The organism is Streptomyces sp. 1-11, assembly GCF_007176755.1.
Taxonomy (GTDB): Bacteria; Actinomycetota; Actinomycetes; order Streptomycetales; family Streptomycetaceae; genus Streptomyces.
Genome location: NZ_BJTV01000002.1, coordinates 459,017 through 570,288 on the forward strand (window position 1 = coordinate 459,017; position 111,272 = coordinate 570,288).

At 73.7% G+C, this 111,272-nt stretch carries 108 protein-coding genes, 1 rRNA gene and 1 riboswitch; of the genes, 52 read left to right on the top strand and 57 right to left on the bottom strand.

Annotation, left to right across the window (positions count from 1 at the left end):
• Positions 1-147: 147 nt before the first annotated feature.
• The 5 genes from TNCT1_RS06415 (at position 148) to mug (ending at position 5,623) form a co-directional block, all read left to right on the top strand.
• Positions 148-1,491 carry a hemolysin family protein gene (locus TNCT1_RS06415; protein ID WP_143629182.1) on the top strand — a complete coding sequence of 448 codons (1,344 nt, stop codon included), beginning with the start codon at positions 148-150 and terminating at the stop codon, positions 1,489-1,491.
• Complete coding sequence (locus TNCT1_RS06420; protein WP_143629184.1) at positions 1,488-2,501, top strand: hemolysin family protein; 1,014 nt, start codon at positions 1,488-1,490, stop codon at positions 2,499-2,501. Before TNCT1_RS06415 ends, TNCT1_RS06420 begins: the two co-directional genes overlap by 4 nt.
• Positions 2,502-2,714: 213 nt before the next feature.
• Complete coding sequence (locus tag TNCT1_RS06425; RefSeq protein ID WP_143629186.1) at positions 2,715-3,503, top strand: SGNH/GDSL hydrolase family protein; 789 nt, start codon at positions 2,715-2,717, stop codon at positions 3,501-3,503.
• 135 nt (positions 3,504-3,638) lie between these two features.
• The gene (gene purB / locus TNCT1_RS06430; RefSeq protein ID WP_143629187.1) at positions 3,639-5,081 is read left to right on the top strand and encodes an adenylosuccinate lyase; all 1,443 of its coding nucleotides are present in this window, start codon (positions 3,639-3,641) and stop codon (positions 5,079-5,081) included.
• On the top strand, positions 5,078-5,623 hold the full coding sequence (gene mug / locus TNCT1_RS06435) for a G/U mismatch-specific DNA glycosylase (RefSeq protein ID WP_143629452.1): 546 nt from the start codon (positions 5,078-5,080) through the stop codon (positions 5,621-5,623). The genes purB and mug overlap by 4 nt, the downstream gene beginning before the upstream one ends.
• A 42-nt stretch (positions 5,624-5,665) precedes the next feature.
• On the opposite strand, the gene TNCT1_RS06440 is transcribed toward mug, so the two are convergent.
• From TNCT1_RS06440 to TNCT1_RS06450, 3 genes are read right to left on the bottom strand one after another with little or no spacing between them, the layout of a single operon-like run.
• Entirely contained in the window at positions 5,666-6,106 is a 441-nt protein-coding gene (locus TNCT1_RS06440) for a hypothetical protein (protein WP_143629189.1), read from the bottom strand.
• A 41-nt stretch (positions 6,107-6,147) separates the two neighbouring features.
• Complete coding sequence (locus TNCT1_RS06445) at positions 6,148-6,858, bottom strand: ABC transporter permease (RefSeq protein ID WP_143629191.1); 711 nt, start codon at positions 6,856-6,858, stop codon at positions 6,148-6,150.
• Between the two features lie 2 nt (positions 6,859-6,860).
• The gene (locus TNCT1_RS06450) at positions 6,861-7,781 is read right to left on the bottom strand and encodes an ATP-binding cassette domain-containing protein (RefSeq protein WP_143629193.1); all 921 of its coding nucleotides are present in this window, start codon (positions 7,779-7,781) and stop codon (positions 6,861-6,863) included.
• A gap of 106 nt (positions 7,782-7,887) precedes the next feature.
• On the opposite strand from TNCT1_RS06450, the gene TNCT1_RS06455 reads away from it, so the two are divergent.
• The 3 genes from TNCT1_RS06455 (at position 7,888) to TNCT1_RS06465 (ending at position 10,958) form a co-directional block, all read left to right on the top strand.
• A complete protein-coding gene (locus TNCT1_RS06455; protein WP_143629195.1) occupies positions 7,888-9,042 on the top strand; it encodes a sensor histidine kinase in 1,155 nt (384 codons plus the stop codon).
• Positions 9,043-9,056: 14 nt separating this feature from the next.
• On the top strand, positions 9,057-9,710 hold the full coding sequence (locus TNCT1_RS06460) for a response regulator transcription factor (protein ID WP_143629196.1): 654 nt from the start codon (positions 9,057-9,059) through the stop codon (positions 9,708-9,710).
• A 90-nt stretch (positions 9,711-9,800) separates the two neighbouring features.
• The gene (locus tag TNCT1_RS06465; RefSeq protein ID WP_143629198.1) at positions 9,801-10,958 is read left to right on the top strand and encodes an ROK family transcriptional regulator; all 1,158 of its coding nucleotides are present in this window, start codon (positions 9,801-9,803) and stop codon (positions 10,956-10,958) included.
• Positions 10,959-11,095: 137 nt separating this feature from the next.
• Here TNCT1_RS06465 and TNCT1_RS06470 read toward each other — a convergent pair whose 3' ends face one another.
• Positions 11,096-11,857, bottom strand: coding sequence for a GntR family transcriptional regulator (locus TNCT1_RS06470; RefSeq protein WP_143629200.1), 762 nt, complete (start codon positions 11,855-11,857; stop codon positions 11,096-11,098).
• 332 nt (positions 11,858-12,189) lie between these two features.
• Here TNCT1_RS06470 and TNCT1_RS06475 point away from each other — a divergent pair, with 332 nt between their 5' ends.
• The 5 genes from TNCT1_RS06475 to TNCT1_RS06495 all read left to right on the top strand — a co-directional run bounded on the left by TNCT1_RS06475 (position 12,190) and on the right by TNCT1_RS06495 (position 20,548).
• Positions 12,190-13,020, top strand: a complete 831-nt coding sequence (locus TNCT1_RS06475) for an alpha/beta fold hydrolase (RefSeq protein WP_143629202.1) — start codon at positions 12,190-12,192, stop codon at positions 13,018-13,020.
• 117 nt (positions 13,021-13,137) lie between these two features.
• Positions 13,138-14,724: an alkaline phosphatase gene (locus TNCT1_RS06480; protein ID WP_143629204.1), complete on the top strand. Its 1,587-nt coding sequence runs from the start codon at positions 13,138-13,140 to the stop codon at positions 14,722-14,724.
• Between the two features lie 161 nt (positions 14,725-14,885).
• Positions 14,886-16,301, top strand: a complete 1,416-nt coding sequence (locus TNCT1_RS06485) for an SWIM zinc finger family protein (protein ID WP_143629206.1) — start codon at positions 14,886-14,888, stop codon at positions 16,299-16,301.
• Positions 16,298-18,994 carry a DUF6493 family protein gene (locus tag TNCT1_RS06490; protein ID WP_143629207.1) on the top strand — a complete coding sequence of 899 codons (2,697 nt, stop codon included), beginning with the start codon at positions 16,298-16,300 and terminating at the stop codon, positions 18,992-18,994. The genes TNCT1_RS06485 and TNCT1_RS06490 overlap by 4 nt, the downstream gene beginning before the upstream one ends.
• 117 nt (positions 18,995-19,111) lie before the next feature.
• Positions 19,112-20,548: a GNAT family N-acetyltransferase gene (locus TNCT1_RS06495; protein ID WP_235902377.1), complete on the top strand. Its 1,437-nt coding sequence runs from the start codon at positions 19,112-19,114 to the stop codon at positions 20,546-20,548.
• A gap of 62 nt (positions 20,549-20,610) precedes the next feature.
• Here TNCT1_RS06495 and TNCT1_RS06500 read toward each other — a convergent pair whose 3' ends face one another.
• Complete coding sequence (locus TNCT1_RS06500; protein WP_143629209.1) at positions 20,611-21,828, bottom strand: PLP-dependent aspartate aminotransferase family protein; 1,218 nt, start codon at positions 21,826-21,828, stop codon at positions 20,611-20,613.
• A gap of 59 nt (positions 21,829-21,887) precedes the next feature.
• Between TNCT1_RS06500 and TNCT1_RS06505 the strand changes: the two genes are divergently transcribed.
• Positions 21,888-22,379, top strand: a complete 492-nt coding sequence (locus TNCT1_RS06505; protein ID WP_143629211.1) for an Lrp/AsnC family transcriptional regulator — start codon at positions 21,888-21,890, stop codon at positions 22,377-22,379.
• 33 nt (positions 22,380-22,412) lie between these two features.
• Positions 22,413-24,104, top strand: coding sequence for a DUF885 domain-containing protein (locus TNCT1_RS06510; protein WP_143629213.1), 1,692 nt, complete (start codon positions 22,413-22,415; stop codon positions 24,102-24,104).
• 167 nt (positions 24,105-24,271) lie between these two features.
• On the opposite strand, the gene TNCT1_RS06515 is transcribed toward TNCT1_RS06510, so the two are convergent.
• Positions 24,272-26,668 (bottom strand): helix-turn-helix transcriptional regulator, encoded by a 2,397-nt coding sequence (locus tag TNCT1_RS06515; protein ID WP_143629215.1) that lies wholly within the window; start codon positions 26,666-26,668, stop codon positions 24,272-24,274.
• A 146-nt stretch (positions 26,669-26,814) separates the two neighbouring features.
• On the opposite strand from TNCT1_RS06515, the gene TNCT1_RS06520 reads away from it, so the two are divergent.
• From TNCT1_RS06520 to TNCT1_RS06550, 7 genes are all read left to right on the top strand, one after another.
• On the top strand, positions 26,815-27,039 hold the full coding sequence (locus TNCT1_RS06520; protein WP_143629217.1) for a hypothetical protein: 225 nt from the start codon (positions 26,815-26,817) through the stop codon (positions 27,037-27,039).
• Positions 27,040-27,112: 73 nt separating this feature from the next.
• Positions 27,113-28,114 carry an alpha/beta hydrolase family protein gene (locus TNCT1_RS06525; protein ID WP_174266174.1) on the top strand — a complete coding sequence of 334 codons (1,002 nt, stop codon included), beginning with the start codon at positions 27,113-27,115 and terminating at the stop codon, positions 28,112-28,114.
• A 119-nt stretch (positions 28,115-28,233) separates the two neighbouring features.
• Entirely contained in the window at positions 28,234-29,100 is an 867-nt protein-coding gene (locus tag TNCT1_RS06530) for a hypothetical protein (RefSeq protein WP_216856589.1), read from the top strand.
• A 28-nt stretch (positions 29,101-29,128) separates the two neighbouring features.
• Complete coding sequence (locus tag TNCT1_RS06535) at positions 29,129-29,392, top strand: hypothetical protein (protein ID WP_143629221.1); 264 nt, start codon at positions 29,129-29,131, stop codon at positions 29,390-29,392.
• A gap of 71 nt (positions 29,393-29,463) precedes the next feature.
• Positions 29,464-29,712: a ferredoxin gene (locus TNCT1_RS06540; RefSeq protein ID WP_143629223.1), complete on the top strand. Its 249-nt coding sequence runs from the start codon at positions 29,464-29,466 to the stop codon at positions 29,710-29,712.
• Positions 29,702-31,090, top strand: a complete 1,389-nt coding sequence (locus tag TNCT1_RS06545) for an NAD(P)/FAD-dependent oxidoreductase (protein WP_143629225.1) — start codon at positions 29,702-29,704, stop codon at positions 31,088-31,090. Before TNCT1_RS06540 ends, TNCT1_RS06545 begins: the two co-directional genes overlap by 11 nt.
• A 34-nt stretch (positions 31,091-31,124) precedes the next feature.
• On the top strand, positions 31,125-32,357 hold the full coding sequence (locus tag TNCT1_RS06550) for a cytochrome P450 (RefSeq protein WP_143629226.1): 1,233 nt from the start codon (positions 31,125-31,127) through the stop codon (positions 32,355-32,357).
• A 16-nt stretch (positions 32,358-32,373) separates the two neighbouring features.
• Here the strand turns inward: TNCT1_RS06550 and TNCT1_RS06555 are convergent, their stop codons facing one another.
• Positions 32,374-32,889, bottom strand: a complete 516-nt coding sequence (locus TNCT1_RS06555) for an immunity 21 family protein (protein WP_143629228.1) — start codon at positions 32,887-32,889, stop codon at positions 32,374-32,376.
• 37 nt (positions 32,890-32,926) lie between these two features.
• Complete coding sequence (locus tag TNCT1_RS06560) at positions 32,927-33,400, bottom strand: rhodanese-like domain-containing protein (RefSeq protein ID WP_143629230.1); 474 nt, start codon at positions 33,398-33,400, stop codon at positions 32,927-32,929.
• Between the two features lie 94 nt (positions 33,401-33,494).
• Between TNCT1_RS06560 and TNCT1_RS06565 the strand changes: the two genes are divergently transcribed.
• On the top strand, positions 33,495-33,941 hold the full coding sequence (locus TNCT1_RS06565) for an Lrp/AsnC family transcriptional regulator (RefSeq protein WP_143629232.1): 447 nt from the start codon (positions 33,495-33,497) through the stop codon (positions 33,939-33,941).
• Positions 33,942-33,963: 22 nt separating this feature from the next.
• Here the strand turns inward: TNCT1_RS06565 and TNCT1_RS06570 are convergent, their stop codons facing one another.
• The 5 genes from TNCT1_RS06570 to TNCT1_RS06590 form a co-directional block, all read right to left on the bottom strand.
• The gene (locus TNCT1_RS06570) at positions 33,964-36,954 is read right to left on the bottom strand and encodes an AAA family ATPase (protein ID WP_143629234.1); all 2,991 of its coding nucleotides are present in this window, start codon (positions 36,952-36,954) and stop codon (positions 33,964-33,966) included.
• The gene (locus TNCT1_RS06575; RefSeq protein WP_143629236.1) at positions 36,951-38,114 is read right to left on the bottom strand and encodes an exonuclease SbcCD subunit D; all 1,164 of its coding nucleotides are present in this window, start codon (positions 38,112-38,114) and stop codon (positions 36,951-36,953) included. Before TNCT1_RS06575 ends, TNCT1_RS06570 begins: the two co-directional genes overlap by 4 nt.
• 129 nt (positions 38,115-38,243) lie before the next feature.
• A complete protein-coding gene (locus TNCT1_RS06580; RefSeq protein ID WP_143629238.1) occupies positions 38,244-38,870 on the bottom strand; it encodes a YigZ family protein in 627 nt (208 codons plus the stop codon).
• Positions 38,871-38,930: 60 nt separating this feature from the next.
• Positions 38,931-39,479, bottom strand: coding sequence for a histidine phosphatase family protein (locus TNCT1_RS06585; protein WP_143629240.1), 549 nt, complete (start codon positions 39,477-39,479; stop codon positions 38,931-38,933).
• Positions 39,476-40,261 carry a hypothetical protein gene (locus TNCT1_RS06590; protein WP_143629241.1) on the bottom strand — a complete coding sequence of 262 codons (786 nt, stop codon included), beginning with the start codon at positions 40,259-40,261 and terminating at the stop codon, positions 39,476-39,478. The genes TNCT1_RS06585 and TNCT1_RS06590 overlap by 4 nt, the downstream gene beginning before the upstream one ends.
• Before the next feature lie 141 nt (positions 40,262-40,402).
• Between TNCT1_RS06590 and TNCT1_RS06595 the strand changes: the two genes are divergently transcribed.
• Complete coding sequence (locus TNCT1_RS06595; RefSeq protein WP_143629243.1) at positions 40,403-40,810, top strand: CoA-binding protein; 408 nt, start codon at positions 40,403-40,405, stop codon at positions 40,808-40,810.
• A gap of 70 nt (positions 40,811-40,880) precedes the next feature.
• On the opposite strand, the gene TNCT1_RS06600 is transcribed toward TNCT1_RS06595, so the two are convergent.
• The 3 genes from TNCT1_RS06600 to TNCT1_RS06610 all read right to left on the bottom strand — a co-directional run bounded on the left by TNCT1_RS06600 (position 40,881) and on the right by TNCT1_RS06610 (position 42,883).
• The gene (locus TNCT1_RS06600) at positions 40,881-41,438 is read right to left on the bottom strand and encodes a YbaK/EbsC family protein (protein WP_143629246.1); all 558 of its coding nucleotides are present in this window, start codon (positions 41,436-41,438) and stop codon (positions 40,881-40,883) included.
• A 43-nt stretch (positions 41,439-41,481) separates the two neighbouring features.
• On the bottom strand, positions 41,482-42,054 hold the full coding sequence (locus TNCT1_RS06605; protein WP_143629248.1) for an XRE family transcriptional regulator: 573 nt from the start codon (positions 42,052-42,054) through the stop codon (positions 41,482-41,484).
• A 64-nt stretch (positions 42,055-42,118) separates the two neighbouring features.
• Positions 42,119-42,883 (bottom strand): acyltransferase, encoded by a 765-nt coding sequence (locus tag TNCT1_RS06610; protein ID WP_143629250.1) that lies wholly within the window; start codon positions 42,881-42,883, stop codon positions 42,119-42,121.
• Positions 42,884-42,991: 108 nt separating this feature from the next.
• Between TNCT1_RS06610 and TNCT1_RS06615 the strand changes: the two genes are divergently transcribed.
• Positions 42,992-43,519, top strand: coding sequence for a gamma carbonic anhydrase family protein (locus TNCT1_RS06615; RefSeq protein ID WP_143629252.1), 528 nt, complete (start codon positions 42,992-42,994; stop codon positions 43,517-43,519).
• Between the two features lie 18 nt (positions 43,520-43,537).
• Here the strand turns inward: TNCT1_RS06615 and TNCT1_RS06620 are convergent, their stop codons facing one another.
• Positions 43,538-44,188: a DedA family protein gene (locus TNCT1_RS06620; protein ID WP_143629254.1), complete on the bottom strand. Its 651-nt coding sequence runs from the start codon at positions 44,186-44,188 to the stop codon at positions 43,538-43,540.
• A gap of 260 nt (positions 44,189-44,448) precedes the next feature.
• Here TNCT1_RS06620 and TNCT1_RS06625 point away from each other — a divergent pair, with 260 nt between their 5' ends.
• Positions 44,449-45,462, top strand: a complete 1,014-nt coding sequence (locus TNCT1_RS06625) for a lysylphosphatidylglycerol synthase transmembrane domain-containing protein (RefSeq protein WP_143629256.1) — start codon at positions 44,449-44,451, stop codon at positions 45,460-45,462.
• A gap of 242 nt (positions 45,463-45,704) precedes the next feature.
• Here the strand turns inward: TNCT1_RS06625 and TNCT1_RS06630 are convergent, their stop codons facing one another.
• Positions 45,705-46,757: a hypothetical protein gene (locus tag TNCT1_RS06630; protein ID WP_143629257.1), complete on the bottom strand. Its 1,053-nt coding sequence runs from the start codon at positions 46,755-46,757 to the stop codon at positions 45,705-45,707.
• 506 nt (positions 46,758-47,263) lie between these two features.
• A complete protein-coding gene (locus TNCT1_RS06635; protein WP_235902380.1) occupies positions 47,264-47,722 on the bottom strand; it encodes a DUF4442 domain-containing protein in 459 nt (152 codons plus the stop codon).
• 70 nt (positions 47,723-47,792) lie between these two features.
• Between TNCT1_RS06635 and TNCT1_RS06640 the strand changes: the two genes are divergently transcribed.
• The 3 genes from TNCT1_RS06640 (at position 47,793) to TNCT1_RS06650 (ending at position 51,228) form a co-directional block, all read left to right on the top strand.
• Complete coding sequence (locus TNCT1_RS06640) at positions 47,793-48,755, top strand: hypothetical protein (protein ID WP_143629259.1); 963 nt, start codon at positions 47,793-47,795, stop codon at positions 48,753-48,755.
• A 75-nt stretch (positions 48,756-48,830) separates the two neighbouring features.
• Positions 48,831-49,847: a hypothetical protein gene (locus TNCT1_RS06645; protein ID WP_143629261.1), complete on the top strand. Its 1,017-nt coding sequence runs from the start codon at positions 48,831-48,833 to the stop codon at positions 49,845-49,847.
• Positions 49,848-49,926: 79 nt separating this feature from the next.
• On the top strand, positions 49,927-51,228 hold the full coding sequence (locus TNCT1_RS06650) for an MFS transporter (RefSeq protein WP_143629263.1): 1,302 nt from the start codon (positions 49,927-49,929) through the stop codon (positions 51,226-51,228).
• On the opposite strand, the gene TNCT1_RS06655 is transcribed toward TNCT1_RS06650, so the two are convergent.
• From TNCT1_RS06655 to TNCT1_RS06665, 3 genes are all read right to left on the bottom strand, one after another.
• Complete coding sequence (locus TNCT1_RS06655; RefSeq protein WP_143629264.1) at positions 51,190-52,035, bottom strand: spermidine synthase; 846 nt, start codon at positions 52,033-52,035, stop codon at positions 51,190-51,192. The genes TNCT1_RS06650 and TNCT1_RS06655 overlap by 39 nt on opposite strands.
• 151 nt (positions 52,036-52,186) lie before the next feature.
• Complete coding sequence (tuf, locus tag TNCT1_RS06660; RefSeq protein ID WP_143629266.1) at positions 52,187-53,362, bottom strand: elongation factor Tu; 1,176 nt, start codon at positions 53,360-53,362, stop codon at positions 52,187-52,189.
• Between the two features lie 315 nt (positions 53,363-53,677).
• Positions 53,678-54,400 carry a DNA alkylation repair protein gene (locus TNCT1_RS06665; protein ID WP_143629268.1) on the bottom strand — a complete coding sequence of 241 codons (723 nt, stop codon included), beginning with the start codon at positions 54,398-54,400 and terminating at the stop codon, positions 53,678-53,680.
• Positions 54,401-54,561: 161 nt separating this feature from the next.
• Between TNCT1_RS06665 and TNCT1_RS06670 the strand changes: the two genes are divergently transcribed.
• Entirely contained in the window at positions 54,562-55,344 is a 783-nt protein-coding gene (locus tag TNCT1_RS06670) for a TVP38/TMEM64 family protein (protein WP_143629270.1), read from the top strand.
• A 22-nt stretch (positions 55,345-55,366) separates the two neighbouring features.
• Here the strand turns inward: TNCT1_RS06670 and TNCT1_RS06675 are convergent, their stop codons facing one another.
• Positions 55,367-56,536, bottom strand: coding sequence for a thiolase family protein (locus TNCT1_RS06675; protein ID WP_143629272.1), 1,170 nt, complete (start codon positions 56,534-56,536; stop codon positions 55,367-55,369).
• A gap of 117 nt (positions 56,537-56,653) precedes the next feature.
• On the opposite strand from TNCT1_RS06675, the gene TNCT1_RS06680 reads away from it, so the two are divergent.
• The 6 genes from TNCT1_RS06680 (at position 56,654) to lnt (ending at position 61,678) form a co-directional block, all read left to right on the top strand.
• Positions 56,654-57,124, top strand: coding sequence for a helix-turn-helix domain-containing protein (locus TNCT1_RS06680; protein ID WP_143629274.1), 471 nt, complete (start codon positions 56,654-56,656; stop codon positions 57,122-57,124).
• 129 nt (positions 57,125-57,253) lie between these two features.
• Positions 57,254-58,129 carry an undecaprenyl-diphosphate phosphatase gene (locus tag TNCT1_RS06685; RefSeq protein WP_143629276.1) on the top strand — a complete coding sequence of 292 codons (876 nt, stop codon included), beginning with the start codon at positions 57,254-57,256 and terminating at the stop codon, positions 58,127-58,129.
• A gap of 84 nt (positions 58,130-58,213) precedes the next feature.
• The gene (locus TNCT1_RS06690) at positions 58,214-58,393 is read left to right on the top strand and encodes a hypothetical protein (protein WP_143629278.1); all 180 of its coding nucleotides are present in this window, start codon (positions 58,214-58,216) and stop codon (positions 58,391-58,393) included.
• Between the two features lie 52 nt (positions 58,394-58,445).
• Positions 58,446-59,432 carry a phosphotransferase gene (locus TNCT1_RS06695; protein WP_143629280.1) on the top strand — a complete coding sequence of 329 codons (987 nt, stop codon included), beginning with the start codon at positions 58,446-58,448 and terminating at the stop codon, positions 59,430-59,432.
• Positions 59,433-59,538: 106 nt separating this feature from the next.
• Entirely contained in the window at positions 59,539-60,021 is a 483-nt protein-coding gene (locus tag TNCT1_RS06700; protein ID WP_174266175.1) for a nuclear transport factor 2 family protein, read from the top strand.
• An 82-nt stretch (positions 60,022-60,103) separates the two neighbouring features.
• Positions 60,104-61,678, top strand: coding sequence for an apolipoprotein N-acyltransferase (lnt, locus tag TNCT1_RS06705; protein WP_143629282.1), 1,575 nt, complete (start codon positions 60,104-60,106; stop codon positions 61,676-61,678).
• Here lnt and TNCT1_RS06710 read toward each other — a convergent pair.
• Positions 61,596-62,507: a Gfo/Idh/MocA family protein gene (locus tag TNCT1_RS06710; RefSeq protein WP_143629284.1), complete on the bottom strand. Its 912-nt coding sequence runs from the start codon at positions 62,505-62,507 to the stop codon at positions 61,596-61,598. The two genes, lnt and TNCT1_RS06710, sit on opposite strands and share 83 nt — an antisense overlap.
• 434 nt (positions 62,508-62,941) lie before the next feature.
• On the opposite strand from TNCT1_RS06710, the gene TNCT1_RS06715 reads away from it, so the two are divergent.
• The gene (locus TNCT1_RS06715) at positions 62,942-63,244 is read left to right on the top strand and encodes a hypothetical protein (RefSeq protein WP_308789270.1); all 303 of its coding nucleotides are present in this window, start codon (positions 62,942-62,944) and stop codon (positions 63,242-63,244) included.
• Between the two features lie 20 nt (positions 63,245-63,264).
• Here TNCT1_RS06715 and TNCT1_RS06720 read toward each other — a convergent pair whose 3' ends face one another.
• The 7 genes from TNCT1_RS06720 to TNCT1_RS06750 form a co-directional block, all read right to left on the bottom strand.
• On the bottom strand, positions 63,265-63,780 hold the full coding sequence (locus tag TNCT1_RS06720; protein WP_143629288.1) for a tetratricopeptide repeat protein: 516 nt from the start codon (positions 63,778-63,780) through the stop codon (positions 63,265-63,267).
• A gap of 118 nt (positions 63,781-63,898) precedes the next feature.
• A complete protein-coding gene (gene ung, locus TNCT1_RS06725; RefSeq protein WP_143629290.1) occupies positions 63,899-64,582 on the bottom strand; it encodes a uracil-DNA glycosylase in 684 nt (227 codons plus the stop codon).
• Positions 64,583-64,661: 79 nt separating this feature from the next.
• The gene (locus TNCT1_RS06730; RefSeq protein WP_143629292.1) at positions 64,662-66,239 is read right to left on the bottom strand and encodes an ABC transporter substrate-binding protein; all 1,578 of its coding nucleotides are present in this window, start codon (positions 66,237-66,239) and stop codon (positions 64,662-64,664) included.
• Between the two features lie 206 nt (positions 66,240-66,445).
• Positions 66,446-67,207 carry an SDR family oxidoreductase gene (locus tag TNCT1_RS06735; RefSeq protein WP_143629294.1) on the bottom strand — a complete coding sequence of 254 codons (762 nt, stop codon included), beginning with the start codon at positions 67,205-67,207 and terminating at the stop codon, positions 66,446-66,448.
• Between the two features lie 21 nt (positions 67,208-67,228).
• The gene (gene fabG / locus TNCT1_RS06740) at positions 67,229-67,990 is read right to left on the bottom strand and encodes a 3-oxoacyl-ACP reductase FabG (RefSeq protein ID WP_143629296.1); all 762 of its coding nucleotides are present in this window, start codon (positions 67,988-67,990) and stop codon (positions 67,229-67,231) included.
• 148 nt (positions 67,991-68,138) lie between these two features.
• Entirely contained in the window at positions 68,139-68,588 is a 450-nt protein-coding gene (locus TNCT1_RS06745) for a DUF3037 domain-containing protein (RefSeq protein WP_143629298.1), read from the bottom strand.
• Entirely contained in the window at positions 68,585-69,349 is a 765-nt protein-coding gene (locus TNCT1_RS06750) for a HipA family kinase (protein WP_143629300.1), read from the bottom strand. The genes TNCT1_RS06745 and TNCT1_RS06750 overlap by 4 nt, the downstream gene beginning before the upstream one ends.
• A 206-nt stretch (positions 69,350-69,555) precedes the next feature.
• Between TNCT1_RS06750 and TNCT1_RS06755 the strand changes: the two genes are divergently transcribed.
• Together TNCT1_RS06755 and TNCT1_RS06760 are read left to right on the top strand one after the other, a co-directional pair.
• The gene (locus tag TNCT1_RS06755; RefSeq protein ID WP_143629302.1) at positions 69,556-70,047 is read left to right on the top strand and encodes a Rieske (2Fe-2S) protein; all 492 of its coding nucleotides are present in this window, start codon (positions 69,556-69,558) and stop codon (positions 70,045-70,047) included.
• Positions 70,048-70,157: 110 nt separating this feature from the next.
• Entirely contained in the window at positions 70,158-70,631 is a 474-nt protein-coding gene (locus tag TNCT1_RS06760; RefSeq protein WP_143629304.1) for a pyridoxamine 5'-phosphate oxidase family protein, read from the top strand.
• A 30-nt stretch (positions 70,632-70,661) separates the two neighbouring features.
• Here the strand turns inward: TNCT1_RS06760 and TNCT1_RS06765 are convergent, their stop codons facing one another.
• Positions 70,662-71,570, bottom strand: a complete 909-nt coding sequence (locus TNCT1_RS06765) for a LysR family transcriptional regulator (RefSeq protein ID WP_143629305.1) — start codon at positions 71,568-71,570, stop codon at positions 70,662-70,664.
• Between the two features lie 74 nt (positions 71,571-71,644).
• Between TNCT1_RS06765 and TNCT1_RS06770 the strand changes: the two genes are divergently transcribed.
• Positions 71,645-72,589, top strand: coding sequence for a DMT family transporter (locus tag TNCT1_RS06770; RefSeq protein WP_235902381.1), 945 nt, complete (start codon positions 71,645-71,647; stop codon positions 72,587-72,589).
• Positions 72,590-72,643: 54 nt separating this feature from the next.
• On the opposite strand, the gene TNCT1_RS06775 is transcribed toward TNCT1_RS06770, so the two are convergent.
• Positions 72,644-73,975, bottom strand: a complete 1,332-nt coding sequence (locus TNCT1_RS06775; protein ID WP_143629309.1) for an aminotransferase class I/II-fold pyridoxal phosphate-dependent enzyme — start codon at positions 73,973-73,975, stop codon at positions 72,644-72,646.
• Positions 73,976-74,010: 35 nt separating this feature from the next.
• On the opposite strand from TNCT1_RS06775, the gene TNCT1_RS06780 reads away from it, so the two are divergent.
• A complete protein-coding gene (locus tag TNCT1_RS06780) occupies positions 74,011-74,691 on the top strand; it encodes a pyridoxamine 5'-phosphate oxidase family protein (RefSeq protein ID WP_143629311.1) in 681 nt (226 codons plus the stop codon).
• A 1-nt stretch (position 74,692) separates the two neighbouring features.
• On the opposite strand, the gene TNCT1_RS06785 is transcribed toward TNCT1_RS06780, so the two are convergent.
• The 4 genes from TNCT1_RS06785 to TNCT1_RS06800 form a co-directional block, all read right to left on the bottom strand.
• A complete protein-coding gene (locus TNCT1_RS06785) occupies positions 74,693-75,643 on the bottom strand; it encodes a DMT family transporter (protein WP_143629313.1) in 951 nt (316 codons plus the stop codon).
• Between the two features lie 190 nt (positions 75,644-75,833).
• Positions 75,834-76,841 carry a DMT family transporter gene (locus TNCT1_RS06790; protein WP_143629315.1) on the bottom strand — a complete coding sequence of 336 codons (1,008 nt, stop codon included), beginning with the start codon at positions 76,839-76,841 and terminating at the stop codon, positions 75,834-75,836.
• Positions 76,842-76,904: 63 nt separating this feature from the next.
• A complete protein-coding gene (locus TNCT1_RS06795; protein WP_174266176.1) occupies positions 76,905-77,474 on the bottom strand; it encodes a Clp protease N-terminal domain-containing protein in 570 nt (189 codons plus the stop codon).
• A gap of 172 nt (positions 77,475-77,646) precedes the next feature.
• The gene (locus TNCT1_RS06800) at positions 77,647-78,282 is read right to left on the bottom strand and encodes a PadR family transcriptional regulator (RefSeq protein WP_143629318.1); all 636 of its coding nucleotides are present in this window, start codon (positions 78,280-78,282) and stop codon (positions 77,647-77,649) included.
• Positions 78,283-78,512: 230 nt separating this feature from the next.
• Between TNCT1_RS06800 and TNCT1_RS06805 the strand changes: the two genes are divergently transcribed.
• Positions 78,513-79,325: a PhzF family phenazine biosynthesis protein gene (locus TNCT1_RS06805; RefSeq protein WP_143629320.1), complete on the top strand. Its 813-nt coding sequence runs from the start codon at positions 78,513-78,515 to the stop codon at positions 79,323-79,325.
• Positions 79,326-79,346: 21 nt separating this feature from the next.
• On the opposite strand, the gene TNCT1_RS06810 is transcribed toward TNCT1_RS06805, so the two are convergent.
• Both TNCT1_RS06810 and TNCT1_RS06815 read right to left on the bottom strand, forming a co-directional pair.
• Complete coding sequence (locus tag TNCT1_RS06810; protein ID WP_373920459.1) at positions 79,347-80,162, bottom strand: CPBP family intramembrane glutamic endopeptidase; 816 nt, start codon at positions 80,160-80,162, stop codon at positions 79,347-79,349.
• Between the two features lie 98 nt (positions 80,163-80,260).
• Positions 80,261-81,778 (bottom strand): glutamate--cysteine ligase, encoded by a 1,518-nt coding sequence (locus tag TNCT1_RS06815; RefSeq protein ID WP_143629322.1) that lies wholly within the window; start codon positions 81,776-81,778, stop codon positions 80,261-80,263.
• A 558-nt stretch (positions 81,779-82,336) separates the two neighbouring features.
• On the opposite strand from TNCT1_RS06815, the gene TNCT1_RS06820 reads away from it, so the two are divergent.
• The gene (locus TNCT1_RS06820; protein WP_143629324.1) at positions 82,337-82,924 is read left to right on the top strand and encodes a hypothetical protein; all 588 of its coding nucleotides are present in this window, start codon (positions 82,337-82,339) and stop codon (positions 82,922-82,924) included.
• A 328-nt stretch (positions 82,925-83,252) separates the two neighbouring features.
• Entirely contained in the window at positions 83,253-83,450 is a 198-nt protein-coding gene (locus TNCT1_RS06825) for a DUF5999 family protein (protein WP_143629469.1), read from the top strand.
• Between the two features lie 111 nt (positions 83,451-83,561).
• Here TNCT1_RS06825 and TNCT1_RS06830 read toward each other — a convergent pair whose 3' ends face one another.
• The 5 genes from TNCT1_RS06830 to TNCT1_RS06850 all read right to left on the bottom strand — a co-directional run bounded on the left by TNCT1_RS06830 (position 83,562) and on the right by TNCT1_RS06850 (position 89,475).
• On the bottom strand, positions 83,562-84,620 hold the full coding sequence (locus tag TNCT1_RS06830) for an endo-1,4-beta-xylanase (protein WP_143629326.1): 1,059 nt from the start codon (positions 84,618-84,620) through the stop codon (positions 83,562-83,564).
• A 29-nt stretch (positions 84,621-84,649) separates the two neighbouring features.
• The gene (locus TNCT1_RS06835; protein WP_235902391.1) at positions 84,650-85,414 is read right to left on the bottom strand and encodes a carbohydrate ABC transporter permease; all 765 of its coding nucleotides are present in this window, start codon (positions 85,412-85,414) and stop codon (positions 84,650-84,652) included.
• 59 nt (positions 85,415-85,473) lie between these two features.
• Positions 85,474-86,472 (bottom strand): carbohydrate ABC transporter permease, encoded by a 999-nt coding sequence (locus TNCT1_RS06840; RefSeq protein ID WP_143629331.1) that lies wholly within the window; start codon positions 86,470-86,472, stop codon positions 85,474-85,476.
• Positions 86,473-86,478: 6 nt separating this feature from the next.
• Positions 86,479-87,774: an extracellular solute-binding protein gene (locus tag TNCT1_RS06845; RefSeq protein WP_143629333.1), complete on the bottom strand. Its 1,296-nt coding sequence runs from the start codon at positions 87,772-87,774 to the stop codon at positions 86,479-86,481.
• Between the two features lie 183 nt (positions 87,775-87,957).
• Positions 87,958-89,475: a glycoside hydrolase family 43 protein gene (locus TNCT1_RS06850; protein ID WP_143629470.1), complete on the bottom strand. Its 1,518-nt coding sequence runs from the start codon at positions 89,473-89,475 to the stop codon at positions 87,958-87,960.
• 186 nt (positions 89,476-89,661) lie between these two features.
• On the opposite strand from TNCT1_RS06850, the gene TNCT1_RS06855 reads away from it, so the two are divergent.
• The 3 genes from TNCT1_RS06855 (at position 89,662) to TNCT1_RS06865 (ending at position 92,977) form a co-directional block, all read left to right on the top strand.
• On the top strand, positions 89,662-90,189 hold the full coding sequence (locus TNCT1_RS06855) for a universal stress protein (RefSeq protein WP_143629335.1): 528 nt from the start codon (positions 89,662-89,664) through the stop codon (positions 90,187-90,189).
• Between the two features lie 311 nt (positions 90,190-90,500).
• On the top strand, positions 90,501-92,456 hold the full coding sequence (locus tag TNCT1_RS06860) for an APC family permease (protein WP_143629337.1): 1,956 nt from the start codon (positions 90,501-90,503) through the stop codon (positions 92,454-92,456).
• A gap of 125 nt (positions 92,457-92,581) precedes the next feature.
• A complete protein-coding gene (locus TNCT1_RS06865) occupies positions 92,582-92,977 on the top strand; it encodes a molybdopterin-binding protein (protein ID WP_143629339.1) in 396 nt (131 codons plus the stop codon).
• 34 nt (positions 92,978-93,011) lie between these two features.
• Here the strand turns inward: TNCT1_RS06865 and TNCT1_RS06870 are convergent, their stop codons facing one another.
• A complete protein-coding gene (locus TNCT1_RS06870; protein WP_235902383.1) occupies positions 93,012-93,494 on the bottom strand; it encodes a molybdopterin-dependent oxidoreductase in 483 nt (160 codons plus the stop codon).
• 203 nt (positions 93,495-93,697) lie between these two features.
• On the opposite strand from TNCT1_RS06870, the gene modA reads away from it, so the two are divergent.
• From modA to TNCT1_RS06890, 4 genes are read left to right on the top strand one after another with little or no spacing between them, the layout of a single operon-like run.
• A complete protein-coding gene (gene modA / locus TNCT1_RS06875; RefSeq protein ID WP_143629343.1) occupies positions 93,698-94,522 on the top strand; it encodes a molybdate ABC transporter substrate-binding protein in 825 nt (274 codons plus the stop codon).
• Positions 94,519-95,364, top strand: coding sequence for an ABC transporter permease (locus TNCT1_RS06880; protein ID WP_143629345.1), 846 nt, complete (start codon positions 94,519-94,521; stop codon positions 95,362-95,364). The genes modA and TNCT1_RS06880 overlap by 4 nt, the downstream gene beginning before the upstream one ends.
• A gap of 7 nt (positions 95,365-95,371) precedes the next feature.
• On the top strand, positions 95,372-96,619 hold the full coding sequence (locus TNCT1_RS06885) for an ABC transporter ATP-binding protein (RefSeq protein ID WP_235902385.1): 1,248 nt from the start codon (positions 95,372-95,374) through the stop codon (positions 96,617-96,619).
• Positions 96,620-96,646: 27 nt separating this feature from the next.
• Positions 96,647-97,066, top strand: coding sequence for a molybdopterin-binding protein (locus tag TNCT1_RS06890; RefSeq protein WP_143629347.1), 420 nt, complete (start codon positions 96,647-96,649; stop codon positions 97,064-97,066).
• A 64-nt stretch (positions 97,067-97,130) separates the two neighbouring features.
• Here the strand turns inward: TNCT1_RS06890 and gcvP are convergent, their stop codons facing one another.
• Positions 97,131-100,016 carry an aminomethyl-transferring glycine dehydrogenase gene (gcvP, locus tag TNCT1_RS06895; RefSeq protein WP_143629349.1) on the bottom strand — a complete coding sequence of 962 codons (2,886 nt, stop codon included), beginning with the start codon at positions 100,014-100,016 and terminating at the stop codon, positions 97,131-97,133.
• Positions 100,017-100,191: 175 nt separating this feature from the next.
• A riboswitch (glycine riboswitch) is annotated at positions 100,192-100,286 on the bottom strand.
• Positions 100,287-100,405: 119 nt separating this feature from the next.
• Here gcvP and TNCT1_RS06900 point away from each other — a divergent pair.
• Complete coding sequence (locus TNCT1_RS06900; RefSeq protein WP_174266177.1) at positions 100,406-100,777, top strand: PRC-barrel domain-containing protein; 372 nt, start codon at positions 100,406-100,408, stop codon at positions 100,775-100,777.
• Between the two features lie 35 nt (positions 100,778-100,812).
• On the opposite strand, the gene TNCT1_RS06905 is transcribed toward TNCT1_RS06900, so the two are convergent.
• The 11 genes from TNCT1_RS06905 to rrf form a co-directional block, all read right to left on the bottom strand.
• Positions 100,813-102,219, bottom strand: a complete 1,407-nt coding sequence (locus tag TNCT1_RS06905) for a DNA polymerase IV (RefSeq protein ID WP_174266178.1) — start codon at positions 102,217-102,219, stop codon at positions 100,813-100,815.
• Positions 102,220-102,286: 67 nt separating this feature from the next.
• The gene (locus tag TNCT1_RS06910; protein ID WP_143629353.1) at positions 102,287-102,970 is read right to left on the bottom strand and encodes a MerR family transcriptional regulator; all 684 of its coding nucleotides are present in this window, start codon (positions 102,968-102,970) and stop codon (positions 102,287-102,289) included.
• A 246-nt stretch (positions 102,971-103,216) separates the two neighbouring features.
• Complete coding sequence (locus TNCT1_RS06915; RefSeq protein WP_026253112.1) at positions 103,217-103,690, bottom strand: bifunctional nuclease family protein; 474 nt, start codon at positions 103,688-103,690, stop codon at positions 103,217-103,219.
• An 85-nt stretch (positions 103,691-103,775) separates the two neighbouring features.
• A complete protein-coding gene (locus tag TNCT1_RS06920) occupies positions 103,776-104,510 on the bottom strand; it encodes a MerR family transcriptional regulator (protein ID WP_143629355.1) in 735 nt (244 codons plus the stop codon).
• Between the two features lie 39 nt (positions 104,511-104,549).
• Positions 104,550-105,380 (bottom strand): FHA domain-containing protein, encoded by an 831-nt coding sequence (locus TNCT1_RS06925; RefSeq protein WP_216856591.1) that lies wholly within the window; start codon positions 105,378-105,380, stop codon positions 104,550-104,552.
• 189 nt (positions 105,381-105,569) lie between these two features.
• A complete protein-coding gene (locus TNCT1_RS06930) occupies positions 105,570-106,448 on the bottom strand; it encodes a DUF881 domain-containing protein (protein ID WP_143629357.1) in 879 nt (292 codons plus the stop codon).
• 4 nt (positions 106,449-106,452) lie between these two features.
• Complete coding sequence (locus TNCT1_RS06935; RefSeq protein ID WP_006134295.1) at positions 106,453-106,785, bottom strand: small basic family protein; 333 nt, start codon at positions 106,783-106,785, stop codon at positions 106,453-106,455.
• On the bottom strand, positions 106,782-107,702 hold the full coding sequence (locus TNCT1_RS06940) for a DUF881 domain-containing protein (protein WP_143629359.1): 921 nt from the start codon (positions 107,700-107,702) through the stop codon (positions 106,782-106,784). The genes TNCT1_RS06935 and TNCT1_RS06940 overlap by 4 nt, the downstream gene beginning before the upstream one ends.
• A 120-nt stretch (positions 107,703-107,822) precedes the next feature.
• Positions 107,823-110,318: a mannose-1-phosphate guanyltransferase gene (locus tag TNCT1_RS06945; RefSeq protein WP_143629361.1), complete on the bottom strand. Its 2,496-nt coding sequence runs from the start codon at positions 110,316-110,318 to the stop codon at positions 107,823-107,825.
• Positions 110,319-110,431: 113 nt separating this feature from the next.
• Complete coding sequence (locus TNCT1_RS06950) at positions 110,432-111,040, bottom strand: CDP-alcohol phosphatidyltransferase family protein (RefSeq protein WP_143629363.1); 609 nt, start codon at positions 111,038-111,040, stop codon at positions 110,432-110,434.
• Between the two features lie 109 nt (positions 111,041-111,149).
• Positions 111,150-111,266 (bottom strand): 5S ribosomal RNA (rrf, locus tag TNCT1_RS06955).
• Between the last annotated feature and the right edge of the window lie 6 nt (positions 111,267-111,272).

Below are 111,272 nucleotides of genomic sequence, written 5' to 3' on the forward strand. Positions count from 1 at the left end.
CCAGGACTCTTTGCCCATCCTTTACCATTGAGGGAGCACTCGGCCCTCCATGAAAGGTTGTGAGAGTCCGCCCATGGGCGATCCTCCCAGTGCGCGACACCGCGCGTTCCGTCCCGCCCTGCCCGATCATGGGACGGGGGTGACCCGATGACCGAAGTGCTCCTCCTCCTGCTGGCGATCCTCCTCGCCCTGGCCTGCGGCGCCTTCGTGGCGGCCGAGTTCTCGCTGACCACGGTCGAGCGCGGAGAACTCGAGCGCGCCGCCGCCCGCGGCGAGCGGGGCGCCGCGGGCGCCCTGAAGGCCGTACGGAACCTGACCTTCCAGCTCTCCGGCGCCCAGCTCGGCATCACCGTCACCAACCTGGTGGTCGGCATGCTCGCCGAGCCCTCCGTCGCCAAACTCCTCGCCGGTCCCTTCGAGGCGCTGGGCCTGTCGGCCGGCACGGCGAGCACCGTCGCGCTGGTGCTGGGCACCGCCCTGTCCACGGTGTTCCTGATGGTGGTCGGCGAACTGGTGCCGAAGAACTGGGCGATCTCCTCGCCGCTGGCCGTGGCCAAACGGGTGGGCAACCCGCAGCGCTGGTTCAGCGCCGCCTTCCGCCCGTTCATCACGCACCTGAACAACATGGCCAACCGGGTGGTGCGCCGGATCGGCGTCGAACCCGCCGAGGAGCTGGCCTCCGCGCGCGGGCCGCAGGAGCTGGCGGCCCTCGCCCGGCACTCCGCCAAGGCGGGCGCGCTCGAGGCGGACACCGCCGAGCTGTTCGTCCGGACCCTGAACCTCGCCGACCTGACCGCGGAGAACGTGATGACCCCGCGCGTCCAGGTCGTCGCCCTGGACGCCCAGGCGACCTGCGAGGACGTCGCGAACGCCACCCGGGCGACGGGCCTGTCCCGGTTCCCGGTCTACCGGGGCAGCCTCGACTCCGTGGTCGGCATCGCCCACGTCAAGGACGTCCTGGCCATGCCCGCCGACCAGCGCACCCGCCGTTCCGTCGGCCAGGTGATGCGCGAGCCCCTGATGGTGCCCGAGTCGCTCACCGTCGACCGGCTGCTGGACCGGCTGTCCGGCCGGCGCACGATGGCCGTCGTCATCGACGAGTACGGCGGCACGGCGGGCGTGGCCACGCTGGAGGACATCGTCGAGGAGGTCGTCGGCGAGGTGCGCGACGAGCACGACCCGCACGAGACGCCCGACCTCGCGCCCGCCGGCGCGGACACCGAGGGCCGGGCCCTGTACTCGGCGGACGGCGCAGCCCGCACCGACCAGCTCGCGCGGGTGGGCCTGCGGGCGCCCGACGGGCCGTACGAGACGCTGGCCGGTCTCGTCGCCGCCGAGCTGGGCCGCATACCCAGCGTCGGGGACACCGTCGAGGTGGCCGGCTGGCGGCTGGACGTGGTGGACGCCTCGGGGCGCCGCGCCGCCCGGGTGCTGCTGCACGCGCCACTGGACGACGAGGAGCGCGACCGCCGCGCGGAGGGGGCCCGATGACCGCCGTACAGCTGCTGATCGGTCTGGCGACGCTGGTCGTCAACGCGTTCTTCGTGGGCGCCGAGTTCGCGTTGATCTCGGTGCGCCGCTCGCAGATCGAGCCGCTCGCGCAGGAGGGCGACCGGCGTGCGAAGAGCGTGCTGTGGGGCCTGGAGCACGTGTCCGCGCTGCTGGCCGCCGCCCAGCTCGGCATCACGCTGTGCACGCTGGTGCTCGGTGTGGTCGCCGAGCCGGCGATCGCGCATCTGCTGGAGCCGGTGTTCCACGCGGCCGGAGTGTCCGCGGGCGTGGGCCACGCGGTGTCCTTCGTGATCGCGCTGGCCCTGGCCACCTATCTGCACATGCTGCTCGGCGAGATGGTGCCGAAGAACATCTCGCTCGCCGAGCCCGTGCGCAGCGCGCTGCTGCTCGGCCCGCCGCTGGTCGCGCTCTCCCGGGCGCTGCGTCCGGTGATCTTCGCGATCAACGCCTTCGCGAACGGGCTGCTGAAGCTGCTCAGGGTGGAGGCCAAGAACGAGATCTCGGCGACCTTCACGGACACCGAACTCGCCGAGATCGTCAAGGACGCCAGCGAGGCCGGGCTCATCGACGGCCGGGCGCAGGAGCGCCTGCACGACGCCCTGGAGCTGGGCCGCCGCCCGGTGCGGGACGTCGTCGTCCCGCTCCAACGCGTGGTCTACGCGCGCGTGGGCGTCACCGCCGAGCAGTTGGAGCGGCTGTCGGCCGAGTCCGGCTTCTCCCGGTTCCCCGTGGTCGACGAGGGCCGCCGGATCGTCGGCTACCTGCACGTCAAGGACGCGCTGGACGCCCTGCCCCGGGACCTGCCGTTCCGGCTGCGGGACATGCGGCCCATCGCGCGCGTCCGGGAGGGCACCCCGCTGGACGACGTGCTCACCGCGATGCGCGGCAGCCGCACGCACCTGGCGGCCGTGCTCGGCGAGGACGGCCGGCTGGCGGGTCTGGTGACCATGGAGGACGTCCTGCGGGAGCTGTTCGGACAGCCCGCCTGAGCCCGCGGCGTCCCTGCCCGGGCCGGCCCCGTCCTGTCCCGTCAGGCCGCCCCGGCCACACCGGGGCGGCCCAGGCGCGTCGGTCGCACCGGCCGCCCCGCCACTCCCCCAGTCCGCACCGCCCCGGCCCCGGTCCGCCCCGAGCGGGCCGGGGCCGTGCCGTGGCGGTCGACCGACCGACGGGTATGGAGCCGGGATACCATCTCTGACGCCATGCAGACAGATTCCATACCTCCCGCACACACCAGCCTGGTCGCCCTCGGCGACTCCTTCACCGAGGGCATGTCGGACCTGCTGCCCGACGGCTCCTACCGCGGCTGGGCCGATCTGCTCGCCACGCGGATGGCCGCCCGCACCCCCGGTTTCCGGTACGCCAACCTCGCCGTGCGCGGAAAGCTGATCGGGCAGATCGTCGACGAACAGGTGGACGTGGCCGCCGCGATGGGCGCCGATGTGATCACGCTCGTCGGCGGGCTCAACGACACCCTGCGGCCCAAGTGCGACATGGGCCGGGTGCGGGGCCTGCTGACCGAGGCGGTGGAGCGGCTGGCGCCGAGCTGCGAGCAGCTCGTGCTGATGCGCAGCCCCGGTCGGCAGGGGCCGGTGCTGGAGCGCTTCCGGCCGCGCATGGAGGAGCTGTTCACCTGCATCGACGAGCTGGCCGCGAAACACGGCGCCCTGGTGGTCGACCTGTACGGGGCGCCGTCGCTGGCGGACCCGCGGCTGTGGGACGTGGACCGGCTGCACCTGACGGCCGAGGGGCACCGCCGGGTCGCGGAGGCGGTGTGGCAGGCCCTCGGCTACCAGGCCGAGGACGCCGAGTGGCACGTGCCGATGCCGGCCACGCTGCCGCCAGGCTGGGCGCGCCGGCGGATCGCGGACGCGCGCTTCGCCCGGCAGCACCTGCTGCCCTGGATAGGCCGCCGGCTGACCGGCCGCTCCTCCGGCGACGGCCGCCCGGCGAAGCGCCCGGACCTGCTGCCGTACGAGGGGCGGGCCTAGGGCCTGTCTGACGATTCCCGCCGGGCCCGGGATCCGGGCAGCGCCCGCCCCGGTCGGCGTGACGTGGCTCTCGTAGCTTCCGCCGAAGGACTCCGTGGCGCTGGCCTGCACGAACCGCCAGTAGAATCTGGACACGTGACTTCTGCGCCCGCCAAGCCCCGCATCCCCAACGTCCTCGCCGGACGCTACGCCTCCGCCGAGCTCGCCACGCTCTGGTCCCCCGAGCAGAAGGTGAGGCTGGAGCGCCGGCTCTGGCTCGCCGTGCTGCGGGCCCAGAAGGACCTCGGCATCGAGGTGCCGGACGAGGCGATCGCCGACTACGAGCGCGTCCTCGACACCGTCGACCTCGCCTCGATCGCCGAGCGCGAGAAGGTCACCCGGCACGACGTGAAGGCGCGGATCGAGGAGTTCAACGACCTCGCCGGGCACGAGCACGTGCACAAGGGCATGACCTCCCGCGACCTCACCGAGAACGTCGAACAGCTCCAGATCCGGCTCTCCCTCGAGCTGATGCGCGACCGCACCGTGGCCGTCCTGGCCCGGCTCGGCAAGCTGGCCGGCGAGTACGCGGAGCTGGTCATGGCCGGCCGCTCGCACAACGTGGCCGCCCAGGCCACCACCCTCGGCAAGCGGTTCGCGACCGCCGCCGACGAGCTGCTGGTCGCCCACGGCCGTGTCGAGGAGCTGCTGGGCCGCTATCCGCTGCGCGGCATCAAGGGCCCGGTCGGCACCGCCCAGGACATGCTGGACCTGCTCGGCGGCGACGCGGCCAAGCTCGCGGAGCTGGAGGACCGCATCGCGCGGCACCTGGGCTTCTCGCAGGCGTTCACCTCGGTCGGCCAGGTGTACCCGCGCTCGCTGGACTACGAGGTCGTCACCGCGCTGGTGCAGCTCGCCGCGGCGCCCTCCTCGCTGGCGAAGACGATCCGGCTGATGGCCGGGCACGAGCTGGTCACCGAGGGCTTCAAGCCGGGCCAGGTGGGCTCCTCGGCGATGCCGCACAAGATGAACACCCGCTCCTGCGAGCGCGTCAACGGCCTGATGGTGATCCTGCGCGGCTACGCCTCGATGACCGGCGAGCTGGCGGGCGACCAGTGGAACGAGGGCGACGTCTCCTGCTCGGTGGTGCGCCGGGTGGCCCTCCCGGACGCCTTCTTCGCCCTGGACGGCCTGCTGGAGACCTTCCTGACCGTGCTCGACGAGTTCGGCGCCTTCCCGGCCGTCGTCGCCCGCGAGCTGGACCGGTACCTGCCGTTCCTCGCCACCACCAAGGTGCTCATGGGCGCCGTGCGGGCGGGCGTGGGCCGCGAGGTCGGGCACGAGGCCATCAAGGAGAACGCCGTCGCCACCGCGCTCGCGATGCGCGAGCAGGGCGCCGAGCGCAACGACCTGCTCGACAAGCTCGCCGCCGACGAGCGGCTGCCGCTCGACCGCGAGCAGCTCGCCGCGCTGATGGCCGACAAGCTGTCCTTCACGGGCGCTGCCGCCGCCCAGGTCGGTGTGGTCGTCGGCCGCATCGAGGAGATCGTCAAGCAGCACCCCGAGGCCGCCGGTTACACCCCGGGGGCGATCCTCTGACCCGCCTCACCCCCGCGGACCTGGAGGCCGCCCGCGACCGTCTCGTCCCGGACGTGGTCGCGGACGGCCTGCGGGTGCTGTTCTGCGGCATCAACCCCGGCCTGATGACCGCGGCGACGGGCCATCACTTCGCCCGTCCCGGCAACCGGTTCTGGCCGGTGCTGCACCTGTCCGGCTTCACGCCGCGGCTGCTGGCGCCCGCCGAGCAGGCCGAGCTGCTGACCTACGGGCTCGGCATCACGAACATGGTGGCACGGGCGACCGCGCGGGCCGACGAACTGACGGCCGAGGAGTACGCCGAGGGCGGCCGGCTGCTGACGGCCAAGGTGGCGCGGCTGAGGCCCAGGTGGCTGGCCGTGGTCGGGGTGACCGCCTACCGGGCGGCCTTCCAGGACCGCGGGGCGCGGGTGGGCCCGCAGGAGGGTGCCGTCGGCGGCTCCCGGGTGTGGGTCCTGCCCAACCCCAGCGGGCTGAACGCGCACTGGACGGCGGCGACGATGGCGGAGGAGTTCGCGCGGCTGCGGGAGGCGGCGGAGGCCTGACGGATCCGGCGGCCGGAGCGGACAAGGACAGGTACGGGCGGGTCAGGGCGGGTCCGTCTCGGTGACCACCGCCAGGAGCTGGAACGGCGGTTCGCCGTCCCACCGGGACACCCCGAGGGCGACCCACCGGCCCGACTCCTCCCGCCACAGGTGCAGGTCCGGCACGTGCGCGGCCAGTGCGCCCCATGGCTGCGCCGCGTCCTCCCCTTCCGCGCTCCGCACGAGCACGCTGAACAGACTGAACACGTCCGCCGGCCCCCACCGCTCGGCGAGCCGCTCACTCAGCGCGTCCCGGTCGGCCTCGTACTGCGCCCGCGCCGTCTCCCGGTCGGCGCCGTCGTCCTCATGGCGGTCGCCGCCGGCCGCCAACGCGGCTATGAGGTAACCGGGCCCGCCCGTGCCCACGTCCGTCCGGCCGTGCTCCGCCGGAAACTCCCGTACGCACAGCCGCTCGATCAGGGCAAGACAGTTCGCGATGTCCATGTGACCCAGTAAAACGGCCCCCACTGACAATTGGCGTGCCGTCAGGCGTCCCGGCGCCGCACGCTCCACGCCCCCGCGCACAGGGCCGCCGCCGCCCACAGCGCGGCCACGGCGAGGCCGGTCCACGGGCCGACGGAACCGTAGGGGCCGCTGTGCAGGGCGACTTGACCGGCCCGGTCGGGCAGCAGGTCGGCCACGCCCGAGGACATGTCGCCGACGACGAAGGACACGATCAGCAGGAACGGGATCAGCACGGAGAGCGTCGCGACGCCGCTGCGCAGGACGGCGGTGAGCCCGGCGGCGAGCAGCGCCATCAGCGTGAGGTGCAGACCGCAGCCGACGGCGCCGCGCAGCCCCTCGGTCCAGGACGGCCCGTCGGCGCCGAGGACGGCCTTGCCCGCCAGCAGGGTCACGAGGCCGGTGAGCAGCCCCGTCGCCAGGACCGGCAGCGCGATGGCGGTCACCTTCGCGGCGAACCACCGCCGCCGGTCGGGTACGGCCGCCAGCGTCAGCCGCAGCGCGCCGCCCCGGAACTCGGAGGAGACGGCCGTCGTACCGAAGGCCACGGCGGCGATCTGCCCCAAGCTGACACCGAAGAACACCGAGAACAGCGGGTCCGTGCCGTCGGCGTCGGCGGCGGCGAGCACGGAGAACGCGACGGTGGCCACGAGGACCGCGGCCAGGCCGCCGACGAGCGAGCGCAGAGAGCGGATCTTGATCCACTCGGCGTGCAGAACGGGGACGAACGGCATGGTCAGACCTCCTGGGGCTGGGCGGTGAACTCGGCCTCGGCGGCCGTCAGATCGAGGTAGGCCTCTTCCAGCGTGGCCTCCTGCGCGGTCAGTTCGAGCACGGGCACGCCCGCCTGCGCCATGAGGCGGCCGAGGTCGTCCACGCGCGCGTGCCGCACGGTCCAGGCGCCGTCCTCGCCCCGGGAGGCGTCGTGGCCGTGCCGGGCGAGCAGCCCGCCGAGCGCCGTGTCGTCGGCGGTGCGGATCCTGACCCGGGGCCGCACGCGCGCGTGGATGAACTCCTGGACCGGCGTGTCGGCGAGGAGCCGGCCCCGGCCGAGGATCAGCAGGTGGTCGGCGAAGGCGGCGGTCTCGTTCATCAGATGGCTGGAGACGAGGACCGTACGGCCCTCCGCGGCGAGGGCGCGCAGCAGGGTGCGGATCCAGATGATGCCCTCCGGGTCGAGGCCGTTGGCGGGCTCGTCCAGCAGGATTACCTCCGGGTCGCCGAGGAGGGCGGCGGCGATGCCGAGCCGCTGGCGCATGCCCAGGGAGTACGTCCGCACCCGGCGCCGGGCGACCGCGTCCAGCCCGGTGCGCTCCAGGACGGTGTCCACCCGGTGGGCCGGGATGCGGTTGCTCACCGCCAGGGCCAGCAGGTGGTCGCGCGCGGTGCGGGAGCCGTGCGCGGCCCCGGCGTCCAGCAGGGCGCCCACCCGGCGCAGGGGGTCGGTGATTTCGGCGTAGGCGCGGCCGCCGATGGTGGCGGTCCCGGAGGACGGCCGGTCCAGGCCGAGGACGAGCCGCATGGTGGTGGACTTGCCGGCGCCGTTGGGGCCGAGGAACCCGGTGACGCGTCCGGGCCGGACGCTGAAGGTGAGCCGGTCCACGGCGCGCCGGCCGCCGTACTCCTTGGTGAGGTCCCGTACGTCGATGCTGGTCATGGCGACAGCCTCGCGGGAGGCGGCCGCTGAGTCCTCCCCCACCGGTGGGCGCTGTCTCCCCCGCGCGGGGGAGGTCCGTCGCCGGGGGCGCTGCGAGGATGTGCGGGTGATCCGTCTCCTGCGCCCGCTGTCGCGCTCCGCGACGTACACGCGTCTGCTGCACCTGTGGGTTCCCATGCTGCTGCAGAGCGTGTGGATGCTGGTCGACGAGTCCAACCCCTGGGTGCCGGCGCTCGTGCTCGTCCCCGTCGGCCTGCTGCCCGGCGTGCGCGTGGGCGAGGGCGTCCAGGGCCGGCTGCTGCTGACGCCTGGCGCGAAGGAGTCCGGCATCTCCGTGACCCCGTCGGCGAGTTGGCGGGACCGGGGCCGCACGGTGCTGTGGCTGGAGCTGCGGATGCTGCTCGGCGGGGTGACGTCGTTCTGCTCGGTGTGGATGCCGATCGCGGCGTACGAACTGGCGGCGTGCGCCCGGGGGCGGGCGCCTTCCGGGGTGCCGGTGCTGGACCTGCTGCCCCCGGGAAGGGCGTGGGCCCTGCTGGCGCCGGTGCCGCTGCTCGTCCTGTACGGCGTCGTCGTCGGACTCGGCGAAGCGGCCGTCGCCGGCGCCCGCCGGCTCCTCGGGCCCTCCCCCGCCGAGCGGCTGGCCACTCTCGAGGAGCGCACCGAGCAGCTCCTCGAACGCACGCGCATCGCACGGGAGTTGCACGACTCCATCGGGCACGCCCTGACGGTGGCGGTGGTGCAGGCCGGCGCGGCGCGGGCGGCGGGCGACCCGGAGTTCACCGCGAGGGCGCTGGAGGCCATCGAGGAGACCGGCCGGGACGCCCTCGCCGACCTCGAGCGCGTGCTCGGGGTGTTGCGCGAGTCGGAGCGGCCGGCGAGCGCCCGGCCCACCCTGGCCGACGCCGACCGGCTGCTGGAGTCGGCCCGCGCCTCCGGCGCCGAGGTCGACGCCGAAGTGACCGGCCCGGTGGCCGCCGTGCCGGGACCGGTCTCGCGCGAGGGGTACCGGATCCTGCAGGAGGCGCTCACCAACGTGCTGCGGCACGCGGGAGCCGTGCCGGTGCGGGTCCGGGTGTCCGTGCACGGGAGCGCGCTCGCCCTCGAGGTCCGCAATCCGCTGCCGGCCGGGACGGCCGGGACGGGGCGGGGCAGCGGGCTGCGCGGGATACGGGAGCGGGCCGCGCTGCTCGGGGGCAGCGCCCGCACCGGCCCGCACGAGGGCGACTGGCGGGTGCGTGCGGAGCTTCCGCTCGGCTGATCTACGCTGGCCGGATGCCGGTCACCGTACTCCTGGTCGACGACGAGCCGCTGGTGCGCGCGGGTCTGCGCGCCGTGCTGGAGGCCCAGCCCGACATCGAGGTGGTCGGCGAGGCCGCCGACGGTGCGGCCGTCATCCCGCTGGTGCGCCGGCTGCGGCCGGACGTGGTGGCGATGGACGTGCGGATGCCGCTGATGGACGGCATCGAGGCCACGCGCGCGGTGCTGCGCACGGTGGACGCGCCGCCCAAGATCCTGGTGGTGACCACCTTCGAGGACGACGAGTTCGTGTACGAGGCGCTGCGCGCGGGCGCCGACGGGTTCCTGCTGAAGCGCTCCCGTCCGGCCGAGATCGTGCACGCGGTGCGGCTGGTGGCGGACGGCGAGTCGCTGCTGTTCCCGGCGTCGGTGCGGCGCCTCGCCGCCCGGTACGGGGACCGGCGCCCGGCCGGCGCCCCGCTGGCCGGGGCCGGGCTGACGGAGCGGGAGGCCGAGGTGCTGCGGCTGATGGCCCGGGGCCTGTCGAACGCGGAGATCGCCGGTCGGCTGGTGGTCGGCACGGAGACGGTGAAGTCGCACGTGAGCGCCGTGCTGGCCAAGCTGGGCGCGCGGGACCGCACCCAGGCGGTGATCGCCGCCTACGAGTCGGGGTTCGTCGCGCCCGGCTGACCCCGCGGGTCCGCGGGGCCCGGCGTTCGCCGGTGCGGTCCGGGCCGAGTACGATCCGCCCAACACGCCCGCGAGCTGGGAGGACGGACGGTGGGGCAGCTTACCGGCGGCGATCCCTCGCTGCTGCGAAGGATCAACTCCGCGGTGGTGCTGCACGCGTTGCGGGCCACGGACTGCGCGACGCTCACCGAGATCACCCGGGTCACCGGCCTGTCCCGGCCGACCGTCGAAGGCGTCGTGGAGGGGCTCATCGAGGCGGGGCTCGTGGTCGAGAAGGCGGCCGACGAGGGCACCGCGCGCCGTCAGGGGCGGCCCGCCCGCCGGTTCCGGTTCCGGGCCGAGGCCGGGCATCTGCTGGGTCTGGAGATCGGCCCGCACCGGGTCGCCGCGCTCCTGTCCGACCTGGACGGGCGGGTGCTGGGCACGCAGGCCAAGGAGGTGGCCGAGACGGCCCCGGCGGACGAGCGGCTGGACCGGCTGCGCGGCGCGGTCGCCGAACTGCTGCGCCGGGCCGGGGTGGCTCGCGGCTCGCTGCGGGCGGTGGGCGTGGCCTCACCGGGCATCGTCGAGGCGGACGGGACGGTACGGCTGGGCACGGCGCTGCCGGGGTGGACGGGGCTGCGGCTCGGCGACCGGCTCGGCCGCTCCTTCAAGTGCCCGGTGCTGGTGGAGAACGACGCCAACGCGGCGGCCGTGGCGGAGCACTGGAAGGGCGCGGCGACCGAGACCGACGACCTGGTGTTCGTGCTGGCCGGGCTCAGCCCGGGCGCGGGCGCGCTGATCGGCGGCCGGCTGCACCGGGGGTACGGCGGGGCGGCCGGGGAGATCGGCGCGCTGCACCTGCTGGGCCGGGAGGTGACCCCGGAGACCCTGCTGTCCACCACCGACGAGCCGCTGCACCCGCTGGACGAGCAGGCGGTCGCCGAGGTGTTCGCGCTCGCCCGGGAGGGTGACCGGCGGGCCCGGGCGGCGGTCGAGCGGTTCATCCAGCGGCTGGTGCACGACGTCGCCGCGCTGGTGCTGGCCCTGGATCCCGAACTGGTGGTGATCGGCGGCTGGGCGGCCGGTCTGGACGGTGTGCTCGATCCGCTGCGCCGTGAGCTGGCGCGCTACTGTCTGCGTCCGCCCCGGGTGGCGCTGTCCGCGCTCGGCGGGGCGGCCGTGGCCACGGGTGCGCTGCGGCTGGCCCTCGACCACGTCGAGGCGGAGCTGTTCGCGGTGGAGGGGACGGTCACCGGGCGGCGCTGAGGCCGGTCACGGGAGCCTCGGACGGCCGGGGACGCGGCCGGCGCGGAGCACGCGCGGCCGCGTCCGGGCTGTGGTCCACCGGGGCACCGCCCGTGCCCGGGCGGTGGTCCGCCGGGGCGCGGCCGGTGACGCGTCGGTCAGGAGGCCCGCTGTTCGGGGTCGTGGTGTATCTCCACGTCGGGCGAGTCGCCGAAGGTCAGCCGACAGGTGTCCGCGCGGTAGGTCGCCACGGAGAGCGCGGCGGTGCGGCCCCCGGCGAAGAACCGGGTGGTGACGACGAGGACCGGGGCGCCGGGCAGCCGGTCGAGGTCCTTGGCGTCGTCGGCGCGGGCCGAGCCGAGCTCGACGGCACGGTCCTGGCCCTCGAGCTCCAGGCGCTGCAGCTCGCGGAGCACCGCACGCGCGCGTGCGGCGCCGGACGGGGCGTCGATCGCGGTCAGGTCGGGCACCGCGGCGTCGGGGATGTGGAGCAGTTCGGTGGCGACGCGCTGGCCGTTGGACATCCGGGAGCGGCGCACGACGTGCACGGCCTCCCCGGGGCCGGTCTCAAGGGCGGCGGCCACGGCGGCGGGCGGCGCGGCGCGCTCGCAGTCCACGGGCTGCCAGGCGTCCTCGGCGGACCCCGGCCAGGTGTGCCGCCGGCTGCCGACGGCCACGCCCACGCGCGGGGGCGCGACGGTCGTGCCGACGCCGCGGCGGCGCTGCAGGCGGCCCTCCAGCTCCAGTTGTTCCAGGGCCTGGCGGAGCGTGGCGCGGGCCACGCCGAAGCGGGCGGCCAGATCGCGCTCGTTGGGCAGGATCTCGCCGACCGAGAACTCCGAGTCCAGTGCCTCACTGAGCACGGTCCTGAGATGCCAGTACTTCGGCTCCGGCACCGATTCCAGCTGCGTGGTCCCCACCCTGTCCTCCGCAAGTGCCGTGGTCCGGCGGTTTTTAGCGCCCTTGTTTATTAAAGGTTGTTGCACTTATCAGCGACCATAAGGCGGCCCACACCCTTGGTCAAGACCAATCCTCGATCCCTGGGGCAACACACAGGGTCGGCAGCGCGCAGCGTTCATGAGGCGTTCGCACAGGTGGGCGGGTGTGACATCCCGGCGATGCGCGTAGCGCCGCGGATTCCCCCGGTCGGCGGGTCCGCGGCCGAGGGGAGCGAACAAGGGGCTACCCGTGGGTAGTAATTGCTGACAAGCTGTCTACGGCGTCCGTCAGCAGCCCAGACGAGGAGCACTCCATGTCCGCCACCGCCACCTTCACGGTCCCCACTGTGCACGGCCCCAGGGACGTGACCGTCTCCTACGCGCGCGTGGGACGCGGTGCGCCACTGGTCCTGCTGCACGGCATCGGCCACCACCGGCAGGCCTGGGACCCGGTCGTCGACATCCTCGCCACCGAGCGCGAGGTGATCGCGGTGGACCTGCCGGGCTTCGGCGCCTCCCCCGGCCTGCCCGGCGGCCTGGACTACGACCTGCCCACGACCAACGCCGTGCTCGGCTCCCTGTTCCGGACCCTGGACCTGGACCGCCCGCACGTGGCCGGCAACTCCCTGGGCGGCCTGCTCGCACTGGAACTGGGCCGCGAGAAGCTCGTACGGTCCGTCACCGCCCTGTCCCCCGCCGGGTTCTGGACGCAGGCCGAACGCCGCTACGCCTTCACGGTGCTGCTCGCCATGCGGGGCGTCGCCCAGCGGCTGCCGCTGCCGCTGGTGGAACGCCTGTCCCGCTCCGCCGCCGGGCGCACCGCGCTGACCAGCACCATCTACGGCCGCCCCGGACGCCGTTCGCCCGACGCCGTGGTCGCCGAGACGCTCGCCCTGGCCGGCGCTACCGGTTTCGGCCCGACGCTGCGGGCGGGCACCACCGTCCAGTTCACCGACGACCTGCCGGGCCTGCCGGTCACCGTCGCCTGGGGCACCCAGGACCGGATCCTGGTGCGCCGGCAGGGCGTCCGCGCCAAGACGATCATCCCGCACGCCCGGCTGGTGCGGCTGCCCGGCTGCGGGCACGTCCCGATGAACGACGACCCGGCGCTGGTCGCCCGCGTCATCCTCGACGGCAGCCGCTGACCGGCTGGACGCCCCCGGGGACGGCATGTTGTTCACCTGCGGTTGGCGCGCGCGCCGCGACGAACCAGTAGGTGTGGCTCTGCACACCGGCCGGATCCCGTCCCTGGAGGCACAGCCATGTCCCACCGTCCGCTCCCCGGCCGCCGCGGCGTGCTGCGCGGTTCGCTCGCCGCGTCGGCGGCCCTGACCCTGCCCGTGGGCCTCGGCGCGGCCCCCGCGTTCGCCCGCTCCGGACGCCCCTCGGCCGACTGGGGCGTGCAGACGGGCGACGTGAGCACCGACTCCGGTCTGGTGTGGGTGCGTTCGGACCGGCCGGCCCGCATGATCGTGGAGACCTCGGCCACCGAGTCGTTCCGCCACCCCCGCCGCTGGCAGGGCCCGCTGCTGGACGCCGGCACGGACTTCACCGGCACGACCCGGCTGCACGGCCTGCCCTCCGGCGAGCAGATCCACTACCGGGTGCTGCTCGCCGACCCCGACGACCCGCGCCGCACCGGCGAGCCGGTGACCGGCACCTTCCGCACCGTCTCCCGGAGCCGTCGGGACGGCGTGCGGTTCCTGTGGTCGGGCGACCTGGCCGGGCAGGGCTGGGGCATCAACCCCGACCGCGGCGGCTACCGGATCTACGACGCGATGGCGAAGCTGGACCCCGACTTCTTCCTGTGCAGCGGCGACAACATCTACGCGGACGGCCCCGTCGCCGCCACCCAGGCCCTGCCCGACGGCGGCACCTGGCGGAACGTCACCACCGAGGAGAAGGCCAAGGTCGCCGAGACCCTCGCCGAGTACCGGGGCAACTTCCGCTACAACCTGCTGGACGCCAACCTGAGGCGGTTCAACGCCCAGGTGCCGTCCATCGTGCAGTGGGACGACCACGAGGTGCGCAACAACTGGTACCCGGGCGAGGTGATCGCCTCCTCGGACACCCGGTACACCGAGAAGAGCATCGACGTGCTGGCGGCACGCGCCCGGCGGGCGTTCAGCGAGTACTTCCCCCTCTCCACGCTGCGGCCGGGCGCGCGCGAGGGCCGGGTGTACCGCGTGCTGCGCCAGGGCCCGCTGCTGGACGTGTTCGTGCTGGACATGCGCACCTACCGCAACGCCAACTCGCCCGGCGACCAGACCACGGACCCGCAGGGCATCCTCGGCCGTGAGCAACTGGACTGGCTGAAGCGGGAGCTGGCACGGTCGCGGGCGGTGTGGAAGGTGATCGCCGCGGACATGCCGATCGGCCTGGTGGTGCCCGACACCACGGAGAACCGGCCGAACTTCGAGGCGGTGGCGCAGGGCGACCCGGGTGCCCCGCTGGGCCGTGAGCTGCAGATCGCCGAGCTGCTGCGCTTCGTCAAGCACCGCCGGATCACCGGCACCGTGTGGCTGACGGCGGACGTGCACCACACCTCCGCCCAGCACTACCAGCCCTCGCGGGCGGCGTTCACCGACTTCGAACCGTTCTGGGAGTTCGTCTCGGGCCCGCTGAACGCCGGCGCCTTCCCGGCCAGCGCGCTGGACGGCACCTTCGGCCCGGAGCGGGTGTTCGTGAAGGCGCCGACCGCCTCCAACGTCTCGCCCGCCGGCGGCTACCAGTTCTTCGGCGAGGTCGACATCGACGGGGGCAGCGGCGAGCTGACGGTACGGCTGCGCGAGCAGGACGGCACGGTGCTGTTCACCCGGACGCTGCAGCCGGGCCGGGTCGGCCAGTAGGGCGCCGCCGGGCCGCCGGGTCCCGTACCCTCGTCGTCGTGCCGCGCACCGGCGTCATCCCCCGGAGCGCGGCACGGTCACGAGCGGACGCCAACTCCCGCCCCTGAGCACGTTTTCGCAGGCAGGACCCATTGTCAGTGGCCGCCTCTACGGTTCTTCCCATGACGCGATCACTGCAGACCGTGGCCTATCCGCGACCCTCCGCGCTCGAGTCGGGGGCGGACGGGCGCCGCCTCGGGCTGGAAACGTCCCGGGGCGCGACGCCCGCGGGGGCCGAGGACCATCCCCGGTTCTTCTCGGGCTTCCTGACCTCGCCGCAGATCGGCGCCGCCGCGCTGCTGGCCGTGGCGGACGTGGCCGCGGCGCGCTACCACCAGCCGCAGTGGCGCGCCTCGCTCGACCCGGTGGTGACCGGCAACGGCGACCGGCTGCGCTTCGAGTCCTTCTCGGGCTGCGGCGGTGTCTACGCACGGCTGGACGTCCTCGCCCCGGGCCTGGACGACGGCGAGGTGGGACACGGCACGACGAACGTCGACGTCAACGACCCGCTGCGGGAGGCCCTGTCCCGGATCGGCTCGGACGATCCGCTGCACCTGCGGGTCGGCCCCGAGGAGCTAACGGTCACCACCCTGGACGGTCCCGTGGTGGAGAAGAAGGTCCCGCTGCCCGACCGGTGGCTGCGGGGCTTCGCCGAGGCCCAGGTGATCGCGGCCGGGTTCGACCTGCGGGCGGAGCTGCCCGCCGGCGAGGCGGTGCGCTTCCTGCGCGGGCTGCCCGGAGCGGGTGGGGGACGGCGGGCCGCGGGCGGGCCGCGCTGGGTGGTGCCGGTGGGCCGTGGGCTCCGGCCGACGACCCGGCCGGTGCCGGGCGCCGTGTGCCTGCCGGGCCCGGAGCGGCTGGGCGCGCTGCGGAGGGTGCTGCGGCACGCGACGGCCCTGCGGGTGTACGGACCCGCGGTCGGCGCCGCGGCGGGCACGGCCGGTGCGGCCGCGGCCTGGGAGGTCGTCCTGCCGGGCATGCGGCTCACCCTCACCCTGTCGCCGGACGCCTCGCGCGGATTCTCCGGCGAGGGCGGCGTCCTGGACGCGCTGGCGACCGAGGAGGCCGCGGGGGACGCCGAGCTGATCGCGGTCCTGCTGGCGTGGGAGCCCCGGATCGACGTGGCCGACCTCGCGGCGTCCTCGGGCCTGACACCGGCGCGGGTGCGCGCCGCCCTGGTCCGCCTCGGCACTTCGGGGCGCGTCGGCTACGACACGGCGGAGGCCGCCTACTTCCACCGGGAACTGCCCTACGACGCCGGGCGCGTGGAGAGGCACAACCCCCGGCTGCGCTCGGCCCGGGCGCTGGTGGCGGCCGGCGCCGTGGCCCTGGACGGCGCCCTGGCCACGGTGACGGCCGAGGACGGGCACGCGCACCGGGTGCGCGACGAGGCGGGGGTGCTGAGCTGCAGCTGTCTGTGGTGGGCGAGGTACCGGGGCGGACGGGGTCCGTGCAAACACGCGCTGGCGGTACGGATGGCGCGGCGGGGCGCCGCGGTGGAGCAGGCGCCGGCGGTCATGGGCGGGGGTGTGCGATGAGCGCGCTGACGGAGGCGGTGCGGGCCGGGCGGACGGCGGAGACGCTGCGCGTGGTGCGGGGCCTGACGGACGCCGAACGGCGTGCGTGTCTGCCCGACTTGAGGGCGCTGCGCACGGAGCTGCGCGAGTTCTCGCCGTGGGACCGCCGGTCGGAGCGGGTCCGCCCGGCGCTGCACCTGGCCGGGGCCGCCTGCCACACGGGGGCCGCGGCGGCCGCCGCCTGGCTCGTCGCGCGGGATCTGCGCTGGCAGCAGGCGCCCGTCGACACGCTGCTGAGCGCCCTGGAGAGCCGGGACTCCGGCTGGCTGGCCGACGTCGCGCGGCGGCTGGCGCAGCGGCCGGCATCGGCGGGCGTGCCGTACGAGCTGATGGCCGGGCTGGTGAGCCGGTCGGGCTGCGAGGTGCCGGTGACGGACGCCTATGTGATCGGCTGGGTCGGGCACGTCGGCGGCGGCTGGCGCGGCGGCAACGTCCTCGGACGGCTGCGCCGCGAGCCGGACCTCGCCGCTCTGGTCGCCGGACTGTTCGCGCTCACGGACCTGTCCGAGGTCCGCTGGCTGCTGGGCGACGGACCGGACGGCTGGCCGAGCGCGCTCGCGTCGCTGGCCAGGGAAGGGGTGCTGGACCGCGCGTTCCTCGTGGACGCCTGTGTCGCCCGGCTGCTGCGCGGCGCCGACGGCGCCGACCACCGGATCCTGCTGCCGGTGCTGACCGAGCTGGGGCTCACCCGGGAGGAGGAGCGGGCCCGGACCGCCGACTGGACGGCACTGGCGCGGGACGCGGCCTCCCCCGTCGCCTCCCACGCGCAGACGGTCCTCGGCGCACTGGCGCTGGACGGCGGGCTGACCGCCGGGCAGCTCGCCGAGGCGTCCGAAGGGCTGTTGTTCCGCGGCGAGAAGAAGCTGGTCCGGGCCCAGCTCGTGCTGCTCGGCAAGGTGCTCGTACGTGACCCGGGGAAGGCGGCGGAGCTGCTGCCCGTCGTCGGGCAGGCGTTCGGGCACGAGGACACCCAGCTCCAGGAGCGGGCGCTGAAGCTGGTGGAGCGGCACCTGAAGAAGCTCGACGGGCCCGAGGCGCGCGACGAACTGGCCCGCTGCGCCGACCGGTTGCCGCCGGCGCTGCGGGCCCGGGCGGCGGCCCTGCTGGGCGTCCCGGTGGAGTCCGGGGCGGCGTACGAGGAGGTGCTGCCGCCCGTGCCCGAGCCGGTCCGGCTCGCCCCCGCGCCGGCGACGGCCGAGGAAGTGGCCGAGGAACTGGGCGCACTGCTGGCCTCCGGCGGCGACGTCGCCACGTTCGAGCGGGCCCTGGACGGCCTGGCACGCCACGCCTACCGGGACCCGGACGCGCTGCGCGAGGCCCTCGCGCCGGTGGTCTCACAACGCTGGTGGGCAGCCGCGAACGGGCGGTACGGCGGCGGGCCGGCCGTCGACACCCGCTACGGCCACTGCAACGCCCAGGAAGGCCTCGACCTGCTTCTCGCGGCTCTGCACGGCAGGGTCAGGCCGGCCGATCTCCTCCGCGCCGTGAACGACGGGCCGAGCGAGCAGGGGTGCGCGCACAGCGCTCTCGCCCGGGTCTTCGACGCGCGGCTGCACGCCCTGGCGTACCGCCTGTGCACGGAGCCGCTGCCGCTGCTGCTGGCCACGCCCACCTGGAGCACGGGACTGCTGGACCCCGGTGAGCTGGTGGACCGCCTCACCGAGTACCGGCGCCTGGGCGCGCGGGTGTGCCCGACCGACTTCGGGCAGGCGCTGCTGCGGGTGCGCGCGGACGACGGTGCGGCGGCCCGGGATGCAGCGGTCCGGGCCGAGGCGCTGGGGACCCGGGAGGGCGCCCGGCTCGCCCGCCGGCTGGTCTCCGGCACCGAGTCTCCCGCCGCCCGGGCGGCCCGGTGGCTGCGCACCGGCGCCACCGCCCCCGCGGCGGCCCGCCGGCACAGCAGGGGCCCACGCATCCTGGTGGAGGCGGCCGAAGTGCCCGAGCTGCGGCACGGTTTCCCGCCGGAGTTCCGCGGGCTCGGCCACCCGGCGTCCCCCTACGCCTGGAGCCGGCACTGCCACCACTGGGACGACTCGATACGTCCGCACTGGCTCGCCGTGCTGCCGGAGCATCGCGAGCTGGTGGCCGCGCGGCTGCTGCCCGACCTCGCGGCCACGGCCGTGGACGACGGCCGGGGTGCCGGTGTGCTGCCGCTGCTCGCGGAGGCCGGCGGCGAGGCCGGCGACGCGGTGCGCCTGTGCGTGGCGTACGGACTCGGGGCCCGGCACCAGGAGGACCGGCTGGCCGCCGTGGACGCCCTGCTGGTGCTCGCCGCGCGGGGGCAGCTCGACACGGCCCGGCTGGGCGCGGACCTGGGCGAGCTGTTGGGGAGCGGCGCCGTGAAGCCTCAGCGGCTGGCCGACTCGGCGCGGACGGCCGCGTCGACGGGCGCCGAGGCGACGACCGGGGAGGTGCTGCGGCACGCGCTGCCCGTGCCGCTGGCCGCCCTCGCGGCCGCGCGCCCCGAGGCGGCCGCGGTGGCGGCCCGTGGTCTCGGCGACCTGCTGGCGGTGGCGGCGGAGTGTGCCGAGCGCTCCGGGGCACGCGGTGAGGTCCCGTATCTGGCGGAGACCGCCGCGCGCGGCGGCTCCTCCCGCCTGGTGACCCAGGCGCGGCGGCTGTGGGACGCGCTGGCTTTGGAAACGGCCGCCTGAACCGCCCCTGGTACTGGAAAGCCCAACAAAAGGGACGGAAGCAGCTTTACCCATCGGTCACAAACCGTTCGTGATCACGCAACACCGTTCCTTCACAGTGGCTGCATGACTTCGGACATGTCTCGAGTGACGCGCGCCAAGCACGGCCGGCCGGTGCACCACTGGCGGCGGGACCTCGTCGAACTCGCCGCCCTGTTCACGGCGGTGGCGGTGGCGGACGGGGTGGCCAACCTGATCGGGCACGGCCCCGACGGTCCCGCGCTGCTGGTGATCTCGGCGGTCGTGCTGGCCGCGACGGCGGGCTTCCACACCTGGTGGGCACGGCGCCACGGGCACGCACCGCCGGCCGGGGATACCGGTGCCCGGCCGGCCGCCGAGGTGCGGCCGGCCGGGCCCGCGCAGGACCCCGGCGCGGCGGCGCCCGACGCGGCCGGCGCCAGTGCGCTGTGGCGGATGCGGACCACCGTGCGGGACGAGCCCGGTTCGCTGGCCGCGCTGTGCGCGGCGCTGGCGGGACGGCGGGTCGACATCCTGAGCCTGCAGACGCACCCGCTGGCCGACGGCACCGTGGACGAGTTCCTGCTGCGGGCGCCCGGGGCGCTCACGGCGACCGAGCTCACCCGGGCGGTGTCGCTGGCCGGTGGCGCGTCCACCTGGATCGAGCGGGCCGACGCCCACGACCTGGTGGACGCCCCGGCCCGGGTCCTGGCCCTCGCGACGCGCACCGCGCTGGACACCGCGGAACTGCCGCTGGCCCTGCGGCAGTTGCTGGGCCGGTGCACGATCCGCTCGCTGCCCGCCACGCCGTTCGGCGGGGGCCGGGGGCCGGAGCCGGTCCCGGCGGAAGGGGTGCTGGAGGACACCGTCATGCGGCTGCGGGCGCCGGAGGGCGGCGTGCTCACCGTGGAGCGGGCGTACCTGCCGTTCACCCCGGCCGAGTTCGCGCGGGCCAGGGCGCTGGTGGAGCTGGACAGGCGGCTGGGCCCGCGCATCCCGGACGGCCGTGACGTGCTGACGCTGCCCGAGGGCGCCGACATCACCGTGCGCCGGGTGGACACCGGCGATCTCGCGGCGGCCAGGGAGATGCACGAGCGGTGCTCGCGGCACACCCTCGGCCTGCGCTACCACGGGCCGGCCGGGGACGCCGACCGCTATCTGAACCACCTGCTCAGCCCCCGCTTCGGCCGGACGCTGGCCGCGCAGACCGCCTCCGGGCGCATCGTCGGCCTCGGCCACCTGCTGTGGGACGGCGACGAGACCGAGGTCGCGCTGCTGGTCGAGGACGCCTGGCAGCGGCGCGGCATCGGAGCCGAACTGCTCGGCCGGCTGGTGGCGATGGCGGTGGAGGCGGGGTGCGAGAGCGTGTACGCCGTGACGCAGGCCTCCAACACCGGGATGGTCGCGGCGATGCGCGGCCTCGGACTGCCCCTGGACTACCAGATCGAGGAGGGCACTCTGGTCGTCACGGCCCGTCTGGGCGCCGCCGCCGTCGCCGCCCGGGCGTCCCGCGAGGACCTCGGGGAACGGCTCGGCGGAGCGGGCCGGCGCGACTGAGCGGCGTCCGTGACGGCGGCCCGGCCCCCCGCACCGGGCCGCCGTGGTCGTGTGGAGGCGGGTCAGCCCGCGGTCTCCCGCAGGGGCGCGGCCTCCCGCAGCGGGACCGGCGTCCGGGTCCGCTCCCCCAGCGCCCGGTCCAGGTCCGCCCACAGGTCGTCGACGTCCTCCAGGCCCACCGACATGCGCAGCAGTCGGTCGCTCACCCCGGCGCCGCGCCGGTCGTCGGCGTCGACGATGCGGTGGCTGATGGACGCGGGGTGCTGGATGAGGGTGTCGACGCTGCCCAGGCTGACCGCCGGGGTGATCAGCCCGACGCGGGCGATGACGTCGTGCGGGTCGCCGTGCACCTCGAAGGCGATCATGGCGCCGCCCAGCTTCGGGTAGTGGACGCGGGCCACCCGCGGGTCGGCGGCGAGCCGGCCGGCCAGTTCGGCGGCGCTCGCGGAAGCGGCCCGGACCCGGACCGGCAGCGTGGACAGGCCCCTGAGCAGCAGGTAGCCGGCCAGCGGGTGCAGGACGCCGCCGGTGGCGAAGCGTATCTGCCGCAGCCGTCCGGCGAACTCCTCGTCGCAGGCCACGACACCGGCGAGGACGTCGCCGTGCCCGCCGAGGTACTTGGTGGCGCTGTGCAGCACCAGGCGCGCTCCGTGCTCGGCGGGGCGCTGCAGCACCGGCGTGGCGAAGGTGTTGTCGGCCAGCAGCGGGACGGAGCCGCAGGAGTGGGCGACGGCCCGCAGGTCGACCTCGGCGAGGGTCGGGTTGGCGGGTGTCTCGACCATCACCAGACCGGTGTCGGGGCGCAGCGCGTCGGCGATGCCGGCCGGGTCGGTCCAGGTGACCTCGGTGCCCAGCAGCCCGGCGGTCAGCAGGTGGTCGCTGCACCCGTACAGCGGGCGCACCGCGACCACATGGCGCAGGCCCATGGCGGACCGCGCCAGCAGGACCGCGCTGAGCGCGGCCATGCCGCTGGCGAAGGCGACGGCGGACTCGGTGCCCTCCAGCCGGGCGAGCGCGGTCTCGAAGCGGACCACGGTCGGGTTGCCGAGGCGGCCGTAGATCGGCGGGCCCTCGGGGTCGGCGCCGTCGGTGGCGAAGGCGTCGATGCGGGCGGCCTCGCCGCGGCTGTCGAAGGAGGGGTAGGTGGTGGACAGGTCGATCGGCGGGGCGTGCAGCCCCTGGCGGGCGAGATCGTCGCGGCCGGCGTGCACGGCCTCGGTGGCCAGTGCTCTCGATGCGGTGCGTACGGCGTCGTAGGCACCCGTGCTCGCTGTGTCCATGGGCGAAGGGTGAACACCGAACGGGTCCGGGCGACCGGACGCCGTGCTACGTTCGGCGCATGGCCGAATCTGTCGTACTGGATCCGGTGGATCTCCATCTGCTGCGGCTGCTGCAGAACGACGCCCGGACCACCTACCGCGATCTCGCCGCCCAGGTGGGCGTGGCGCCGTCGACGTGTCTGGACCGGGTGACCCGGCTGCGCCGCGCGGGCGTGATCCTCGGCCACCAGCTCCGGCTGGACCCCGCCAAGCTGGGGCGCGGTCTGGAGGCGCTGCTGTCGGTGCAGGTCAGGCCGCATCGCCGGGAGCTGGTGGGGCCGTTCGTGGAGCGGATCCGCGCGCTGCCGGAGTCGCGGACGGTGTTCCACCTGACCGGTCCCGACGACTACCTGGTGCACGTGGCCGTGGCGGACATGGCCGATCTGCAGCGGCTGGTGCTGGACGGGTTCACCGCGCGCCCGGAGGTGGCCCGGGTGGAGACCCGGCTGATCTTCCAGCAGTGGGACTGCGGGCCGCTTCTGCCCCCGGCTGAATCCGCGATCCACGGGTGACGCGGGCACGGTCCGCGTATGAGGATGGGCGCCATGTCCGAAACCCAGATCCCGCTGCCCCGTCAGGTCGCCGACGCGTACGTGGACGACCTCATCGCCCTCGACCCGGTCACCGGAACCTACCTCGGTGTGCAGGAGAGTTCGACCAGGCTGCCCGACTACTCCCCGGCCGGCCAGGAGGCCCTGGCGGAGCTGATGCGGACGACCCTGGCGCGGCTCGACGAGGCCGAGCGGCAGCCCGGCGCGGACAGTGACGCGGAGCGTCGCTGCGGCCGGCTGCTGCGGGAGCGGCTGACCGCGGAGCTGGCCGTGCACGAGGCCGGCGAACACCTGCGCGCGGTCGGCAACATGAGCACCCCGGGCCACTCGGTGCGGGACGTGTTCACCGTGATGCCGACGGGGACCGAGGAGGACTGGTCGGCGATCGCGGAGCGGCTGCGCGCGGTGCCGGCCGCCGTCGCGGGCTACCGGGCGTCCCTGGAACTGGGCCTGGAGCGCAAGCTGTACGCGGCGCCCCGGCCGACGGCCACGTACATCGGCCAGCTCGGCGAGTGGACGGACACCGACGGCAAGGGCCGCGGCTGGTACGAGGACTTCGCCGCCGCCGGTCCGGACGCGCTGAGCGCGGAACTGGACGAGGCGGCCCGCACCGCGACGGCCGCGCTGGCCGGACTGCGGGACTGGATGCGGGAGGTGTACGCGCCGGCCGTCGAGGGCGCGCCGAACACGGTGGGCCGGGAGCGCTACGCCCGCTGGGCCCGCTACTTCAACGGCACCGACCTGGACCTGGACGAGGCGTACGCGTACGGCTGGGCGGAGTTCCACCGCATCCTCGCCGAGATGGAGCGGGAGGCGGAGAAGATCCTGCCGGGCGCCGCGACGCCGTGGGTGGCGCTCGCGCACCTGGACGAGCACGGCCGGCACATCGAGGGCGTCGACGAGGTCCGCGATTGGCTGCAGGGCCTGATGGACCGGGCCATCGCGGACCTGGACGGCACGCACTTCGAACTCGCCGAGCGGGTACGGAAGGTGGAGTCGCACATCGCCCCGCCGGGCGGTGCCGCCGCCCCGTACTACACCGCGCCGTCGGAGGACTTCTCGCGTCCGGGCCGGACCTGGCTGCCGACCATGGGGCTGACCCGGTTCCCGGTGTACGACCTGGTGTCCACCTGGTACCACGAGGGCGTGCCCGGTCACCATCTGCAGCTCGCGCAGTGGGCGCACGTGGCGAAGGACCTCTCCCGCTACCAGGCCACGGTCGGCGGCGTCAGCGCCAACGCGGAGGGCTGGGCGCTGTACGCGGAGCGGCTGATGGACGAACTGGGCTACCTGACGGACCCGGAGGAGCGGCTCGGTTACCTGGACGCGCAGATGATGCGCGCGGCCCGGGTGATCGTCGACATCGGCATGCACCTGGAGCTCGAGATCCCGGCGGACTCTCCGTTCCACCCCGGTGAGCGCTGGACGCCGGAGCTGGCGCAGGAGTTCTTCGGCTCCCACAGCAGCCGTCCGGCGGACTTCGTGGAGAGCGAGCTGACCCGGTACCTGACGATCCCGGGCCAGGCGATCGGCTACAAGCTCGGCGAGCGTGCCTGGCTGCTGGGCCGTGAGAACGCCCGCGCCCGGCACGGCGACGCCTTCGACCTGAAGGCCTGGCACATGGCCGCCCTCTCGCAGGGCTCGCTGGGCCTGGACGACCTGCTGGACGAACTCTCCCGCCTCTGACCCGCGCCCCGCTCCCGCCCGGCGTCGCCGCCGTGGGTCCGGTCCGCGCCGGACCGGACCCACGGGGGGCACCACGTCCGGAGACCCGGCGGGGGCACCACGTCCCGAGGCCCTGCGGAGGTGCGTCCGCCCCCGGTGGCGGGCGGGCAGGTCGCGCCCCCGCACCATCAGGGACGTACGCGCGTGTCCTCCGGCTCGGGTGCGCGGCCGTGCGCCGTGCCGCCGGTCAGGAGCACCGGGCTGAAGCGCGGCTGCCGCTCGCGGTAGGCGCGGGCGAGGTGGTGCTGCAGCCGTATGTGGCGGAACTGGTAGACGGCGCCGGTCTGCCGCAGGACGCCACGCCGGTAGGCGTCGTCGAGGAAGGCGACCGTGCGCCAGGGCAGGCGCCCGGTCAGCGGCAGCCAGCCCCGGGCGACGACCAGCCAGTTACCCCAGGCCGTGAAGGACAGCAGGTAGGCCGTCGCTCCCCCGAGACCACCGATCGCCCCGGTCAGGCAGGCGTCGGCCGGCGACCACTTCAGCGGCCCCAGCGCGTCGCCCAGCGTGCGGACGACCAGGAAACCGTTGCCCGCGACGAGGACCGCCAGGGCGGGCCCCTGCACGGCGAACTGCCGCAGCACCGTCGCCCGGTTCGCGTGCAGCAGCCGCACCGGTGTGGCCGCGGCCGCCACGTCGAAGGGTGTCTCCAGGAACAGGGTGCACCAGAACACGACGCCGGCGGCCGCGCCGATGATCACCCCGAAGCAGAGCATGTTGGTGAGTGTCGCCCGGACCACCGGGCCGTCGGTCAGCGAGACGCCGTCGTAGAGGGCGTGCTGGACGCCGGCGGCGCAGGCCCAGCCGACACCCATCACGGTGCCGCCCAGCACACCCGCGAACCGGATCGTGGACGTACGTCCCGGTCCGCGTCCCACGCCGCCGCGCACCCGTCTCAGTCCCAGCCGCACCCGCGACGGCTCGAACACCCCGGCGCCGAGCGCGACCATGGCGCTGTGGACCGAGCCGAAGGCCACAGCCGCCGCCAGACCGAGCAGCAGCCCCTGGATCAGGGCCTCCCCGGCTCCGACGGACGTGCACGTCATGTCGACCACCCAGTCCACGAGGCCGACGCACAGCCCGGAGGCGAGCGCGAGCACCGTGATGCGGGTCGAGCGCCGCAGCGAGACGCCGACGTGCCACCAGGCGAGGTCCTGCCGGTCGCGGTCGAGCAGCGACAGATGGTGGGCGAGGTGGCCGAGCCAGTGCTGGACGCGGGCGGCCTCCCAGCCCTCGTGCCCGCGGCCGCCGCCGGCGGACGGCTCGTCGGGCAGGTCCCGGTAGACCGCGGGCACGAACCCGGCCAGCAGGTGTTCCTCCAGGTCGCGTTCGGTGGGGAACAGGGCGCCGTCCAGGAGTTCCGCCGGATCCGCCTGTCCCGTGCCCCCGTACAGGGTTCGCGCGAGGCTCACCATCAGCGGGGTGCTCAGCACCCGGGCCAGGGGTTCGGCCGACGGGGTTCCCGCCGCGCGCAGCCTCGCCAGCACGCCCTCCCAGCCCTCTCGTGCCGGGTCGCCCCGCCCGGCGGCGGTCCGGTCGGTGCGCGGCAGGTATCCGGCGAGGTCCTCCAGGGTCAGGTCGGTGAGTTCGATCCCGGCGGCCCAGACGAGGGGTGCGCCCGCCGCGGCGACCGCGTCCGCGTACTCCGCGCGGCGGCTGGTCACGACGAGCGGCCACGAGGTGCCGTTGAGAACGTCGAGTGCCTTGCCGCGCAGGCCTTCCGCGATCTCGTCGAAGCCGTCCAGCACCGGCAGGACGAGGTCGGCGTCCACCAGGGCGGCGGCCAGCGTGGCTCCGCTGGGGACCCGGCGCGCCAGATGCGGGTGGTCCCGCAGCAGCCGCCCGACCAGCCAGTCCCGTAGCGGCGTGGTGGCCGGGTCCCACGAGCCGACGCTGAAGATCACCGGGACCGGGTCCGGGACGGCCCACTCGTCGAGGACGTCCAGGAGGAACCGGATCGTCAGCACGGACTTCCCCGAGCCGCCCCGGCCCAGGACGAGCAGCCGCCGGGACGGCACCTTGCGGTACACGTCCGCGACACGGTGCAGATCACCGCACAGGTCCACCCTGGACGCCACGGCCCCCGGCCCGAGCCGCTGGACGTTCTCCCAGTGGTCCGTCAGCTCCGCGGGCGCGTCCTGCCAGCGCACCGGGAGCGGGAAGGGGTCGTGGACCCTGCGCTGCTCCTCCTCGCGCCGCCAGCGGTGCCTCACCTCCCGGGCCAGTTCGGCCGCCGCGGTGGCCAGGGTGCGCTGGATCGCCGACGGTTCGGGGCGCCGCGGCGGGGGCGTCTCCTCGGCGGTCTCCGCGCCGCGCAGGAGGGCGGTGAGCCGCCGGCGGTCCTCGGCGTCGGCGCCGAGCGCGTCCGCGAGCAGGCTGACGGTGCCGAGCCGGTGATCGGCCGCCCGGCCGGTCTCGAGTCTGCGGATGGTGCGCACGCTCACCCCGGAGAGCTCCGCGAGACGTTCCTGCGTGAGCCCCGCGCGGGTGCGCATCCGGCGCAGCAAGGGTCCGAGCCGATCGTCCACTGCCGCACTCCCGGGTCACGGTCACGAAGGGGCCGGTGGAGCCTACCCCTGGCGACCGGCCACCAATGGCCGGTGCCGTGGCCTGTCGCGTGAACAGCCGAAACCGCACGGTGGACGGCGAAATCCAGCAGGGAGAGGAGGCCGCCGTGGCATACCGCTTCTGGTGCGGCGAGTGCGGCTACAAGTCCGACTGGGGCAGCGAGTCCCAGGGCGAGAGACAGCAGATCGAGCACTACGCGGCACGTCATCCGGGAACGCCGCCCGGCGGCCAGGTGGAGGTCAACCGCAAGGACCCGGAGGGCGGCGCCTGCCTCCCGGTCGTCCTGGTGGCGATCGTGCTGCTGATCCTCCTGGCCTCGTGCCGCCACTGACGCCCTGACCCGTGCACACCGCCGGTCCGTCGCGACGGCCGCGGCGGCCGGCCGGGAGAACACGGAGAACATGATGAAGACGAACGGACCGGCCCGGCGACGGGTCCTGCGTACGGCCGCAGGCCTCACCGCGGCCGTCGCCCTCGGCGGCACGGGTGCCGTCGCCACGGCGTCCCGAGCGGCCGCGGCCGACGCGCCGGGCGACGGGTTCGGCCTGCGCGTCGTCGAACGCGACGAGAGCGATCCCCGTCTGCGCCGCTACCGTTTCCGGACCGGCGCCATCGGCTGGGACCCCGGTGTCCACGTCCTCCTCCCGGACGACTACGACACCGCCGGCCGCAGCTACCCGGTCGTGTACCTCTTCCACGGGGGCGGCAGCAAGGCCGACTTCACCTGGTTCGACACCGTCGGCATCCGGGAGCTGACGGCCGGTCTGCCGCTCATCGTGGTGATGCCGGACGGGGGGCACGCGGGCTGGTACTGCGACCCGGTCAGCTCGAACGCCGGGCGCCGCGACTGGGAGACCTTCCACATCGCCCAGTTGCTCCCCTGGATCGACGCCGGCTTCCGCACCCACGCCGAGTGCGACGGCCGTGCCGTCTGCGGCTTCTCCATGGGAGGCTTCGGCGCGCTGAAGTACGCCGCCGGGCACGGCGAGCTGTTCGCCTCGGTCAGTTCGCACTCCGGCCCGGCGAGCCTGCGCCGTGACTTCGGCCTGGTCACCCACTGGGCCAACGTCTCCTCCGCGGTCAGCGACCTGGCGGGCGGCACCGTGTACGGGGCGCCGCTGTGGAACGAGTCCAGGGTCAGCGCCGACAACCCGGTGGAGCGGGTGGAGCGGTACAGCGGCAAGCGGATCTTCCTGGCCGCCGGTACCGGGGGTCAGCCGGTCGACTGGTTCAACCAGGTCAGCGAGGCCCAGGTGCTGGCCGGACAGCGCGAGTTCCGCGGGCTTCTCGACGCCGCGGGCATCGCGCACGAGGCCCACGAGGAGCCCGGCGGTCACGTCCTGCGCGCACCGCTGCTCCGACGTGACCTCGAGGGCATCGTCGACCGGCTCCGCCGGGCCGGCTGACGGTTCCGCGCCCGCGAACGCGCCGGCGTCCGCCGGGACACGGACACCGCACGGACACCGCGCGGACACGCACGGACACCACTGACGGAGCGACACATCTCACGGAGGAAGGAACGACGATGCGCGGACACACACGGGCGGGAACACTCGCCGGCGTGCTGGGGGTTCTCCTGGCGGCCGTCTCGGTGCCGGGTGCGCAGGCAGCGCCCGCCGAGTCCGGCAAGCGGGTGTTCAACTCGATGCAGATCGTGTTCTCACCCGACACCCCGAACGACTTCTGCACCCTCGGCGCCGTCGGCAGCGACCGGTACGGCCGGAAGATCGCCGTCTCGGCGGGGCACTGCATGAGCGACCCGACCCACCAGTACGCCGACCGCGACATCCCAGAGGACGTCGCTCCCGTCTACGACCGCAACGACATCGGCTTCGGCCCCCTCGGCCACGTCCGCTACTTCAAGGACCGTGAGGGCTCGTCGACGGGGCACCCCACCAAGGACTACATGATCATCGAGTTGGCGCCCTCGGTGACCCTCTCGTCGCAGGGGCCCTACCTCAAGGAGACGGGCGAGGTCGAGGCACCCGGCGGGCAGCCCAGTCCCAACGCGCTCAACCCGCCGCGGGACGACGAACGGCTGCTCGGCGCCGGCCTGCTCAACACCAACGAACTCGTGGTCTCCGGTCAGCTGGGCGTCCACTACGGGCGCGTCACCAGCAACTCCCAGGGGGTCTACCAGTCGTGGGCCTCGCACGAGGGCGGCGACTCGGGCGGTCCGGCGATCTGGCACGTGCCGGGCAGCGCCTACCCGTCGCAGGCGAACGGCTTCCAGGCGTCGGGACCGTGGGCCGGCATCACCAAGGCCGTCATCCTGGGGGTCCCGCAGTACGTGTACACCAGTTCCGCCAACATCCTCGCCGACCTGCGCGCACGCGACGCCGCGCATCCGGGCGTGTACGGCGCCGGGTTCCAGGTCACCGACAACCCCTGAGGGACGGGTCCGTCCCCCGTACGGAGTGGTGTTCGCGGTGGTGCCGGCGGCGGCGATCGTGCCGATCAGGCCGGCCGTTCCCGAAGGGGCCGAGGCGGTCACCACGCAGGCGACCGCCCCCGCCGGGCAGCGGACCGCGGTGCGGTGGGCGCTGGGCCTGGTCCCGTTCGCCGGGATCTGGCCGGCGGGCCGTGCCGCACGGCGCCGCTGCCGCACGGCGCCGCTCACCCGGACGGTCCCGCCCGGCGCGCGAAGCGCCCGTACCGCTCCCATGCTGGCCAGCGGGACATGACCGCCGTCCGGGGACGCCCGCGCTGGGCGGGCGGTGCGCACCGGACCTGGCCACCGGAAGGCGGAGCGTCGATGCGGCTCGTCGTCGATCTCAACAAGTGTCAGGGGTACGCGCAGTGCGCGTTCCTCGCGCCCGACGTCTTCGCCATGCACGGCGAGGAGTCGCTGGTCTACAACCCCAGGGCGGACGAGGGACAGCGCGAGCGGCTGGCCCGGGCCGTCGCCGCCTGCCCGGTGGGGGCGATCACCGCCGACGGTCTGCAGGGCCCGGGCGCGGGCGCGGCGGCCGGACCGGCCGGAGAGGTGTCCGATGGCCGCTGACCACGTCGACCGGCTCCGGCGCGAGGGCCGGATCGTGATCGTCGGCGCCTCGCTCGCCGGGCTGCGGGCCGCCGAGACACTGCGCGCCGAGGGGTTCACCGGGTCGCTCACGATGATCGGTGACGAGCCGTACGAGCCGTACGACCGGCCGCCGTTGTCGAAGGCCGTGCTGCTGGGCAAGGCGTCCGCGCACCGCACCGAGCTGCCCCACCGCCATGAGACCGACGCCGAGTGGCGGCTCGGGGTGGCGGCGACCGGCCTCGACCTGACGGCGAAGCGGGTGCGGCTGGCCGACGGCGACGAGGTGGAGTACGACCGGCTGCTGATCGCGACCGGAGTGCGGGCCCGGCCCTGGTTCAGGGAGGAGGAGGCCCGCCTGGACGGCGTCTTCCTGCTGCGCACCCGCGACGACGCGGCCCGGCTGCTGCAGCGGCTGAGGTCGGCGCGCCGGGTGTTCATCATCGGCGCCGGGTTCGCCGGTTGCGAGGTCGCCTCGGCCTGCCGGGAGATGAGCCTCGCCGTCACCCTGGCGGAGCGGGCCGGAGCGCCGCTGGTGGGCGCGCTCGGCGGGGTGGTCGGCGCCGTCGCCGCCGAGCTGCAGACCGAGAACGGGGTGGACCTGCGCACCGGTGTCACGGTCACCGCGCTGGAGGGCGACCCGGCCGGCCGGGTGCGCGCCGTCCACCTCTCCGACGGGGGCAAGGTCGACACGGACGTCGTGGTGGTCTCGCTCGGTTCGCTGCGCAACACCGAGTGGCTGACCGGGTCGGGGCTCGGCGCCGGGCCGCGGGGCATCGCCTGCGACGCCGGGTGCCGGGCCTTCGACTTCCGGGGCATCGTCACCGACGACGTGTTCGTCGCGGGTGACGTGGCGCGCTCGCCGCACGCGCTGTTCGGCTACCAGTTCCTCTCCCTGGAGCACTGGGGCAACGCCGTCGCCCAGGCGGAGACCGCCGCGCACAACATGATCTGCCGGGGCGCCGACCGGCGTCCGCACCTGTGGATGCCCGCCTTCTGGTCCTCGCAGTTCCGGGTGAACATCAAGTCCGTCGGCGTACCGCCCATGGGCGACCAGATCATGATCACGCAGGGCTCGCTCGCCGAGCGCCGGTTCGTCGGCGTCTACGGCCACCAGGGCCGGGTGGTCGCCGCCGTCAGCTTCGACAACACCCGCTGGCTGGAGTTCTACCAGCGGCAGATCGAGCGGGGCGCGCCGTTCCCGGTGGAGTACCCGACGATGGACCGGCGCCCCGAGGGGCGGCAGCCGCTCGACGCCGACTTCCCCGACCCGTCCCTGCCGACCCACGGCCCCACCGTGACCCTGAGCGGCTACTCACCGGCCGACCAGCAGCTGGTGTTCACCCCCGGCCACCACTGAACGCCGCCGTGCCCCGACGCCCGAAGGACCCGTCATGACGCAGGCCTCACTGTTCCGCCGGATCACCGACTTCGCCAACCGCGCCGACCCGTATCCGCTGTACGAGGAGCTCCGCGGGACTCCGGTGCTGCACGAGGAGGACGACGGCCCCTACGTCATCAGCTCGTACTGGGACATCGAGGGCCTGCTGCACGATCCGCGGGTCAGCTCCGACGCCGCCAACCTGGCCGCCGCGGGCGACGAGCCGGCCGAGGCGCAGAGCACGGGGCTCCCGCCGTCGTTCCTCAGGCTCGACCCGCCGGAGCACGACCGGCTGCGGCGCATCGCCAACAGCGCCTTCGGGCCACCCCACAAGCCGCGCCGGGTCGATTCCATGCGGGACGAGCTGCACGGGATCGTCGGCGGGCTGATCGACGCCTTCGGCGAGGCGCGCGAGGTCGACCTGGTGGACCAGTTCGCCTACCCGTTCCCGGTCACCGTCATCTGCCGGCTGCTGGGCGTGCCCCGTGAGGACGAGCCGCGCTTCCGCTCCTGGGTCGATCCGATCGTCGCCACCCTGGACCCCGAGACGCGCGAGAGCGCGGACGAGGCGTTCGTGAAGGCGGCGCAGGAGGCGCGGATGCAGCTCGGCATGTACCTGGCCGGGCTGGTCGAGCAGCGCACCCGGGACCCGCGGGACGACATGCTCTCCGACCTCGCGGACAGCCACGGCCCGGAGGGCGCCATGACCATGATGGAGGTGATGAGCACCGCGGTGCTCCTGCTGATCGCCGGTCACGAGACGACGGTCAACCTCATCACCAACGGCATGCTCACCCTGCTGCGCCACCCGGACGTCCTGCGGCGGCTGCGGGAGGACCCCGGTCTCGCGCCCGGCGTCGTGGAGGAGCTGCTGCGGTACGAGCCGCCGGTGCAGATCGTGCCGCAGCGCACGTGCATCGCCGACATCGAGGTGCGCGGGGTGACCATCCCGAAGGGCTCGCGGATCTGGCTGATGCTGGCCGCGGGCAACCGGGACCCGGAGCGGTTCAAGGACCCTGAGCGGTTCGACCCGGACCGCCGCGACATCCAGCACCTGGGCTTCGGCAGCGGCATCCACAGCTGCTTCGGCGCTCCGCTGGCCCGGCTGGAGGCGCAGATCGCGCTGTCCGAGCTGGCCCGGCGGCTGGACGGCCCGCGCCTGGTCGAGGATCCGCCGCCCTACCGGCAGAACGCGGTGCTGCGCGGCCCGCGCCACCTGCGGATCGCCTTCGACGGGCTGAGCTGACCGGCGGCCGCCCGGGTCAGGAGCCGAGCCGGGTGACCCGGACCAGGCCCAGCCAGGTCTCCGGGCCCGGCTGGGCGTAGGCGGCGGCGACCGCGTACGGGCCCGGGGCGAGCGGGACGCGCAGGTGCCCGGCGCGCTCCACCCTTCCGCCCGGCCGGGCCGCGTCGAACAGCACCACCGGGCCGGGCACCTGCCAGCGGATCTCGGGCCCCCACTCGGCCGTGCCGAGCGCGGCGGGGACGTGGGCCAGCAGTTCGTCCTCGGAGTCCGCGGCGGACCAGCGCACGAAGACGCCCTGTTCCGGCAGGTAGGCGGTGGCGGCGGGCTCGTCGCCGAGGACCAGGGCCGCGCTGTCGCCGACCGGGAGCAGGCCGGCGTACCCGTCGACCTCGCAGGCGCGGTCGTAGTCGGTGGCGAACTCCTCGCTGTCGGCGCCCGCCCAGAACGGCAGCACCGTCTCCGGCACGGCTATCAGGGGCCCTCCGCCCGACTCCACCCACTGCAGTGCGCCTTGATCCGCGTATCGAGACATGGGCAGAACCTACACGCACGCCGATCACCCGCCGGGGTCAGCAGCCGCATTCGGCCCCGGCCGGCGCGGTCAGCGGGTCGGTCTCGCGCCGGGCGCCGCCCTGCCAGGTCTCGTAGCCGAAGCCCTCCCGCGCCCAGTACTCGAACCCGCCGAGCATCTCCTTGACCCGGTAGCCGAGTTCGGCGAGGGCGAGGGCGGCGCGGGTGGCGCCGTTGCAGCCTGGGCCCCAGCAGTACGTCACCACGGGCACGGCCTTGTCGAGGAGCCGCTCGGCCTGTGCGGGGATGAGCGCGGTGGGCAGGTGGACGGCGCCCGGGACGTGCCCCTGCTCCCAGGACTCGGTGGACCGGGAGTCGACCACCACGAAGCCGGGGTCGCCGCCGGCCGCGAGCGCGGCGGCGACGTCCGAGACGTCGGCGTGGAAGGCCAGGGAGGCCCGGAAGTGGGCGGCCGCCTCGGCCGGGGCGGCGGGGGCGACGCGCAGGACGGGGTTCTCGGTGTCGGTGACCATGACCGGAAATCTACGGTCCCGCACCCGTTGGCCGAAGTGCCGATCCCCGGCATTCCGCTTGATCCGCCGGGGATCTTCCTGCTATTCATCGCGCATGACCGTGTATTCCCCGGACGCCACCGACTGGCGGATCCTGGACGTCCTGCAGCGCGAGGGCCGGGCCAGCTACGCCGAACTGGCGCGGGCCGTCTCGATGTCCCCGAGCGCCGTCACCGAACGGGTGCGCCGGCTGGAGGAGGCCGGTGTCATCCAGGGTTACGCGGCGGTCGTCGACCCGGAACGCCTCGGGCTGCCGATCCTCGCCTTCGTGCGGCTGCGCTATCCGCACGGCAACTACAAGCCGTTCCACGATCTGGTGGCGGCGACGCCGGAGATCCTGGAGGCCCATCACGTCACCGGTGACGACTGCTTCGTCATCAAGGTCGCCGCGCGGTCCATGCCGCACCTGGAGGAGATCTCCGGCCGGATCGGCGCGCTGGGCTCGGTGACCACCAGCGTGGTGTACTCCTCCCCGCTCCCGCGGCGGCCGCTCGGCCGCTGACCGGTCCGGGCCCGCGTCGCGGTCAGGCCCCGCGCTGCCGAAGCGAGGAGCCCGATCTGCCCTTGACCACCTCCAGTTGGGCGTGGATCCGGCGGCGCAGGTCGGCGACGTGGCTGACGATGCCGACGCTGCGGTCGCGTTCGCGCAGCGCGTCCAGGACGTCCAGGACCTCGTCGAGGGTCTGGTCGTCCAGGCTGCCGAAGCCCTCGTCGATGAAGAGGGTGTCCAGGCGGACGCCGCCCGCCTCGTCGGTGACGACGTCGGCGAGGCCCAGGGCCAGGGCGAGGGAGGCGAAGAAGGTCTCACCGCCCGACAGGGTGGCGGTGTCCCGCTCACGGCCGGTCCACGCGTCGACGACGTGCAGGCCGAGTCCGCTGCGGCCGCGTCCGGTGCGGTCGTCGGAGTGGACGAGGGTGTAACGGCCGGAGGACATGCGCCGCAGACGTACGGTCGCGGCGGCGGCGACCTGTTCGAGGCGGGCCGCGAGCACGTACGACTCCAGGCGCATCCGGCGTTCGTTGTCGGCCGAGGTGCCCGCGGTGAGCGCGGCCAGCCGGGCCACCCGGTCGTACTCCTCGCGCAGGGGCGCGAGCCGGCGCACGCCCTCGGCCGCGCGGGCGGACAGACGGTCCAGTTCGGTGCAGCGGCGGGCCGCCGCGTCCCGTGCGGAGGCCGCCTCGCGCAGCCGCCGTGCCGCCTCGACCGCCGTCCGCTGCGCGGCGTCCGGATCGGCGGGGGGCCGCTGTGCGGCGGCCGCGGTGCCGGCCTCGGCCAGCACGGCGCGTACCGCCGCCTCCTCGTTCTGCCGGTCGTCCAGGCGGTGCTGGAGTTCGCGGTGGGCCGCGTCGTCGAGGAGGGCGGCGGCCGCGTCCCGCGGGGTGTCGAAGCCGGCGCGGTAGGCGGCGTCGGCGAGGCGGGCGTCGGCGTCCTTGAGCCGCTGGGCGGCGTCCTCGGCCGCGCGGGCGGCGTCGGCGGCCTCGGTGAGCCGGGCCGCCAGCCGCTCCAGTTCCGCGGCCCGCGCCGCGACGCTGGCCGCGGTCCCCCGCGCCGTCGCCAGCTCCCGCTCCAGCGCGCTCTGTTCGCGCTCCAGGGTCTCGCGCCGGGTGACGCGGGCGGCGGTGCGCACGGCGGCCCGCTGGCGCTCGTCTAGGCGCCGCTCGCGCTCCTGCTCGGCCCGGCGCAGCTCCTCGTGGGCGGCGTGCAGGGCCGAGGCGTCCCGGCGGGCGTCCGTCCACCGCCGCTCCAGGTCGTCGGCCTCGGCGGCGAGCCGGTCGGTGGGTGTGTCGCCGGCCTCGGCGGTGGCGGCGGCCAGCGCCTCGCGGACGACGCCGAGCCGCCGCTCGTCCTCGGCCTGCTGCTCCTCGGCCCGCCGGGAGGCGGTGAGGGCGCGCTCCTCGGTCTCGCGGTCGACGTGCCCGGCGACCTTGCGGGCCGGCGCGGGATGTTCGGTGGCTCCGCACACGGCGCAGGGCTCGCCGTCGGTGAGCCGCGCGGCCAGTTCGGCGGCGATGCCGTTCAGGCGCTGTTCCTTGAGGTCGAGCCAGTGGGCGCGGGCGTCGACGGCCTGCTGCCCGGAAGCCAGCGCCCGCTGCCGGGCCCGTTCCAGGTCGGAGGCGAGCTCGTCCCGGGTGCGGGCCGCGGCGAGGCGCCGCCGGGCGGGTTCGCGCAGGACGGCGAGCTGTTCGGCGCGGGTCGCCGCCTCCTGGGCGGACTCGACGCGGGCCCGCAGGCCGGCGCGGGTGGTGTCCCATCCGGCGAGCCAGGCGTCGGCCTCGCGCAGTACGTCCTCGTCGGCACGCTCCTGCTGGTCGAGTCCGGCACGCTCCTCGGCGGCCTCGGCGAGCCGTCGTTCGGCGCGCCGGGCCGACTCCAGGCCGCCCAGTTCCTCGGCGGCCCGGCGCGCGGCGGCCGCGAGACCCGCCGGGCCGTCGCCCGCGTGGCTGCCGGGCAGGCCGACGCGGGCGCGCGCCTCGGCCGCGGCCGCGCCACGGTGCTCGCGCTCGGCCGCGTCGCGCAGTTCCAGCGCGGGCGCCACCGTCTCGGCCTTGCGCGCACGCGCCATCCGCTCCTGCGCCTCCCGGTACGCGCCCGCTTCCTCCTCCAGCCGTCCGGCACGCTGCCGGGCCTCGGCGAACCGGCTCTGCAGCCGGGCGAGTTCGCGTGCCTCGTCCAGGGTGTGCCGGGCCGCCTCGTGGTCGGTCTCGGCTGCGGTGAGGCCGCACCGGGCGATGGTGAGGCGCTCGCGCGCGGCGGCCCGGGCCACGGCCGCGGCGCGGAGCACGGCCTCGGCGAGGCCCGGCTCCCCGGGGCTCAGCTCGGGCAGCTCCATCGCGTCGCCCGCCTCCTGCTGCATGCGGTGGGCGTCCGCGAGCAGCGCGGCGTCGCCCTCGCGCACCCGGGCCTCGCTCGTGCGCCGGCGCTCGGCCAGCCGTTTCTCCACGTCGGCGAAGCGCTGGGTGTCGAAGAGGCGCCCCAGCAGCCGGCCCCGGGCCTCGGCGTCGGCGCGCAGGAAGCGGGCGAAGTCGCCCTGGGGCAGCAGGACCACCTGGCAGAACTGCTCGCGGCTCATGCCGAGGAGCTGGATGATCTCCTCGCCGATCTCCTGGTGGGAGCGGCTGAGGTCCTTCCAGGCGCCGGCCGGGGCGTCGTACTCGCGCAGCCAGGTCTGCGCCTTGTCGACGGTCGTGCCCTTGCCGCGCAGTTTGCGGCGCTCCCACGGCGGCTGCCGGGTGACCTCAAGCCGCCGTCCGGCGACGGTGAGTTCGAGGCGGACCTCGGTGCGCGTGCCCGGTTCGGCGTGGTCGCTGCGCAGGTTCATGCCCTGGCCGGTCTGCCGGGCGCCGGGCACGGTGCCGTAGAGGGCGTAGCAGACGGCGTCGAGGACGGAGGTCTTGCCCGCGCCGGTGGGGCCGTGCAGCAGGAAGAGCCCGGCGGTGGACAGCGCGTCGAAGTCGACTCGCTGGGAGCCGCCGAAGGGCCCGAAGGCGGTGATGTCCAGCCGGTGCAGCCTCACCTCGCCACCTCCCGCACCGCGTCGTGGGCGCGCACCGCGTCGAACGCCTCGCGGAGCACGGCCGCCTCCGGCTCGTCGGGCCCGGCGCCGCGCACATGGGCGACGAAGTCCTCGGCGATCTCCTGGTCGCCGCGGCCGGCGAGGCGCCGGGCGTACGACACCTTGGGGTCGTCGGCGGCCCGGTCGGGGGCGAAGACCAGGCTGAGGGTGTGCGGGAAGCGCTCCGTGAGCCGGGCCATGGGGTCGGCCGGGCGGACCGGATCGGTGAGGGTGGCCTCGACGAAGGCGCCCTCGTGGCGGGCGAGCCCGGGGTCGGCGAGCAGTTCCTCCAGGGCGCCCCGGATCCGGGCCAGCGGGCGCGGGACCGGGCAGTCGAGGCGCTCGGCGGCGACGGAGCCGTCGGCGGCCAGGTCGACGAGCCACATGCTCTTGCGGTGGTCGGCCTCGGAGAAGGAGTAGGCGAGCGGGGAGCCGGAGTAGCGCACCCGCTCGGTGAGGGTCTGGCAGCCGTGCAGATGCCCGAGGGCCACGTAGTCGACGCCGTCGAAGACCCCGGCCGGCACGGCGGCCACCCCGCCGACGGTGATGTCCCGTTCGCTGTCGCTGGCCCGGCCGCCGGTGACGAAGGCGTGGGCGAGGACGACGGAGCGGGTGCCCGGCGCGCGGCCGGCGAGGTCGGCGCGGACCCGCTCCATGGCGGCGGCCAGCACGGTCTCGTGACCCGCCTTCTCCACCGCGAACTCCTCCTTGACCAGGGCGGGTTCGAGGTACGGCAGGCCGTAGAAGGCGACGTCCCCGTGGGCGTCGCGCAGCACCACCGGGGTGCCGACGGCGGACGGCTCGGTGCGCAGGTGGATGCCCGCGCGGTCGATGAGACCGGCGCCGACGCCGAGGCGGCGGGCCGAGTCGTGGTTGCCGGAGATCATCACCGTGGGCACCCCCAGCTCCGCGAGGCGGTGCAGGGCCTCGTCGAAGAGCTCGACCGCGGCGAGCGGGGGCACCGCGCGGTCGTACACGTCGCCGGACACGACCACCGCGTCCACCTCCCGTTCACGCACGGTGGCGACGAGGTGACCGATGAACCCGGCCTGGGCCCCGAGCATGTTCACCCGGTGGAAGGCCCGGCCCAGGTGCCAGTCGGACGTGTGCAGGAGTCGCATGATCCCCGACCCTAACGGCCGGGTCCGACACCACGGGGGGTTACTCCCGTACCAGCCCGTCATGACCCGCCCCGCACCGGTGCGTTATGTCCGATTGGCGATGAACTTCCGTTATGGGGGCGGTGAACGTCACGCGTCCCCGTAGGCCTCTCCGCCCAGTTCCAGGTCGGCCGTGCCCGCCGTCGCGTCGGCCAGCCAGGCGCGGAACGCGTCGACGTCGGCGTCCGGCAGGCCGATCTCGATGGTGACGGCCTCGCCGTAGCGGACGTCCCGGACCTCGCGGCCGGTGGCGCGCAGGTCGTTCTGCACCTTGCCCGCGCGCTGGTGGTCGACGGTCACCGTGGCCAGCCGGAACCGGCGCCGGGTGATGGTGCCGATCGTGTCCAGGGCCTCGCCTACGGAGCCGCCGTAGGCCCGGATGAGGCCGCCGGCGCCGAGCTTCACACCGCCGTAGTAGCGCGTGACGACGGCCACCACGTACCGCATGTCGCGGCGCAGCAGCATCTGCAGCATGGGGACGCCGGCCGTGCCGCCCGGTTCGCCGTCGTCGCTGGCCTTCTGCACGGCCGCGTCGGCGCCGATGACGTACGCCCAGCAGTTGTGCGTGGCGTCGGCGTGCTCCTTGCGGACGGCCGCGACGAACTCCTGGGCCTCCCGCTCGGTGGCGGCCGGGGCGAGGGCGCACAGGAAGCGGGAGCGGTTGATCTCGGTCTCGTGCACGCCCGCGCGGGCCACTGTGCGGTACTCGTCCTGCATTCCGTCAGCCTATGCGAGCGGCGCCGGGCGCCCGCTCGCGGTGCGGGCGCCCGGCTCCGGCTACCGCTTCGGCTTCTTCCCGCGCGGCACGGTGAACGACGTCAGCAGGGCCGCGCCGGGGGCGAGGGCCGGCCAGCCGGTGCCGCGCCAGGCCAGCACGGCGAGCGCGGCGGTGGGGAACTTCGCGCGCACGCGTTCGAGGGTGTCGTCGAGACCGTCCCCGGCCAGTTCGAGGACCAGGTCCTCCAGCCCCGGGTTGTGCCCGACCAGCAGCAGGGTCTCCACCTCGCCCGGCGTCTCGCGCACCACCTGGAGCAGGTCCGGTACGCCGGCCCCGTACAGCCTCGGGTCGAGGCGGACCGGGGGCGGGGTGCCCCACTGCGCGGAGGCCAGCTCCCAGGTGCGGCGGGCGCGTACGGCGGTGGAGCACAGGGCGAGGTCGGGCAGGCAGTCGATCTCGGCGAGCGCGCGGCCGGCGGCGGGGGCGTCCCGCAGCCCGCGCGGCGCCAGCGGGCGCCGGTGGTCCTCGACCCCTTCCGGCCAGGCGGACTTGGCGTGCCGCAGCACGACCAGCCGGCGCAGCGGGCCCGCGCCCGCCCGCTCGATCACCCGAGGCTCCCGATGTCCCGCGCGAGCTCGAGGGCGAGCAGGCGGTCGGCGTACGCGTACGTCTCGAAGCGGGCGCCGTCCGGGATGTCCGGGGCGCGCTCCACGTCCCTGAGCACGTCCAGCGCACGGGGCACGTCGAGGTCGTCCTCCCAGGCGTCGCGCAACCGCAGCCGCACCTCCTCCGGCACCGGCCGCGAGGGCCGGCGCGCCCACCCGGCCACCGCCCGCCGCCACCGGCCCAGCGTCCGCGCGGCCTCGCCCAGCCGTGCGGCGTCCAGCGACACGGGGACGCCCCGCGGGACGGCCAGCAGCGCCAAGCGCAGGGCGCCGGCGTCGGCGGCGAGGAGCGCGCCCAGCGCGGCGTCCTGGACGGGGGCCCCGGGCGGCGTCGCCGCGTCCGGCTCCGGCGGCTCCCCCGTCCAGGTCACCGGGGCGACGCCCACCACCGCTCCGCCGTCCGGCGCGGTGTCCCGCTCCCCCGTCACGTGCAGGACCTGCGCCTCCCCCAGCCCCGAGGCGAGGTCGCGGCCGTCCTCGAAGGGGCGGACGGACAGGGTGGCGGCGGCCGCGCGGAGTTCGGCGAGCCGGTGGGGCGCGGTGAGGATGGTCCACACCGGGGTGCCGCCGAGTTCCAGGGCGCGGACGAGGACGTCGGCGGTGAGCAGGACCCTGAGGGCCGTCGGGTCCAGGCCGGAGGCGTAGGCCTCGATCCGGGTCAGGCCGCGGCGGGCGGGCGCGGCGGAGACGGACTCACCGGTTCGGGCGTCGAGGATGCGCAGCACGGCCCGAGCGTAGGCGCGGCGGCGGCCTTGTGCAGGCACCTCGCGCCGATTCCGGACACCGTGGCGGGGAACCGGGGGAATCAGCACCCGGTGAACGCTGTTCCCCGGACGACGGTTACCCCGCGGCCCGAGGAGGCGGCCTTGTACGGCGACGAAGCGACCATCCGCAGGATCCTGACCGAGCTGGGAGACACCTGGGCCGTGGTCGGCCTGTCCGCGAACGAGCGGCGGGCCGCGTACGGGGTGGCGCAGGTCCTGCAGCGGTTCGGCAAGCGGATCGTGCCGGTGCACCCGAAGGCGGAGACGGTGCACGGCGAGCCGGGCTACGCATCCCTCGCCGAGATCCCCTTCGAGGTCGACGTCGTGGACGTCTTCGTCAACAGCGAGCTGGCCGGTACGGTCGCCGACGAGGCGGTGAAGAAGGGGGCGAAGGCGGTGTGGTTCCAGCTCGGCGTCGTCGACGAGGACGCCGGGGAGCGGGTCCGGGCGGCGGGGCTCGACATGGTGATGGACCGCTGCCCGGCGATCGAGATCCCCCGCCTGCGCTGATCCGTCGCGTGCGCCCGGCGCCGGGCGGTGTCGCGCGCCCCGGTGTCAGGCGGTGCCGCGCGCCCCGGTGTCAGGCGGTGCCGAGTCCTTCGAGCACCACCGCGCCCGGCAGCTCCGCGAGCGCCTTGCCCGGCACCAGCAGCTTGCCCCGGCGCCGCCCGCTGCCGACCAGGACGTACGGCAGGTCGGCCACGGCGGCGTCGATCAGGACGGGCCAGCCCGCGGGCAGTCCGACGGGGGTGATGCCGCCGTACTCCATGCCGGTCTCCCCCGTCGCGGTGTCCATCGAGGCGAACGAGGCCTTGCGGGCGCCGAGCCGGCGGCGCACCACGCCGTTGACGTCGACCCGGGTGGTGGAGAGCACCAGGCACGCGGCGAGGGTGGTCTCGCCGCCCCGCTTGGCCGCGACCACCACGCAGTTGGCGGAGCGCTCCAGCAGGTCGCGCCCGTAGTGCTCGACGAAGACCGCCGTGTCGGCCCAGCGCGGGTCGGTGTCGACGTAGACGATCCGGTCGGCGGGGACGGCGCCCCGCCAGTTCCGTACGGCGTCGGCGACGGGCGCGGTCAGCTCGTCCAGGCAGTCGGGGGCGGGAACGGCGGTCTCGAAGTCTCCGATGGGTGCGCGCATGGCCGCACGCTAACAAGCCGCCCCCGGCGGGCGTACCCGCGTCTCAGTGCACGGGCGGGACGGAGACGGCCATCATCATCTCCATCGGCGCCTCGCCCCGGTTGCCGTACAGGTGCGGCACGTTGGCCTCGAAGGAGGCGCTCGCGCCGGCCGGGACGCGGTACTCCTCGCCGTCCACGGTGAGCGTCAGCTCGCCCGCGGTGACGTGGACCAGTTCCACCGTGCCGGCGGGGTGCGGTTCGGAGGGGCTGCTCTCGCCCGGCATCAGCCGCCAGTCCCAGATCTCCAGCGGCCCGGGCGCCTCGGTCCCGGCGAGCAGCCGGTTGTAGCTGCCGGCCTCGGTGTGCCACAGCCGTACCGCGCGCTCGGCGGGGACGACGCGGACCTTCGGGCCCCGCTCGTAGTCGAGGAGCGTGGTGACGCTGACGCCGAGCGCGTCGCCGATCTTGACGACGGTGCCGATGCTGGGGTTGGTGCGGGCCTGCTCGATCTGGATGACCATGCCGCGGCTGACCCCGGCCCGGGCGGCGAGGACGTCCAGTGTGAAGCCGCGCACGGCACGCCAGTGCCGCACGTTGCGAGCCAGGGACTGGGCCAGGAGTTCGAGGTCCGACACGATCCGTCCAATGTCCGGGGTTCAGCAAACTGTACTGCGCAGTATCCCCCGGCGACCGTTCGTGTCAGCCGTCGGCCTCCAGCCGCGCGAGCTGCTCGACGCCCTCCTCGTCCAGGTCGGCGAGCGCGCGGAGCTGCTGCGGGGTGATCCCCTCCGGGGGCGGCACCGGCGCCGGGGTGCGCAGCGGCGGCTGCCAGCCGTCGTCGGGCGTCCAGCGCCGGACGACCCGGGCGGGCGCCCCCGCCACCACGGCGTGGTCGGGGACCGTGCCGCGGACCACCGCACCGGCCGCCACCACCACGTTCCGGCCGATCCGGGCACCGGGCAGGATCACCGCCCCGGTGCCGATCCAGCAGCCGGGGCCGATCTCCACCGGCTCCATGCGCGGCCACTGCCTGCCGATGGGCTCGTGCGGGTCGTCGTAGGAGTGGTTGGTCGAGGTGACGTAGACGTAGGGCCCGAAGTAGCAGTCGCTGCCGATGGTGACCGTCGTGTCGGCGATGACGTGGCTGCCCCGGCCGAGGACCACCCCGTCGCCGATGCGCAGGATCGGGTCCGGACCGAGGTCGAGGTCCGGCATCAGGCCCGCGGTCAGCGTGACCTGCTCGGCGATGATGCAGTGCGAGCCGATGTGGATCCAGGGCTCGCCGAAGACGGTGCCGAGCGGGAAGGCCAGCCTGGTGGCCGGTCCCAGCGAGCCGAAGCGGAACCTGCCCGGGTGCTCGGCGCTGACGGACCCCGCGCGCTGCGCCCACGCCCAGGCCGCGTGGACGGCGCGCTGGGCGAGGCCCCGCCGCCGGGATGAGAACGTGTTCTTGCGCTTCGGCACGGGCTCACGTTACTCAGCGGGCTCCCCGGCCGAGCGCCCGGGCCGCTGTGATCTTTGCCCCAGTGCTCACGTACCGTGCACGGTACGGACGGACACGAGGAGACGGTGATGACGCACAAGGCGCTGATCGTGGGCATCTCAGGGAAGGAACCGCGGGTGGACGCGGAGGCGTTCGTGGCGCCCACCGCCTCGGTGATCGGAGACGTCACGCTGCGCGCGGGGGCCAGCGTCTGGTACGGCGCGGTGGTGCGCGGGGACGTCGAGCGGATCACCGTGGGCGCCGACGCGAACGTGCAGGACAACGTCACGCTGCACGCCGACCCGGGGTTCCCGGTGACCGTCGGGGAGCGCGTCTCCATCGGGCACAACGCGGTGGTGCACGGGGCGACCGTGGAGGACGACTGCCTGATCGGGATGGGGGCGACCGTACTGAACGGGGCGGTGATCGGGGCGGGCTCGCTGGTCGCCGCGCAGGCCCTGGTCCCGCAGGGGATGGTCGTACCGCCGGGGTCGCTGGTGGCGGGGGTGCCCGCCAAGGTGAGGCGGGAGCTGTCCGAGGAGGAACGGCAGGGCGTCACCCTCAACGGCACGCTGTACGCGGAGCTCGCGAAGACCCATCGCGAGGTGCACGACTAGGGCCGCCGCCGGGGCGGCTCAGTCCCCGGCGGGCACCGGCTCCGGCTCCGGGTCCCGCCGCTGCGCCTGGGCCTTCTTGGCGCGGCGCTTGATGACCAGCATCGACGCCAGCCCGATCAGGACCGCCGCCGCGAGACCCACGTAGGAGAAACGCTTCAGCCAGTCCTCGGCGACGACGCCCACGTAGTAGATGACGGCCGTGGTGCCGCCGGCCCAGCAGATGCCGCCGAGGACGTTGGCGATGAGGAACTTCCAGTACGGCATGTGGAGCACGCCCGCGAGGGGCCCGGCGAAGATGCGCAGCAGGGCGACGAAGCGGCCGAAGAACACGGCCCACATGCCCCACTTCTCGAAGGACCGCTCGGCGGTGGCGACATGGCCCTCGCCGAAGTGCCTCGGGAACTTGGCGCCCAGCCAGGCCAGCAGCGGGCGCCCGCCCTTGCGGCCGATGGCGTAGCCGATGGAGTCGCCGATGACGGCGCCGGCGGTCGCGCACACACCGAGCACGACCGGGTTGATGCCCGTGTGCTGGGAGGACATCAGGGCCGCCGAGACCAGGACGATCTCGCCCGGCAGCGGGATGCCCAGGCTCTCCAGACCGATCACCAGGGCCACCACGGCGTAGACGGCGGCCGCGGGCACCGTGTCGAGCCATTCCTGGACGTGCACCGCCGGTTCCTCCCCAGTCGCTGTCGCTGTCCGTGCTGCGGAGCGTGGCTTGCGCAGCGTGCCCCAGGGGAAGGCTACCTGGTCGGCGGTGAACGCGGCCCGCGCGCACGGGCAGCACGGGCACCGCCGCGCCCTCACCCCGTCGCCTTCCGGCCATCGGGGTGTCACGCGGGAGGGAAAGGCTCCCCGAGGTTCCGCCGGTCCGCCTCCCCTGACCCCGCCGCTCCTCCGCCGGGCCCGATGCGGAAGGACGTCGTCCCGTGTCCTCACCGTCCCCGCTCCCGCCGCTCTCCCCGCCCTCCTGTCCCGGGCCGCGCGCTCCCGCGCGCCGGGCCTTCCTCCTGGCCGCCCTGCCCGCGCGGCTCGTGCTGTGCCTGGCGCCGGTGCTGCTCGCCGGGTGCTGGGCGCTGGCCAACCGGCCGGTGGCGGCTCAGGGGGCCGCCCGGCTGGCCTCGGCCGACCCCGGATGGCTGCTGGCCGGGGCCGCGCTCACCTGCCTCACCTGGGTGGCGGCCGCTTGCGTGCGGCAGGGCGCGCTGCCGGACCGGCTGCCGGCGGGGCTCCTGCTGGCCTCGCAGTTCGCGGCCGGCGCGGCGAACCACGTGCTGCCCGGCGGTCTCGGCGCGCACGCGGTCACGCTGCGCTTCCTGCGCACCAGGGGCGTGCCCCTGGACCGGGCGACCGCGTCGATCGGCCTGTACTCGCTGGCGCGGTCCGCGGCGCGGACGCTGGTGCTGCTGGTGTTCCTGGCGGCCTGCCCGGCCCACCGCCGGCTCGGCGGGCTGGTGCCGGACGGTCCGGTGCCGGTGCCGGCCGCCGCGGCCGCGGGCGGCGCGCTCGCCGTGGCCGGGGTGCTGCTGACGGTCGTGCGTCCGGTGCGGCGCCCGGTGACGGGCCTGGTGCGCGCCGCGCTCCGCGACGCCCGGGCGGTGCACGGACGGCCCTGCCGGGTGGCCGCCCTGTGGGGCGGGGCGGCGGCGATGCCGCTGGCCCAGGCGGGCACGCTGATCTGCGTCGGCGCCTCATTGGGGCTGGGTCTGCCCTGGGAGCAGGTGGCGCTCGCCCATCTGGCGGCGGGCACCGCCGCAGGGGCCGTACCGGCGCCGGGAGGCCTCGCGGTGGACGCGGCCCTGGTGTGGACGCTGGTGTCGTTCGGCGCCGTTCCGGCGGCGGCCGCCGCGACCGTGATCGGCTACCGCGTGCTGACCGACTGGCTGCCGCTGCTGCCGGGCGCCCTGACCCTGTCGGCGCTGATCCGCGCGAAGGCACTGTGAACCCGGCTCGCAGCAGCCGGTGGGGCGGCCGTGTCGTCCGGCGCGGGCGACACGGACCGACCCACCGGGCGGGGCCGATCCGACGTGGACGACACGGAACGACTCCTGGGCAGGGCCGCCGAACCGACTCGGGCGACTCGGACCGACTCACCGGGCAAGGCCAAACCGACTCGGGCGACACGGACCGACCCACCGGGCAGGGCCGGGGCGCCGTGCGCCGGCGGAGTGGGCGGGGGTGGGCCCTACCGGTGGCCGGCGGGGACGCCCAGGGTGACCGAGGGGTGCGGGACGCCGTCGTCGCCGGGCCGGTCCATGGCCGTGAGGACGCTGGCGAGCAGCCCCAGCGAGGCCAGGCCGACGCCGACCGCGAGTGCCGTACGGCGTCCGCCCGGCGGTGCGCCGCCGGGCCGGCCGGCCGGGGCCGCCGGAAGCCGCCCGTGGGCCGGGACCTCCCCGCGGGCGGCCCGGCCGGGCCGGGAGTCGAGGTAGCGCCGGGCACCCCAGCCGAGCACGGTCTCGGCGATCAGGACGTCGAGTCCGTCCTCGAACCGGCTGAGCTGCTCGGCGGCGTGCCGGCAGTGGGAGCAGGCCGTCAGATGCCGGCGCACTTCCGGCAGCCGGGCCCCGGTCCGGCGAATGGGACCGTCGAGCAGGCGGTTGCAGAAAAGGCATTCCGCGGAGGTCGCGAGTTCCCGGTGGGCGCGTACGCAGGCCGCCCGGAATTCCGCCCGGGCCCGCCCCAGCGCGATCACCGCGGCGGCCGTGTCCATACCCAGCAGACCAGCGGGTATGTTTATGGATTCCGCCTCGACCTCGGTATGCCACAGAAGACATTGGGACGCGCCCGGAAGCGACCGGAAAGCGCGTTCGGCCAGCCGTCGCCTTTCCGGCGTGCGGGGCGCCGCCGCGCGCAGACCGCGGCCGCCGGCGGGCTTGCGCAGCTCCGGCAGGACCACGCACGCCGCCTCGTCGGCGGCCCAGGTGCGGACGGTCTCCCGGACGGCCGCCAGCAGCCGCGGGCGCAGGGCGCCGCCGGCCGCTCCGCTCACGGGCCGGCCGAGGACCTGCTGGAAGGCGGCGGAGGTCACCAGCCGCGCCGACGGGCCGGCGGCGGCCAGGCAGACGACGGCGTAGTCGTGGACGGCCCGCCAGTGCCGTGCCAGCAGCAGGGCGGCCGCGTCGTGGCGGCCGGCCTCGGGACCGCCCAGCCGGGCGGCGAGGGTGTGGTCGGACTCCCCCGGCGGCGGCCCGGAGCGGGCGGGGAGCGGTGGGTGCGGGGGGTGGGGGGACTGCACGGAGGGCGTTCCTTTCCAGCCGCAGGACGGCGGCATGCGGATCGCGTCCTGTCGGAAAGCGGCACCTGAGCGGTGCACGCCGGGAGGGTCCGGCCGTACCTGCGGCTCCGGCCTTTTCCCTCTCACGGGAGGGCTCACCTTCGCACAACCGCGTCGCGGGAAACAAGGAGTTCGAATGACCGGGCGGCGACATCGGGGAAATGAACAATAGTTACCGCTGGTATCCACAGGCGTTTCACGCAATCCGGGATCGCACAACGGTCAACTTCTTCACGTCAAAGGCCCGATGACGCACGGGAGTCTCCGGCTTCCCGTGCACTTGGGACAGCCACCCACAGTCGGTTCCGACGTCTTCCCGGTTCCGCTCTCATCCGCGTGCCGCCGCATGCCCGCATGATCGTCCCCCACCCCCCAGCGACCCCCGCCTCCCCCTGCGGGAACCGGCCGCGGCCGACACGGTGGGGACGGGCCGCGGCCGGCGGCCGGGGCCCTGTCCGACTCCCCGGTCAGTCCTGCTGGTTGGGGCGCAGGGTCCACACCACCTGCATCTCGCCGGTCACGGCGCCGTCCGCGCGCCGGATCTCGATCGTCACCGGGAACTCGGGCCGCTTGCCCGCGTCCAGTTCGGCCACGACCTCGGCGGCCGGGCGGCCCAGGGTCGCGGTCGCCGTGACGGCGCCCATCGCCAGCTTCTTGTAGGCGATCTCGGCCCGGACGGCGAGCGGCACCGCGCGCGAGAGCTGGTCGCCGAACGCGGCCAGCACGATCGCGCCGCTGGCCGACTCGCCGAGCGTGAACATCGCGCCGGCGTGCGGCCCGCCCACGTGGTTGTGGAAGTCCCCCTGGTCCGGCAGCGACACCACGGCCCGCTCCGGAGAGGTCTCCTGGAACTCCAGGTGCAGCGTCCGGGCCATCGGCACGGTGGCGGCGAGCATCTCGCCGATCGTCATCTGGTCTGCGCTCATGCGGGCATGTTACTCACGAGTAGCAGGGCTGACCAGTGCGGTGGTGATCACCGCTGTATCGTGGCCGCCCATGTGGCCAGGGGAACAGCCGCCGGGAGGCGGCCAGCAGCACAACCCGTACCACCAGCCGGGATACCAGCAGTACCCGCAGGCGAACCCGTACGGGCAGCAGCCGCAGTGGGGGCAGCCGGCGCCCGCCGGCGCACCCCAGCCGCAGCCCCCGCAGGGCGGCGGCGGTGGCGGCCGCACCAAGCTGATCGCGGTCATCGCGGCCACCGCCGTCGTCGTCGCCGCCGGCGTGACCGGATTCCTGGTCCTCGGGGGCTCCAAGGACGACGAGGCCCGACCCGGCCCGGCCGCGTCCTCCGCCTCCCCCACCGCCTCCGCCTCCGCCTCACCTTCGGGTGAGAACGACCCGCGCTCGGCCGGCAGCGCCCAGAAGCCGACCGTCGCCGGCTGGAAGGTCGTGGTGAACCCGGACACGGGCATAGCCTTCGACGTTCCCCCGCAGTGGCAGGTGCGGGCCAAGACCTGGGTCACCTACGTCACCGACGACTCCGACCCGGACGAGAAGGTGCTGGCCGGCATGAAGGCCCCCGCCGTGCTCAAGGAGAAGTGGTGCGGCTCGGACGACGACAAGGACGGCCGGACCGACTACGACCCGCTGGCCAACGTCGGCACGCGCGGCGACAAGAACGCCACGGACACCGCGACGAAGGCCCGCGAGGAGGCCGCGAACTGGGTCTACGGCTGGTACACCCAGCCCGACCGCGAGTCGGTGAAGACCGGCCCGGTCACGTCGTTCACCACCGCGTCCGGCGTCACGGGCAGCGTCGCCACCTCGCGCTCGTCCGGGGTGCCGAAGCACGGCAAGTGCGCCTACGACGGCAAGGCGACCACGTTCGCCTTCAAGGACGCAGACGGCGCGTTCCTGGCCTGGTCCTTCGTCGGCGCGGCCGGCGTCTCGGAGGAGGTCCCGGACACGACCGTGCGGAAGATCATGGCGACCGTCCGGCTCTACGGGGAGAAATAGCGGCGCGGTTTCGGTACGCCCCTGACAAGGGCCGGTGACCGAATCGTTTCCGTGGGCCCACTAGGGTTGCTGCCCATGTGGCCAGGAGAGCAGCCGCCCGGGGGCGCGCAGAACCCGCAGAACAACCCGTACCAGCAGCCGGGTTACCAGCAGCCGAATCCGTACCAGCAGCCCGGCTACCAGCAGTACCCGCAGGCGAACCCGTACGGGCAGCAGCCGCAGTGGGGACAGCCGGCGCCCGCCGGCACACCCCAGCCGCAGCCCCCGCAGGGCGGCGGCGGTGGCGGCCGCACCAAGCTGATCGCGATCATCGCGGCGACCGCCGTCGTCGTCGCCGCCGGCGTGACCGGATTCCTGGTCCTCGGGGGCTCGAAGGACGACGAGGCCGGCGACGGCAAGGACAAGCGGAAGACCAGCCAGTCGCCGGCGCCCCGCCCCTCGCAGTCCTCGTCCGCGCCGGAGGACGACCCGCGCGGCGGCGCGGGCGAGAAGGCCACCGTCGCGGGGTGGAAGGTCGTCGTCAACCCCAAGTTCGGCACGGCCTTCGACGTCCCGGCGGACTGGGAACTCCAGTCCACGGACGTCTCGTTCTTCATGGAGGACCACGCCGACAACGACAAGCTGATCACCTCCGTGTCCGCGCCGGCCTCGTACAAGTCGAAGTGGTGCACGGACGACAGCGACAAGGACGGCAAGACCGAGGACTCCGCGCTGGCGGTCGCCGGCACCCGCGGCGAGAGCGGCGCCAAGAGCGCCGAGCAGGCCGCGGTCACCCGGGTGCCCTGGTACGTCTACGGCGGGTACACCCAGCCGGACAAGAAGAGCATCACCTTCGACAAGAAGGCCACGCCGTACAAGACCGCGTCGGGTGTCGAGGGCGCCTACGCGTGGGCCCGTTCCAGCGGCACCCCCCAGAAGGGCAAGTGCGCGAGCGACGGCAAGGCGCTGTCGTTCGCCTTCAAGAACTCGGCGGACGACATCGTCTCGTTCGACTTCTACGGCGCCAAGGGCGTGAAGGGCGAGGTCGACACCGCGACGATCATGAAGATTCTCAGCACCGTGCGGCTGCACGGCGATCCGACGGGGGGCTGAGCGGCCGGCCGGACCGGGGCCGCCCGCGGGGGCGGCAATCCGCTTGGCAAGCCGGGTGGCGAGCGGTGATAGTCACCCGGTGACCTCCACCGCCGGCGACCGCCCTACCCGCCCCCGCGGACCCGCCTGGGCGGGCCGCAACTACTCGCTGCTGACCACGGCGGCCATCGTGACCGGTCTGGGCGCGAACGGCTCGCTGATCGCCGCCGCGTTCGCGGTGCTGGACGCGGGCGGGGACGGCGGCGACGTCGGTCTGGTGGCCGCGTCCCGGACCCTGCCGCTGGTGGTGTTCCTGCTCATCGGCGGCGCGGTCGCGGACCGGCTGCCCCGGCACCGGGTGATGGTCGCCGCCAACGGTCTCAACTGCCTCTCCCAGGCGGTCTTCGCGGCACTGGTGCTCACCGGCGAGCCCCGGCTGTGGCAGATGATGCTGCTGACCGCGCTCGGCGGCACCGGGCAGGCGTTCTTCAGCCCGGCGGCCGAGGGCATGCTGATGTCTTCCGTGGAGGGGGACCAGGCGGGCCGGGCGTTCGCCCTCTTCCGCATGGCCACCCAGGGTGCGGCCCTGGGCGGCGCGGCCCTGGGCGGCGCCCTGGTCGCGGCCGTCGGCCCCGGCTGGGTCCTCGCCGTCGACGCGGCGGCCTTCGCCCTCGCCGGAGCGCTGCGCGCCTTCCTCGACGTCGGTCACATCCGGCCGCGCGCGCCGGGCGGCGGCCTGCTCGCCGATCTCCGCGAGGGCTGGCGGGAGTTCACCGGGCGGCCCTGGCTGTGGGGCATCGTCGTGCAGTTCTCGATCGCCAACGCGGTCGTCGCCGCGGCCGACGCCGTCTACGGCCCGCTGGTCGCCCGCGACAGCCTGGGCGGGGCGGGCCCCTGGGGTCTCGCGCTGGCCGCGTTCGGCGCGGGCACGGTGGCCGGCGCCCTGCTGATGACCCGCTGGAGACCGCGCCGCCTGCTGCTGGCGGGCACGCTGTGCGTGTTCCCGCTGGCCCTGCCCTCGGCCGCGCTGGCCGTACCGGTGCCGGTGGGCGTCCTGTACGCGGTCATGTTCGTCGCGGGCGCGACGGTGGAGGTGTTCGGCGTCTCCTGGATGACCGCGCTGCACCAGGAGATCCCCGAGGACAAGCTGTCCCGGGTCTCGGCGTACGACTGGTTCGGCTCGGTGTCCCTGGTGCCGCTGGCCACCGCGCTGGCCGGCCCGGCGGAGGCGGCCTTCGGCCGTACCGGCTCGCTGTGGGGCTGCGCGGCACTGGTCGTGCTGGTCACCGCTCTGGTCCTGCTGGTCCCGGACGTCCGCACGCTGACCCGGCGCACCGGACGGACGAGCGTCCCCCGGCTTCCCTCAGCCGATGCCGAAAGCCCCGTCGGGGGGCTCGGGTGAGGCGACGGCGTCGGCGTCCCGGACCGGCCGCGCCCCACCGGTGAAGTCCCGCAGCGCCGCCCCGTGTTCGACGCGGGCCGGGAACGCGTCGGCGGCGGCGCGACGGGCCAGGCCGGCCGTGTCGAAGGGCCGGTGCGAGGCCACCAGGACCGCGTTGCCGAACCGCCGGCCGCGCAGCACTCCCGGCTCGGCGACCAGCGCCAGCTCCTCGAACACGGCCGCGAAGGTGGCCAGTTGGGACCGGAGGAAGCCGAAGGGCGCCCCGTCGGCCAGGTTGGCCAGATAGACGCCGCCGGCCCGCAGCACCCGCTCGGCCTCGCGGGCGTAGGCGAGCGAGGTGAGATGGGCCGGGACCCGCGAGCCGCCGAAGACGTCGGCGACGATCACGTCGGCCGAGTCGTCCGGCGCGGCTTCGAGCCAGGCCCGCGCGTCGGCGGCGTGCACCGCGATCCCCGACCCCTCGGGCAGCGGCAGCCGCTCGGCGATCAGGTCCAGCAGCCCCCGGTCGGCCTCCACGACGTGCTGCCGGGAGCCGGGCCGGGTGGCGGCGAGGTACCGGGGCAGCGTGAGCGCTCCCCCGCCGAGGTGCACCACGTCCAGCGGACGCCCGGGCCCGTCCACCAGGTCGAGGGCGAACCCGAGCCGGCGCGCGTACTCGAACTCCAGGTGGCCGGGCTCGTCGAGGTCGACGTACGACTGCGGCGCCCCGTCGACGGTGAGCAGCCAGGCCCGCTCCCGGTCGACGTCGGGCATCAGCTTCGCGGTGCCGTGGTCGACGGTCCGGGTCACGGGTATGGCTTCACTCACGCCACCATTGTCACCGCCGCGTGGGCGGCGCCGGACGCGGGGCGCCGCCGCGGGGCCCGCGGGGCACCGCGCGGCCGGCGACGGCCGCTCCGCAGGGACCGCGGGGCGCCGCGCGGCCGGCGACGGCCGCCGCGCGGGCCCCGCGCCCCCGTCACCGGGAGCCGACGGACAGGACCGTCCCGGCGCCCACGGTCCGGCCGCCCTCGCGGACGGCGAACCCGAGCCCCGGCTCGAGCGGCACCTCCCGACCCAGCTCCACGGTCATCTCGACCGTCTCACCGGGCCGGGCGACCGCCGTCTCGCCGAGGTCGACGTCCCCGACCACGTCGGCGGTGCGGATGTAGAACTGCGGCCGGTATCCCGTCGACAGCGGGGTCGCGCGGCCGCCCTCGCGCGCCGACAGCACGTACACCCGCGCCACGAAGGTGCGCGCCGGCGCCACGCTGCCCGGCGCCGCCACGACGTGCCCGCGCCGCACCGCGTCCCGGGGCACACCGCGCAGCAGCAGGGCCACGTTGTCCCCGGCCTGCGCCTCCCCCATCGGCCTGCCGAACGTCTCAAGACCGGTGACCACGCTCTCCACGTCCGCGCCGAGCACCGCCACCCGGTCCCCCGGACGGACGGTCCCGCGCTCGACGGCCCCGGTGACGACCGTGCCCCGGCCGGTGATGGTGAGCACGTTCTCCACCGGCAGCAGGAACGGCGCGTCCAGGTAGCGCTCGGGCATCGGGACGTAGGTGTCCACCGCGTCGAGCAGCGCCTCCACGGACGCCGTCCAGCGCGGGTCGCCCTCGAGGGCCCGGAGCCCCGAGACCCGTACGACGGGCACCGAGTCGCCCGGGTAGCCCTGCGCGCTGAGCAGGTCGCGGACCTCCAGCTCGACCAGGTCGGTGAACTCCTCGTCGCCGGCGTCGGCCTTGTTGAGGGCGACGACGATGTGGTCGACGCCCACCTGCCGGGCCAGCAGCACGTGTTCGGCCGTCTGCGGCATGATCCCGTCGAGCGCGGAGACGACGAGGATCGCCCCGTCGAGCTGCGCGGCGCCGGTGACCATGTTCTTGACGTAGTCGGCGTGACCCGGCATGTCGACGTGGGCGTAGTGCCGGGTGTCGGTCTCGTACTCGACGTGCGCGATGTTGATGGTGATGCCGCGGGCGGCCTCCTCCGGGGCGCGGTCGATGCGGTCGAAGGGGACGAACGTCCCGGTGCCGCGCTCGGCGAGGACCTTGGTGATGGCGGCGGTCAGGGTGGTCTTGCCGTGGTCGACGTGGCCCATCGTGCCGATGTTGAGGTGCGGCTTGGTGCGCACGTACGCCGTCTTGGACATGGCTGTACCTCGAAGCCTCTCAGCCGTAAGGGAGTTCGGGACCCCGAGGAACTCGCCGACCCTCCCCCTGCGGGGTCCGCCGGTCGATCCGGAGAGGGTCAGCTTCGGGCGCCGTCGGCAGCGGCCACGAGGAAGGGGACGGCAGCCTTCGGCGCATCCGCGACGGCGGATGCTGCGAGGAGGAAGGCGTACCGGGACATGTCGACGATCATCGCCGACGATTTGTCCGGCGTCGAATGGTTTTCGGGTTGCCCGGCGTCGGATGGTTTCGCGGGCCGTGCTCCGCCGGGCCGCGCCGGCGCGCGTCGCGTGCCGTCAGGGCCCGATGTTCTTCAGCGCCTCACGGACCGTCAGCGGGGCGAACCGGCCCCGCTCCCGCGCCAGGAACTCCCGTACGGCCCCCGGATCGGTCCTGGCGTACTCGCGCAGCGCCCACCCGATGGCCTTGCGGATGAAGAAGTCGGGGTGCCCGGACTGCAGCAGGCAGTAGGCGAACAGCCGGCCGGTGTCGGTGCGTTCCTTGTACCGGAGTTGGTGCAGCAGGGCCGCGCGCGCCTCCCAGAGGTCGGCGTCGGCGATCCAGGCGTCCATGTCGGCGGTGAGCGCCGGGTCGGCCGCGACCAGCGCGCCGACGAGGTGCGCGGCGAGCGCGTCGACGGTGTCCCACCACGGCACGGTGGTGACCAGGTGCCGGGCCACGGGCAGGAACGCGGAGGAGCAGCGGGCCGCGTGCCGGCGCAGGTAGTCCACCGCGAAGTAGTGGTACTCGCGTTCGGGCAGCCGCCAGCAGCGCAGGGCGATCGCGGCGCAGTCGGCCTCGCCGGGGCGCGGGACGCCGGCCAGGACGGTGCGGGACAGCGCGCGGCGGGCCGGGGTGGGGATGCCGAGGAAGGGCGCCACGTCCTTCATGTACGCCCGCATCGCCGCCGCCCGCGCGGGGTCGGCCGCGGGGGCGTACACGGCGGTCAGCCGCTCCAGGACGGCGTCGGCGAGGGCGCTGCGCGGCACGTGCGGAGGGGCGGGGGACGCGGCGGTCATGGGCCGAACGATACGGCGGCCCCGGCAACCCGGGCAGGGAGGAGGAGGCGGATACCTGGAGACGCGGCCGGGCGGTCGGCGGGTTGCGCCACTCGGCCGTCCCGCCGCCGGTGAGACGGACCATACGGCGATCACATGTGTTCGTCGGTTACTGTCACCGGATGCTCGATGCCACCAACCGCTCTGGGGGCACCGCCCTGGCCTCTCCCCCGGCCGCCGCCACGGAGCTCGCCGTTCCCCCGGCGACCGCACCGTCCCTGCCCCGCGCGGGGTTCGCCGTCCGCTGCACCCGCGTGCTGCTGTCGCCGTACGCCCGTCTGTCCCTGCTGCTGGTGCTGCTCGCGGGCGCCGCGGCGGGGGTGCTGGCCTTCGAGCCGCAGCGGCTGCTGACGCACGGCTGGCCGCCGCAGCTCGGCGGGGCCGCCGCGGCCGTGGTGTTCGCGGCGGCGTACGGGCTGTGCACGGTGGCGTTCGTGCCGAGACCGCTGCTGAACCTGGCGGCGGGCGCCCTGTTCGGCTCCGAACTGGGGGTGGCGGCGGCGCTGGCGGGTACGGTGCTGGGGGCCGGGCTGGCCTTCGGGCTCGGCCGGGTGCTCGGGCAGGAGGCGCTGCGGCCGCTGCTGCGGGGGCGCTGGCTGAAGGCCGCCGACGGACAGCTCAGCCGGCACGGCTTCAGGTCCATGATGGTGGCCCGGCTCTTCCCGGGCGTGCCCTTCTGGGCGGCGAACTACTGCGCCGCCGTCTCCCGGATGGGCTGGCTGCCGTTCCTGCTGGCGACGGCGCTCGGCTCGATCCCGAACACCGCCGCCTACGCGGTGGCCGGCGCCCGTGCCTCGGCGCCGACCTCCCCCGCCTTCCTGATCGCGATGGCCTGCATCGCCGTACCGGCCCTTGCGGGCACGGTGGTGGCCTGGCGCAAGCGCCACCAGCTGCGGGCCGGTTGAGCCGCGGCGGGGGCCGGACCCGTCAGACGCCTTCCAGGATCATGGCGTTGGCGAGGCCGCCCGCCTCGCACATGGTCTGCAGGGCGTAGCGGGCGCCGCGCTCGCGCATGGCGTGGACCAGGGTGGTGGTGAGCCGGGTGCCGCTGGCGCCGAGCGGGTGGCCGAGGGCGATGGCGCCGCCGTGCACGTTGACCCGGGCCGGGTCGGCGCCCGTCTCCTGCTGCCAGGCCAGGACCACGCTCGCGAAGGCCTCGTTGACCTCGAACAGGTCGATGTCGTCCAGGCCGAGCCCGGCGCGGCGCAGCACCTTCTCGGTCGCCGGGAGCACGCCGGTGAGCATCAGCAGCGGGTCGGATCCGGTGACGGCGAAGCTGTGCAGCCGGGCGAGCGGGCGCAGGCCGAGGCGGGCGGCCGTCTCGCTGGAGGTGATCAGCACGGCCGAGGCGCCGTCGTTCAGGGGGCTCGCGTTGCCCGCGGTGACGTTCCACTCGATCTGCGGGAAGCGCTCGGCGAAGCCGGCGTCGTAGTAGGCGGGCTTGAGACCGGCGAGGATCTCCGGGGTGCTGCCGGGCCGTACGCACTCGTCGCGGGACACGCCGTCCAGCGGCGCGACCTCGGCGTCGAACAGGCCCGCCTGCCACGCGGCGGCGGCCTTCCGGTGCGAGGAGACCGCGAACTCGTCCATCCGGGCCCGTGTGAGGGACCACTTGGCGGCGATGAGTTCGGCGCTGACGCCCTGCGGGACGAGGCCCTCCGGGTAGCGCTCGGCGACGCCCGGGCCGAACGGGTCCGCGCCGGCCGGCACGTTGGACCACATCGGCACCCGGCTCATCGACTCGACGCCGCAGGCGACGACCAGGTCGTACGCGCCGGAGATGACGCCCTGCGCGGCGAAGTGCACGGCCTGCTGGGAGGAGCCGCACTGGCGGTCCACCGTGGTCGCCGGGACCGCCTCGGGGAAGCCTGCCGCGAGGACGGCGTACCGGGTGGTGTTCATGGCCTGCTCGCCCACCTGGTCGACGGTGCCGCCGATCACGTCGTCGACGAGCGCGGGGTCGACGCCGGAGCGCTCGACCAGGGTGCGCAGCGTGTGGGCGAGGAGCTGGACGGGGTGGACGTGGGCGAGGGAGCCGTTCGGCCTGCCCTTGCCGATGGGGGTGCGTACGGCTTCGACGATGACTGCGTCGCGCATGGTGCGGGCCTCCCGCGTGCCTGAGCGTTCGCACGCTCGACTACTGGTGAGTAGGAAATCCGAACCCACCATAGCCGGGTGAGTTGGAAAATCAAACCCTCACCTAGACTGGTCCGCATGGCCGCCACGAAGGACCCGCGCCCCTGCTCCATCGCCGACGCCCTGGCGCTGGTCGGCGAGAAGTACTCGCTGCTCGTGCTCCGGGAGGTGTGCCTGGGCAACGGGCGCTTCGACCAGCTGGTGCGCAACATCGGCGCGCCCCGCGACATCCTGGCCACCCGGCTGCGCCGGCTCGTGGACGCGGGGATCCTCGTCAAGCGCGCCTACAGCGAGCGCCCGCAGCGCTTCGAGTACCGGCCGACGCAGGCGGGGCTGGAGCTGGAACCGGTCCTGATGACCCTCAAGGAGTGGGGTGACCGCCACTTGCGCGGCGGCGTCGACCTGCCCATGGTCGTCGAGCACCGCTGCGGCAGCGAACTGGTCCCCCAGGTGACCTGCCGGGCCTGCGGCGACCCGGTACGGCACGAGGACCTGACGGCCCGTCCGCAGTCCCCCGGCTGGACCGTCGCCGGACCGGCCACGGCCTGAACCGCACGGGCCGGGCGCGGCCCGAACGCCTGCCGAACCCCTGTGCCCGGCCCGTCACCCGCGCCCGCTACGCTGCCCTCGTCGCATGATCACCTCGTATCCCCTTCAGCGCTTGGACGCCTCACCTCCATGTCTTGGTTTGAATCCCTCGTCCTCGGACTCGTCCAGGGGCTGACCGAGTTCCTGCCCGTCTCCTCCAGCGCGCACCTGCGGCTGACCGCGGCCTTCTCGGGCTGGGAGGACCCCGGGGCGGCCTTCACGGCGATCACGCAGATCGGCACGGAGGCGGCGGTGCTGATCTACTTCCGCAAGGACATCGGCCGGATCCTCTCCGCCTGGTTCCGGTCGCTGTTCGACAAGGCGATGCGGCGGGACCACGACGCCCAGATGGGCTGGCTGGTGATCGTCGGCTCGATCCCGATCGGGCTGCTCGGCGTGACGCTGAAGGACCAGATCGAGGGTCCGTTCCGCGATCTGCGGATCACCGCGACGATGCTCATCGTCGTCGGCGTGGTCATAGGCATAGCCGACCGCCTGGCGGCCCGGGACGAAAGCGGCGGCCGGCACCGGGCGCCCAAGCAGCGCAAGACCCTGGAGAGCCTCGGCGTCAAGGACGGCCTGATCTTCGGCCTCTGCCAGGCCTGCGCCCTCATCCCCGGCGTCTCCCGCTCCGGCGCCACCATCAGCGGCGGCCTGTTCATGGGCTACCGGCGTGAGGCGGCGGCCCGCTACTCCTTCCTGCTGGCCATCCCGGCGGTGCTGGCGTCCGGCGTGTTCGAGGTGAAGGACTCGGTGGGCGGCGGAGAAGTCGCCTGGGGCCCCACCCTGTTCGCGACGGTGATCGCGTTCGCGTCCGGCTACGCGGTGATCGCCTGGTTCATGAAGTGGATTTCCAGCAAGAGCTTCATGCCGTTCGTCTGGTACCGCGTGGCCCTCGGCATCGTCATCATCGCGCTGGTGACGGCGGGTGTGCTCAGCCCGCACGCGGCCGAATCCGCGAGCTGAGCCACGCCGGGCACCGGCCAACCTGTGTGGCGTGAGTAGCCGATCGGTAGCGCAGCGTCAGTGTTTGCCCCTAGGCTGGGCCGCATGTCCCCCGATTTCGAGCCCCGTGGTTCCGTGCGCTCCGCCGCCGAGCTGAACGAGCGGATCCGGGCGCTCTGGCTGCGCGCGGGCGGCACCCTGTCGCCCCAGGAGCGCGCGGAGTACGAGCTGTTGGTGGTCGAGTGGGCGCACGCCGTCCGCGGCCGTGTCATCGAGGCGGCCTGAGGCGGGAGTTCACAACGGGAGCGGGCCCGCGCCGGACCGGTATGTTCTGCGGATGCGAAGGCCGGCGGAGATCGAGGACCTGTCCGGGCCGGTGCGCGAGGCGCTCGGACCGGGTTGCCGCGCGGTCGCGGTGGAGCGGCTGCGCGGCGGCAGCAGGAAGGGCGTGTACCGGGTCCGGGTCGACGACGCACCGGTGACCCGGGTGATCGTCTACCGCTGGGCCGGGGCGGAGGACTTCTGGCCCGCCCGGACCGATGCCGGCCCGGGCGACCCGTTCGCGCCGGCCTCCGGACTGGCCCCGTTCCTGGCCGCCCGGCAGACCCTGGACGGCCTGGGGGTACGGGTTCCCCGGGTGTTCCTGGCGGACGGCGGACGGCGGCGGTACGCGGCGGACGTGGCCGTGGTCGAGGACGTCTCCGAGGACACCCTCGAAGCGCTCTTCGAGTCCGACCCCGTCCGCGCTGCGGCCGCCCTGGAGGACCTGGCGGCGGCGACGGACGCCATGCACCGGCACCTCGCCCCGCAGTACGGCCGGGTGGACCTGCTGCGGGCCGGCGGCACCGCGGCCGGGGTCCCGTGCGAACGGCTGGTCCTCGACCGCGCCCTGTCCGATCTCGCGGAGGCCGCGGGCCGTGACGGCCGGATCGCCACGGTGCAGGACCGCCTGCGCGACCGTCTCCACCACCTGGCCGCGCTGGTGCCCCCACGCGCCGAGTACGGGCTGATCCACGGCGAACTGGGACCCGACCACGTCATGGTCGACGCCGACGGCCGCGCGGTGCTGATCGACATCGAGGGCCTCATGCACTTCGACGTCGAATGGGAGCACGTCTTCCTCCGGCTCCGCTTCGGCGAGCGCTACCCCGTGCTGTCCCGCCCCGGCCTCGACCCCCGGCGGACGGACCTCTACGCACTCGCCATGCACCTGTCCCTGGTCGCCGGCCCGCTGCGGCTGCTCGACGGCGACTTCCCCGGCCGGGCCGCCATGGCGGCGATCGCCGAGCACAATCTGTCCGAGGCCCTGGCCCTCCTGCCCTGAGCGCCGCGCCCGCGGGACCCCTGACGCGTCCCGCGGGCGGACACGCGCACCACCGTTGCGGCCCGTCCCCTTGGCACCGGGCCTCAACTTGCCCAACACTGTGCCGATGACGCAGCGTGTGGAGCTCGCGACCGTGATGGACCGGCTGGCCGTGGACGAGACGGTCACCGAGTACGCGGTGGCGATGGACGACGGGGACTGGACCGCCTACCGGGAGCTGTTCACGGCGGACGGGCGGGCCGACTACCGCTCCGCCGGCGGCATCGAGGGCGAGGCCGGCCGGGTGGCCGGGTGGCTCGCGGGGAGCCTGGAGCCGTTCGGGATGCGCCAGCACCTGATCGTCAACCGCCGGGTGCGGTTCGCCGTCCACGAGCACGACACCGGGGACACCGCCCGGGTGCGGGCCGACTACGTCAGCCCGCTGCGCCTGGCCGGCGACGACGGCTCCGGCGCGCCCGACCTGGTGTGCGGCGGCCGGTACGACTTCGCGCTGCTGCGCACGCCGGACGGCTGGCGGCTGAGCCGGGTCGTGGCGCACGAGAAGTGGCGCCGGACGTCCGGGCGCGGCACGGCGGCCGGTTCCGGGTGAGCCGCGGGGCGCCCCGGCGCCCCCTGTCGGAGATCGCTTCCGGCGCGCACACTGGAGGCAGCGCTGGGTAGGGAGACTCCCTATGAGGACGATCGACCACTGGCTCACCTCCCCCTGGCGGCGCTCCGGCGTCGCCGCCCTGGCGGGCGCCGTGCCCGTGTTCGCGTTCCCGGCGCCCGCGTTGTGGTGGCTGGCGTACCTGGCCCTGGTGCCCTGGATCCTGCTGGCGCGCTGCGCGCCGACCGCGCGGCGGGCGGCGTACGACGGCTGGTGCGGCGGCTTCGGGTTCATGGTGGCCGTGCACCACTGGCTGCTGCCGAGCCTGCACGTGTTCATCTTCCTGATAGCCGCGCTGATGGGCGCGCTCTGGGCGCCCTGGGGCTGGCTGGTCCGCCGGTTCCTCGGCGGCGTCCCGTCACCGGGGCGGGGCGCGGCCGCGCTGCTGGTGCTGCCCTCGGCGTGGCTGACGGTGGAGCTGGTCCGCTCCTGGCAGGGACTCGGCGGCCCCTGGGGGATGCTCGGCTCCAGCCAGTGGCAGGTGGAACCGGCGCTGCGGCTGGCCTCGGTCGGCGGGGTGTGGCTGCTCAGCTTCCTGGTGGTGGCCGTCAACGTGGCGGTCGCGGTAGTGGTGTCGGTGCGCGAGTCGCGGCTGCCGGCGGTGGCCTCACTGGTGGCCACCGCCGCGGCGACCTCGGCCGCCTGGGCCTGGGCGCCCAGCCCGGACGTCGACGGCGGGGTGCGGATAGCCGTCGTGCAGCCCGGTGTCGTCGGCGGGCAGGACAGCGCGCAGAAGCGCTTCGACCGCGAGGAACGGCTCACCGAGCGGCTCGCCGGACAGGGCGTCGACCTGGTGGTGTGGGGCGAGAGCAGCGTCGGCTTCGACCTGAACGGCCGGCCCGACCTGGCCCGGCGGATCGCCGCGCTGTCCCGGCGGACCGGCGCCGACCTGCTGGTCAACGTGGACGCCCGGCGCTCCGACCGGCCCGGCATCTACAAGAGTTCGGTGCTGGTCGGAGCGAACGGCCCGACGGGCGAGCGCTACGACAAGATGCGACTCATCCCCTTCGGCGAGTACATCCCGGCCCGCTCGCTGCTGGGCTGGGCCACCTCGGTGGGCAGGGCGGCCGGCGAGGACCGGCGGCGCGGCACCGAGCAGGTGGTGATGAACGCCGGGCACGGGCTGCGGATCGGCCCGCTGATCTGCTTCGAGACTGCCTTCCCCGACATGAGCCGCAGGCTGGCCGCGGACGGCGCGGACGTGCTGCTCGGCCAGTCCTCCACCTCGACCTTCCAGGGGAGCTGGGCCCCGGAGCAGCACGCCTCGCTGGCCGCGCTGCGGGCCGCGGAGACCGGCCGCCCCATGGTCCACTCGACGCTGACCGGTGTCTCCGCCGTGTACGGCCCGGACGGCCGGCGCCTCGGCCCCTGGCTCGGCACCGACGCGAGCACCACCCACGTCTACGAGGTGCCGCTGGCCCACGGGATCACGCCGTACGTCCGCTACGGCGACTGGCCGGTGCACGGCGCGCTGCTGATCCTGGCGGCGCTGTGCGTCGGCGAGGGCGTGCGGGCGCTCAGGCTGCGGCGGACCGGTCCAGAACCGCTCGTACCACGCGCTCGCACAGCTCATGGGTCGCCAGTGCGTCACGGGCGCTGAGCACCTTGCGGGCCCGCACCGCGTCGAGGAAGCCGAGCACCGCCTGCTCTATGCCGCGCTGCCGCGCCACCGGCACCCAGTCGCCGCGCCGGCGCACCGTCGGCTGCCCCCGGTGGTCGATCACCTCGGCCAGGTTGAGCACCTGGCGCCGGGTGTCCTGCCCGGAGACCTCGAGTACCTCCTCGGCCGAGCCGCTGAGCCGGTTCATCACCCCGAGCGCGGTGAAGCCGTCCCCGGCGAGCTGGAGCACGACGTGGTGCAGCAGACCGCCCTCGACGCGGGCCCGCACGGTCACGTCGTCGACCACGCCCGGCACCAGGAAGCGCAGCGTGTCGACGACGTGGATGAAGTCGTCGAGGACCAGGGAGCGCGGTTCCTCGGGCAGCCCGATCCGGTTCTTCTGCATGAGGATCAGCTCGCGCGGGTGGTCGAGGCACTGCGCGTAGGCCGGGGCGTGGCGGCGGTTGAACCCGACGGCGAGCGACACGTTCCGCCGCTCGGCGAGCGCCACCAGCCGCTCGGAGTCGGCGAGTTCGTAGGCGAGCGGCTTGTCCACGTAGGTGGGCACGCCCGCCTCCAGCAGCCGGGTGACGATGTCCGGGTGGACGGCGGTCGGCGCGTGCACGAAGGCCGCGTCCAGGTCCGCCGCGAGCAGGGCGTCCAGGGTGGCGTGGCGCCGGTCGTCCGGCAGGTGGAGCGAGTCGGCGACCCGGGCGAGGGTGGCGGGCGTCCGGGTCTGCAGGTGCAGTTCGACCCCCGGCTGCGTGCCCAGCACCGGCAGATAGGCCTTCTGCGCGATGTCCCCGAGTCCGATGCAGCCGACCCTCACGTGCTCTCCCCTACCGGTAGCCTGCGGATGCCCTGCGGGAAGCATACGGGGGCGGCCGGCCGGCGCCGCCCGGGCCCGTCCGCTCGCACGGGTCCGGTCCGCTCGCGCGGGTCCGGGGCTCCGGTCCGTGGGCGTCCGGCGGCGCCGCCGGCGACCGGGCGTCAGCCTCGGGGCGCCCGGGCCCTTCGTTCGGGGCACGAGATCACCCGTGCGGGGCATCAACCCCCCGTGCGCGGTACCGGCGCGGCTGTGGACCCAGCAGAGTTGCACGGGTGCATCGATCGACGACCACCGCAGCGCTCCTGGTCACCGTGGCCGTCTCGGCCCTCTCCGGCTGTGTCACGGTACAACGCCCGGTGACATCCGGCCCCCCGCCGGACACCGTGTCCTCACAGCGGACCGCTCCGCGTCCGGACGGCAGTGCCGTGCCGCGGGTGGTGCAGGCCCCGGTGCGGGAGGCACTGGAGATGGCCGGCCCGTCCCGGCGGCCGCGGCACGACGAGCCGGACGCCCGGCGCCCGACGTCCGCGGCGCCGCCGGCCACCCGCCGTCCGGCCGCCCCGCCCGCGCCCGTTCTGCCGCGCCAAGAGCCCCCGCGCCGGCCAGGCGGCGGCCTGCCGGGCGCGGCGCAGCCGCTGCCGCAGGCGCCGGACGTGTGCGCCCTCGGCAGGCAGTACGGCGGCTGGCGCGGCGGCAGCCCGGAGTCGGAGATCTGCGAGCAGACCTACGGTCACTGACCGCGGCGGCGGGCACCGGGCTAACCGGTGGGCCGCTGCCGGGGCGGTCCCCAGGAGTCGCCGGGGCCGCCGTCCTCACCGAGCCGCAGCTCCAGGCGGCTGATCGCCGCCCGTACCCCGTCGCCGTAGCCGTCGTCGGACAGCGAGCCGGCGGTGCGGCGGGCCCGGCCCAGATGGCTGCGGGCGGCCTCGGCCTGGCCCAGCCGGGCGTAGTCGGCGGCCAGGTTGAGGTGGAGGGACGGGATGAAGCCGCGGACGCTGACCGGGTCACCGGCGCCGCGGCCGTCCGCCAGCTCCTCGGCCGCCGACAACGCCCGCAGGTCCCATGCCAGTTCGTCGGCGGGGTCGTCCTGGGTGTCGGCCAGGTAGTGGGCCAGGGTGCAGCGGTGCAGCGGCGCGCCGTCCTCACCGATCTCCGCCCAGAGCTTCAGGAGGCGGCGGCGGGCCTCCTCGCGGTCGCCGCCGCGGTGCAGCATCACGACCTGGCCGATCCGCGTCAGCAGGGCGTCCGGCGCCTGCTCCTGTCGCTCCGCCACCGCGTCCTCCGGCCGTCGTCGGCTGTCGGGTCACCGTCCGCTCCGACGCTAACCGCAGGCACCGGCGATCCGGGGCAGGCGGCCCCGTACGACACGGGACGGCCCGCTGCCATTCGGGTCAGCCCAGGTCGGGGATCCGCCAGTCGATGGGCTCGTGCCCCTGTCCGGCCACGGCCTCGTTGATCTGGGTGAAGGGGCGGGAGCCGAAGAACTTCTTCGCCGACAGCGGTGAGGGGTGCGCGCCCTTCACCACCACGTGCCGGGTCTCGTCGATCAGCGGGAGCTTCTTCTGCGCGTAGTTGCCCCACAGCACGAAGACCGCCGGGTCGGGGCGGGAGGCCACCGCGCGGATCACCGCGTCCGTGAACTTCTCCCAGCCCTTGCCCTTGTGCGAGTTCGCCTCCCCGGCGCGGACGGTGAGCACCGCGTTGAGCAGCAGCACGCCCTGCTCGGCCCACGGCATCAGGTAGCCGTTGTCCGGGACGGGCAGGCCCAGCTCCTCCTGCATCTCCTTGTAGATGTTCCGCAGCGAGGGCGGGGTCCTCACACCGGGCCGGACAGAGAAGCACAGACCGTGGCCCTGGCCCTCGCCGTGGTACGGGTCCTGGCCGAGGACGAGCACCTTGACCTTGTCGTACGGCGTCGCGGCGAGGGCGGCGAAGACCTCCTCGCGCGGCGGGTAGACGGGGCCCTTCGCCCGCTCCTCCTCGACGAACTCGGTCAGCTCCTTGAAGTAGGGCTGCTGCAGTTCGTCACCCAGAACCCCGCGCCAGGACTCGGGCAGCATGGCGGTGTCGGTCACGTCAACGTCCTCACGATGTGCGGTCACTTCGGTTCTCAGAACCTACAGGCGACCACTGACAGCCGGGGCGGGCGGACCGTCACCAGCTCGTCTTGCGGTGCAGCTCCCACATCATCATGATCGTCGAGGGGTCGAGGGCGCGCTCGCCGCCCGAGATGTCCTCACTCGCCGCCACGTACTGCCGGCCCTGCCACAGCGGGATCAGCCGGGCGTCGTTCACCAAGATCTGCTGCGCGGCCTCCAGGTCCTTGACCACCTTGCCGCGCTCGCTCTGGGCGCGCGAGCGGGGCAGCAGCACGCTGGTGATCTGCTTGGAGTCGTACGGCGTGCCCAGGGCGTTGTGCTCGCCGACGAACGGGGCGATGAAGTTGTCCGCGTCGGGGAAGTCCGGGAACCAGCCGCGGCCGAACACCGGGTACTCGCCCTTCTGGTAGCCGACCACGTAGGTCTTCCAGGGGCGGCTCTTCAGGGTGACGCTGAACAGCCCGGAGGCGTCGAGCTGCCGCTTGAGCTCCTGGAACATCACGGCCGTCTCGGAGCCGTAGCGGTCGGTGGTGTACCAGAGGGTGAGCGGGACGCGCTGGGTGATGCCCGCGCCGGTGAGGATCTTGCGCGCCTTGGCCGTGCTGGGGTCGCCGAAGTCGTCGAAGTAGCTGGTGGTGTGGCCGGTCAGGCCCGCCGGGACCATCGAGTACAGCGGGACCACGGTGTCCTTGTAGACCTTGTGCGCGATCGCGCCCCGGTCGATGACCTGGGCGATGGCCTTGCGCACGGCGGGCTGCTTGGCCCACGGGTCCTTGGGGTTGAACACCAGGTAGCTGATGTCCGTGCCGGTGCCGTCCACGAGTTGCAGGTCGCTGGCGCCGGCCCGCTGCAGGGCGAGGATGTCGTCGGCGGCGAGGCCTCGGTAGGTGACGTCGATCTGCTTGTCGCGCAGTGCCTTTACCATGGTGGCCGAGTCCTGGTAGTACCGGATCGTCACCGCGTTGTTCTGCCGCTTGGCGAAGCCCTCGTAGTTGTCGTTGCGCGCCAGGACGGCCTGCTTGCCCTCCTCGTAGGACTGCAGCGTGTACGGGCCGGAGCCGAAGACCTTGTTGTCCTTGCGCAGCGAGTTCGCCGGGTAGTCGTCGGGGTCGACGATGGACATGGCCGGGGTGGCGAGCACGAACGGGAAGGTGGCGTCGGACTGGTTGAGGCGGAAGACCACCTCGTCGTCGCCGACCGCGTCCACGCGGTCCAGGCTGCCGAGCAGTCCGGCGGGGCCGCCGGGGGCGTCGATGGTGCGGATGCGGTTGATGGAGTGCTGGACGGCCTCGGCGTTCAGCGGGTCGCCGTCGGCGAACTTCATGCCAGGGCGCAGCTTGCAGCGGTAGGTGCGGCTGCCGGCGTCGGTGAAGGAGCAGCTCTGCGCGGCGTCCGGCTGCGGGGTGGTGGCGCCGTTCGGGTAGGCGAGGAGCGTCTGGTAGATGTTGCGGTACAGCTCCCAGGAGCCGTCCCACGCGCCCGCCGGGTCCAGGGTGCTGGGCGCGCTGGTGGTTCCGACGACGATCGGGCCCTTGCTGTCGGGATCGCCGTTGGAGAACAGACCGCAGCCGGCCACCAGGGATATGGACGCGATCGCCGCGACTCTCCGCAGGAATCGGTTCCGGTTGAACACGCGCACGCTCCTCGATCCGCCATGCCAAGGGTCGGCAGACCATACCGCAGCGTTCGGGTCCCTGAACCTCCCCTGAACCAGGCCTTCTTGATCGATTTTGCGATGACTACGTTGTCAGTCCGCTGTGCGTGCTTTGTGCGGCGTTTCGGGCGCCGTTCCGCTGGGAAACGGCGCCCGAAAAAGACGGCCGGCCGGTATCGGTCCGGTCAGCCGACGCCGGCGTTGAGGAAGAGGCCGCCGTCCACGACGAGCGTCTGACCGGTGACCCAGTCGGACTGCTCGGAGGTGAGGAACGCGGCGGCCCCGCCGATGTCGGAGGGGACGCCGAGCCGGCCGAGCGGGTAGGAGGCGGCCGCCTCCGCCTCGCGGCCCTCGTAGAGCGCCTGGGCGAACTTGGTCTTCACGACGGCCGGGGCGATCGCGTTGACCCGCACCCGGGGCGCGAACTCGTGCGCGAGCTGCTGGGTGAGGTTGATCATCGCGGCCTTGCTGACGCCGTAGGCGCCGATGAACGGCGAGGGCGCGAGGCCCGCGATCGAGGCGATGTTGACGATCGCGCCGCCGTTGTCCTTCTGCCAGGCGTGCCAGGTCTTCTGGGCGAAGCCGAGCGCCGAGATCACGTTGGTCTCGAACACCTTGCGGGCGACGTCCAGGTCGAGGTCGGCGATGGGCCCGAAGACGGGGTTGGTGCCGGCGTTGTTGACCACGAAGTCGAGGCGGCCGAAGGCCTCCATGGTCCGCTCGACGGCCTCGCTCTGGTGGGCGAGGTCGTGGGCCTTGCCGGCGACGCCGATGACCCGGTCGGCGCCGAGCCGTTCGACGGCCTCCTTCAGGGCGTCCTCGTTGCGCCCGGTGATGCAGACGCGGTCGCCGCGGGCGACCAGCGCCTCGGCGACGCCGTGGCCGATGCCGCGGCTCGCGCCGGTGACGAGGGCGACCTTGCCGGAGAGCTCCGGGAGTTCAGTCATGTCGGTGATTCCCCTGGCTTCCTAGTCGAGCGGTCCGCCGGCCACGTACAGCACCTGGCCGGAGACGAAGCCGGCCGCCTCGCCGGTGAAGAAGGCGATGGCGTTCGCGATGTCCTCGGGCTCGCCCACGCGCTGGACCGGGATCTGGGTGGCGGCGGCGGCCTTGAAGTCGTCGAAGCCCATGCCGACGCGGTCGGCGGTGGCCTTGGTCATCTCGGTGGCGATGAAGCCGGGGGCCACGGCGTTGGCGGTGATGCCGAACTTGCCCAGCTCGATGGCGAGGGTCTTGGTGAAGCCCTGCAGACCGGCCTTGGCGGCCGAGTAGTTGGCCTGGCCGCGGTTGCCGAGCGCGGAGGACGAGGAGAGGTTGACGACCCGGCCGAAGCCCGCGTCGACCATGTGCTTCTGGACGGCCTTGGTCATCAGGAACGAGCCGCGCAGGTGCACGTTCAGGACGGTGTCCCAGTCGGAGACGCTCATCTTGAACAGCAGGTTGTCGCGCAGCACGCCGGCGTTGTTGACCAGGATGGTCGGGGCGCCCAGCTCCTCGACGACCCGGGCGACGGCGGCCTCGACCTGCGCCTCGTCGGAGACGTCGGCGCCGACCGCGATCGCCCGGCCGCCGGCGGCGGTGATCTTCTCGACGGTGTCCTTGCAGGCGGCCTCGTCGAGGTCGATCACGGCGACCGCGCGACCCTCGGCGGCCAGCCGTACGGCGGTGGCGGCCCCGATGCCGCGCGCCGCGCCGGTGACTACCGCGACCCGCTGTTCAGTGGTGGACATTGCTGCTTCTCCTCGCCCTTGAGAGAACCCTGTGCGGCTCCAGGCGGAGCCGGCCGGTGCGGTGAGCGACCGCTTAGTACCTTCAGCACCCGCGACGCTAGAAGCCCTGGCACCCGGTGTCAACGGGACACCGGGCCGGTGTGATCCATTACCTCACCAGGAGGTCCAGCAGACGCTCGGTCTCGGCGTCCGGGTCGGCGGTGAGCCCGGTGTGCACGGGCCCCGGCTGCACCACGGTGGAACGCGGCGCGATCAGCCAGCGGAAGCGCCGCCCGGCGTCGTCGCCGGCCGCCTGCCCGGCCCCCTCGCCGCCGGCGCAGACCCGTTCCACCGCGCCGAGCGCGGCCCGCACGCCCGCCACGTCCGCCGCGGGGTCGAGGGCCAGCAGCCGGGCCTCGTCCAGGTGGGTGCGGGCGCCCACATAGGCCTGGGCGCGGCAGTAGACCACCACGCCCGCGTTGACGCACTCGCCGCGCTCGATCCGCGGCACGACCCGCAGCAGGGCGTACTCGAACACGTCCCGGTCACCGCCCTGGCCTGCCCGGGTGATGTGGCGCTCGGTCACATGACCGGCCATCTGGATGTGACGCTCGCTCACTTGCCCTCCTCGATACCGGTGATGCGCTCGGCGATGACGGCCGCCCGGGCGAGCAGCGGCCGTGCGTAGGCGGTCCGCAGCTCGTCCGGGGTGCCGAAGCCCGGCTCGCCGGCCAGCCAGGCGTCGGGGACCTCGGCGGTCACCTCGGCGAGGAGGTCCTCGGTGACCCTCGGGGCCAGCTCGGCCGCCGCGGCGGCGACGTCCGGCGCGAAGCGGGCGAGGGCGTGGTCGGCCGCGTCGTACGGACGGGCCGCGGAGGCCTCGGCGGAGGGCCAGTTGTGGTGCCAGATCATCGTGGCGCCGTGGTCGATGAGCCAGAGCTCGCCGCGGTGCACCAGGAGGTTGGGGTTGCGCCAGGACCGGTCGACGTTGTTGATCAGCGCGTCGAACCAGACGATCCGCCCCGCCTCCGCGGGGCTCACCGGGAAGGCGAGCGGGTCGTAGCCGAGGGCGCCGGAGAGGAAGTCCATGCCCAGGTTGGCGCCGCCGCTGGACCTGAGCAGGTCCTGCACCTGCTGCTCGGGCTCGCCGAGGCCGAGGACGGGGTCCAGTTCCACCGTGACCAGCCGGGGCATCCGGAAGCCGAGCCGGCGGGCGAGTTCGCCGCACACCACCTCGGCGACCAGGGTCTTGCGGCCCTGTCCGGCGCCGGTGAACTTCATGACGTAGGTGCCGAAGTCGTCGGCCTCGACGAGTCCCGGCAGCGAGCCGCCCTCACGCAAAGGGGTGATGTAGCGGGTCGCGGTGACTTCCTTGAGCATCGCCCCAGGTTACTGGGGCAGAAGCCGGTCCGGCCGGTGGCCGTACGGACGGTGCGCGGCCGTGGTGACGGCTTCCGGCGGTCCGGCCGTGGTTCCATGCCGGTCCGCCCTGTGTGCGGGGATCCGGGCGCCCGTCTGAACAGGCGGTCGCCCCGGACCGTACCCCTGGGCGGATCACGAGACGCTCCGCGGAAGGGAACCACCTCATGACCAGCGCATCGTTCAAGCCCGAAGCGGGACCGGCCCGCCGTACCGTCATGGCGGCGGCCGGAGCGGCCGGGCTCGCCGCCGCGCTGACCGCCTGCGGTTCGGGCGACGGCTCCTCGGACACCGCTGACACCGGGTCCACCCCGGGCACGACCGGGTTCACGCAGGGGAGCGCGTCCCCGGAGGCCGGCGAGGCGGCCGGCGGCACGGCCCTGGCCCGGACCTCGGACATCCCCGAGGGCGGCGGCAAGATCTTCAAGGACCAGGGCGTGGTGGTCACCCAGCCGACGGCCGGCACCTACAAGGCGTTCTCCGCCAAGTGCACCCACCAGGGGTGCGCGGTGTCCCGGATCTCGGACGGCGTGATCGTCTGCCCGTGTCACAACAGCCACTTCTCCGTCGCGGACGGCAGCGTGAAGCAGGGGCCCGCCACCCAGCCGCTTGCCGCGGAGAAGATCACCGTCTCGGGCGACGAGATCAAGCTGACCTGAGGCGCGCGGGAGCGGCCGGCGCACCCGTCCTGTTCCCTTTCCCGGCGTGATCCCGGAGGATCGCGCCGGGGGCGGGTTCCGCCGGTACGACGTGGGAGAAGAGGGGCCGTATGACCGGGACGCAGCAGCGCCGGGGCCGGAAGATCATGATGACGCCCGGGGAACTGGACGATTTCCTGACCAGCCGGCGCACCTGCCGGGTCGCGACCGTCTCGGCGGACGGCACGCCGCACGTCAGCGCGCTGTGGTTCGTCTGGGACGGCACGTCCCTCTGGCTGTACTCCGTGGTGCGCAGCCGGCGCTGGGCGCAGCTCGGCCGCGATCCCCGGGTGGCGGTCGTGGTCGACTCCGGCGAGGAGTACGACGAGTTGCGCGGGGCCGAGCTGTCCGGGCGGGTGGAGTTCGTCGGCGAGGTGCCCCGGACCGGAGAGCTGCGCGCCGAACTCGACACCCCCGAGACGCTGTTCGCGCGCAAGTACTTCGGCCTGGACGAGATGCCGCACGACGGCCGGCACGCCTGGGCCCGGCTGACCCCGGACCGGACGGTGTCCTGGGACTTCCGCAAGCTCGGTGCGGTGGGCTGAGGCCCGCGGGCCCCCGGCGGCCGGGCCGCCTCAGAGCTGGTCCACCCGCTCGGCCGCCGCCCGCAGCGCGTCGACGGCGGCGCGGATCGAGGGGCGGCGGTCGGCGTCCGCCCGCCAGACGACGTAGACGTGCCGCCGCACCCGCTGTCTGAGCGGGACCAGGACGATGCCCGGCGGCACCGGGTGCCGTCCCAGCAGCGGCGCGATGCACACGCCGAGCCCGGCCGCGACCAGCCCGAGCTGGGTGTGGGTCTCCCCGGCCCGGTGCCCGACGATCGGCTCGATGCCCTTGGAGCGCAGGGTGAACATCAGCCACTCGTGGCAGAACTCGCCCTCTCCCCAGGTGATCCACTCGTCCTCCGCGAACTCGGCGAGGTCCACCTCGTCCCGGTCCGCGAGCCGGTGCCCGGCCGGGATGGCCACGTCGGCCGGATCGTCCAGCAGGGGGGCCTTGACCAGCCCGTCGGGCACGGGCATCGGCTTGTTGTACCAGTCGAGGACCACGGCCAGGTCGAGGTCGCCGCGCACGACGGCGGCGATGCCGTGCTCGGGCTCCAGCTCGCTGGAGCGCACCCGCAGGCCCGGGTGCCGGCCGCGCAGCTCGGCGAGCGCGGTGGGGAACAGCCCGCGGGCGGCGGTCGGGAACGCCGAGACGCGCAGCTCGCCCGCGACCTGGCCGCGGTGCGCCTCCAGATCGGCCTGGGCGAGCTCGACCTGGGACAGGATGCGGGCCGCGTGCTCCGACAGCAGCCGTCCGGCGTCCGTCAGCCGCACGCCCCGGCCGTTCTTCGCCAGCAGGCGCTGCCCGGCCTCGCGCTCCAGTTTGCCCAGTTGCTGGGAGACCGCGGACGTCGTGACGTGCAGGGCGTCGGCGGCGGCGCTGACCGAGCCGTGCCGGGCGAGGGCGTCCAGGGTGCGCAGGCGCTCCAGGTTCAACATGTAAGCGATACTAAGAGGTATCCGGTGAGCATTCTCGATTGTGCTACGACGTCGGCTCACGCATCGTTGACGGCATGAGCACGGTCACCGCACCCTCGACCCAGTCCCCCGCGCCCGCCCGGCCCCGCGCCCGCCTCGACTGGCGGCTGCGCTTCGGCGCCCTGTCGCTGATCTGGGGCTTCAGCTTCCTGCTGATCAAGGTGGGCACGGACGGCTACGCGCCGTTCCAGGTCACCCTCGGCCGACTGGTCTTCGGCACGGCGGTGCTCGCGGCGGCGATGGCCGTGAAGCGGGAGCGACTGCCGCGCGGGGGCCGGCTGTGGGGGCACATGGCGGTCGCCGCGTTCTTCCTGAACGCCCTGCCGTTCTCCCTCTTCGCGTACTCGGAGCTGACCATCCCCTCCACGCTGGCCGGCATCTGCAACGCCACCTCGCCGTTGTGGGGCATGGCCCTGTCGATGGTGGCCCTGTCCGAGGACCGGCCCACGCGGGTGCGCGTCGCCGGGCTCGGCCTCGGCTTCCTCGGCGTGCTGACCGTGCTGGGCGCCTGGCAGGGCTTCCACGGCCTGGACGCGACGGGCACGGCGATGGCGCTGCTCGCCTCGCTCAGCTACCCGATCGGCTGGATCTACGTCCGCCGGACCCTGGCCGGGACCGGGAACTCGCACCTGTCCATGACGGGGGCGCAGCTGCTGCTGGCGACGGGGCAACTGGCCGTCGTGACCCCGTTGTTCACCCAGCTCCCGGACCGCTTCCCGGTCGTCCCGCTGCTGGCCGTGGCCGCGCTGGGCGCTCTCGGCACGGGTCTCGCGGTGCTCATCCAGTACGGCCTCGTCGCCGAGGTCGGGCCCACCACCGCCCAGATGGTCACCTACTTCATCCCGGTCATCGCCACGGCGGCCGGCGTGGCGATCCTCGGCGAGTCGCTGCGCTGGACCACTCCGGTCGGCGCCGTGATCGTTCTCGCCGGGGCCGCCCTCACCCAAGTCAGGCCGAGGGCGAGCAAGTCGGGCGGGTGAGGGCGGGGGACTCCGGCGTCCCGTCGGCAGGCCCCGCAGCCCGACGGTCCGTCCTCAGCCGTAGGACCGGGCCGGGGACGGGCGTACGGCATCCGCCACCGCGTCGGCCAGGGGAACGATGTCCCTGGGGGTGAGGGCGGAGACCGTGACGCGGACGCCCGGCGGTGAGCCCAGCCGGAACCGGGCGCCCGGGGCGACCGCCCAGCCCGCGTGCAGCAGCCGGGCCACCACGCTCGTCTCGTCGGGCACCGGCACCCAGACGTTCATGCCGCTGCGGCCGTGCGCCGGCACCCCGCGCGCGGCGAGCGCCTCGACGAGCGCCTCCCGGCGCGCACCGTAGGAGGCGGCCACCGCGAGGGGGTCGACGGCGCCGCCGCGCCACAGTTCCACCACGGCCCGCTGGACGAGCCGGCTCACCCATCCGGGGCCCAGCCGCTGCCGCCCGCGCACCCGGTCGACGGTGACGGCGTCGCCGGTGAACACCGCGAGCCGCAGGTCCGGCCCCCAGGCCTTCGCGACGGAGCGCACGAAGGCCCAGTGGCGGGTGACGCCGGCCAGCGGCCGCAGCGGCACGTCGACGATGCCGTGACCGTGGTCGTCCTCGATCAGCAGCGTCGCGGGATGGTCCGCGAGGACCGAGCGCAGCTCACGCGCGCGCGTGGCGCTCAGCGCGGCGCCGGTCGGGTTCTGCGCCCGGTCGGTGACGATCACCGCCCGCGCTCCGGCCCGCAGCGCGCGGCGGACGTCGGCGGGCAGCGGGCCCTCGTCGTCGACTCCGACGGGGACCGTGCGCAGCCCGAGCGCCGGGACGAGGTCGAGCACGCTGCCCCAGCCGGGGTCCTCCACCGCCACCTGGTCGCCCGGCCTGAGGTGGGCCGCGAGGACCCGCTCGATGACGTCCAGCGAGCCGGAGGCGACGGCGACGGGCCCGTCCGGCACCCCGTCGGCGTCCAGCGCGGCGCGGGTCAGCCGGGCCAGCTCCGGCTCCACCGGGTCGTGCCCGTACAGCACGGGCTCCCGGTCGCCGTGCGCGGCGGCCGCCGCGAAGGCGTCCGCCAGGCGCGGCAGCAGCGCGGGGTCCGGATTGCCCTCGGCCACGTCCCGCACACCCGCCGGCACCTCCACCCGCAGCTGCTCGCGCCCGGTCGTGGCCGGCTTGGCACGGACCCGGCTGCCGCGCCGCCCCGCGGTCTCGATCACCCCGCGTTCGCGCAGGGTGCGGTAGGCGGCCGCGACCGTGTTCGGGTTCACCCCGAGCCGGGCCGCCAGCTCCCGCATCGGGGGCAGGTGCCGGCCGGGCTCCAGCTCTCCGGCGCCCACGGCCCGCTCGACGCTGGCCGCGATCTCCGCTGCGCCCCGGCCCTGAATCGGATACTCTCCTAGCACAAAGCCAATTATGCACTAGTGCAATGGAGAACGCCATGCAGGGGACCCGGGAAGCCTCGTCGCCGTCCGCCGCGTACACACCGACCGACCGCACCGTGCCCACGCGCTCCGCGGACCGGGCGACGTACGACCGGGACATGGTGCACGCGATACTCGACGAGGGCTACGTCTGCCACCTCGGCTTCGTCCGCGACGGCGCGCCGGTGGTGCTGCCGACGCTGTACGGGCGGGTCGGCGAGCGGCTGTACGTCCACGGGTCCACCGGTTCGCGCCCGCTGCGGATGACCGGCGAGGCCGATCCGGGGCTCCAGGTGTGCCTGACGGTCACCCATGTCGACGGCCTGGTGCTGGCGCGCTCCGCCTTCCACCACTCGATGAACTACCGCTCGGTGGTGGTGCACGGCACGGCCCACGAGGTCACCGACCCCGAGGAGCGGCGGCTGGCCCTGGACGCGCTGGTGAACCACGTCGTGCCGGGCCGGGCCGCCGACTCCCGGCCCGCGAACAAGAAGGAGCTGGCCGCCACCGCGGTCATCCGCCTCGACCTGGACGAGGTCTCCGCGAAGATCCGCACCGGCGGCGCGAACGACGAGCCCGAGGACCTGACGCTGCCGCACTGGGCCGGGGTCGTGCCGCTGCGCAAGGGCTACGAGGCCCCCGTCCCCAACCCCGACCTGGCGCCCGGCATCGGGCTCCCGGACTACCTGGTCCGGTGAGCTAGGAGGTCACGGGCACCGCTTCCCGGCGTCCGGCCCCGCGGGCCTCGCCCAGCGCCAGGCCCGCGACCGCGCCGAGCATCAGCAGCGTGCCGGCCAGGGTGGCCGCCGTGAGGCGCTCGCCGAGCAGCGCCACGGCGAGCACGGCCGCGGTCACCGGCTCCAGCAGCATGATCACGGAGACGGTGGCGGAGCGGACGACGGCGGCGCCCGCGAAGTACAGGGCGTAGGCGAGGGCGGTGGGCACGGACGCGATGTACGCGATCAGGACCAGCAGCCGCACGGGGTGGCCGGTGTGCGGGAAGAGCCCCTCGCCCAGGGCGAACGGCAGCAGGCACAGGGTGGTGACGGCGAAGGCGCCGATGGTGGTGCCGGAGGAGTCGGCGGCGCCGTCCCGCCCCCAGCGGCGCGTCAGCAGCGTCATGCCGCTGTAGCCGGCCGCCGAGGCCAGCGCGTACAGCACGCCGGCCGGCCGGACGGTCGCGGCGGAGCCGCCGAGAGTGAGCACGGCGAGCCCGGTGAGGGCGCCGGCGACCGCGAGCAGGCCGCCGGCGCCGAGTCGCTCGCCCAGGGTGAGCCGGGCGCCCAGAGCGATGAGCACGGGCCCCGCGCCCAGCGTCACCACGGTGGCGACGGCGAGCCCGGTCGACCCGACGGCGGCGAAGTACGCGGTCTGGAACACGGCGAGCCCGATGCCGGTCGCGACGGCCTTGGCGGCCCTGCGACGCAGCGGTTCGGGCGCGGCCGCCCGGACCCGGCCGCGCAGCAGCCGGCCGCCCAGCAGCAGCACCAGCCCGACGGCGCAGCGCCAGAACGAGAGGGTGAAGGCGCCCATCTCGCTGGTCCGGTAGACCAGGGAGGCGACGGCGCCCGCGGTGCCCCAGGTGGCACCGGTGACGATCAGGTAGAGCAGGCCACGCCCGACGGGCAGGCCGGAGACAGCGTTCGACACGGGGTTTCTCTCCGCAGAAGCGCACCGGAGTGCGGAAGTGGTAAGGCGGCCCGGCCCAGCGGGACGCGCGGACTTCGTCTGCGGGCAGCGCCGTCCCGCCCGGCGCGGCGCGCCGGGCGTTCACCACGGGGGCCCGCCTCAGGCGGCGGGCGGCGAGAGGACGAGCGCGTTCGACGTCATGACCGGCACCTTAGGCAGCCGTGCCGCGTGCGGACAACTCCCGTTCCGCGCCGCCGCCCGCGGCCACCGGCTCCGCCGCCCCCTTGGCGGGCGCCGCGGACTGGGCGATGTACGCGCCGAGGAGGACCACGGCGCCGCCGATGATCTGCGGCGCGGACAGGTGCTCGCCGAGCAGAACCCAGGCCAGCACGGTCGCGATGACCGCCTCGAGGCAGGCGACGACACCGGCGACCTGCGGGGACAGCCGGCGCACGGACAGCACGCCGGTGATGTACGCGGCGACCGTGGCGACGAGGACCACCCAGGCCAGCAGGGCGACGGCCGGGACGGCGGTGCCGTCCAGCCGCGCGGAGCCGGCCAGCACCGGCCAGTCCATGGTCCACGGGCGGGCCACGGCGGTCAGCACGAGGGAGCCGATGAGCAGGCCGTAGGCGATGACGCCGAGGGGGTCCGGCGCCTGCTCGGCCGCCTCGCTGCCCTGGTCGGACAGGACGAAGTAGCCGACCTGGCAGCAGGCGGCGCCGAGCGCGAGCAGCAGGCCGACCGCGTCGAAGCTCAGGCCCGCCCACACCTCGACCACACAGGCGAGGCCGCCGGCCGCGAGGATCACTCCGAGCGCGGCCGCGCGGGTCACCGGCCGCCGCTGCACGAACCGCACCCAGCCGAGCACGAGCGCGGGGGCCAAATACTCGACGAGCAGCGCCACGCCGACCGGGATGCGGGAGAGCGCGGCGAAGTAGAACGCCTGCACGCCGGCCACGGCCAGCAGTCCGAACCCGGCGAGCAGCGCGGGGCGGCGCAGCAGCAGCGTCCGGTGCCGCACGGCGAGCGGCAGCATGACCACGGCGGCGCCCGCCACCCGTAGCCACACCACGTGGAGCGGGTCGAGTCCCGCCTCGATCAGCGGCTTAGCCGCGACTCCGGACCCGCCGAAGGCCAGCGCGGACACGAGCGCGAGTCCGAGCCCGGCACCCTTGCCGTGGCTGCCCCGGCTGCTTGCAGATATAGGCACCGGCACATGATGACAGGCGCTGACATGAGCGTCACCCTCGTTGACACCTGTCTCAGGGGATGGACGGTGTCAGGGCCGGGCGTCCGCCGGGCGGCCGTCGAGCCGGGCGCCCAGCTCACGGGTGCGGACGCCGGCGCGTTCCAGGACCTCGACCGCACGGGACCGGGGGTCGAGGACGAGCCCGGCGAGCAGATCGGTGCCGCTGGTCCGGGCCGCACCGCGGCGCCGAGCGCGCCTGCGGGCCTCCTCCACGGCGACGGCCGCGACGGGCGACCAGTGCCCGGTGTCGCCGTGCGCCGCGCCGCCCGGGCGCGCGGCGTCGTACCGGGCGGGGCCGGGCAGGACGGCGAGCGCGCCGGCGCCCTCCACGCTGCGCTGCCAGCGCAGTCCGTAGCCGATGCTGCGCTGCACCAGGTAGCCGAGCAGCCGGGCGAGCCGCGGGGCTCCGCCCACGGCGGCCCGGACCTCGGGGTCGTGCTCCAGGAGCGAGTGGAGCAGATGGGCGGTGTCGATCTGGCGGTCCCCGTCGCGCACCGCCCGGCGGCGGGCACCGGCGACCACCGCCGCCAGCACGGCATCGTCGTCCGTGTGCGGGAGTCCCTGGTCGGGAATGCTCCGGCGGGCTGTACGGGGATGCACACCATCACCTCATCAGCCACAGGCGGCCGGGTCATCCACGGGGGGAACCATCTTCGGGTGCCGCGCGGAGTGGACATGGCCCGCCGGGATCTCATCCTCAGGGAGGAGATCAGGCCGTTGACACGAGGGCGCCCCGCGGAGGTTCCGCGGGGCGCCCTGGTGCCGTGGGAGCTCAGTCCTCGTCGGCGAGGATGAGGTACAGCTTCTTGCGGGCGTCGTTGAGGACGGCCACCGCCTTGTCGCGCTGTTCCTTGGTCCCGGTGTTCCAGACCTGGCCGAAGGCCTGCATCAGCCCCATGCCGGCCTGCCGGATCTCGCCGAGGGCCTCCCAGTCGACCCCGCGCGAGGCCTCCTCCCAGGGGGCCTCCGTGCCTTCCTCGGCGGCCGCGCGGCCGCTGTCGGTCAGGGAGAAAAGCTTCTTGCCGCCCTCGCTCGCGCTGGCGATCAGACCCTCGTCCTCCAGCATCTGCAGGGTCGGGTACACCGAGCCGGGGCTCGGCTTCCAGGCGCCGCCGCTGCGCTCGGCGATCTCCTGGATCATCTCGTAGCCGTGCCGGGGCCCTTCCTTGAGCAGGGCCAGGATCGAGGCGCGCACGTCGCCGCGCCGCGCCCTGCCCCTGGGTCCGCCGCGCCCTCGCGGCCCCCACGGCCCGGGTCCGAACCCGGGCCCGCCGGGTCCCCAGCCGGAGCCGCCCGGACCGAAGGGCCCGAAGGCGGCCCGCCGCCCCTCGAAGCCGCCGAACGCGCCCCGGCCGCGCCGGCCCGGGCCGTCCTGACGATGTCCACGCTCGAATCCGTGGCTGCGCATCGTGATCACTCCATCCCATCGTCGACCTGTCACGTTCGCTTCGCGTTCTTACGCGATGCCTCAACGATATATCGGAAGCAGCTCGGACGGCAAGGCCCTTTCACGCCCGGCCGTAAGGCGGGATGCCCGCGGCCCACCGGCCGCCTCGCCTCGCCGCGGAGCCGGAAATGGGGCCAGGACTCGCCGATTGGCCTTGGTTCCCGGTCCGCCGCGGCCCTAGCGTCTGCGCCATGCGCATCCGAATCGTCGACGCCTTCACCGACCGCCCCTTCGCCGGCAACCCGGCCGGCGTCCTGCTCCTGGACGACGTCTTCCCGGACGACGACTGGCTCCAGAACGTCGCCATGGAGGTGAACCACGCCGAGACGGCCTTCGCGCACCGGCTGCCCGCGGGCGGCGAGGCGGACTGGGCGCTGCGCTGGTTCACGCCCGTCGCCGAGGTCGCCATGTGCGGGCACGCCACGCTCGCCACCGCGCACGTCCTGCACACCACCGGCGCCCACGAGGGTCCGGTGCGGTTCGCCACCCGCAGCGGCGTCCTCGTCGCCACGCCGGGCCCGGACGGCGCGATCACCATGGACTTCCCCACCGCCCCGCTCACCGAGGTGGCCGTCCCGGACGGCGTCGGCGAGGCGCTGGGCGCCGCCCCGGTCGTCGCCTACGACACCGGGCCGAACGTCGGCGACCTGCTGGTGGAGCTGGCCGACGAGCGGACGGTGCTCGCGCTCGTCCCCGACCACAAGGCCCTGACGGCGCACTCCACGCGGGGCGTCATCGCCACCGCCCGCGCCGACGATCCCTCGCTCGGCTACGACTTCGTCTCGCGCTGCTTCTTCCCCAACGTCGGCATCGACGAGGACCCGGTCACCGGCAGCGCCCACACCGCGCTGGCCCCGCACTGGTCGGCACGCCTGGGCCGGGACGACCTCACGGGCCTGCAGGCCTCCCGTCGTGCCGGGCTGGTGCGCACCGGTCTGCGCGGCGACCGCACGCTGCTGACCGGCCGCGCGGTCACCGTCATCGAGGGCGAACTGCTCGCCTGAGCGGCCGGGCCGGCCCCCGTCTCAGGCCGTCGGCAGCCAGTCCACCCTGCCCGCGAGCAGGGCGTAGCCGACGAACGCGCCGATGTCGAGCAGGGAGTGGGCGACGACCAGCGGGCCGACCCGGCCCCAGCGGCGGTAGAGCCAGACGAAGACCACGCCCATCACCATGTTGCCGACGAAGCCGCCGATGCCCTGGTAGAGGTGGTACGAGCCGCGCAGGACCGCGCTGGCCACCAGCGCGGTCCCCGCCGTCCAGCCGAGCTGCCCCAGTCTGCGCAGCAGGTAGCCGACGACGATGACCTCCTCGAGGACGGCGTTCTGCACCGCCGACAGGACGAGCACCGGGTACTTCCACCACACGTCCGGCAGGGCCTCGGGCACCACGGTGAGGTTGAAGCCGAGGCCACGGGCGGCCAGGTAGAAGGCGATTCCGGTGCTGCCGATCACGGCCGCGACGCCCGCGCCCCGGCCGAGGTCGGGCCAGGGGCGGCTGCGGTCGAAGCCCAGCGTGCGCAGACTCTGGCCCTCACGCATGAGCAGATGGGCGACCAGCGCCACGGGCACCAGCGCGGAGGCGATGCCGAAGAGCTGCCAGGCCAGGTCGAGCCAGGGACGCCCGGGCGCGGCGGAGGCGTTGAGAGTGGCCGCCTGGTCCTTGAGCCCGCCCGGTCTGGTGACCGACCCGACGAAGCTGATCAGCGCGGACACGCCGCTCGCGCCGAGCGAGAGCGCCAGTACGAGCAGTGTCTCGTCCCGGAAGATCCGCCGCGGGAACCGCTCCTGCGGGAGCCGCTCCTGCGGATGGCCTGCGGCCGCCGGGTCCGCCTCCACGTGCACTCCTGTCGTCGCTCCGGCCGTGCGAGCACAGCATGCCGGATCGTCTTCGGGAGCGCTCGACCGGGCCCGGCCCGCCGCGCGGGGCCCCGCGCCCGCCCTCAGCCGAGCGGGACGGGCTCGGGCAGCCCGACCGGCCAGGTGTGCACCGGCTCACCCACGTGCATCAGCTCGGCGTAGCGGCGTGTCGTCGCGGCCAGCGCGGCCCCGCGTCCGAGCCCCTGCTCCAGCGCCCGGTGGAAGGTGGCCGTCTGCCAGGACGCCCCGTTCACCCGGCGCCGGCAGCGCTCCTCGATGACGCCCAGGTAGAGGTCGCGGTCTGCGGCCTCCACGCCCCAGGCGTCGAGTCCCGCGGAAGCGAGCGGCAGCAGTTCGTCCCGGACCAGGGTGACGGCGTCGACCTCGCCCGTGCCGCCGTAGCGGCCCCGGCGCGGCCAGACGAAGCGGGCGTCGATGCCGTCCCGGCAGGCAGCGTCGAAGTTGGCCTCGGCCGCCTCGAACGGCAGCCGGGTCCACACCGGGCGCGACTCCTCGGCGAGGGCCCGCACCAGGCCGTAGTAGAAGGCCGCGTTGGCGATCACGTCGGTGATGGTCGGGCCGGCCGGCAGCACCCGGTTCTCCACCCGCAGGTGCGGCACGCCGTCCGCGATGTCGTAGACGGGCCGGTTCCAGCGGTACACCGTGCCGTTGTGCAGCACCAGTTCGGCGAGCTTCGGTATGCCGCCGGCGTCGAGGACCTCCAGCGGGTCCTCGTCGTCGCACATCGGCAGCAGCGCCGGGAAGTAGCGCAGGTTCTCCTCGAACAGTTCGCGGGCGGAGGAGATCCACCGCTCGCCGAACCAGGTGCGCGGCCGTACGCCCTGCGCCTGGAGCTCCGGCGGGCGGGTGTCGGTGGCCTGGAGGAACAGCGGCGGCCGGGACTCGCGCCACAGCTCGCGCCCGAACAGGAACGGCGAGTTGGCGCCGACGGCGATCTGCGCCGCGGACGCCGCCTGGGCGGCGTTCCACACGTCGGCGAAGCGGGCCGGGGTGACCTGCAGGTGCAGCTGCACCGAGGTGCAGGCGGCCTCGGGGGCGATGGACTTCGAGGTGCAGCGCAGGTGCTCCACGCCCTCGATGTCGAGCTGGAAGTCCTCGCCGCGCGCCGCCACGATCTGGTCGTTGAGCAGGGTGTAGCGGTCCGCCTCGGAGAGGTTGGACGAGACGAGGTCGTCGCGGTCGAGCGTGGGCAGAATGCCGATCATCACGATGCCGGCGTCCACCTCGCCGGCCTTTCGGTCGGCGTACGCGAGCGAGGTGCGCAGTTCCTCGGCGAGCCGGTCGAATACCCGGCCGCCCAGCCGGTGCGGTGCGATGTTCACCTCCAGGTTGAACATCGCGAGTTCCGTTTGGAAATCACGGCTCGCGATCCGCTCCAGCACCTGCCCGTTCAACATTTTCGGCATGCCGTCGCGGCCCGCGAGATTCAATTCGATCTCGACGCCCATGAGGTTCTTGGCGCGGTCGAACCGCTTCTCGTCCAGCAGCCGCTCGAGTCCCGTCAGACACTTCTGGAGCTTTTCGCGGTAGCGCTGGCGATCGGACAGGTCGAACTGCCCTGCCACGACCTTCTCCCCCATCTAAGTGTCCCTCCTCGGATGGCGGGCCGCGGATCGGCCGCCGGGGTCCCGGGTCTGGATGATGCCCAGTGGAAGCGATCGATAACGTCCCGCGCGGGCCCGGCGCCCGCTACTCTGTCGGAATGTTCCCGGCGGCACATTCACGGGGCATGCCGCATCACGCACGTTCGTGTGCCCCGATCGCCTCGTGAAAAACGCCGACGACAATCGGCCGACCGCGGCGGCGGCGTATTACGAGGTCAGCGGGGGTTCCCGGCGCGAAAAGCGGGATACATGCAGGCGAATCGGCGACTGAATGACGTCTTGCCGGACCGACCGGAATGCGGTAGACGAAACATCGTCTGAACACGTGTCGTATAAACTTCGCGAACAAGGCCCGGGGTTGGTGCCCGTGGTCCCGGTTTCTGTCGTGTTCCTGCCGAAGATTCAGCGGCAGGCCCCAGCCGTACCCTCGCTCGCCGAACCGGGCCCCACCTCTCTGGCCGTACGTGAGCTGACAGCGCCGTCCGCCCCACCCTCCTCGCGCCGCCGCGCCTGTCGAACGAGAGGCGACCCACCATGCCCCTGCACGCGCCCGCCGCACCCGCGCCCGCACTGCGTTCCGTCCTCACGGCCCTCGGTTCCCCCACCGCGGTCCGCGAGGCCAGAACTCCGTCCCTGCGCGCCGCACAGGGACCCACGACGCCCGAACTCCCGCTTCCCGTATACGTACTGGACCGGATCACCGCACAGGGCCTGACCGCCACCCGGCTGGCCGGCTGGCGGTTCCTGATCCGCTGCGGCGACCGGGCGGTGGCCGCAGCCGACACCATGCTGACCGCGGACGGCTGGGCCTTCTCGCATTTCTTCGAGGGGCCTTGGATCACCTCCACCGAGCGCGCCCTGCAGCAGGCCGAGGCGCTGACGCAGCCGTACCAGCCCCGCCTGCTGTCCGTGCCCGGCCTGTACATGCTCACGCTGTGGCTGCACGGCGACGTCGGCGCCGACGCCTCCGAGGGGCATCCGGCCGCCACCGACCTGCTGGTGCCCCTGGCCCCGGCGCCGCCCGGCATTCCGGCCCACCGGCCGCATCGCGTCGCCGAGTTGCTCCCGGTGCTGACCCATCGGGCGACTCCCGTACCGCTGCTCGGTTCCATTCCCGTCTGAACGACCCGCGCGTACCCCGCTTCCCGCACGGGAAGCGGGGTACGCGCGTCTTTTCCGGCCGACGCTCGCTCGCCCGAGCGATCGCCCGCTCCTACGAGCCGGAAAGGGGATCTCTGCCGTTCGGACTAGCCCTTTCCGGCCCCCCGGAACCACCCGAAGTGACAGTGCAGTTGGGATGAACCGCCCGCGCGGGTGACGCGTCATGAACCTGTGAGAAGCCGTGCTGCGAAATACCTGCGGATTGACGCCCAGAGGGCAACACTGGGTTCCGACCGACGTATCACCACGGGGGACGGACATGACCACGACAGAGCGAGAGATCCCATCCATGTGCCAGCACCAGCCACCGTGCCCGCCAGCCGAGTCCGCCGACCGGGAGTCCGCCCGCCTCGTGGCGCACCACCCGGAGCAGGGCTGGAGCCTGCTGTGCAACGGCGTCCTGTGCTTCGAGGACACCGGTGAGCTTCTGCCCGACGGCAGCGTCATCGCCCCGCACCGCCCGGACCGGGTGATGACCGCCGCCTGACCTTCCGGGCGCACCTTCCGGGCGGTACCGCCGCGCCGCCCGGCGATCAGAGGGGCCGGCCGCACACGCACGGTGCGCACCGGCCCCGAAGCGTGTCCGGGCCCGGTCACCTCAGGTGACCGACCGCTCCCGCAGCGCTTCCCGCAGCGCCGAGTAGGCGGGCTTGGGCGCCAGCCCCTCGTCCCAGGGCAGGGCCGCCCCCTCGCCGGGAAAGAAGGCCGGGATCCAGGAGTACTTGTCGGTGTAGTCCCAGACCGTCACGCCCACGCAGCGGCGGACGGTCAGGCAGGCCCTGGTCAGGTTGCGGTACCAGTCGGCCTGTTCGGCCAGCTTCCCGTCGGTCGCGGGCAGTTGCATGCGCACGTCGACCTCGGTGAGGGCGGTGTCGAGGCCGAGGCGCGAGAAGCGGCGGAGGTTGTCCTCCAGGGTGGCGGGATAGCCGTACTGCAGGGCCAGGTGGGCCTGGAAACCGATGCCGTCGAGCGGGACGCCCTGCGCCTTCAGCTCCTCGGCCAGCCGGTGGTAGGCGTCGCTCTTCGGGCCGACGGCCTCGATGTTGTAGTCGTTGAGGTAGAGCCTGGCGTGCGGGTCGGCCGCGTGGGCCCAGCGCAGCGCGTCGGCGATGTAGCCCGGACCGAGCGTCTTGTACCAGATGGTCTCGCGGTAGCTGCCGTCCTCGTTGAACGCCTCGTTGACGACGTCCCACGAGTAGACCTTGCCCCGGTAGTGCCGTACCTCCGTGGTGATGTGCTTCTTCAGCACGGCCCGCAGTTCGCCGGCGGTCCACTCCCTCGACGTCAGCCAGTCCGGGAGCTGGCTGTGCCAGACGAGGGTGTGGGCGCGGACCTTCTGGTGGTGCCGGCGCGCGAGGTCCACGATCTGGTCGCCGGCGCTCCAGTCGAAGACGCCCTGCTGCGGCTCGGTGGCGTACCACTTCATCCCGTTGCCGGGGGTGATCATGTCGAACTCGCTGCCGAGGATCTTCGTGTAGGCGCTGCCGGTGAGTTCGGGGTTGTCGGTGGCGCTGCCGAAGTAGCGGCCGTGCCGCTGGGCGAGTTCGGCGAGGGTGGGCTGCCGGTCGTGGGCCTGGGCGGCGGGCCCCGCGGCGAGGCCCGCGGCCACCAGGACGGCCGCGAGGGCGCCGGCGAGTCCGAGACGCGTCATGGGCATGGTGCGACTCCTGTCTGTCGGGGGGTGGCTCAGCCCTTGGTGGCGCCCGCGGTCAGCCCGCCGACGAGCTGGCGTTCGGCGACCGAGTAGAAGGCGAGGGCGGGGACCATGGCGAGCACGAGGTAGGCGAAGACCCGGGCGTACTCCGCCGAGTACTGGCCCTGGAACTGCTGGACGCCGACGGGCAGCGTCCACCAGGTGCTGTCGGTGAACACCAGCAGCGGCAGGAAGAAGTTGTTCCAGCTGGTGACCACCGCGAGGACCGAGACGGTGCCGAGCGCGGGCCGGGCCATCGGCAGCAGCACCCGCCAGAAGAACCCGAAGGCGCTGCAGCCGTCGAGCGTGGCCGCTTCCTCCAGCTCACCGGGTATCTGCCGGAAGAAGCCGCGCAGGATGATGATCGTCATCGGCAGTCCGAAGGCGGCCTGCGGGAGGATCACGCCGAGCGGGTTGTCCAGCAGGTCCAGGGAGCGCAGCAGCAGGAACAGCGGCAGGGCGGCCACCGCGAAGGGGAACATCAGCCCCATGGTGAACAGGGTGAACAGCCATTCCCGTCCGCGGAAGGCGAACCGGGCGAAGGAGAAGGCCGCGAGCGCGGACACGGCGACCACCAGCACGGTCGTCGCCACCGCGATCAGCGTGCTGTTGCCGAGGAGCCGCCAGAAGTCGCCGGAGCGCAGGATGCCGGTGTAGTTGCCGGTCAGCCACCGGTCGGGCAGCCCGAACGGGTTGCGGGACAGCTCGTCGGTGGACTTGAAGCCCGACAGGATCGCGTACACCAGGGGTACGACCATCACCGCCCCGACCACGACGAGGATCCCGTGCAGCGGGAGCGTGCGTACGGTCTGCCGCCTCACGTGCCGGCTCCCCTCATCGTCGTGGTGGCCCCTTCGAGGTCGCGGCGGAGCACGAACCGCTGGTAGGCGAGGGCGAAGGCGAGGCAGATGCCGAACATGACCACGCTGACCGCGCTGGCGTAGCCGACCTGGTAGCGCTTGAAGCCGTACTGGAACATGGTCACGGCCATCGTCTCGGAGTGGTGGTCGGGTCCGCCCTGGGTGACGACCCACACCAGGTCGAAGAGCTGGATCGCCCCGATGACGGACAGGAAGACGCTGATCCGCAGGGTGGGCGCGAGCAGCGGCAGGGTGACGTTGCGGAAGCGCTGCCAGGGACCTGCGCCGTCGATCAGCGCCGCCTCGGTCAACTCGGCCGGGATGGACTGGAGTCCGGCCAGGTAGAGCATCATGTGGAAGCCGAAGTACTTCCAGGTCATGACGAGGAACAAGGTGGCCATGACGTAGGAGGGGTCGGCGAACCACTCGCCGCCCAGGCCGTCCAGGCCGACGGCGCCGAGGACGTGGTCGGCGAGCCCGTCGTCGGGGGCGAAGACCATGCCGAACAGCACGCCGGTGATGGCCTCGGACAGGACGTACGGCGCGAAGAACAGCATCCGGTACACCGCCCGGCCGCGCAGCCGCTGGTTGAGGAGCACCGCCATGGCGAGGGCGAACGGCAGCTGCAGGGCGAGCGAGAGCAGCACCAGGACCAGGCAGCGCCACAGGTCGCCCAGGAAGACCGGGTCCTGGAAGAGGCGGCTGAAGTTGTCCACGCCCGTGTAGTCGGAGGGCATGCCGAAGCCGCCCCAGCGGAAGAAGGCGGCGTACAGCGCGAACAGCATCGGCAGCAGCACCAGCCCGATGAACAGGACCAGTGCGGGCAGTTGGAAGGCGACCGCGGTCAGCCAGTTGCGCGCGCGCCGCCGCGACCGCCCGCGGACCGCGCCGGCGGCCGGGGGCGGGCGGTCGGCGGCCGGGCCGCTTCGCCGGTCGGGGAGGTAGGTGGAGGTCATCGCCGGCTACTGCTCTTCCTTGGCCGTCTTGGTGATGGACTGCGCGACCTGTTCGGGCGACTTGGAACCGGCGATGAGGGCGGCCACGCTGTCGTTGACCTCCTGGCCGACGGCGGGCGCGTAGGCCTGGTCGAGGTAGAGCTGGAAGCCGGTGGCCGCCTTCAGCTGGGCCTGCACGGCCTTGAGGTTGGCGTTCGTGAGGGCGTTCTCGGCGGCCGGGACGACCGGCAGCACGCCGGTCTTCTTCACCAGTTCGCGGTCGGTGGTCTCGCTGGCGAAGAACTTCAGGAAGTCGAAGGCGGCCTGCGGGGCGCCCTTGCGCAGCGCGTGCCCGCCGCCTCCGCCGAACACCTCGGTGATCTTCCCCTTGCCGCCCTCCACCGCGGGGAACGGGAAGAAGCCCAGGTCGGAGCCGAGGCCCTTGCCCGAGTCGGCCTCCACGACCGGGGCCCACTGGCCCATGAGCTCCATCGCGGCCTTGCCGTTGCCCACGGTGGCCGCCTGGCCGGTCGGGGTGGAGTAGGCGGCTCCGAGGAATCCCTTCTGGAACGGCTGGAGGGCCACCAGTTCCTTCAGGTGCCGTCCCGCGTCGACGAAGTCGGCGCCGGTGAAGTCCTTGGCGTCGCCGGCCTTCTGCAGGGCCTCGGCACCGGCGGTGCGCATCGACAGGTAGGCCCAGTAGTACATGCCGGGCCACTTCTCCTTGCCGGCCAGGGCTATCGGGGTGACGCCGGCGGACTTCAGCGTGCGCACGGTGTCGAGGAAGCCGCTCCAGGTCGTCGGCGGCGTGGTGACCCCGGCCTTCTTGAAGAGCGCCTTGTTGTACCAGAACCCGATCATGCCGATGTCGAACGGGATGCCGTACGCCTTGCCGTCCAGCAGGTACGGCTGCCCGGCGACCGGCAGCAGCCCCTCGGCCCAGGGCTTGGTGCGGTCGGTGAGGTCCTCGACCAGTCCGGCGGCGACCTGCTGCCTGAGCACTCCGCCGCCCCAGGTGTGGAAGATGTCCGGCAGCTTCCCGGAGGCGGTCAGCGCGGTCATCTTCGACTTGTAGGCGTCGTTCTCCAGTTGGACGATCTTCACCTTGACCTTGGGGTTCTGGGCCTCGAACTTCTTGGCGAGGCCGGCCCAGACGGTCTTGGTCGGCTGGGTGGTCGAGATGTTCCACCACTCGATGGTGGTCGTCCCCGAGGACGACCCTCCGTCCGAGTCGCCGCCGCAGCCGCTGAGTGCGGTCACCCCGAGGCCGGCGGCCGCGGAGGCCGCCAGGAAGCCGCGGCGGGACAGTGCGGGGTCGCCCATCATGCGCTCCTTCGAAACTTTCGGAAGTGCTTCGGAGAGGTACCAGACGCGGGAAAGCAGGGTCCACCGCATACGCCCGCAGGGTCAGGCACACTCCGGTGGTCCGAAACATTCGGTCAAATTCCCGAACGTTCCGATCCGCGACTCTAGAAAGGCGCGTGAGGAGCGTCAAGGTGTCGCGCATCAGCTCGCCGGTTCGTAGTCGAACCAGTCGAAGGCCGCTCGCCCCTCGGCGACGTACATGCCGATGACACGGCCGGTGAACCCGCCGGCCACCTCGGTGGACAGATAACGGCCGTCGAGTTCGGCCGGTCGAACGATCCCTTCGGAAGTTTCGACGGAGAAGGCGATGGTGTCGGGGCCGCTCAGGGGCCGCGCCTGCCGGGTCGCCCTGATGTCGGCGGCCAGGGTGACCGGACCGGCCGGCACCGGGTGCTCGGCGACGCATCGGCGCACCGGGCCGATCCGCACGATCACGGACGCCACTCCCCCGGCCACCTCCAGGTCGTAGTGGTGGGTGTCGTCCAGGCGGACGGACAGTCCGGCCCGCGCCGACGGCCCGGCGTCCAGCAGGACGGCGGCCCGGCAGTCGTGGTGCGACTGGCGGCGGCCGACGAAGGTGCGCCCGGACGGACCGGCGCCGCCGCCCACACCGCCGCCTTCGCCGCCGCCCACACCGTCGCCGGCGCCGTCGGCCGCGAGGGTGAGCCATCCCGGCCGCTCGGTCAGCGACCAGCAGCCGTCCGGGCGCCGTCGCGGCGAGATCCAGTGCGGCGCGAGCCGCGTGCCGGTGAAGTCGTCGCGCGCCGGCGGCTGCTGGACGGGCGCCCAGGCGGCCGGCGCCGGGTGCCGCTCCCGCACCGGTCCGAGCCGGGGCCAGCCGTCCGCCCAGTCCACGGGCACCAGGAAGGTCTCGCGGCCGAGCACGTGGAACTCCGGGAAGCAGCCGCGCGGCCGCGTGCCCAGCAGCACCATCCACCAGCTGCCGTCGGCCGCCCGGACCAGGTCGCCGTGACCGGTGCACTGGACCGGCAGCCCGGTGCCGCGGTGGGACAGCAGCGGGTTGCCCGGCGCCGGCTCCCAGGGGCCGCGCGGCGAGCGGGCACGGGCGGCCGAGACACCGTGGCCGAGCGCGGTGCCGCCCTCGGCGATCAGCAGGTACCACCAGTCGCCGATCCGGTACAGGTGCGGCGCCTCCGGGTCCCGGAGGCCGGTGCCGGACCAGGTGGGCAGCGGCCCTTCCAGCACCTCGCCGGTGCGCGGGTCGATCCGCGCGACGCTCACCCCGGCCAGGGCGCACCAGCAGTCACCGTCCTCGTCCCAGGCCAGGTCGGGGTCGATGCCGGGCAGGTCGATCCACACCGGGTCCGACCAGGGCCCCTCCGGGCGCTCGGCGGTGACGAGGAAGGTCCCGCCGGCGCCGACGGCCGTGCTGATGACGTGGAACAGCCCGTCGTGGTACCGGATGGTCGGCGCGTAGACGCCGCCGGAGGCGGGCACGGCGTCGGACAGCGTCAGCTGCCCCGGCCGGTCGAGGACGTTGCCGATCTGGCGCCAGTGCACCAGGTCGCGGCTGTGGAACAGCGGTATGCCGGGGAAGTACTCGAAGCTGGAGCACACCAGGTAGTGGTCGTCGCCCACCCGGCACACGCTCGGGTCGGGGTGGAAGCCGGGGATGACCGGATTGTCGTACGTCCGCATGAACGCCTCACAGGTCACGGTGTCGAAAGTTTCGATTCCGGCGCCGAATTTTACTGAGCCGCGCCGCTCCGAGGGCCCGTTCGGCTGGTCCCGTCACGCGGTCGGGAGTGGGATGGGAGGTAGGCCCTGCGCGCGGGCATGGACGGGGGGACGGGCCCGCGGCGATCCGTGAGGAACGGTGAGGTCATGTCCGGTTACGACACCCCGGCGGCCCGCGTGGTGGTCGGCGTGAGCGGTTCCCTCGGCAGCGTCACGGCCCTTCGCCGGGCGACCGCGCTGGCCCGGCGGCTGGGCGCCGAACTGTGGCCGGTGCTCGCCTGGGAGCCGCCCGGCGGCGACGCCACCGCGCGCCGCTCCCCCGCCGCCGCCCTGCTCGTCGAGGAGTGGCAGCGGCTGGCCAAGCAGCGCCTGGCCGCGGTGCTCGAGGAGATCTTCAGTGACGAGGGGCCGGGGGTGCCGATGCGCGCGGTCATCGTGCGCGGCACCCCGGGCCGGGCCCTGGTGGCGACCGCCGACCGGGAGAACGACCTGCTGGTGGTCGGCGCGGGCCGGCGCGGCCTGCAGCGGGCCTTCTCGGGTCACGTCTGCCGGCACTGCCTCGCCCACGCCCGCTGCCCGGTGCTGGCGGTGCCTCCGTCGCCGCTCGAGTCGGACCTGGTGGCCGTCCACCGGCGCAACGCGTGGCACCGGCGCATGGACACCAGGGATCTGTGAGGCGGGGCCGACCGCCCACTGCGGCTGCGGATCTCTTGGTGCGGGAGCAGCATGGAGGAGTCGTACGAGATGACGTTCGGTGCCCGCCGTCCTGTGGTCCGCGATCGCCCCTCCATTGCCCCCGACGCCCCTCCATCGGCCTCCGGCCTCCGCTTTTGCCGCTTCACCGACTCCCGCCGGGCCAGTCTTAACGCAAGATTGACGCCTCCCGGCCCCGACACCAAGGGCCACGGCGTCACTCTCTGCTTACGCTGGTGTCGCCGTCCGCGTGATGGCCGGAAACCACTGAGCCGCACACCTGGAGCACGCCGATGGCCACGACCGAGCACCCCCCGCCCAGTCGCCTGCGCGCCTGGATGCTGGAGGGGCTGTCCGACATGGGCAAGGAGGGCGGCCACACCGGACCCCACGCCGTGCCTGAGGCCCCGCACCGGGGGCAGCGCTGGTGGCGGGTGATGTGCCTGACCGGTGTCGACTACTTCTCCACCCTCGGCTACCAGCCGGGCATCGCCGCCCTCGCGGCCGGCCTGCTCTCACCGATCGCGACGATCGTCCTGGTGATCGTGACCCTGGCCGGCGCCCTGCCGGTCTACCGTCGGGTGGCCGAGGAGAGCCCGCACGGCGAGGGTTCCATCGCCATGCTCGAACGGCTGCTGTCGTTCTGGCAGGGCAAGCTCTTCGTGCTCACCCTGCTGGGCTTCGCGGCCACCGACTTCCTGATCACCATCACCCTGTCGGCCGCCGACGCCTCCACCCACCTGGTGGAGAACCCGCACCTGACCAGTGCGCTGCACGGCCACCAGATGGTGATCACCCTCTTCCTGGTCGCCCTGCTGGGCGCGGTGTTCCTCAAGGGCTTCCTCGAGGCGATCGGCGTCGCCGTCGCCCTGGTCGGCGTCTACCTCGCGCTCAACCTGGTCGTCGTGATCACCGGCCTCTGGCACGTCCTCACGGCCGGTCACGTGGTGGCCGACTGGGGCAGCGCCCTGATCGCGCAGCACGGCAACGTCTTCGTGATGATCGGGCTCGCCCTGATCGTCTTCCCCAAGCTCGCCCTCGGTCTGTCCGGCTTCGAGACCGGTGTGGCCGTCATGCCGCACGTCAGGGGCGAGGCCGGCGACACGGAGGAACGGCCGGCCGGCCGGATCCGGGACACCAAGAAGCTGCTGACCACCGCGGCTCTGATCATGAGCTGCTTCCTGATCGCCACCAGCTTCATCACCACGCTGCTGATCCCGGCGAACGAGTTCAGGCCCGGCGGCCAGGCCAACGGCCGCGCCCTGGCCTACCTCGCGCACGAGTACCTGGGCAGCGCGTTCGGCACGGTCTACGACATCTCGACGATCGCCATCCTGTGGTTCGCCGGCGCGTCCGCGATGGCCGGACTGCTCAACCTGATGCCGCGCTACCTGCCCCGCTACGGCATGGCCCCGCACTGGGCGCGGGCGGTGCGCCCGATGGTCATCGTCTTCACCCTGATCGCCTTCCTGGTCACCTGGATCTTCGACGCGAACGTGGACAAGCAGGGCGGCGCCTACGCCACCGGCGTGCTGGTGCTGATCAGCTCCGCGGCGATCGCGGTGACCATCGCCGCGCGCAGGGCCGGGCAGCGGCACTGGAGCATCGCCTTCGCGGTCATCTCGGTGGTCTTCCTGTACACGACCGTGGTGAACGTCATCGAACGCCCGGACGGCGTGAAGATCGGCGCCTGCTTCATCGCCGGCATCATCCTCGTCTCCTTCCTGTCCCGGCTGGCCCGCGCCTTCGAGCTGCGCGTGACCAGCGTGACCCTCGACCCGATGGCGGAGCGGTTCATCCGGGACATGGCCAGCCGCAAGATGCGGTTCATCGCGAACCAGCCCAACGACCGGGACAAGGCGGAGTACCGCGACAAGGTCGAGCAGATCCGGTCCGACAACGACATGCCGGAGCACGAGGACTTCGTCTTCGTCGAGGTGACGGTCACCGACCCCTCCGAGTTCGAGGCGGGCCTGACGGTGCGCGGCGAGGTCCTGCACAACCGCTACCGCGTGCTGACCGTGGAGTCCGCCTCCATCCCCAACGCCCTCGCCGCGCTCCTGCTGCACGCCCGCGACCTGACCGGCTGCACCCCGCACATCTACTTCGAGTGGACCGAGGGCAACCCGTTCGCCAACTTCCTGCGGTTCTTCCTCTTCGGCCAGGGCGAGGTCGCCCCGGTCACCCGTGAGGTCCTGCGCGAGGCGGAGCCGGACCGGTCCCGCCGCCCGCGCGTCCACACGGGCTGATGCCCGGGAGGCGGGCAGCGGGTGCCAGGCCGGCGCCGGCCTGCCGCGAAACGGCCGGCGCCGCGGGCGCGACCCGGCCGACCCCATGTCCGTGGTCCCCGGGTGATGGCCCTATCGTGACCGGCATGCAGTCCTACACGATCGGCCAGGCCGCGCGGCTGCTCGGCGTGAGCCCGGACACCGCTCGCCGCTGGGCGGACGCCGGGCGGGTGGCGACCCATCGCGACGAGGCCGGGCGGCGGCTCGTCGACGGCAAGGACCTCGCCGCGTTCTCGGTCGAACTGGCCGGAACGGGCGCCGGCGACGAGGAAGCGCCCTACACCTCCGTGCGCAACGCCTTCCCCGGCATCGTCACCGCCATCAAGCTCGGCGACGTCGCCGCCCAGGTGGAGATCCAGGCGGGCCCGCACCGGCTGGTGTCGCTGCTGACCCGCGAGGCCGTGGAGGAACTGGGCCTGGAGGTCGGCATGGAGGCCACCGCGCGCGTGAAGTCCACCAACGTGCACATCGACCGGGTCTGACCGGCTCCCGCCGCGAGCATCCGGCCCGGCGGGCTCATCCGGTGTGCGCGCGGCCGGCCGGGGCCGGCACAGGCGCGCCGAAGCCGTATCCCCCGTCGACCCGGATCGCCGTGATGCCGCTGACGTGCCGGGCCCCGCAGCGGTCCTGCGGGAGCACCAGTTGAGGGCCGGACGCGTCCAGCGGGGTGCCGTCGACCGTGACGGCGAGCAGCACGGCGGCGCCCGCGAAGTCGGGATCGATCTCCGCCCAGGACAGCACGGCGTGGTGGCCGTCCTCGCCGGTGACGGCGATCAGGAAACGCAACCGGTCCTTGCGCCGGACCGGGTCGAACGACGGCCCGGCGCCGGCGAGTACGTCGTGCAGCCGCGGCCCGCTGAACCGGTGGTGCTGGACGCCGCTGGTGGCGCACTCGAAGCTGACCGCGACCCGGTGCTGCGGCAGGCCGAGCAGGTCCGGCACGGTGAGCCGGGCGGGGCGCGACAGATCGCCGGTCAGGTCCAGTTCCGCGAGCGTCACCTGCGACCACCTCCCGGATGACCGTACCCGGCAAGAGCCCCCGTACAAACGCACATGCGAGCCCATTCAGCGAACGATGCTGCTCATGCGATGAGACAGGAGACTTCTGCCTGGCAGATGCGGCAGTATCATCGCGGCACGGCCGATGCGCGGCCGTGGCAGGGCGCGACGACTCGTTCGAGGACCTGAGGAGTAGATCCGTGATGACCCGTTCCGTGCGCCGGACCCGGCGGATGCTGCAGCTGGCCGGTGCGGGAGCCGCCGCCCTGATATCGCTGAGCGCCTGCTCCTCGTCCTCCGGCGACTCCCCGGCCGGCGGTTCCGGCGCCTCGGGCCAGGCGTCCGGGAAGCTGTCCGGCTCCGTCACGGTGTTCGCCGCGGCCTCGCTGAAGGAGAGCTTCACGACCCTCGGCAAGGAGTTCGAGAAGCAGCACCCCGGCACCGAGGTCAGCTTCAACTTCGGCGGCAGCGACACGCTCGCCGCGAGCATCACCAGCGGTGCGCCGGCCGATGTGTTCGCCGCCGCCAGCCCGAAGACGATGGCGATCGTGACGGACAAGAAGGACGCGGTGGGCGCCCCGGCGACCTTCGTGCGCAACCGGCTCGAGATCGCCACGCCGCCCGGCAATCCCGGCAAGGTGACCTCGCTCAAGGACCTCACCAGGTCCGGCCTCAAGGTCGTCCTGTGCGACAGGACGGTGCCGTGCGGCGCCGCGGCCCAGAAGGCCCTGGACGCCGGCGGCCTCGAGCTGACCCCGGTCTCCTACGAGCAGGACGTCAAGAGCGCCCTGACCAAGGTGGAGCTGAAGGAGGCCGACGCCGCCGTGGTCTACAGGACCGACGTGAAGGCGGCGGGCGACAAGGTGGAGGGCGTGGAGTTCCCCGAGTCGGCCAAGGCCGTCAACGACTACCCGATCGCCCTGCTGAAGAACGCGGGCAACGCCCCGGCGGCCAAGGCGTTCATCGCGCTGGTGCGCTCCGCCGAGGGCAGGCGGGTCCTGGGCGAGGCCGGGTTCCTCCAGCCGTGACCTCGCCGCGCAGGCCCGGCTCCGCGGCCGGCCCCCGCACGGGCGGGCCGCGGCGCCGACGCGCGCGCGGAGTGCCGCTGCCGCTGCTGGTGCCCGGTGTCGTGGCCCTGGCGTTCCTGCTGCTGCCCCTCCTGGCGCTGCTCGTCCGCGCCCCCTGGGGCAGCCTGCCCGACCAGCTGACCAGTGCGGAGGTGTGGCAGGCGCTCCAGCTGTCCCTGGTCACCGCCACGGCGGCGACCGGGGTCAGCCTCGTGCTGGGCGTGCCGCTGGCCTGGCTGCTGGCGCGCACCGACTTCCCCGGCCGCCGGCTCGTGCGGGCCCTGGTGACTCTGCCGCTGGTCCTGCCGCCGGTGGTGGGCGGCGTGGCCCTGCTGCTCGCCCTCGGACGCAACGGGGTGGTCGGCCGGTGGCTGGACGCGTGGTTCGGGATCACCCTGCCCTTCACCACCGCCGGGGTGGTGATCGCGGAGGCGTTCGTCGCCATGCCGTTCCTGGTGATCAGCGTCGAGGGCACCCTGCGCGCCGCCGACCCGCGCTACGAGGAGGCGGCGACCACGCTCGGCGCCTCGCGGTTCACCGCGTTCCGCCGGGTCACCCTGCCGCTGATCGCCCCCGGCGTGGCCGCGGGCGCGGTCCTGGCGTGGGCCCGCGCACTCGGCGAGTTCGGCGCGACGATCACCTTCGCGGGCAACTTCCCCGGCCGTACCCAGACCATGCCCCTGGCCGTCTACCTCGCCCTGCAGAACGACCCGGAGGCGGCCATCTCCCTGAGCCTGGTGCTGCTTGCCGTGTCGATCGCGGTACTGGCCGGGCTGCGGGACCGGTGGCTGACGGGGACGTGAGGGCACGATGGGACGAAGGGACCGGATGGGAGAGGCGGGCGAGGCGGACACGGAGGGCGAGGTGAGGACGGAGGGCGAAGTGACGACGGAGGGCGAAGTGACGACGGGGGGCGAAGTGAGGGCGGAAGCCGGCCCCGCGCGGGCACCGGCGACCGGCTCGGCTCCCCTGGGCGGCACGGACGCCCCCGCCGGAACCGGCCCGGAAGGCGCCGGCGGGCAGGGGCTCGACGCGCGGCTCGTCGTGGACCGGGGGGACTTCCGGCTCGACGTGGCCCTGACCGCGGCCCCAGGCGACGTCATCGCGCTGCTCGGCCCGAACGGCGCCGGGAAGACCACCGCCCTGCGCGCCCTCGCCGGGCTGCTCCCGCTCACCGGCGGGCACCTGCGTCTGGACGGCGCCTCGCTGGAACGCGTCCCGCCCGAGTCCCGCCCGGTCGGCGTCGTCTTCCAGGACTATCTGCTCTTCCCGCATCTGTCCGCCCTGGACAACGTGGCGTTCGGACCGCGCTGCCGAGGCGCCGGCAAGGCCGAGGCCCGCGCCGCGGCGGCCGCCTGGCTGGACCGGATGGGCCTCGCCGGGCACGCCGGTGCCAAGCCCCGGCGGCTGTCCGGCGGCCAGGCGCAGCGCGTCGCGCTCGCCCGCGCCCTGGCCACCAGGCCGCGGCTGCTGCTCCTGGACGAACCGCTCGCCGCGCTGGACGCCCGCACCCGTCTGGAGGTCCGCGCCCAGCTCCGCCGCCACCTGGCCGAGTTCGAGGCCGTCGCCGTGCTGGTCACGCACGACCCGCTGGACGCGATGGTGCTCGCGGACCGGCTGGTGGTCGTCGAGGACGGCCAGGTCGTGCAACAAGGGACTCCCGCGGAGACCGCCCGCCGGCCCCGGACCGACTACATCGCCCGGCTCGTCGGCCTCAACCTCTACCGGGGACGGGCCGGGGGGCCCACCGTGCGGCTGGACGCGGGCCCCTCGGTGACGACCACGGAGGACCTGTCCGGGCCCGTGTTCGTGGCCTTCCCGCCGTCCGCGGTCACCCTCTTCCGGGACCGGCCCACCGGTGCGAGCGCCCGCAACCTGTGGGCTTGCGAGGTCGCCGGCCTGGAGACCCACGGCGACCAGATCCGCGCGGACCTCACCGGCGAACTCCCCCTCGCCGCCGACCTGACCACGGTCGCGGCCGCCGAACTGGACCTGCGTCCGGGTGCGTCGGTCTGGGCGACGGTGAAGGCGACGCAGACCCACGCGTACCCCGCCTGACGGGCGGGCCCTCTACGGTGGGTGCCCATGACACTGAGCATCCGCAACCAGTTCCCCGGCACCGTCACCGAGGTCCACCCGGGCGAGGTCATGGCGCTCGTCAAGGTGCGGCTGGCCGGCGGCCAGGAGCTCACGGCCGCCATCACCCTGGAGGCCGCCGAGCAGCTCGGCCTCGCCCCCGGCTCACCCGTCCGCGCGCTGGTGAAGTCGACCGAGGTCTCCCTGTCCTCGGGACGGATCGAGGGCGTGTCGATCCGCAACCAGCTCCCGGGCGCGATCACCCGGCTCGACCTGGGCGAGGTGATGGCCTCGGTGAAGGTCGCCGTGGCCGGGGGCGAGCTCACCGCCGTGATCACCAAGGACGCGGTCGAGGAACTCGGCCTCTTCGTGAGCTCCGACGTGGTCGCCCTGATCAAGGCGACCGAGGTGTCGCTGGCCGTGGACTGAGGAGCGCGCACACGCGGAAAAGCCCCGCCCGGTCGACCGGGCGGGGCTCGTCCACGGGACTCGCTCAGTCCTCGTAGGCGTCCAGCGGCGGGCAGGAGCACACCAGGTTGCGGTCGCCGAAGGCCTGGTCGATGCGGCGCACCGGCGGCCAGTACTTGTCGGCGACCGAGACGCCGGCCGGGAAGACGGCCTCCTCGCGGGTGTAGGCGTGCTGCCAGTCCGCGCCGAGCGCCCGCGCGGTGTGCGGCGCGTTGCGCAGCGGGTTGTCCTCCGTCGGCCACTCGCCCGCGCCGACCTTCTCGATCTCCGCGCGGATGGCGATCATCGCGTCGCAGAACCGGTCCAGCTCCGCCAGGTCCTCGGACTCGGTCGGCTCGATCATCAGCGTGCCGGCCACCGGGAAGGACATGGTCGGCGCGTGGAAGCCGTAGTCGATGAGCCGCTTGGCGACGTCGTCCACGCTCACGCCGGTCGCCTTGGTCAGCGGGCGCAGGTCGATGATGCACTCGTGCGCGACGAGGCCGCCGGGGCCGTTGTAGAGCACCGGGTAGTGCGGCTCGAGGCGCTTGGCGACGTAGTTGGCGGAGAGCACGGCCACCTGGGTGGCGCGCTTGAGTCCCTCGCCGCCCATCAGGCGGACGTAGGCCCACGAGATCGGCAGGATGCCCGCGCTGCCCCACGGCGCGGCGGAGACCGGGCCCACGCCGGTCTCGGGGCCGGCCGCCGGCTGCAGCGGGTGGTTCGGCAGGTACGGGGCCAGGTGCGACCGGACGGCCACCGGGCCGACGCCCGGGCCGCCGCCGCCGTGCGGGATGCAGAACGTCTTGTGCAGGTTCAGGTGCGAGACGTCACCGCCGAAGTGACCGGGCTTGGCGAGGCCGACCAGCGCGTTGAGGTTGGCGCCGTCGACGTACACCTGGCCGCCGGCGTCGTGGACCTGGGCGCAGATGTCGGCGACGTGCTCCTCGAACACACCGTGCGTGGACGGGTAGGTGATCATCAGCACGGCCAGCTCGTCGCGGTGCTGCTCGATCTTGGTCCGCAGGTCGGCCACGTCGATCTCGCCGTCCTCGGCGGTCTTCACGACGACGACCTTCATGCCGGCCATCACGGCGCTGGCCGCGTTGGTGCCGTGCGCGGAGGAGGGGATGAGGCAGACGGTGCGCTGCTCGTCGCCGTTGGCGCGGTGGTAGCCGCGCACGGCCAGCAGACCGGCCAGCTCGCCCTGCGAACCGGCGTTCGGCTGGAGCGAGACCTTGTCGTAGCCGGTGACCTCGGCGAGCCGGTCCTCCAGCTCGTGGATGAGCGTGAGGTAGCCCTCGGCCTGCTCGGCGGGCGCGAACGGGTGCAGCTGGCCGAACTCGGGCCAGGTGACCGGCTCCATCTCGGTGGTCGCGTTGAGCTTCATGGTGCAGGAGCCCAGCGGGATCATGCCGCGGTCGAGCGCGTAGTCGCGGTCGGCGAGCCGGCGCAGGTAGCGCAGCATCGCGGTCTCGGAGCGGTGCTCGTGGAAGACCGGGTGGGTGAGGTAGTCGTCGGTGCGCAGCAGGGCCTCGGGCAGGGCCTCGCCGGCCGCCGCGTCCAGAGCCTCGATGTCGCCGTCGACGCCGAAAGCGGTGAAGACGGCCTGCACCTGGGCGCGGACGGTGGTCTCGTCACAGGCGAGGGAGACGAGGTCGGCGTCGACGAGCCGCAGGTTCACGCCGCCCGCCCGGGCGGCGGCCACGACCTCGGCGGCCCGGCCGGGCACGCGCGCGGTGACGGTGTCGAAGTAGGCGCCGTGGACGATCTCGACGCCGCCCGCCTTCAGGCCCTCGGCGAGGATCGTGGCGTAGCGGTGGGTGCGGCGGGCGATGGTCCGCAGGCCCTCGGGGCCGTGGTAGACGGCGTACATGCCGGCCATCACGGCGAGCAGCACCTGAGCGGTGCAGATGTTGCTGGTGGCCTTCTCGCGGCGGATGTGCTGCTCGCGGGTCTGCAGCGCCAGGCGGTAGGCCTTGTGACCGTCGGCGTCGACGGACACGCCGACGAGACGGCCGGGCAGGCTGCGCGCGAACTTCTCGTGCACCGCCATGTAGCCGGCGTGCGGGCCGCCGAAGCCCATCGGCACGCCGAAGCGCTGGGTCGTGCCGATGGCGATGTCGGCGCCCAGCTCGCCCGGCGAGGTCAGCAGGGTGAGTGCGAGCAGGTCGGCGGCGACGGTGACGAGGGCGCCCAGCCCGTGCGCCTGGTCGATGACCGGCTTGATGTCGCGGACGGCGCCGGAGGCCCCCGGGTACTGGAGCAGAACGCCGTTGATCTCGCGCTCGGCGATCTCGGCCGGGATGCCGTCGGAGAGGTCGGCGACGACGACCTCGACGCCGGTCGGCTCGGCGCGCGTCTCGATGACGGCGATGGTCTGCGGCAGGGCGTCCGCGTCGATCAGGAACAGGCCCTTCTTGTTCCGGCCCATCCGCCGGGACAGCGCCATGGCCTCGGCGGCGGCCGTGCCCTCGTCCAGGAGGGAGGCGCCGGACGTGGGCAGCCCGGTGAGCTCGGCGACCATGGTCTGGAAGTTCAGCAGGGCCTCCAGACGGCCCTGGGAGATCTCCGGCTGGTACGGCGTGTAGGCCGTGTACCAGGCCGGGTTCTCCATGACGTTGCGCAGGATGACCGGCGGGGTGAAGGTGCCGTGGTAGCCGAGGCCGATCATGGAGCCGAGGACCTGGTTGCGGTCGGCGAGCGAGCGCAGCTCGGCGAGCACCTCGGCCTCGGTGCGGGCGCCCGGCAGGTCCAGGGCGTCGGCGTTCTTGATCACGTCCGGGACCGCGGCGGCGGTCAGCTCGTCGAGCGAGCCGTAGCCGACGTGCGCGAGCATCTTGGCCCGCGCCTCCGGGTCGGGCCCGATGTGGCGCTGCTCGAAGGGGATGCCCGCTTCGAGCTCGGAGAGCGGCGTGCGATGGGCGGTCATTGCGGAGGCCTCCTGGTCTGACGCGACCTTCGAGGGGCACCCCGGTACGGATACCCCGACGGCCTCCCCCTCTGTCATCTCGACCTGAGAGCTTCACCGGCCACCCGAGGGACGCCGGCTTTCACCGTCGGTGAGGGCGGACACCGTCGACGTCCGCCCTGCTTTCCAGAGTGACCTCGTCCGTGCGGTACGTGAGCCTGAGAGATTCCGGGGAGGATTTGCTCCTTCGGCGCCTCCGACGTGGTCGGAGGACTCTCCCGCACGGGGTCAGCAGCCGCTGTCAGCCTACCAGCGAGGTCAACGCCCGGGCCCTCGAGTGGCCGCCTCACTGATTGTGCTCTTTCGTAGTGCTTACGGATGAGTTGCGACCACGTGGAGGGAGAGTGACGGTGCAGACCGACATCGATCCGCGCAACCTGATCGGCCGCAAGGCGTTCGACCGCAATGGCACCAAGATCGGCACCATTGACGAGGTGTACCTCGACGACGCCACCGGCGTGCCCGAGTGGGCGGCCGTACGCACCGGTCTCTTCTCCCGGGACGCCTTCGTCCCGCTGGAGCCCAGCGAGATCGTCGAGGGCGCCCTGCGGGTCCCCTTCGACCGGGCGCTCATCAAGGACGCGCCCGACTTCGGCGTGGGCCGCCACCTCTCCCCCGAACAGGAACTGCAGCTCTACCACCACTACGGCCTCGACGTGGCGGCTCCCTCCCCGCTCGCGGACCGCGACTTCGGCAAGGTGGCGGGCACGGAGGAGCCCTGAGCCACGCCCGCGGGCCCCGCCGTGCCACACCGTCCCTACGGATCGGCGTCCACGGCATCCGGCACGGGCGACGCCGGGCCGTCACCCGGCGCACGCGGCCGCGGCCCCGCGTCCGGCACCAGCGGGAGCGGGTCCGCCGGCTCCAGTTCGGGATCCTCGACCCCGAACGTCCGCACCCGCCCCGGCCGGGACAGGGGCGTCTCGAAACGCACGGTCACCCGGCCGAGGCCGCTGCCCTGCACCCAGCCGTGGCCCCACGCGGCGTGCCATACGTCCTGCCCGGCCCGCCACTGCCGTTCGGCGGGCTCCGGCTGCTCCGGGACGGGGCCGGCCGCGGCCTCCTCCGGCGCCTCGGCCGTCATGGACGGCTGCGCGGCCTGGGCGAACAGGTCCTCCTGGGTGTAGTCGGCCAGTCCGGTGACGCCCACGCCGAGCAGCCGCACGCCGCCCGTGGTGTCCACGGAGTCCAGCAGCCGCTCGGCCGCCTCCCGGATCACCGCGGGGTCGTCGGTGGGTCCCCTGAGCGTCTCGGAGCGGGTCAGCGTGGAGAAGTCGTACCTGCGGACCTTCAGCACGATGGTCCGCCCCGACAGCCCGGCCCCGCGCAGCCGGCCCACGCACCGGTCGGCGAGCCGCCGCACCTCGAGACCGACCCGCAGCCGGTCGTGGATGTCCACGTCGTAGGTGTCCTCGACCGACACCGACTTGGCCTCCCGCTCGGCGACCACCGGCCGGTCGTCGCGGGCCAGCGCCATCGCGTACAGCGCGTGCCCGTGCGCCTTGCCGAGCAGCCGCACGAGTTCGTCCTCGCCCGCCTCGGCCAGTTCCTCGACCGTGGTGATCCCGGCCCGCCGCAGATGGTCCCCGGTGGCCGGTCCCACCCCGGGCAGGGTCCGCACCGTCATGGGGCCGAGCAGCGCACGCTCGGTGCCGGGTTCGACGAGGACGAGCCCGTCGGGTTTGGCCTCCTCCGAGGCGATCTTGGCGAGCATCTTGGACGCGGCGAGCCCGACCGAGCCGGTGAGCCCGGTGACCGCCCGTATGTCGGCGCGCAGCCTGGTCCCCACCCGCCGCGCCGACTCCGCGTCCCAGGCCGCCTCCCGGGCCTCGAGGTCGACGAAGGCCTCGTCCAGGCTCAGCGGCTCCACCAGCGGCGACAGCTCCCGCAGCAGCGCCATCACCTGCTCGCTCACGGACCGGTAGAGACCGAAGCGCGGCACCAGGTACGCGGCGTTCGGGGCCAGCCGGCGCGCCTGCGCCATCGGCATCGCCGAGTGCACCCCGAAGACCCGCGCCTCGTAGGAGGCGGTGGCCACCACACCGCGCGGTCCGAGTCCGCCCACGACCACGGCCTTGCCCCGCAGACTCGGCTTGGACGCCTGCTCCACCGAGGCGTAGAAGGCATCCATGTCGAGATGCAGGATCGTGGGCGCGTTTCTCACGTCTCCGATGCTGCACCACACCACTGACAACGCGGGCGCACGGCCCGCGGGGCCCGGTGCGGGGTGCTCAGACGGCCCGGTTGCGCCGCCGCGCCAGCTCGTCCGCCGGGTTGTGCCCGACCAGGGTCTCGCCCGTGTCGACCCGCTCCCCGTGGAGCTGGGAGAGCGCGCTCTCCACGTCCCGCCAGACCACGCCGACGGCGATCCCGAAGACGCCCTGGCCGCCCTGGAGCAGGGCGTGCACCTCGTCGGGCGAGGTGCACTCGTACACCGTGGCGCCGTCGCTCATCAGGGTCATCCGCTCCAGGTCGCAGAAGCCGCGTTCCCGCAGGTGCTGCACGGCGGTGCGGATGTTCTGCAGCGAGACCCCGGTGTCCAGGAACCGCTTGACGATCTTGAGGACGACCACGTCCCGGAAGCTGTAGAGGCGCTGGGTGCCCGACCCGTGAGCGGGCCGCACGCTCGGCTCGACGAGTCCGGTGCGGGCCCAGTAGTCGAGTTGCCGGTAGGTGATGCCGGCGGCCGCGCAGGCCGTGGGCCCCCGGTAGCCGATCTCCTCGGACGCCATGGACGCCGCCCCTCCGCCGTTCGGCACCGCCGTCGGCCGCTGTGGGGGGTGGCCGACCGCGCCACCGGGATATGCGTACTGACCGCCGGAAAGCGGCTGTGAGCTCTGGGAAGGGTACGGACCGCTCTCCCCGAAACCGCGTCCGGGGGCACCCCCAGCCGTACCGTCGCCGCTCGTTCTCACGCCGACCTCCGTCCTTGAACCGCCTTCTCGACGGTAGGCAGTCACCAGGGGTGCGTCAACGATCGCCACACTCGCCACGCCGGGTGATAATCACCCTAAGAGTGGTTTCCCGTGCCCCACCGCGGGGAAAGGCTAGCCGAATGCTCTCGCGGAGAGCCGCATGACGCTCTGGATGGCCGGTGGCAATTGCCCGGGCGCCGGGGCCGCCCGCAGGCCGCCGCCCCGGGCCGTCGGACCCGCCTCGCCTCACTGGCTGCTGGTGCCGAAGTCCTCCGGTGAGATCTGGTCGAGGAACTCGCGGAACTTCTCCACCTCGTCCTCCTGCTCGTCCGGGATCGCGATGCCGGCGTCGTCCAGCACCGTGTCACTGCCGTAGATCGGCGTCCCGGTGCGCAGGGCCAGCGCTATGGCGTCGGAGGGACGGGCGGACACCTCGACCCCGCTCGCGAAGACCAGCTCCGCGTAGAAGACGCCCTCACGCAGATCCGTGATGCGTACTTCGGTCAGCTCCTGGCCGACGGCCTCCAGCACGTCCTTGAAAAGGTCGTGGGTCAGCGGTCGCGCGGGGGCCATGCCCTGCTGGGCGAAGGCGATCGCCGTCGCCTCCCCCGGCCCGATCCAGATGGGGAGGTAACGGTCGCCCCCCACTTCGCGCAGGAGCACGATCGGTTGGTTGGAGGGCATTTCGACCCGGACACCTACGACATCGAGCTCGTTCACACAGCAACCCTAGGCCGTGCTCGGGACCTTTGGGTAGTCGGGCCGGGAACAGGTGCCCGATCCGGCCGCCGGCGCGTCCCGCCGTTCAGGGCATACGGACGCCGAGGGCGGTCTGCACCAGCGCCGCGTGCAGCCGCATGGTGAGCGCCGCCAGCTCCTTGGCACGGGCCTCGGCGTGCGCCCTGGTCTGCGGGTTGCGGTGGCGCTTCAGCGGGGCCACCACCTGGTCCACCAGGCCCGCCTCCCGGTCGGCGGCGGCCTTCATCACCCGCAGGTGGCGCGGCTCGATCCCGAACCGGCCCAGCTCGGCGACGAGCGAGGCGACGGTGACGGCCGCCGCGTCGTACACCCCGTCCTCCAGGGGCACGATGAGCCCGTACGACTGCCACTCCGCGAGGTCGTCCTCACCGATGTCCGCGGCCGCCAGCAGCTCCGCCCGTCCGACCCGGGCCACGGTGGGCCGCTCGGACGGCTCCGGCGGTTCCTCCCCGGTGCGCTGGCGCCCCACCAGGGGAAGCGCCACGGCCTCGCCGCGCTCCATGGCGTCCAGGTGCTCCCGGATCACCCTCAGGGGCAGGTAGTGGTCCCGCTGCATCCTCAGCACGTGCCCGAGGCGGTCCACGTCCTCGGGACTGAACTTGCGGTACCCCGAAGGAGTCCGCTGCGGCTCGATGAGCCCCTCCGACTCCAGGAAGCGGATCTTGGAAATGGTGACTTCGGGGAACTCGTCACGCAGCAGGTTCAGCACCGTGCCGATGCTCATCAGCCGGTCCGTGGCGGCGGCACCGCTTCGGGTGCCGCCGCTCGGTGTGTGAAGCATGGACCTTCCCTGGGTTCCCCCGGACGGAGTCCAGGGGTGTCAGATGCCCTGCCGGCTCGCGTAGAAGACCAGCCGGTACTTGCCGATCTGCACCTCGTCGCCGTTCGACAGAGGCACCTGGTCGATCCGCTCGCGGTTGACGTACGTGCCGTTCAGGCTGCCCACGTCGGCCACCGTGAACGCGCCGTCCGGGGAGCGCCGGAACTCCACGTGCCGGCGGGAGACCGTGACGTCGTCCAGGAAGATGTCGCTCTGCGGGTGCCGGCCGGCCGTGGTCAGGTCGCTGTCCAGCAGGAAGCGGCTGCCCGAGTTCGGTCCCCGGCGCACCACCAGCAGCGCCGAGCCCAGCGGCAGCGCGTCGACCGCGGCCTGCGCCTCGGGCGAGAGCATCGGCACCTGCGTCTGCCCGGTCACCTCGGCGTCGTAGGCCTCGATGCCCGAGATGGAGATCGTGGACGTGGTCTCCGAGGCACGCTCCGGCGTCAGACCGGGGCGCAGCGGCGCCCCGCAGTTGGAGCAGAAGCGGGCGTTCTCCGCGTTGCGGTTACCGCACCTCGTACACACCAGGACGGACATGGACGGATCCTCCTGCCGCGGCTGCCCCGCGGGGGCGTTCGACGCATAGGGGTCGGAGGCAAACCCTCCACCCGCACTTGAGGTTGACGGTTGCCCGAAACCTATGCCGCCGGACTGGGCAGGGTCAACAGACGCCGCGCCCTGGCCTCCGGAAATGTCACCGCCCGGACCAGCGACCTGGTCACGGAACAGCGGGCGCTGGCCCTCTGCGTCAGGCTGTGCGCGATGGCGAGCGGTCGCGTTGTCGCCGCCCTCTCGCGCGCTCTTGCCGAACAACTTCGCAAACAACTTCACGGGCGATTCCCCTTGACCGAAACAGACCCGCCCGTGGGGCAGGACGAACCCTGATTGCCTACACCGGTCGACCCGGACATCATCACAACGTCCGTATCCACCGCACAGTTTCCACCACACGCCACTTCTTCGGTGCGCCGACCCCCCGCAACCTCATGCCCCTGCCGGACGCCCCCATGCCCCGCCGGTTCACCGGGAGGACGACCGAGCGTAGTCAGGCTGCTTCACCTGCCGCAAGGCGTCCACGACGATCTTGTCCGACCGTTCGACGGTCGCCGTGGCCTGCTCCTTCTCCAGCGTCTGCACCACGCCTCCGGGAATGTTCAGAGCCGGTTCCAGATCCTGCGACTTGCCGATGACCTGGAAACGATACGGTGCGTTGATCTTGTGCCCGTCGACGCTCACGGTCTTGCCGGAGTCGGTGAAGTAGGTGCTCGCGACCACGCGCACGCCGTTGACCTGGATCGCCTCCGCGCCGGCCGCGCGCAGCTCCTGGATCGCGTCGAGCAGCATGTCCGCCTTGACCGTCCCCTTCGTGTCCTCGACCGTCATGGTGATGCCGGGACCCTGCGCCGCCACGGTGCCCGCCAGGATGCCGAGTTGCTTCTCCTTCTCGGCCGTCTGCTTGCGCGCCTCCGCGGCCTGGTCGGAGCTGCTCTGCAGCTCCTGGCGCTGTTTCTCGAGTCCCTGCTTCTCGTCCTCAAGACGCTGAGTACGGTCGTCCAGTTCATCGAGGATGCGAACGAGATCTTCCTGACGTGCCCCGCGCAGCGCGCTGTCGCTGTCGCTGTTCGACGCCACCTGCACGGCCAGCCCGAATCCGAGGCCGAACAGCAGGACGGCGACGATGAGTTGGGCCCGGGTGACGCGCGGCGGCCACACTCCGTTGATGAGGCGCTGCCGGCCGGTGAGCGGCGGTTCGCCGACCTCGGCGGGCGTCCGCCCCGGCTCGACGGGCGTCCGCCGAGGCTCGACGGGGGCCGGAGCCGCAGGGGCGGCCGGAGCCGGCACCTCGTCGGGCAGTTCCTTGCGCAGCCTGTTCTCCGGCTGCTCGTCCTGGTTGTTCATCGCCTCAAGCCCGGAAGACGTGCCGTCGGATCGCCGCGGCGTTGGAGAAGATGCGGATGCCGAGGACGACCACGACACCGGTGGACAACTGCGCCCCCACGCCCAGCTTGTCGCCCAGGAAGACGATCAGCGCGGCCACGACCACGTTGGACAGGAAGGACACCACGAAGACCTTGTCGTCGAAGATGCCGTCGAGCATGGCCCGCAGACCGCCGAACACGGCGTCCAGCGCCGCCACGACGGCGATCGGCAGATAAGGCTCGACGACCGCCGGAACCTCCGGCCGGACCAACAGGCCGGCCACGACTCCCACGATGAGGCCCAGTACGGCGATCACGATGTGCCCTTCTCAGTCTTGTCGTCGTTCGGCTGTGCTGTGCGTACGATCACACTCGGTGCGGAGGGCAGGCTGACGTCCCCCTCGGTGGAGATGGTGGCGCGGATGCCGAAGTTCTCCTCCAGGGCGTGCAGATAGAGCCCGTCGGCGCTGTCCTGGAACCTGGTGCTCAGCCGCTGCCCGTCCCCCACCGCCAGCACCGTGTACGGCGGCACCAGCGGCCTGTTGTCGACCAGTATCGCGTCACCCGCGGCCCGGATCGCGGAGAGGGCCGTCAGCCGCTGCCCGTTGATGGAGACGGCCTCGGCCCCGGAGGCCCACAGCCCGTTCACCACCCGCTGCATGTCCCGGTCGCGCACCCGGCCGGTGTCGGAGAAGCCCGAGGTCTCGCGCGGGTTGGAGCCGTCGCCGCCGGCGCTGGCCTCCTTGGCGTCGTTCACCACGAGTTTGACGCCGGGGCCGCGCACCGCGGTCGCGCCCGACAGCACGCCCACGAGGTCCGCCTCGGATCCGCCGCCGCTGTGGCGCAGCGCCGCCCGCCGGCGCGTGTCCACGTCGTCGCGCAGCTTGTCCACGTCGCTCTCGAGCCGGTCCGCGTCCGCGGTCTCCCGCTCTATGCGGTCGATCAGCTCCTGGCGCTCCTTGGCCACCACGGGCGCCGCGATCCGTGCCTGCGCCGCTCCCACGGTGACCACGAGCGCCGCGAGGACCAGACCCGCCGCCAGGCCGAGCTTCGCTCTGAGCGTCTTCGGCAGCCCCCCGGCCTCACCCTGCGCCGCCCGCCGGGCGGCGGCCTCGGCGTAGCCGTCGTCGAGGCTGTGGTCCATGACGTTGGTGATCAACGACATGGACGCGTCCGGGCGCGACGACCGCCGGGGGCTGCTCCGAACGGGGGATTGCTGCGGCATGCCGCACATCGTCGCATGTCGCGAGCCGTACCTCCGAACGGCCCCACGCGCGTGCCGGACAGGCCCCGTCGGTCAGGCCTGTCCGGCACGCGCGTGTGCGGCGGTTTCCGCCGCCCGGTCCCGCCGGTCCTACCGCCCGGCGCTGTCCACCACGGCCGACCACTCGTCCAGCAGGGCCTGCGCGGAGGCGTCGTCCGGTCCCTCCGCCCACAGGTGGGTGACGGCCTCGGCCGGGTCTGGCAGCACCATCACCCAGCGCCCGTCGGTCTCCACGACCCGCACGCCGTCGGTCGTGTCGACGGAACGGTCCCCGGCCGCCTCCACGACCCGCCGCATGACGAGGCCCTTGACGGCCCACGGAGTCGCCAGGTCCCGCTTGAGCACGTGGGCCCGCGGGATCCGCGCGTCGATCTGGCTCAGCGTGAGCTGTGTACGGGCCACCAGCCCGATCAGCCGCACGAAGGCCGCCGTGCCGTCGTAGACGCTGCTGAACTCGGGGACGATGAACCCGCCCTTGCCGTCACCGCCGAAGATGGTGCCCTCTTCGCGCCCCACGCGCGTGAGGTCGTCGGGGGAAGTGGTGGTCCACTCGACCTGGGTGCCGTGGTAGGCGGCCACCTGCTCGGCGATCCTGGTCGTGGTCACCGGCAGCGCCACCCGGCCGCTGCGCCGCTCCGACGCCACCAGGTCCAGCATCACGAGCAGCGCCCGGTCGTCCTCGATGATCCGGCCCTTCTCGTCCACGAGCGACAGCCGCTCGCCGACCGGGTCGAACCGCACGCCGAAGGCGGCCCTGGAGGACGCCACGATCTCACCGAGGCGGACCAGGCCCTTGCGCCGCATCTCCTCGGTCTCCGTGGGCCGGGACTCGTCGAGGCCGGGGTTGATCGTCAGCGAGTCCACACCGAGCTTGCCGAGGAGGCTCGGCAGCACGAGACCGGCGCTGCCGTTGGACGCGTCCACGACGACCTTGAGGCCCGATTCCGCTATCCCCGTGATGTCGACGTTCCGCAGCAGCGACCCGGTGTACGAGTCGTAGACGCTGGCCGGGAAGTACAGGTCGCCGATCTCGCCCGGGAACGCCCGGCGGTACTCCTGCCGCGCGAACACGCGGTCCAGCTTGCGCTGGCCGCCCTGCGACAGGTCCGCGCCCTGTCCGTCGAAGAACATGATGTCGACGGAGTCCGGCACGCCCGGCGAGGTCCGGATCATGATGCCGCCGGCGCTGCCGCGCGCCGTCTGCTGCCGGGCCACGGGCAGCGGCACGTTCTCCAGGTCCCGGACGTCGATGGCACTGGCCTGCAGCGCGGAGATCACCGCGCGCTTGAGCGCACGCGCGCCACGGGAGTGGTCACGGGCCGTGGTGACGGTGGAACCCTTCTTCAACGTGGTCGCGTAGGCGCCGGCGATCCGCACGGCCAGCTCCGGAGTGATCTCCACGTTGAGGATGCCGGAGACGCCACGGGCGCCGAAGAGGTTGGCCTGTCCTCTGGACTCCCAGATCACCGAGGTGTTGACGAAGGCGCCGGCCTCGATGGTCTTGAACGGGTAGACCCGCACGTTGCCCTGGACGATCGATTCCTCACCGATCAGGCACTCGTCGCCGATGACGGCGCCGTCCTCGATCCGGGCGGCCCGCATGATGTCGGTGTTCTTGCCGACGACGCAGCCGCGCAGATTGCTGTGCTGGCCGACGTACACATTGTCGTGGACGACGGCCCGGTGCAGGAAGGCACCGCTCTTGACGACGACGTTGGACCCGACGACGGTGTGCTCGCGGATCTCCGCGCCGGCCTCCACCTTGGCGTAGTCGCCGATGTAGAGGGGTCCGCGGAGCACCGCGTCGGGATGCACCTCGGCCCCTTCGGCCACCCAGACGCCCGGGGAGATCTCGAAGCCGTCGATGTCGACGTTGACCTTGCCCTCGAGGACGTCGGCCTGCGCCTTGACGTAGCTCTCGTGGGTGCCGACGTCCTCCCAGTAGCCCTCGGCGACATAGCCGTAGATCGGCTTGCCTTCCTTCATCAGCTGCGGGAAGACGTCACCGGACCAGTCGACGGACACATCGGCCTCGACGTAGTCGAAGACCTCGGGCTCCATGACGTAGATGCCCGTGTTCACCGTGTCGGAGAAGACCTGCCCCCAGGTCGGCTTCTCGAGGAAACGCTCGACCTTGCCTTCCTCGTCGACGATCGTGATGCCGAACTCCAGCGGATTGGGCACCCGGGTCAGACAAACGGTGACCAGTGCGCCCTTCTCCTTGTGGAAATTGATCAGGTCCGTGAGGTCGAAGTCCGTCAGGGCGTCACCGGAGATGACCAGGAAGGCGTCGTCCTTCAGCGCCTCTTCGGCGTTCTTGACGCTTCCGGCGGTACCGAGCGGCTTCTCCTCGTTGGCATATGTGAGCTCCATTCCGAGCTCGTCGCCGTCGCCGAAGTAGTTCTTGACGAGCGATGCCAGGAACTGCACGGTGACGACGGTCTCGTTCAGCCCATGCCTTTTGAGCAGCCTCAGCACGTGCTCCATGATCGGGCGGTTGGCCACGGGCAGGAGCGGCTTGGGCATGCTTGAGGTCATAGGGCGAAGGCGCGTGCCTTCGCCACCGGCCATCACGACGGCCTTCATGTCGGAAGCGTCCTCCTAAAGAGACGACGGTCTAGCCGACTTCACCCGTCAAGATTGTCCCGCAGAATCGCACGGCGGGCCAACGGACCACTTTGTCCGGACAATCAGCGAGCTCAATCGGCCGTGGCGTCCGCGCGGACGAGGCGGCGGACTTGTACCACGTAGAGCACTCCTGCCCACCAATAGAGGGTTGTACCCCATCCCGCGAACGCCCATCCGAAAACTGCGGCCAGTGACGCGATCCATCCGTTTCCGTCACTGAGCAGCAGGAGGGGGAAGGCATACATAAGGTTGAACGTGGCGGCCTTGCCCAGGAAGTTCACCTGGGGCGGCGGATAGCCGTGGCGCCGGAGGATGCCGACCATCACCAGGAGGACGAGCTCTCGCGCGAGGAGGAGGGCCGTCAGCCACAGGGGCAGGATCTCGCGCCAGGTGAGGCCCAGCAGCGTCGAGAGGACGTACAGGCGGTCGGCCGCGGGGTCGAGCAGCCGGCCGAGGTTGCTGATCTGGTTCCAGCGCCTGGCGAGCTTGCCGTCGAGGTAGTCGCTGATCCCGCTCAGTGCCAGCACGAGGAGGGCCCAGCCGTCGCTCTTGGGGCCGCCGAACTCCGGCCTGAGGATGAGCCACAGGAAGAGCGGCACGCCGGCGAGCCGGGCCATGCTGAGGATGTTGGGGATGGTGAGGACCCGGTCCGTCTGGACACGGGTCTCCTGGACCTCCACCCGGGGGCCTCCTGTGCTGTAAGGAGCGAAACGATGCTCCACGACCCTACCCCAACGCAAAAAAGCTCCGGCCCCTGGGCAGTGCCCAAGAGCCGGAGCTGTAAAAGGAGTTCGGCGGCGTCCTACTCTCCCACAGGGTCCCCCCTGCAGTACCATCGGCGCTGTGAGGCTTAGCTTCCGGGTTCGGAATGTAACCGGGCGTTTCCCTCACGCTATGACCACCGAAACACTA

Coding starts and splice junctions, on each gene's coding strand:
- TNCT1_RS06415 (WP_143629182.1), top strand. CDS start 148: ATGACCGAAGTGCTCCTCCTCCTGCTGGCGATCCTCCTCGCCCTGGCC.
- TNCT1_RS06420 (WP_143629184.1), top strand. CDS start 1,488: ATGACCGCCGTACAGCTGCTGATCGGTCTGGCGACGCTGGTCGTCAAC.
- TNCT1_RS06425 (WP_143629186.1), top strand. CDS start 2,715: ATGCAGACAGATTCCATACCTCCCGCACACACCAGCCTGGTCGCCCTC.
- TNCT1_RS06440 (WP_143629189.1), bottom strand. CDS start 6,106: ATGGACATCGCGAACTGTCTTGCCCTGATCGAGCGGCTGTGCGTACGG.
- TNCT1_RS06445 (WP_143629191.1), bottom strand. CDS start 6,858: ATGCCGTTCGTCCCCGTTCTGCACGCCGAGTGGATCAAGATCCGCTCT.
- TNCT1_RS06450 (WP_143629193.1), bottom strand. CDS start 7,781: ATGACCAGCATCGACGTACGGGACCTCACCAAGGAGTACGGCGGCCGG.
- TNCT1_RS06460 (WP_143629196.1), top strand. CDS start 9,057: ATGCCGGTCACCGTACTCCTGGTCGACGACGAGCCGCTGGTGCGCGCG.
- TNCT1_RS06475 (WP_143629202.1), top strand. CDS start 12,190: ATGTCCGCCACCGCCACCTTCACGGTCCCCACTGTGCACGGCCCCAGG.
- TNCT1_RS06480 (WP_143629204.1), top strand. CDS start 13,138: ATGTCCCACCGTCCGCTCCCCGGCCGCCGCGGCGTGCTGCGCGGTTCG.
- TNCT1_RS06485 (WP_143629206.1), top strand. CDS start 14,886: ATGACGCGATCACTGCAGACCGTGGCCTATCCGCGACCCTCCGCGCTC.
- TNCT1_RS06490 (WP_143629207.1), top strand. CDS start 16,298: ATGAGCGCGCTGACGGAGGCGGTGCGGGCCGGGCGGACGGCGGAGACG.
- TNCT1_RS06495 (WP_235902377.1), top strand. CDS start 19,112: ATGTCTCGAGTGACGCGCGCCAAGCACGGCCGGCCGGTGCACCACTGG.
- TNCT1_RS06500 (WP_143629209.1), bottom strand. CDS start 21,828: ATGGACACAGCGAGCACGGGTGCCTACGACGCCGTACGCACCGCATCG.
- TNCT1_RS06505 (WP_143629211.1), top strand. CDS start 21,888: ATGGCCGAATCTGTCGTACTGGATCCGGTGGATCTCCATCTGCTGCGG.
- TNCT1_RS06510 (WP_143629213.1), top strand. CDS start 22,413: ATGTCCGAAACCCAGATCCCGCTGCCCCGTCAGGTCGCCGACGCGTAC.
- TNCT1_RS06525 (WP_174266174.1), top strand. CDS start 27,113: ATGAAGACGAACGGACCGGCCCGGCGACGGGTCCTGCGTACGGCCGCA.
- TNCT1_RS06530 (WP_216856589.1), top strand. CDS start 28,234: ATGCGCGGACACACACGGGCGGGAACACTCGCCGGCGTGCTGGGGGTT.
- TNCT1_RS06540 (WP_143629223.1), top strand. CDS start 29,464: ATGCGGCTCGTCGTCGATCTCAACAAGTGTCAGGGGTACGCGCAGTGC.
- TNCT1_RS06545 (WP_143629225.1), top strand. CDS start 29,702: ATGGCCGCTGACCACGTCGACCGGCTCCGGCGCGAGGGCCGGATCGTG.
- TNCT1_RS06550 (WP_143629226.1), top strand. CDS start 31,125: ATGACGCAGGCCTCACTGTTCCGCCGGATCACCGACTTCGCCAACCGC.
- TNCT1_RS06555 (WP_143629228.1), bottom strand. CDS start 32,889: ATGTCTCGATACGCGGATCAAGGCGCACTGCAGTGGGTGGAGTCGGGC.
- TNCT1_RS06560 (WP_143629230.1), bottom strand. CDS start 33,400: ATGGTCACCGACACCGAGAACCCCGTCCTGCGCGTCGCCCCCGCCGCC.
- TNCT1_RS06565 (WP_143629232.1), top strand. CDS start 33,495: ATGACCGTGTATTCCCCGGACGCCACCGACTGGCGGATCCTGGACGTC.
- TNCT1_RS06575 (WP_143629236.1), bottom strand. CDS start 38,114: ATGCGACTCCTGCACACGTCCGACTGGCACCTGGGCCGGGCCTTCCAC.
- TNCT1_RS06580 (WP_143629238.1), bottom strand. CDS start 38,870: ATGCAGGACGAGTACCGCACAGTGGCCCGCGCGGGCGTGCACGAGACC.
- TNCT1_RS06600 (WP_143629246.1), bottom strand. CDS start 41,438: ATGCGCGCACCCATCGGAGACTTCGAGACCGCCGTTCCCGCCCCCGAC.
- TNCT1_RS06615 (WP_143629252.1), top strand. CDS start 42,992: ATGACGCACAAGGCGCTGATCGTGGGCATCTCAGGGAAGGAACCGCGG.
- TNCT1_RS06635 (WP_235902380.1), bottom strand. CDS start 47,722: ATGAGCGCAGACCAGATGACGATCGGCGAGATGCTCGCCGCCACCGTG.
- TNCT1_RS06640 (WP_143629259.1), top strand. CDS start 47,793: ATGTGGCCAGGGGAACAGCCGCCGGGAGGCGGCCAGCAGCACAACCCG.
- TNCT1_RS06645 (WP_143629261.1), top strand. CDS start 48,831: ATGTGGCCAGGAGAGCAGCCGCCCGGGGGCGCGCAGAACCCGCAGAAC.
- tuf (WP_143629266.1), bottom strand. CDS start 53,362: ATGTCCAAGACGGCGTACGTGCGCACCAAGCCGCACCTCAACATCGGC.
- TNCT1_RS06665 (WP_143629268.1), bottom strand. CDS start 54,400: ATGACCGCCGCGTCCCCCGCCCCTCCGCACGTGCCGCGCAGCGCCCTC.
- TNCT1_RS06670 (WP_143629270.1), top strand. CDS start 54,562: ATGCTCGATGCCACCAACCGCTCTGGGGGCACCGCCCTGGCCTCTCCC.
- TNCT1_RS06675 (WP_143629272.1), bottom strand. CDS start 56,536: ATGCGCGACGCAGTCATCGTCGAAGCCGTACGCACCCCCATCGGCAAG.
- TNCT1_RS06680 (WP_143629274.1), top strand. CDS start 56,654: ATGGCCGCCACGAAGGACCCGCGCCCCTGCTCCATCGCCGACGCCCTG.
- TNCT1_RS06685 (WP_143629276.1), top strand. CDS start 57,254: ATGTCTTGGTTTGAATCCCTCGTCCTCGGACTCGTCCAGGGGCTGACC.
- TNCT1_RS06690 (WP_143629278.1), top strand. CDS start 58,214: ATGTCCCCCGATTTCGAGCCCCGTGGTTCCGTGCGCTCCGCCGCCGAG.
- TNCT1_RS06695 (WP_143629280.1), top strand. CDS start 58,446: ATGCGAAGGCCGGCGGAGATCGAGGACCTGTCCGGGCCGGTGCGCGAG.
- TNCT1_RS06700 (WP_174266175.1), top strand. CDS start 59,539: ATGACGCAGCGTGTGGAGCTCGCGACCGTGATGGACCGGCTGGCCGTG.
- lnt (WP_143629282.1), top strand. CDS start 60,104: ATGAGGACGATCGACCACTGGCTCACCTCCCCCTGGCGGCGCTCCGGC.
- TNCT1_RS06735 (WP_143629294.1), bottom strand. CDS start 67,207: ATGACTGAACTCCCGGAGCTCTCCGGCAAGGTCGCCCTCGTCACCGGC.
- fabG (WP_143629296.1), bottom strand. CDS start 67,990: ATGTCCACCACTGAACAGCGGGTCGCGGTAGTCACCGGCGCGGCGCGC.
- TNCT1_RS06750 (WP_143629300.1), bottom strand. CDS start 69,349: ATGCTCAAGGAAGTCACCGCGACCCGCTACATCACCCCTTTGCGTGAG.
- TNCT1_RS06755 (WP_143629302.1), top strand. CDS start 69,556: ATGACCAGCGCATCGTTCAAGCCCGAAGCGGGACCGGCCCGCCGTACC.
- TNCT1_RS06760 (WP_143629304.1), top strand. CDS start 70,158: ATGACCGGGACGCAGCAGCGCCGGGGCCGGAAGATCATGATGACGCCC.
- TNCT1_RS06765 (WP_143629305.1), bottom strand. CDS start 71,570: ATGTTGAACCTGGAGCGCCTGCGCACCCTGGACGCCCTCGCCCGGCAC.
- TNCT1_RS06770 (WP_235902381.1), top strand. CDS start 71,645: ATGAGCACGGTCACCGCACCCTCGACCCAGTCCCCCGCGCCCGCCCGG.
- TNCT1_RS06780 (WP_143629311.1), top strand. CDS start 74,011: ATGCAGGGGACCCGGGAAGCCTCGTCGCCGTCCGCCGCGTACACACCG.
- TNCT1_RS06800 (WP_143629318.1), bottom strand. CDS start 78,282: ATGCGCAGCCACGGATTCGAGCGTGGACATCGTCAGGACGGCCCGGGC.
- TNCT1_RS06805 (WP_143629320.1), top strand. CDS start 78,513: ATGCGCATCCGAATCGTCGACGCCTTCACCGACCGCCCCTTCGCCGGC.
- TNCT1_RS06815 (WP_143629322.1), bottom strand. CDS start 81,778: ATGGGGGAGAAGGTCGTGGCAGGGCAGTTCGACCTGTCCGATCGCCAG.
- TNCT1_RS06820 (WP_143629324.1), top strand. CDS start 82,337: ATGCCCCTGCACGCGCCCGCCGCACCCGCGCCCGCACTGCGTTCCGTC.
- TNCT1_RS06825 (WP_143629469.1), top strand. CDS start 83,253: ATGTGCCAGCACCAGCCACCGTGCCCGCCAGCCGAGTCCGCCGACCGG.
- TNCT1_RS06830 (WP_143629326.1), bottom strand. CDS start 84,620: ATGCCCATGACGCGTCTCGGACTCGCCGGCGCCCTCGCGGCCGTCCTG.
- TNCT1_RS06835 (WP_235902391.1), bottom strand. CDS start 85,414: ATGGTCGTACCCCTGGTGTACGCGATCCTGTCGGGCTTCAAGTCCACC.
- TNCT1_RS06840 (WP_143629331.1), bottom strand. CDS start 86,472: ATGACCTCCACCTACCTCCCCGACCGGCGAAGCGGCCCGGCCGCCGAC.
- TNCT1_RS06845 (WP_143629333.1), bottom strand. CDS start 87,774: ATGGGCGACCCCGCACTGTCCCGCCGCGGCTTCCTGGCGGCCTCCGCG.
- TNCT1_RS06850 (WP_143629470.1), bottom strand. CDS start 89,475: ATGCGGACGTACGACAATCCGGTCATCCCCGGCTTCCACCCCGACCCG.
- TNCT1_RS06855 (WP_143629335.1), top strand. CDS start 89,662: ATGTCCGGTTACGACACCCCGGCGGCCCGCGTGGTGGTCGGCGTGAGC.
- TNCT1_RS06860 (WP_143629337.1), top strand. CDS start 90,501: ATGGCCACGACCGAGCACCCCCCGCCCAGTCGCCTGCGCGCCTGGATG.
- TNCT1_RS06865 (WP_143629339.1), top strand. CDS start 92,582: ATGCAGTCCTACACGATCGGCCAGGCCGCGCGGCTGCTCGGCGTGAGC.
- modA (WP_143629343.1), top strand. CDS start 93,698: ATGACCCGTTCCGTGCGCCGGACCCGGCGGATGCTGCAGCTGGCCGGT.
- TNCT1_RS06885 (WP_235902385.1), top strand. CDS start 95,372: ATGGGACGAAGGGACCGGATGGGAGAGGCGGGCGAGGCGGACACGGAG.
- TNCT1_RS06890 (WP_143629347.1), top strand. CDS start 96,647: ATGACACTGAGCATCCGCAACCAGTTCCCCGGCACCGTCACCGAGGTC.
- gcvP (WP_143629349.1), bottom strand. CDS start 100,016: ATGACCGCCCATCGCACGCCGCTCTCCGAGCTCGAAGCGGGCATCCCC.
- TNCT1_RS06920 (WP_143629355.1), bottom strand. CDS start 104,510: ATGCTTCACACACCGAGCGGCGGCACCCGAAGCGGTGCCGCCGCCACG.
- TNCT1_RS06930 (WP_143629357.1), bottom strand. CDS start 106,448: ATGAACAACCAGGACGAGCAGCCGGAGAACAGGCTGCGCAAGGAACTG.
- TNCT1_RS06940 (WP_143629359.1), bottom strand. CDS start 107,702: ATGTGCGGCATGCCGCAGCAATCCCCCGTTCGGAGCAGCCCCCGGCGG.
- TNCT1_RS06945 (WP_143629361.1), bottom strand. CDS start 110,318: ATGAAGGCCGTCGTGATGGCCGGTGGCGAAGGCACGCGCCTTCGCCCT.